Here is a 115,343-nt window from a genome sequence, read left to right on the forward strand (position 1 = left end):
AATGACAAGTTGAGTGTAAAACGCAAAGTTGTTATTCCGAAGTATTAAGGAATCACATGATCAAATTAACTCTTTATACGCTTTATGAGATTCCTCCTTTGTCGGAATGACAAGTTGTGTATCAAATCCAAAGCTGTCATTCCGAAGTATTGAGGAATCACAAAACCAAGCTAACGCTTTATGCTCTTTATGAGATTCCTCCTTTGTCGGAATGACAAGTTGAGTGTAAAACGCAAAGTTGTTATTCCGAAGTATTAAGGAATCACATGATCAAATTAACTCTTTATGCGCTTTATGAGATTCCTCCTTTGTCGGAATGACAAGTTGTGTGTAAAACCCAGATTTGTCATTGCGAATAAAGCTTTTTCAGCTTTATGTGGCAATCTCATATTCGATTAACAGATTGCTTCGTTTCTCTCAACAACGCTTATTGGTGGAAAAAGGATGCCGCTGCTATCCCTAATGTAAATCAGCCTTTAGATTTTTCTATAAGCTAATTTTATTTTTTAAAAGAAGTGTTTTTAAAAAGTATTAGAAAATAAAAATGACAATTTAGACAAACTCATTGTATCAACATAAATTCAAGAAATTTATATCAAAATGCTTTATAAAAAGAAAGCATTAAAAAGTATTATTAAGTATTTTTGCAAGGTATTATACAAACAATGATTAAAAAGCTTGTAAAAGATATTTCTTTTATTTTAATATTACTAAGTCATTTAGGTTTTTTAGCTGCAATTTTATATGAAAAGCAGCAAAATATTTATATTTCGGTATTTGTTATTTTGGTAATTGTCTTACTGATATTTAGGTATAAAAAAACATCACTAAAAGCCAAAAACCATGATTTAGAAAATGTATTAACGGTAGGTTTTGTGTTTTTTGGAGCTATTATTACCTATGTTTTAAGTGCTATCTTAGGTATAGGAAGTGTTTTATCTGCAAGTATAGTTGGTTTGGTAGCAAGTTTTGTTCCTGCTTTTTTTAAAAAGAATAACTTTATAAAAGGAATGCCAACGGCTGTTTATTGTGGTTCTTTTGTGGGGATGACAAATGTAAATATTGCGCCAGATTATATATTTATTGCCTTGGCAAGTGTAATAAGTGGGTTTTTATTAGTAGGTACAAAAGATACATTTCATGGTATTGGAGGCAAATTAGGAACCTTAGCTTTTGGCGGTGTTGCCTTGGCTTTTTTTATAACATTTTTACTTTCTAAATGGTTGTAGAATATTTCATACTAATTTTAATAGGAGGTGCTTCATCAATACTCACCTTTCTTTTACAAATAAAATTTAAGCAAGGTCCGGTAAGATCTTCTGCTTTGGTGGGTGTTTTAGCAGGTTTGTTTGTGGTGATATTTCCAAATTTATTATCTAATTATTTAACAGAAAATATACCACTAGTTTGTTTTGGTGCTTCCTTTATTGGCATGGTATCTTCTAAAGTAATGTCAGATTATTTATTAATTGGGTTTTCAGGTATTGTTTTTACTATTATTTATTTTAATACAAGTAGCTATTTTAATGGTTTTGGAGGAGGCTTAGGTTCTGCGGCCTGTATTGCATTGTTGGTTACATTAAGTATTCCTGTTTTAAGAAAAAAAAGAAGTGTAAGCAACGGATTTTTGTTGTTAAGAAGGCAAATGCGTTCTAGAATGAAAAAGAAAAATTACAAATAGAAAATAGGAATATACATGATAATTTAAGATTTTTTTTTAAACTATTGTCTATCAAATTATTGTAATTCCTCCTTGCAAAGTGTGCTAAATATTAATTATTTTTAGGTCTTCTATCTCTAAATGTTCCGGCAAAAAGCAAACCTCCAATAATACCCATAAGAATAAAAGCAACTTGTTCAAATAAATTTACAGAACCTGTAGTTGTAGCAGGGTTAAAAAAAGAATTGCTTAGGCCCATAAAAGATTTACTTCCAGGCACAAGCATAACAATTCCTTGAATTAAATAGACTGTTTTAGGAGTTTTGGAAATAATGCTAAATAAACTACTTATTCCTACTACCACTAAAGTTCCTATAAAAGTACTAACTAAAACACCATAACCAGACAATAAAACAGTCATAAAAAAAGCAATAACACCTGTAAGAACACCAAAAAGTATGTCTTTTTTTCGTACTTGAAATATAGGTAAAAGTGTTATGGATAATATAGGAATAGCAAAAAGAATGGTCCATTTTGGCAATTCAGATACATGATATGTTAAATCAATTTCTACAATAGAGGTCATTAATGCCAAACCGAGTAAAACACCAAAAAATTGTTTGAATAATAAAATAATAGAATCGAAAAGTTTTGCACCTCCAGAGACTAAACTTTTAGATGTTATTTCTTCTAAAGCCGTTGTAATTGCTAAACCAGGAATAAAAATAATAATGGAAGATAATATAGTTAAACCTAAATTTAAGTTGGGAAAAATTAAAGTTATTGAACAGCAAATAATGGTTACTATTAAAGCACTTAAAGATTCAAATACGTTTTCTAAATACTGAGATTTACTAGTTAAATAGACTAAAAAATAAACCAACGCACCTAATAAAAAAGAAACCAAAAAAGAAACCAAATTAGTACCTATTAAAACACTAAAAGAGCCCGCAGAAAAAGCATAGGCTAAAACCAATTTGAAATGATTTACAACTTTTGTTTTTGCATGTATATTTTTTAATTCTTCATGTATTTGACTATTACTTATCTTGGCATCAATCACCTTATTTGTTAATTCTGCAATTCTAGAATAAGCACCTAAATTTAAAGAACCAGGAGGCACACATTCAACATAATTATAAGAGTTTTCATCTTCATAAAAAACATAATTTATCCATGTTGGAGAATCCATAAAACTACCTGTGATACCTTGTAGTTCAGCAACTTCAGTTAAGTAAGTTTGAATTTTATACGAAGGAATTCCATAAACATGTAATGCTTTTCCTAATGCAACTATAAATTGATATTTTTCTGGTACTTTCATGATGCTTATTAAATAATTAATGCGACCTTTTTAATTTTGAAAGCAATAAAAAAGGCTCTTTTAGAAATACTTTTTTTGTAGAATTATTGGGTTGACCAATTTTTAGTATTTATAAATATTTATAAGGAATTAGCTTTTTATTTACTCTTTAATAATTCTAAACGATTCCTTTTCACCGTTTTTTGAAATAATTAAAATAAAAATTCCGTTGGGTAAATTAGAAATATCTATAGATTTATTAGTAGAAACTCCTTTTTTTAGGAGTTTTCCATCAAACTGAAATACAGAAAAATCGAAATTATCATAATTAAAATTGGCAATTTGTGTAATTCCTTTTGTAGGATTAGGATACAAAAATGGTTTGTCCTTTAATTTTGGTATTGCTAAGGTATTATCTTCAGTAACCAACACTGTTTTTTGGTCGGAATTATGATTACAAGCCAAATCTAAATAGGTTTCTAAATCACATTTACAATGCTTTTTTTCAAACCCTAATTCCTTCGCCTTATTTAAATATGTGCAAGCAAGTTCATATTCGTCTAAGTCATAATACACAACACCAAGATTTCTATGAGCATAAGAGTTGTTTTTATTTAGTTCAATTGCTTTTTCTAAATCTTTAATACCATTTTCGCTATCACCTAAATTATGTAAAATAAAACCTCTTAAGGTTCTAAGATCTCGTTCAATACTTCCGTAACCCAATCTTAATAAATTTTTTTCATACCTAAAAGCAATATCTATATGTTGTTTTGCTTTTTCATACTCTTCAAAATCTGAGTAATATGCAGCTAATACTCTATTGGCAAAATCATGATTTGGGTTCTTCTTTAAAACTTTATCTAAATATATTTTAGCAAGTTTATATGATTTTATACCATACAGATAAGCTCCTAGATTATAAACTAATCTATAATTTTCCGGATCAGCTTTAATTGCCTCATATTTATAATGAGAAGCGTGGTTTTTCATTTTAAAACCTGCATAAATTGATCCCATAATATCGTATATGCTACCGAGTTTTTTACCAGAGGGTTTTTCTTTTTTTCTTTCGGCTGTTTTAAGTGTAATTTTTCTTATCAATTTATAATCACTAAGCGCCAATATTCTGTTGCCTAAATGGTGTCTAATACGTGCACGGTGAAAATTATATTTAGTAAACCTAGGGTTCGCTTTTATCTTTTCATTAAGCTCCTTTAGTTTTACATGCATGTTTTTTATTTTTTCTTCATCCTTTTTATTGAACTCCATAATGTGGTCTGTGCGTTCAACTAACTTACCGTTATTAAAATTCCAAGTGGTTATTTTTTTTCCAAAAAAATTAAATTTTGTACAAATTCCGTGATACTTTCCATTAAGGTAATAAAATTGTTCATTTTTTTGACCTCCTTTGTGGTAGGTTTTAACACTATCTAATTTGTTGTCATTGCCATACCACTTTTCAAAAGATACAATACTGTCATTATAAAAATAGCGTTTTACTTTATTAGAGTTAGATGTTTGAGCATTAAAACTAAAAACAGAGGATAACAATAAAATGATGGTAGGTATAATTTTCATGAGTTAAATTTAAGAATTATCTAGCTTAAAACAGTCAAAAAATTAATACTATTAATTTAAAAATCTTAAAAATAGCACTTTACTTTTTTTTAAAATTATTATGGGCGTTCCCAAAGGTCGGGCTTTCACTACTCGCTTCACGCAAAAAAGCGTGAGAGCTCAAACAGACCGTTCTATCCCTAACGCAAACCCTAAAAGACAAAAAAATCCTGCAAGGTTTCCAAAACCTTGTAGGTATATTTCAATACTTCATCAAAGTAATTATAGTTATCATTACAAATCATGCTTTTTTGCGTGATGTGGCAATTTCATTTTTAAAAAAAAGTTTGCTTAATTCCTCATAATAACATTAATTAAAAAAGCTATTTTAACATTTTTGTAATCGTTGAACTGGTTAATTATGTAATTGTTTCCGCATAAAATTTATCACTATTTATGAGTCTGTTAAATAATATATTTTCCTGAAAATCTAAAAAAAATCCTGCAAGGTTTCCAAAACCTTGTAGGTATATTTCAATACTCCATCAAAGTAATTATAGTTATCATTACAAATCATGCTTTTTTGGGTGATGTGGCAATCTCATTATTAAAAAAAAGATTGTTTCGTTCCTCATAATAACATTAATTAAAAAAGCTATAAAAAGGATGCTGTTTTAAGAAATTGATTATTCAAATAATTTTATAATATGTTCTTTAGACAGTGATTTCACAAAACTTTCATCCGTTTGAATAATATCTGAAGAGAGTTTTTTCTTGGTAAGTTGGTGTTGTATAATTTTTTCTTCAATGGTGTTTTTACAAATCATTTTATAGGCAAAAACGTGTTTGTTTTGTCCTATTCTGTAACATCTGTCAATTGCTTGAGCTTCTACAGCAGGATTCCACCAAGGATCTACCAAATAGACATAATCTGCTTCTGTTAAATTTAAACCCGTACCACCAGCTTTTAAACTAATTAAAAATACCCTTACTGAAGTGTTGTTTTGAAAATTAGTCACTTTTTCTTGTCTATTTTTAGTTTTTCCATCTAAGTATTCGAAAGAAATACCAGATTGCTCTAACTCCTTTTTAATAAGATGTAGCATTTTTACAAACTGAGAAAAAATTAATATTTTATGTTTTCCAGTTTTTTGGTTAATATGTTTTAGTAATTCTTTTATTTTTATTGATTGCGAAGTGTAGGTTTCATCATCGTTTAATAATTGTGGGGAATCGCATATTTGTCTAAGTTTGGTCAATCCTTCTAAAACATACATTTTCGATTTACCTAAACCATCACTATCAATTTTTTTAAGTAAATAATCTCTATATTTATTTTTATAAGCATCATAGAGTTTTTGTTGTTCATTTTCCATAGAACAGTATAATATTTGTTCTGTTTTTGGTGGCAACTCTTTTGCTACTTGTTCTTTGGTACGTCTTAGTAAAAACGGATTGATCAATTTGCGAAGATCAACAGCAACATCGGTGTTTTTTTCTTTATCTATGGGCGTAGAAAATTCCTTTTTAAAGTGTGCCATAGAACCTAATAAACCAGGGTTTACAAAGGTCATTTGTGCATATAAATCAAATGTATTATTTTCTATTGGTGTACCTGTTAACACCAATTTATTTTCAGATTTTAACAATCTAACAGCTTTAAAACGTTGAGAATTTGGGTTTTTAATAGCTTGAGATTCATCTAAAACAATATAGTTAAAAGTGTATTCTTTTAAGTAATTAAGATCTCTTAAAATAGTACCATAAGTAGTTAAAACAATATCATTTTTTTCAAAATTATTGCTATTTTTTTCTCTGTCAATACCTGATAAAACTAGTACTTTTAATGTTTTACAAAATTTAATAATTTCTTCTTGCCAATTAAAAATGAGCGATGTTGGTACAATAACCAAATGTGGTACTTTACTTTTTTTAGTATCTTTTATGTATTTAAAAAAGCTAATTATTTGCAGCGTTTTACCAAGCCCCATATCATCTGCTAAACAACCACCAAAACCAAATTCATTTAAAAAGGCTAACCAATTTAATCCTTCTTTTTGATAATCTCTTAAAGTAGCTTTTATTCCTTTTGGTTGTGGTATTTTTTCAATGGTATTAAAAGTTTGTAATTTTTCTTTAAATAATTGATGTTGTTGTACTAAATTATTTTGGTCATCTAAATGTTCATACAAACTGTCTATTACAGAAATTTGGTATTTAGAAACTTCAATACTGTCTTTTTTTACGTCTCCGGACCTAAATAAATGCGTATATTTTTCTATCCATTTTTCTGGTAAAATACCAATGCTTCCATCACCTAATTGAACATAATTACTTTTGTTTAAGATTGATTTTTTAACATCTTTTAAGCTTACCATTGTTTTGCCAAAAGCAATATCTATATTCACATCAAACCAATCAATTCCAGAACTTACATTCATAGAAATGGTGGGTTTATGTGCGTTATATTTCATTTTGGTTAAAGCATCTAAACCAAAAATTTCAATATTTTCTTCTTTTAATTTTTCAAAAGTATTTAAAAACCACATATCTTTTATAAACTCATCATGGTTTAAAAAAAAGAAATCATTGTTTGGCTCTTCGTTAAAAGTTGGGTGTAAACCAGCAATTAAATCTATAAAAGCTTTATTTTTTTCCTCATTTTGTTGATAAGTATACACTGTATTGTCTTTTACTTCTTGAAAGTTGTGTGTACCTAATATATTAATAAACTGATTGTTGTATTCTAAAATAGGTTTTAATACAATATGATTGTCGGTTTCTGAAATATAAAGTTGTTTTTTTGCATCAGTATATTCAATAATTTCTTTTTTCTTTTTTAGATGTTGGTAATCTACTTTGTGTTTTTTTGATAAAGGGATTATAAATGTAGTATTATAAGTGTCAAAATCAGATTTAGGAATTCTAATTTCAGGATTTTGTTTAAAGAAAAGAAGCGTTTTAGAGTAATTGATAGATTTATTTAAATAATATGCATTTTTAACAATCGTAAATAAAAAATTATTGCCAATTTTTTTAATATTTAGTTGATTTGTTTTTCCGTTAACTGTAATATAGCTTTTAAGATTAAAAAAATGAAGTTCTTCTATCACTTTAAAAGATAGCATACTACTATTGGTGCTAAATATAATAGGGGTAAGAAAATTACGGCTAATTTTTCTTTCATTGTCATCATCTAAAAGTTTAAAGACGCGTTTGTTTTTAAGAAGTGGCAATAGTTTTTTTAAATGAATTAAACTATGTTTTTCTAAACTTAAAGATTCTTTTTTATTAAACTGAGCTAAACGGTTTTCAGAAAGCTGAAAAGCTAATTCTAAAAGAGTTTGTTCTTCTTTAATTAGAGAGGAATTTGTGTAAAAAACAGTTTCCGGAGTAATTTCTTCTATTTTTGAAAATAATGCTGTTTCATCTTTATTTAAATTTCCTGTAAGAGGAGTTGCAATTGTAGGTACATATTCATTAGAATTGTAAAATGAAAAGGAATAGGCGATACCTTGTTTTTGTTTTCTATTGCTTTTTTTAGGAAGTACAGGTAATTCATCTTCAAAAACTTTTAAATCTGAGAACAAATTTTCAGAAACAGTATTGATATTTGTATGCGCTGCAAATTTTAAGATTCCTTTTTCTTTAGGAATTGCAGTCAATTCATTATTAATAAATTCAAAAGAAAAATAGGTAGCATAATCATTATCTTTTATAGAAAATCCGTATTCTTTTAATAAATTATTTTTTAATCCATCCATTTCTTCATCTGAAAGAAAAGCATGTTTCATTTCTTCATTTATATGCCTTAAAATATGTACTTGATGCGAGCAGAGTGTTTTGTTAGTTGCTGTACAATTACATAAAAGAGAGAGTGTTTCCCCTTTTTTACGAAGTTGAATATCAAAAAAGTTATAATCTCTATATTGATTTAATCTAAAATGTAAATATTCTGGTTTTGAATCTATCAGGCTAACTGTATCATAATAATGTTTATATCTATCATAAGAGCGATTATTAGCATTTTTTTTTAAAAAGCTTTCCTTAATATCTTTTGTACCTTTAAAAGGAATTAAGATTGGTTCTACTTTAGAATATGTAATTTTTGGTTTGGTTTCTTTTTTGGGGCTAATAATTGGTGAAGTTTCTTGATAAGAATCTACAAAATTATCAATTTCAAACGCAACAGCAACTTCGTGTTTACAAACATTTCCCCAATCATAAGGGCAAGTACACGAACTAGAAATCATGCCGCTTTGTAAACCATAAAAGCGGATGTCGTATTTTTTGCCGTTTATTTTTGCTTGTACAGATTGGTAATCTTCCGAAAACTCTAAATCTTTTACTACTAAAGAATTTGATCTACCTCTTATTGTACTATCAGTATTGCTATAAATATAATTTTTAAGTCTGTCGTTTTTAATCTTCATTCTTAAAATAAGTATTAACTTTTGCTATCAATCCAATTTTTTGCATTCACAAAAGCTTCTAGCCAAGGTGTAACTTCATCTTTTCTATGTGTTGGGTAATTAGCCCAATTCCATTGAAAAGTAGAACGCTCAATATGAGGCATTGTTACTAAATGTCTTCCGGTTTTATCACATAGCATTGCTGTGTTAAAATCTGAACCATTTGGGTTGTTTGGATATCCTTCATAACCATATTTTGCTACAATATTATAGTTTTCTTCAACTTCTGGCAGGTTAAACTTTCCTTCTCCATGAGAAATCCAAACGCCTAATTCTGTTCCTGCTAAACTAGATAACATTACAGAATTATTTTCCTGAATTTTTACAGAAGTAAAAGAACTTTCGTGCTTCTGAGAATCATTATGCACTAATTTACCATGTACTTTATGATCTGGGTTTATTAGGTCTAATTCCATCCATAATTGCGCACCATTACAAATACCAACAGACAATGTATCTTCTCTTTTAAAGAAGTTTTTTAATGCGGTATTTGCTTTTTCGTTGTATTTAAATGCTCCTGCCCAACCTTTAGCAGAACCTAAAACATCAGAATTAGAAAAACCACCAACGGCTCCAATAAACTGAATGTCTTCTAAGGTTTCACGACCAGAAATTAAATCTGTCATGTGTACATCTTTTACATCAAAACCGGCTAAAAACATTGCATTTGCCATTTCGCGTTCAGAATTAGAACCTTTTTCACGAATAATTGCCGCTTTTGGTTTCTCTTTACCAATTACAGGTAATTTACCCGTAAAATTCTCTGGAAATTTATAGGTTAAAGGCTGATTTTTATAATTATCAAATCTGTCTTGCGCCAAGTTATTAGCGGTTTGTTTTTGATCTAATAAGAAAGAAGTTTTATACCAAACATCTCTCATTTCGGCAACATCAAAAGTGAAACTATCTTCGTAGTTTTTTATATTTACTGTTCCTGAATTATTAGTAGTACCAATAGTAAAGAATTCAATATTATTTTCTGATAAAACGGTTTCAACAGAAGCATCTGCTTGAAAAACAATTCCTGAATTTTCTGAGAATAATACTTTTATAGAATCTTCTTCATGTAAAGAAGAAATATCAAAATCTGCTCCTAAATTAACATCAGCAAAACACATTTCTAATAAGGTTGTAATCAATCCACCAGAAGCAACATCGTGTCCTGCAGTAATTTTATCACCTTTAATTAATTCTTGAATGGTATTAAACGTATTCTTTAAGAATGCAGAATTTTTAACATCCGGCGCTTCATTTCCAATGGTATTTAAAACTTGATGGAAAGAACTTCCTCCTAATTTAAAATCATCTTGAGAAATATTAATATAGTAAATGTTTCCTCCATCAACTTGTAAAAGAGGCTCTACAACTTTACCAATTGCATTACAGTTTCCTGCAGCAGAAATAATAACAGTTCCTGGAGCAATTACCTCTCCATCTGTATATTTTTGCTTCATTGATAAAGAATCTTTTCCTGTTGGCACATTGATTCCTAATTCGATAGAAAATTCAGAAACCGCTTTTACAGCTTTGTATAAACGAGCGTCTTCACCTTCATTTTTACAAGGCCACATCCAATTTGCAGAGAGCGACACGCTCTTTAAGTTTTCTTTTAAAGGCGCCCACATTAAATTAGTAAGAGATTCTGTAATTGCATTTCTACTTCCTGCTTCTGGATTAATTAAAGCAGAAATAGGCGAGTGGCCAATTGAAGTTGCAACTCCTTCTTTTCCTTTGTAATCTAAAGCCATTACACCAACGTTGTTTAACGGAATTTGTAACGGGCCAACACATTGTTGTTTGGCAACTTTACCACCCACACAACGGTCTACTTTATTTGTTAACCAATCTTTACAAGCTACAGCTTCTAATTGCAAAACTTGAGATAAGTAATTTTTAAAATTCTTAACTTTATATCTAGAGTTTTTATAATTTCTTACAATTGTGGTATCTGTTAAAACAGTTTTAGGAGAAGAACCAAACATGTCTTCTAGAGCTAAATCCATAGGTTTTTCTCCAGAGGTTTTAGATTCGAAAGTAAAACGATTATCTCCAGTAACTACACCAACATCATAAATAGGAGAACGTTCTCTATCTGCAATCTTGTGTAAAGTATCTAAATGTTTTTCAGCAATAACCAATCCCATTCTTTCTTGAGATTCGTTACCAATAATTTCTTTGGCAGATAAAGTTGGGTCTCCAACAGGTAAAGCATCTAATTCTATTTTACCACCAGTGTCTTCTACCAATTCTGATAAACAATTTAAATGTCCACCAGCGCCATGATCATGAATAGAAACAATAAAGTTTTCATCGCTTTCTACCATACCACGAACTGCATTTGCAGCACGTTTTTGCATTTCTGGATTAGAACGTTGCACGGCATTTAATTCAATTCCAGAAGCAAACTCACCGGTATCTGCAGAAGAAACTGCAGCGCCACCCATTCCAATTCGGTAGTTTTCACCACCCAAAATTACAATTTTATCACCTTCTTTTGGTGTGTCTTTTAGAGCTTGATCTGCTTTACCATAACCAATTCCACCGGCTTGCATAATTACTTTGTCAAAGCCTAATTTTCTAGGTTTAGCAGTACTAGAAGAAGAATTTTCTTCATGTTCAAAAGTTAAAACAGAACCTGTAATTAAAGGTTGTCCAAATTTGTTTCCAAAATCTGATGCCCCGTTTGATGCTTTTATTAAAATATCCATTGGTGTTTGATACAACCAATCTCTAGCTTCAAATTTATGTTCCCAATACCTCTGGTCTTTAGCGGAACTAGAATCGGCTTCTAAACGAGAATACGAAGTCATGTAAACTGCTGTTCCTGCTAATGGTAAAGAACCTTTTCCGCCAGCCAATCTATCTCTAATTTCTCCACCAGAACCTGTTGCAGCTCCGTTAAAAGGCTCAACAGTTGTTGGAAAATTGTGTGTTTCTGCTTTTAGTGATATTACAGATTCAAAATCTTTAGTTTGATAAAAATCTGGTTTGTCCGCCGTTTTAGGCGCAAATTGTTCCACTTTTGGTCCTTTTACAAAAGCCACATTATCTTTGTAGGCAGAAACAATATCATTCGGAAATTGTTTAGACGTTTCTTTGATCATATTGAAAAGGGAAGTAGGTTGTTCTTCACCATCAATAACAAATGTTCCTCCAAAAATTTTATGTCTACAGTGTTCTGAGTTTACTTGACTAAAACCAAATACTTCAGAATCTGTTAATTTTCTACCTATTTTGGTAGCAACACTTTCTAGATAGGTTACTTCTTCATCACTTAAAGACAATCCTTCTTGATTGTTATATGCGGCAATGTCTTCTATTTCTAAAATTGCTTCTGGTAGAATGTCTATGGTAAATGAATCTTGATGCAACCCTTTATATTTTTCAGAAATCATAGGATCAAAACCTGTGAAATCTTCTGAAACAGCTTTGAATTCTTCAATTCTAATAATATCTGAAATTCCCATATTCTGAGTAATTTCTACAGCATTTGTACTCCAAGGAGTAATCATTGCAGCTCTTGGTCCAACAAAAAAAGCATCTATTGCTGTTTCTTCTATTTTAGGTTGATTGGCAAATAACCAAGTCAATTTTGCAATAGTTTCTGTAGTTAATTTTTCTGTTGTTTGAACAGCGAATATTTTGCTGTCTATATTTCCAAAGAAATGAATCATTTTTATGTTTTATTTGGGTGTTGTTGTAAAAATGCAAATTTACTTTTTTTCAAATTAATACTAATGAATTAATTTGCTGAAATTTAAGAGTTATTCACGAGGTTATAAACCAAAAAAAAAGACTGCGAAAGCAGTCTTTTTTGAAAATAAGATTAAAAGAAATTAATTTTTAATTAATTTCTTAGAGGTTGTTGCATTCTTGATATTCATTTTAACAATATAAATACCTTTGGCTAAATTAGAAATATCTAAATTATTTTTAGTTTTTGTAATAGTTGCCGTTTTAACCACTTTACCTAATAAATTATAGATACTTACGTTTGTATTTTCTGAAGTACTTATATATAATGTATTTCCGGTTGTTGGGTTCGGGTATAGTTTAATGTTATTTAAAGCATTATCATGTACACTTGCTGTATTAGAATCGTAAACTCCAATTCCATCTACAGTGTCTTTATCTAAAACATCCCATTCGCTGGTTGTATATGTAGTATTTGGACTAGATACAGATAGTTTTCTTCTAAGAGTAACATCTTTTGCAAATTCTGTAGTTCCGTCTAAATCTCCAATGATATCAATTAAAACACCGTTTTTAAATAACCCAACTCTATCATCACCATTAAAAGTCATTGGAGTAACATTAGGGATGCCTAAATCACTTTCATCAATTAAGTGTTGATCGGTTGTAGAACTGTTAGTGATAACATAAACATCTCCATTTTCAATTGTACCACTCAAGTTTAATGCGGTTTCCCAAGCTCCTCTAGATTGTCTTTGCACAGAATACGTAGATAAATCTATAGAGTTATCTGTAAGATTCGCAATTTCAATGGCTTTATTGTAAGAGCTTCCTTCCACATATTCAGAGAAAAATAATTCAACAATATTGTTACTTCCATCTGTAGTGGTAGCGTTTACAGCCGTAGATTGTGAAGACATATTGTTTGCGCTATCTTTTGCTAAAACTGTAACACTATAGGTTGTAGAAGCGGATAAACTAGTAACTTGATAATTAGTTTCTGTTGTATTTCCGTTTAAGTTTCCATCAACATAAACATCATAACTAGCTACGCCTGTATCATCTGTTGAAGCTGTCCAATTCACTTTAAAACTTGTACCTGTTTCACTAGTAATAGTTATGTTCGTAGGTATTGATGGGGCAGTAGTGTCTGCTAAAGTGGTCGCGTTAGCTGCCGTAGATTGTGCAGATTTATTATTTGCAATATCTTTTGCTAAAACTGTAACTGCGTATGCTGTGTTAGAATTTAAACCAGTTAATGTGTATGTTGTAGTAGTGCTTTCTCCATGTAAAGTACCATTTGCATAAATTTCATATTTGGTAACTGCTTCATTGTCTATAGAAGCTGTCCAAGAAGCATCTATTGTAGCTGTTGTAATATTACTTAAAGCAAGATTTGTTGGCACCGTTGGTGCTTCTGTATCTGAAGAAGTATAAATTCCCCAAGAATCTACAGCAGGGTCTCCACCCCAAATTCTTGTTGCTAAATAAGCGTTGTCTATAAACGGATTTCTGTTACCTTGCGAGTAACTTTGACCAGAAGTATGGTAAGTATTTCTTTGTCTCTCAAAATCTGAAACAGGATCTTCTACATTCCATTCTAAAAATAAATCAATCATTTCATCAGGAGTAGAAGCAGTACTTCCAATACCTACATTTGAAGGTAAACATCTACTACCATATCTAATATACATGTACATCATCATTCTAGCAACATCTCCTTTCCATTCATCACCAGGATACCATCCACCAGAAACACTACCAGCATTACCAGAACCATCAGCAAACCTTAAACTACCTCTTTGGCTATTAAAACTAACATCTGAAGGGCGTAAATGATGTGCATCTGCCCCAGGACCTGAAGTACCAAGATTAGGCGTTCCTAAAGATTTAGCATACGTGTGTTCTCTATTCCAAGATCCATCAGGGCATGAAGAACTACAAATATTATTAACACCACTTGTTCTTGCTGTAGTACCAGAAGCAGAATAACCATAGATTAATAAAACTTCGGAACTGTTTTCTGGATTAACATCTGTAGCTTGTAAAGCATCCCAACCATAGGATAAAATGTTGGTATGCGCCGCTATTGTTTTTGTTGATAAATTATCTTTTAAGGCTACACCTTCAGCAGTTAAATCTACGTCACTATAATAAGGTTCTGCTTGAGCATTTATTAAAAATGACGAGAATAATGAAATAAAAAGTAATGTTTTTTTCATCTGTCTATAGTATATTAAGTTTAATAAATAGTGTGCTTATATCTTAGTTTTTTATTAATTTTTTAGTAATAAATTGCTTACCAGAATTAATTTTTATTAAATAAATTCCAGAAGTAAATTTAGCAATATTTACACTGTTTTTACTTTTTGTAACTTTTGATGATTGTACCAATTTACCTAAAACATTGTAAACATTAATTGTAGCCTCTTCTGTTACACTAAAAAAGACGCGATCTCCATTTGCAGGGTTTGGAAACATTTTAAAAGATTCAAAAGCAATGGTTTTTGTACTTAATGTAGAAGTATGACTACCAATACCATCAAAAGTGTTTGCCGGAAAAGAATCCCATTCTGAAGTTGTATAGGTTGTATTAGGTACAGAAATAGAACCTTTTCTTCTGTATGTTATGTTTTCTATGTGTTTAGATGTACTAGTGATATCGCCAATAACGTCTATTAAAACACCATTTTTAAATAAACCTACAGGGTCATCTCCGTTAAAATTTAAAGGAGAACCATATAAATAAGGAGCACTTGAATTGTTAGGTACTTCTAAATCTGCATTCGCTATTAAGTCTGCATCTGCTGCGCCAGCGTGAATAATAACAAAAACATCATTTGGTATAATACTAGTTACTGGCACTGCATGTGTTGAGAACTCAACCTTATCTAAGGGTAAATCATCTGTCCAAAACCAACCGCTTGAAGTAAATTTTTGTAGTGAATATCCTGCTAAATCTATAGTTGCACTAGATAAATTAACAATTTCAATGGCTTTGTTGTGTCCAGAACTAGGTTCTACATATTCAGAAATAAATAATTCTGTGACACCATTAGAACTCCCGTCTGTAGTTGAGGCGTTTACAGCTGCACTTTTTGCAGATTTATTACTATCAATATCTTTTGCTAAAACTTGAACACTATACGTTGTAGATGTATTTAAATCTATTACTGTATAGAATAGTTCTGTTGTAGACGTTGTTAAATTTCCATCTACAAAAACTTCATAACCAGCAACTGCATTGTTGTCTGTAGATGCAGACCAGCTTACTTTAAAAGAAGAATCTGAGGCATTGCTAATTACAATATTTGTAGGTACCGTTGGTGCTTGTGTGTCTTGTAATGTGCTTCCGTTTACAGCAGCACTAGGAGCAGAAAGATTGTTTATAATATCTCTTGCAACCACTGTAAAAGAATAGGTAGTGTTTGTGTTTAAACTAGAGATGGTTGCACTTGTAATTGCATTAGAAGTTTGTGCTGTTAAAACATTATCTACATATATATTATATCCAGAAACTTCAACGTTGTCTGTAGAAGCAGTCCAAGAAATATCTATTGATGTTAAACTAAAATTACTTAAAGTAACATTTGTTGGCGTAGTAGGAGCTTCTGTATCACTACTTGTATAAATTCCCCATCGATCTTCTGCAGAATTTCCTCCCCAAATTCTAGTTGCTAAATACGGGTTGTCTATAAAAGGATTTCTATTTCCTTGTGCCGCATAATTTGACGTGTTTTCATGATAATTATTTCTTGCAATTTCTATTTCAGAAACAGGATCTTCTGCATTCCAATTTAAAAATAAGTCTATCATATCATCTGGTGTAAACTCACCACTACCAACACCAACTGCAGAAGGTAAACAAACATCACCATAATGCAGGTACATATACATAATCATTCTTGCTGCATCACCTTTCCATTCATCACCAGGATACCAAGCAGCAGTATTCGGACCGCTTAAACCAGCAAATGTATCTGTAGAAAAATCAGATGTTCCAGAACCTCTTCCGTATTTTCTGTTATTTCTGGTAGAGTTACGCGTTCTATCAGCAGCTCTTAAATGATGCGAATCTGTAGCAGGACCAGCAACGTCTGTATTTAAAGGCGGGGTTGCTAAAGATTTAGGAAAAATATGTTCTCTATTCCAAACTTCTGTAGTTGCATTATTACCAGTATCTTGTAAGTTTTTATTTCTTGTTCTATCATTTGTAATATCATTATCAGAACCATCTTCCCAACCATAAAATAAAACAACTTCAGCAGTATTAGCAGAATTTTCATCTACTTCTTTACAAGCATCCCAAACATCTGGTCCACTACTTGTATATTCTAGTACATTTGTATGTGTTGCAATTATTTTTGTTGCTAGTTCATCTTTAAGTTGAAGTCCTGTTAATGTTAAATCAACATCGTTATAGTAAGGTTCTGCTTGAGAAAAAGTAAGGCTAACAACGCATAAAAGGGTGAAAAATGAAAGTAGTTTTTTTATCATAATTTTTATTTTAAAGTTATTTTTTACAAATAATAAATATAAGTAATTTATTTTCTTTCTAAAAGTGCCATATAAAAGCCATCGAAACCAGATATGTGAGCTAACACTTTTTTATCTGAGACAAAGGTAAAGTCTTTTCCGGCTTCAGATGTTAAGAAATTATTAACTTGATTTTGATTTTCTGAAGGTAAAACAGAACATGTAGCATACACCATTTTTCCTCCTGGTTTTACCATTTTGGAATAACTTTGTAATATTTCTTGTTGAATTTTTTTAATATTCTCTATAAATTCTGGTTGTAATTTCCATTTAGAATCTGGATTTCTGCGGAGAACACCTAAACCAGAACAAGGAGCATCAATTAAAACTCTATCTGCTTTTCCATATAATTTTTTTATGGGTTTTGTAGAGTCTATTACACGCATATCTATATTGTGTGCTTTATTTCTTTTGGCTCTAACTTTTAATTTACGAAGTTTACTTTCGTAAATGTCCATAGCAATTATTTGACCTTTATTTTCCATTAATGCAGATAAATGCAAGGTTTTTCCGCCAGCACCAGCACATGTGTCAACAACTTTCATTCCTGGCTTTACATCTAAATAAGCAGCAACAAGTTGCGATGATGCATCTTGAACTTCAAAAAAACCATTATGAAAGGCTTCTGTTTTAAACACATTTGCTCTTTCTGGTAAAACTAAAGCATCTGGATGATGAGGCACTATTTCTGTGATTACATTTTCTGCGTGTAATTTTTTTTGCAGAATTTCTCTACTAATATTTAGTGTATTAGTTCTTAAAATTACACTTGCTTGTTTGTTTAACGCTGCAATTTCTTTTGTCCAAAGTTCTTCACCTAATTCGGCAACACAAATTTCATCCATCCAATCTGGAATAGATTCTCTGTATTTTCTAGTTCTAGACAATTCATCAAAACGCCCCTTAATTTTTCTTTCAGGAACATCACCAATTTGATTCCAATCTGGTAGTTTAATACCTCTTAAAATACACCAAACAGAGAACAATCTCCAAATATTATCTCTGTCATAAGGTACTTTAACTTCTGCTATTTCTGCGTACAATCTGTTCCAACGTACAATATCGTAAATTGTTTCTGCAACAAATTTACGATCTCTTGCGCCCCAACGTTTGTCTCTTTTAAGAGCCTTTTCTACAGCTTTATCTGCATAAACACCTTCGTTAAAGATGTCTCTAATACTATCTATAACAGCAAAAGTTAAATTTCTATGTAATCTCATTTTTATATTTTAAAAGCCTACAAAGTTACAAATTAAGTACTGTAATTTAAGGCTTTAGGAATTTTGATTTATTAATATTATGTGCAATGGAGTAGGGCGATTAAAAACATAGATTTATCTAATTTAAAATAACACCAAACGTTTGCATACTTTACATCTTTTTGGAAATATTATACCGCAGTATAATAATCTTTTAATATGATAATATAAGAGTTGAAACAAGTTTAATATGGCAAAACTATTTTAAACGAACCATGTTTGTGGATGTAAAAAAGCTAAGCAATAAACCTTGTAAGATAGAGCTCTTAATAATTTATATAATCTACAATTTCTAATCCGTAACCAATAATACCAACTCTTTTGGTTTGTTGTGAATTTGATATTATTTTAAGTTTTCTGATGTTTAAATCGTGTAAAATTTGTGCACCAATACCAAAATCTCTAGAATCCATAATCATTTCAGGAGCTTTCAGTTCTCCCTTTTTTTGATTTTCCTTTAAAATAGACAATCTACTTAGTAAATTTTGAGATTGATTTTGTTGGTTGATAAATAAAATGGCTCCTTTACCTTCTTCATTGATCACTTGAAACATCTGGTCTAACTTTTTATCTGCATTATTTGTTAAAGTTCCTAAAATATCATTATTAACAAGTGTAGAGTTTACTCTTGTTAAAATTTCTTCGTCTTTAAGCCAAGTCCCTTTTGTTAGTGCAATATGTAATTGGTTGTTTGTGGTTTGTTGATATGCTCTTAATCTAAAATCGCCAAATCTTGTTTTGATATCAAAATCTTCCATTTTTTCAATTAATGAATCATGTTCCATTCTATAGGCAATTAAGTCTTCTATAGAAACAATTTTGATATCAAATTTTTTAGCAACATCTAATAATTGAGGCAAACGTGCCATGGTACCATCTTCATTCATGATTTCTACAATAACACCTGCTGGTTGTAAACCCGCTAATCTTGCAAAATCAATGGCTGCTTCTGTATGACCAGATCTACGTAAAACTCCACCTTTTTTAGCAATTAAAGGAAAAATATGTCCTGGTCTTGCAAAATCAAATGGTTTTGTGGTTTTGTCTACCAACGCTTTTACAGTTAAAGCTCTGTCTCCGGCAGAAATACCGGTGGTAACTCCTTTTCCACGTAAATCTACAGATACTGTAAAAGCCGTTTCCATAGGATCTGTGTTGTTGTTTACCATTACGTGTAAGTCTAATTCTTTACATCTAGATTCTGTTAATGGTGCACAAATTAAACCTCTACCATGGGTTGCCATGAAATTAATCATTTCTGGAGTTGCTTTTTCTGCAGCTGCTAAAAAATCTCCTTCATTCTCTCGGTTTTCATCATCTACTACAATGATTATTTTTCCGTTTTTAATGTCTTCTATAGCGTCTTCAATTGTATTTAATTGAGTGCTTTTTTTAGATGTAAGTGGGGTCATAATTTTGTTGATTTTTTAGGAATAATTTTCTTAAAAAAGTTTGTTATTGGTTGTATAAAGGCATCAATATTAAATATTCCTTTATCTCTGGTGGCTCTTCTTACTAGCAATATGTCTAAAGGAACCATTATAAAAACAGCTATCCATGAACCTAGAAATGAAGATATGGAGCTTTCTTCTGCCATGTTTTTACCAAAAGTATTACCAAAGAAATACAGTACATAAATAGCAATGGCAAGAATCATAGGCAAACCAAAACCACCTTTTCTTATAATTGAGCCTAAAGGTGCGCCTATAAAAAAGAGGATTAAGCAAGATAATGAAAATGCTATTCGGTTATAAAACTCGGTATCAAAAAGGTTTAGGAATTTACGTTTTATTTTTATTGAATCTATACTGTTTTTTAAAGAACTTAAACTTCTGTCTGTTTTTGTTGCCGCTGAATTTACAATAGAAATTTTTTCTTTTAATTCAAAATTGTCTAATATAATAGGTTTAATATTTTCTGTGATGATAGAATCTGGATATTTGTACAAATCATTGGCGTACATACTTGAATATATGTTTTTCGCTTTTAGGGCCAATACTTCGTCATAACTTGCTTTTAAATCAGGAATGGTATCTTTTAGCTGATTTAAACTAAGCATCATAAAACTTTTTTTGTATTTTTCCTTATCTAAATCATCGGTACCACTAACATCAGAAATATCAATATTAAATTCGTATTCATCAAAAGTAGCGTTAGATGCCGCCATTTTTTTTCGTTTTATAACCGAAGTAACACTTTTTACATGTTCTTCATAATAATACCCATTGTATAAAATAAAGGTCATATATCTACTTCCTTCTTCAGAAATAATTTTACCATGTTCTGCGGTAATTACTTTTTGATTTCCTTTATTACTGCTTAAATCATAAATTAAAACATTTTTTAATAGATTTTCTTCTTCGCCATACTTTTCATCAAATTTAATTTGATATCCTGGTATATCACTATTAAAACTTCCCGGAACCAATGCCATTGCTGGCTTTTTCTTTTTTATATTTAGGTATAAGTTTTTTTGTTTTAACATTGCATACGGATAAACATTGTTTAAAAACAAGAAGTTTATGGCGCTTAAAATAATGGTTAAAAAAACAAGTGGTTTCACCAAGCGTTGTAATGAAATTCCTGCAGATTTTGCTGCTGCAAACTCATAATTTTCACCTAAAGTACCTAAGGCCATTATAGAAGATAACAGTACGGCAATAGGTAATGCTTGTGGTGTAATAATAAGCGTTGTATAGTATAAGAATTTTAAAATAAAAGGTAAGCTAATACCTTTACCCGCAATATTCTCAAAAGTTTGCCAAAGTACTTGCATTACTAATACAAAAAGTACTATAAGAAAGGTAGCTATAAAAGGTCTTAAAAATGTTTTTAAGATGTATTTATCTAGAATTTTCATACTATAATATAGAAAAGAAAAACTCAAAAAATTACCTCTTTTTGAGTTTTACAAATGTAGTTTCTTAAAAGTAAAAATGCTATTAAATTTCTGTTAATTGAAAATAATTAGTCAATGGTATAATTTTGACTTAAATATTTTTTTCTGTTGAAACTGAAAAAACTAGCGGATAAATCTTGATTACTCTTGAATTCTGTAATTGTAAATATAGTTTTGGTGGCATTAGAACCTGTTTGAATTAATTTATAGATGTGCTTTGTTTTGGCATCTATACCTAATTCTACTTTAACAATATCAGATGAACTATCAATAGGGTTTAAGGTAATAAATTGAATTTTTCTCCCTTTTATATTTACCAATTTACCCATTTCAAAATTATAACCTTCTTTGTAAAATGTTAGTAATTTTGATGGATAAATAAAACCATCATCTCCGTCTAAATCTCCATCAGTAATAGAAATTTCTTTTTCATCAGTATTTACAACGTGTAATTTTTTACCGTCATATAAAAACTTGTTTCCTTGATAATTTAGGCTGTATTTTTCTCCTTGTAAATTAATGTCTCCTCTAATTGGTGGTTCATCAGTTTCTTTTATGCCTGCTTCTTCATTGCTAATAGTTTGGCTAAAACCTATATACATGTTTTTGTAAGCGCCCATTTTAGAAGAAACTTCATCTAATGTATTTTTTGCCTTTTCTGCGTCTTGAGAAAATGTTAGTGAAGTAATAATTAAACTTAAAAATAAAATTGTTATTTTTTTCATGTTACTATAATTGTGTAAACTTTTATTTGTTTAACTGTTAAAATATACTGTAAACTTATAAATTATTGTTTCTTTTCGTTTTCTAATAATTGTTCTAAAGCAATAAAATCTGGCACTAAAACTTGTCTCGCCTTACTGCCTTCAAAACCACCAACAATACCTGCAGCTTCTAATTGATCTATTAATCTACCTGCTCTATTGTAACCCAATTTTAGTTTTCTTTGTAATAAAGAAGCAGAACCTTGCTGTGCTGTTATAATAACTTCTGCCGCTTCTTTAAATAATTTATCTCTGTCTGCAATATCAACATCAATACTTGTGCCATTTTCATCATCTACATATTCTGGTAATAAGTGAGCTTCTGCATAAGCACGTTGAGAACCGATAAAATCGGTAATTTTTTCTACTTCTGGTGTGTCTACAAAAGCACATTGAATTCTATTTAAACTGTTGCCAGCAGTATATAATAAATCTCCACGTCCTATTAATTGATCTGCACCACCAGCATCTAAAATAGTTCTAGAGTCAATTTTTGATGTTACTCTAAAAGCAATTCTTGCAGGGAAATTGGCTTTTATAATTCCTGTAATTACATTTACAGAGGGTCTTTGAGTAGCTACAATTAAATGAATTCCAATTGCTCTTGCAAGTTGTGCTAAACGTGCAATTGGCGTTTCTACTTCTTTACCAGCGGTCATAATTAAATCGGCAAATTCATCAATAACCAGTACAATATAAGGTAAAAATTGATGACCATCATTCGGATTTAATTTGCGTTGTTTAAATTTAACATTGTATTCCTTAATATTACGAACCATTGCTGCCTTTAACAAATCATAACGATTGTCCATTTCTATACACAAAGAATTTAATGTGTGTACAACTTTAGTAGTATCTGTAATAATTGCTTCTTCTACATCTGGTAGTTTTGCTAAATAATGACGTTCAATTTTATTGAACAAGGTTAATTCTACTTTTTTAGGATCTACCAAAATAAACTTTACTTCAGCAGGGTGTTTTTTATATAAAAGTGATGTTAAAACGGCATTTAAACCAACAGATTTACCTTGCCCAGTTGCACCAGCCATTAAAAGGTGAGGCATTTTTGCTAAATCTACCACAAAAGTTTCATTAGAAATTGTTTTTCCTAATGCAATTGGTAATTCCATTTGAGACTCTTGAAATTTCTTTGAAGAAATAACAGAATGCATAGACACAATAGTAGATTTCTTATTAGGTACTTCAATACCAATAGTTCCTTTACCTGGAATTGGTGCAATAATTCTAATTCCTAAAGCAGATAAAGAAAGGGCAATATCATCTTCTAAATTTTTAATTTTAGAGATTCTTATTCCAGCTTCTGGTACAATTTCATACAATGTAATTGTTGGTCCTACGGTTGCTTTAATTTCTGCAATACCAATTTTATAATTTTTTAGTGTTTCTACAATTCTGTCTTTATTAGCTTCTAATTCTTCCGGATCTATAGAAATACTTTCGTTGTATTGTTTTAATAGGTTAAAGGTTGGGAATTTATAATTTGCCAATTCTAAAGTAGGGTCAAATTCGCCAAAATCTTTTACTAATTTGTCAGATAAATTTTCGGTAGAATGTTCTTCTTCTTCAACTTGTTTTATATTAATTGCAACCTCTTTTTCCTCTTGCTTTTCTTCTTCTTTTGCAATTTCAGTTTTTAAAGTAATTTCATTACTTTTATTTTTAACATCAGAATGTTTTGAGATGGTTGGTTGTAGGTTTTCTACAGAAAGTTCAAATTCAGACTTCTCGTTTTCTATTTTAACCTCTTTTTCTTTCTCTTTTTCTAGTTTTATAGATGAATCTATCTGTTTATTGTTTTCAATAATTTCTTCCTCATCAATAATTTTTTCTAATTCTCGTGCTTCTTTGGCGGCTCTTTTTTCTTTAATTTTTTCTAATAATTGATAAAAAGTAAGTTTGTAACGAAACACTAAATAAGTGATAAATAGGAAAGTTAACAATAAAACCAAACCTGTTGTACCTATAAAAGTTTGTAAATACTCATTAATTTCGAAACCTATAATTCCGGAATATAAAGCGTATTTAGCATGTAAAAAACCAAGGGTTACTGCTAACCATAACATGGCTAACAAGCTCCAATTCCATGAAATAATAATTTTAGCTATTTTTCCTTGTACCAGCCAGTAATACCCTGTTAAAAATAATTGATAAACCAGAATAAATGCCCCAATTCCGAAACCTTCATAAATAAAAAAGTTACTAATACTAGCACCTATTTTACCTAATAAATTTTTACTTCTTACTGTTTTATCTGCTAATTGGGCAAGCGTACTTTGGTCTTCTTGCCAATTGAAAAAAAATGAAATAAAAGCAAGGGCTAAAAAAAATGAAAAAAGCACTAAAAATACTCCAAAAATAGTATGTGCCTGTTTTGATTTAAAAAAAGCAAAAATTTCCGTTTTTTTATCCGAAGAAGTCGGTGTTTTTTTTATGATTTGTTTTTTTGCCATGTAACTTATTTGTTGCTAAAATTGAAGTAAGAGATCAGATTAATTATAATATTAAAAGTATTTTTGGTACATAAATAATACCTGCAATTATTAAAGATATTATTGCTGCAAAACTAGGCGAACCTGCTGCTATATCTTTAATAAAACCTATTTTTTTATGGTAATCTGAATGTACAAAATCTGAAATTTTTTCTACAGCAGTATTTAATGCTTCCGCAACTAAAACAAGACCAATTGATAAAAATTGAATCATCCACTCAGTAGATGAAATATGAAAACAGAAACCAAGAATAGTTGCAATAATTGCAAAAAATAATTGTGCTTTTATACTGTCTTCAGTAGTAATTAACAACCACATTCCTCTAAGAGCAAATTTTACGCTGCGTAGCCTTCCTCTTAAAAAACTATCATTGGGATTTTTCATTAAATTATTATTTTTTAAAATCAACAACCTTATTAGATAGATGATTTTTTTTATTTTCCCATGCTTCCTACAAATTTATAGGGATCATGGGAAATTTAAATATCAACAGAAACCTTATCTTTTATGGCTTATAAGGCATCTTCTAGATAGAATATTTTTGATTAAATAGCTTTTAAAGCGGCTTCATAATTTGGTTCATCTACAATTTCAGGAACCTGCTCTGTATAGGTTACTTGTCCGTTTTCATCAAGAATTACAATTGCTCTAGAATGTAAGTTTGCTAAAGGTCCGTTTGCAATTTCTAATTCATAATCTTTACCAAAACTTCCGTTTGCAAAATCTGATAACATTTCTACATTATCAATGCCTTCTGCACCACAAAAACGCTTTTGAGCAAATGGTAAATCTCTAGAAACACAAACAACAATTGTATTTTCTAAATTAGCTGCTTTTTTATTAAATTCTCTTACAGAGGTTGCGCATGTTCCAGTATCAATACTAGGAAAAATGTTTAAAATAACTTTTTTGCCGTTGTAATCTGATAAACTTTTTTGCCCTAAATCTATAGTAGTTAATGTAAAATTTGGAGCCTTTGTACCTGTTTTTGGTAAATTTCCTAACGTGTTAATCGCGTTTCCTTTTAATGTTATGTCTGCCATTTTAATATGTTTTTTTAAAACTTCAAAAGTAAGAATAAATAAATAATTTATAGAAATTTAATATGTTTTACTTCCGTTTTAAATTTATTTACAAGGATGATAAAAAATAAACAACCAAGTTGTTGCCTGTAATTAAAATATTATAAACAGTCTAAAATTGATTTAATAAGAAAAAATGATAGCCAAAATTAAATTTTTTTTTTGATTTATAAGTTATGCGGAAATAGCTGCTAATTTTATTTTTTGTTGATAAAAGAGTTTCAATAAAATTGTTTTTTACAAATAAAAATGATTTTAACGGAGTTGTGCATGTTGTTTCTATTATCAAAATAAATCTATTTAATTTATCTTTTTTTGAATTGAAAATTTAATCAATAAACGATAACTTATTTTGGTGTTTTTATTTTATATGATAGCTGTAAATTATTCTGTTTACAAGTTGTATTTTTGCAGTCCTTAAAAATATTAACTAATTGAACATTTCTCAATATACATCAGAGTTTAAATATAATTGGAAACTTGCTGCGCCGGTAATGTTAGGTATGTTGGGACATACTTTTGTAGGTTTTATAGACAATATTATGGTAGGTCAAATAGGAACTGCAGAATTGGCAGCGGTGTCTTTGGGCAATAGTTTTATGTTTATTGCCATGTCTATTGGTATAGGATTTTCTACTGCAATTACGCCTTTAATTGCAGAGGCAGATGCTTCTGATAATTTGCCACAGGCAAAATCTGTTTATAAAAACGGATTGTTTTTATGTACTTCTTTAGGTATTTTATTGTTTTTATTGGTTTTCTTTTCAAAACCATTAATGTATTTAATGAAACAACCTGCAGAAGTGGTTGCTTTGGCAATTCCGTATTTAGAATTGGTGGCTTTTTCTTTAATACCATTAATTATTTTTCAAGCAATAAAACAATTTAGCGATGGTATGTCTATGACAAAATACCCAATGTACGCTACGTTAATTGCTAATATTGTAAATGTAGTTTTAAACTATCTTTTAATTTTCGGAAAATTTGGTTTTCCAGAAATGGGTATTGTAGGTGCTGCCTACGGAACTTTAATTTCTCGAGTAATTATGGTAGTGTATTTATGGTTGTTATTACGCTATAAAAAGAGATCTGCACAAATTGTGAAAAATATAAAATTCTTTGTTTTAGATATTTTAATGATAAAAAGAATTGTGAATTTGGGTTCTTTAAGTGCCATGCAAATGTTTTTTGAAGTTGCTATTTTTACCGCGGCAATTTGGTTAAGTGGTTTGTTAGGTAAAAATCCACAAGCTGCAAATCAAATTGCATTAAATTTAAGTTCTATGACCTTTATGGTTGCCATGGGTTTAAGTGTTGCTTCTATGATAAGAGTAGGAAATCAAAAAGGGTTGCTTCAATTTAAAGAATTGCGCAGAATTGCTTTTTCTCTCTTTCTTTTAGGAACTTTATTTGCTGTATTCTTTGCATTTCTGTTTTTTCTTTTTCATAAAAGTTTACCAAATATCTATGTAGATTTATCAGATACAGAGAATTATGCAGACAATATGGAAGTTATTTCTATTGCTTCAAACTTATTATTAGCGGCTGCATTTTTTCAAATTTCAGACAGTATACAAGTGGTGGTTTTAGGAGCTTTACGTGGATTGCAAGATGTTAAAATTCCTACATTACTTACTTTTATTTCTTATTGGGTTGTTGGTTTTCCTGTTTCTTATTTTTTAGGAAGAGAAGAAATGTATGGTAGTTTTGGAATCTGGTTAGGGCTTTTAGCAGGATTAACAACCGCTTCTATTTTATTATTTATTCGATTTAATTCGCTAACTTTAAAATTGATAAAAGAGAAAGAATAAGTGTATTCCTCAAGCGCAGTCTAGAGGTAAAAAGATAAAATTTAAATACGTTCTTAACTGTGTTAGAACAGATATAATTAAAATAATAACAATGAATTTACCTAAGTTTTTACTAGCAGATAATAGTGGTTTTCCAGATGATATTTTTGTTTTACATACAGAATTTCCTCGTTTTATTATCAACTTAAAAGATGATGAAATAGAATGGTTTGAAGATTTAACAGGAGAAAATGAGGAAGATATTGCCACAGAATTGGCCGATTTAATGGACAAAGCTGGGTTGTTTTATGACGATGAAATGAAACAGTTTGAGTAAGTTTTTGCTCTGTTAATTATCACAAATTTTGATAATGTTTTTGTTGATAGAAGTCTTGTTTCTCGCGTAAATAAGTGTTTTTTCAAAATAAAAAAGTCTCTATGAAATTTAAAAAAGAATACGATTTAATCTGTGTTGGTGGTGGAATTATGAGTGCAACTTTAGCACTAATTACAAAATTACTAAAACCAGAAATGAATATTTTAATTTTAGAGAGTTTAAATAACGTTGCTCAAGAAAGTACTGCCGCTTGGAACAATGCAGGAACAGGTCATTCTGCGCTGTGTGAATTAAATTATTGTCCGGAAAATGAAGACGGAAAAGTTTCCATCAAAAAAGCTATTGATATTTGTACCCAATATGAAACTTCAAAACAATTTTGGTCTTTTCTAACCAATAAAGGTTTGTTAGAAAATCCTTCTGAATTTATTACTTCAGTAAAACATCATAGTTGGGTTTTGGGAGAAGAAAATGCAGCGTATTTAGAAGAACGTTTTAAAACGTTAAAAGAACATTTTATGTTCAATTCTATTGAGTTTACAAAAGAAATCAGCACAATGAAAGAATGGTTTCCTTTGATTGCAAAAAATAGATCAGTAGATGAAATAATGGCTGCTTCTAGAATAGATAGAGGTACAGAAATGAATTACGGAGTATTAACAGAAAAGTTGTTTTCTATTTTAAAAAACGAATTTAATACACCGGTTTACTGTAATATGGAAGTGTTGGATATAGATCCTGATACAGATTTAGATTGGACGGTAGAAGTAAAGAATTTAAAAACAAAAAAAGTACATCAATTAGAAGCCGAACATGTTTTTATAGGAGCAGGAGGTGGTAGTTTGTTGTTATTACAGAAAGTAGAAATAGACGAAAAAGAAGGTTACGGAGGTTTTCCTGTAAGTGGCGAATGGTTGGTTTGTAAAAACGAAGAAATTATAAAACAACACAATGCAAAAGTGTATAGTAAAGCAGGAATTGGAGATCCGCCAATGTCTACACCTCATTTAGATACGCGTTTTATTGATGGAAAACAACAGTTAATGTTTGGTCCGTTTGCAGGTTTTAGTCCTAAATTTTTAAAAGAAGGCTCTCGTTTAGATTTGTTTAAATCCATTCAGTTTGATAATATTCCGTCTATGTTTGGTGCTTTTTGGCACAATTTACCGCTTACCAAATACTTAATAGAACAAGTATTAATGAGTAAGGAAGATAGAATGGATTCTTTACGCAAGTTTGTAAAAGATGCCAAAGATGAAGATTGGGAAGTTGTAAAAGCCGGACAAAGAGTACAAATTATTAAAAAGGATGAATTTGAAGGAGGAAAACTACAATTTGGTACAGAAGTAATTTCTAGTAAAGACGGAAGTATTACCTGTTTGTTGGGCGCATCACCGGGAGCTTCTACAGCAACTTCTATTATGTTAGAAGTTATCGAAAAAGCGTTTCCAGAATTAGTGAATTCATCTGAAGGAAAAAAAATATTAAAACAAATAGTTCCTTTTTATAAAACTAAAGTTACCAAAGAGTTGTTTGAAAAGGAATTGGAAAAGAGTAAGATTTCTTTGGGGTTGTAATGTAATTCTCCTTTTTGAATAGAGAAAGAAATATTGTTTCGTAATTCGAATTCGTCAATAATTTAATATGTTTTTTATTCGTAGTTAACAAGGGGTTTAAAATTTCTTGTCACATCATAGTTTTTCATTATAATTTAGTAACTATTTCTCATTTACTACATTGATTTTAAGATAGTAATAATTAGCCCACTATTTAAAGAACTCTTAATAGCACCTTCATGAAACCTGTCGTTTCTAACAATTGCAGTTAGTAATTTGCATTTAGTTTCCAAATCAATAGAAGTATAATCAAAAGTTTTATTCCTTGTAATAACTCTTCCTTCGTCCCAATTTACCCAATCAAACATAATTTGCCACTTTTGTTGTCTGAATAAAAGCATAAAATCACGGTTAAGTTCTTCGCTTACTTTGTATATATTAGGAAAAGTACCATTTTTAATTTTAGTTTTTTCCACTAAATTTATAAAATCTATAATGTCAATTTTCATGTTTTTACAATAAAGATAAAACTAAAAACCAATCAATTAAAGCATCAACTTAAAATAAACTAATAACTTTTTTCCTTAAGGCAACCTTTTTTAAACTTTGGTAGTCTATATATTTGTAAGGCAGTAAAAAACCAATAAAGAGGCTTGAAAATTATTTCATTACATAGCAAACAAAAATCGCTTATTAAAAAAGCGGTAGACAATAACAGGGAAGCGCAACAAGAATTGTTTGAGCAGCATTCGCCTAAAATGTTGGGAGTTTGTAGGCAATATGTAAAAGATATGCACCATGCAGAAGACTTAATGTTGCAGGGGTTTTTAAAGGTTTTTACCAACTTACACAGCTTTAAACACGAAGGTAGTTTTGAAGGTTGGATTCGCAGAATTATGGTGAACACGTGCATCTCTTATTTGCGAAAAAAGAATGTAATTGATTTATCTGATGAAGAATATGTTTTTAACGATGCAGCTACAGAAAGTTTAGAAAACACCTCTGTAGAAGATATTCAAAAATTGATAGATAAATTACCAGACGGTTACAAAATGGTATTTAATTTATTTGCCATAGAAGGATTTAAACATTCAGAAATTGCTATAAAACTTGGTATTTCTGAAAGTACATCAAAATCGCAATTATTTAAAGCGCGTAAATTATTGCAAGAAAATTATTATAAAATGAATAAAACAATTCATGAAAACAAATAAATTAGATAATAACATAAAGGAAAAGTTTGCCAAAAGAACTTTTGAACCTTCTGCTTCTGCTTGGCAACGTTTGTCAGATAAGTTAGACGAACAACCGAAGCAAAAGAAAAAAGGCTGGTTTTTTTATATCGGAATTGCGGCAAGTGTTTTGGTAATAGTAGCCTTAGCAATTCAGTTTTTATCTTCTGATAATGAAAGTGTTCAATTAAATAAAATAATAGTAGATACTCCTGTTGATACCATTAATTTGGATAAAAAAATAGACAAATTCATCAATGAAAATAAAATTGAAAAAGCAGTTGTTAAAGTTGATGAAGTAGAGGAGAAGGCAGTAGTTAAAAAGAACGTGATTGCAAAACAAAAGGTAATTGCTGTGAGGCAGTCTGTTTTAAAGAACGAGAATTCTTCTTCAAAAATTGCAGAAAAGGAGCAGGTTTTAATTTCAAAAAATGAAGTGAAATCAAATCTAATTAAAGAAGAAATTCAGCCTGCTAAAAACGAAATAAAACCATTAAAAAGAGACTCAAATAGTAGCATTAAGATTGATAGTGAAGATTTGTTATACGCGGTAACTCATTCTTCACAAGAGGTAAAAAACTATTATGCGAAGTATAATATTACAAGAGAAGATGTTTTAAAAACGATTCAGAATCAGCTGATAGAATCTAATTTAAAAGTAAATCCGAATAGTATTTTAGCGGAAGTTGAGCGCACAATTATTGATGATGATTTTCAGAATAATTTTATGAAATCATTAAAACAAAAAGTAACAAATATTGCCACTGCAATTGCAAGTAGAAACAATTAGTATGTACAAAATACCGGTCTGGTGCAAAAGCGATGCAATATCAAAATTAAATAGACCTTAGTTTTCTAAGAACTTGGTTAAAAAAAAGAATTAAAATCACAATTTAAAATATTTATAATGAAAAGAATACTACTAATATTAGTGTTGTTATGTACAACTATGGCACAATCTCAAGAAAAAACATTTGAGAATGAAGTAAGAAAAATATCAAAAAGGATAGAAAATATTACCAAACAACAAAAAGATTCTTTGAAGCTAAAAGTATTGGCAATTGATGCACGGTTAGAGCAAGGCGAAATTTTAGAAACAAAAGCAGATTCCTTAAAAAAGAAAGTTGCTGTTTACCATGCCAGAAGAATAGAATTACTAGTGAGCCAACAAGAGCGTTTGTTGCAATTGTTGGTACAAGACAAAACCAATGGAAAAATTGCAAGTGCTCCGGAAGAAGAAATTAATAATGATGAGATAAATACTTTTTCAATAGGGAATAATACATTTAAGTTAACCCTAAATGGAACAGAAAATGATAAAAATAAGAACATTAGTGTTAGAAGAAATAGGAAAACTACCAGTCAGATTGTGTTTGCTATGGGAGTAAATAATGTTTTAAATGATCATGAGCTTAACTCTTTAAATAATTCTAACTATAAGTTTTGGCAATCTCATTTTTATGAATTGGGCTGGACATGGAAAACTAGATTGACTAAGCAACCGTCTCAAATCTATTTTAAATACGGAGTTTCTTTTCTGTGGAATAATTTACGCCTAAAAGAAAATAAATATCATGTAAAAAACGGAACACTTACAGAAATTAATACATTTCCAAATCCTTTGTCAGAAAGTAGGTTGCGCCATGTACAAATGAATTTTCCAATCCATTTAGAATGGGATTTTTCTAAAAATAAAACCTATAAAGATGGTACAAAAAGAGACCGAACCAATAAGTCTGTACGTTTAGGAATTGGTGGTTTTGTAGGATTTAAGCTTGGAACACGACAATATTTAGAATATAATGATGCAAACGATGTTAAAGTAGAAGAAGTGCAAAAAGACAATTTTAACATGAATACCTTTAATTATGGTTTAAGTACTTATATTGGATACAGATCTACCAGTTTTTATGTGAAATACGATTTAAATCCGTTGTTTAAAAATACAGAAACTAGAAATATTTCATTAGGAATAAGATTAGATTTAGATTAAATAAGTTGTCATGAGCTGCTCTAATTTAAGTAAGCTCATGACATTTTTTTTTGCTGATAGTTTCTTATGATTTTCTATTGTACCAAAGAACGGCATCAGAGAAAATACAATTACCACGAAGTGCAGTAAACGTAATAGTATCGTTTCTATTTACTAAAACATTTGAAGGAAAAATTTCTTGAATTGTTCTTTGAAAACTACCATCCGGAATGTTGTCTTTAAAAATTTCTTGACCATTAATAGCCACTGACAATCTTAAATTTACGGAATTTCTAATCACAAAAGATAAAATAGCTTTTAATCCTCCAATAGCATTTCCGCGCAATCTATACGCTATTATTTTGTCTTCATCAACGGTTCCGTCGGTTCCTATTCTAATTTGTCCGTCTGACAATACTGTAAAATCTGCTAAATGTCTTCCCATAATATTAAAGTTTGATATTGTTAATATGAATACAAATTTCAGTTTTTAATAGGAAGTATTACTAGGAAATAACTCCATTTAACTGGGGTTAAATCACTGTAATAAAGCAAGTTATAATATTGTCTGTATGATTTCTTAAATAAGGTGATGTTTGTTTCTGTAAATTAATGAAAAATTGTGAACTTTTATTTTCGTCTAGCATTTTCCCATTTTTTTCTTAAATCAGAAGATAAAACACTTGTTCCATCATGTTTCCATCCAGGCGGTTTTATGAGATAGTTAAATTTATTTTTGATGGATGTTTTTGATGTAAAAAAGTCTGTAAATAGGGTTAACCATTCTTTAAACGCAATTTTTACAGGGTTATAGGTCTCAATATTAGTAACCAAACCATAAATTGGTTTTTCTACTTCAGGTTCAAATGTTCGAAATATTTTATCCCAAATAATAAAAATCCCTGCGTAATTTCTATCTAAATATTGTGGATTTGTGGCATGATGCACTCTATGATGACTGGGTGTGTTAAAAATAGTTTCGAACCACACAGGCATTTTTTGTATCAATTCTGTATGAATCCAATATTGATATAACAAACTAATAGACATTTGGGTGAACACCATTATTGGATGAAAACCGATAAGTATTAAGGGAATCCAAAAGATAAATGTGTAAAAACTACCTGTCCAAGTTTGACGTAAAGCTGTACTTAAATTGTATTTTTTTGATGAATGATGCACTACATGACTTGCCCAAAAAAGCCGACTAACATGTCCAAATCTATGCGCCCAATAGTAGGAGACATCTTCGGCAAAAACTAATAAAACCCAGGCCCACCAAGAAAAAGGAATAGTAAAAAAGTGGTAAAAATGATAAATAGCATAGAATAAACTTAATACAATACCTTTGGTTAATAAATCAATAGCAACGTTTCCTAGGCCCATTAATATAGAGGTTCCTGCGTCTTTAAATTCATACTCTTTAAGTTTTACTTTTACAGTTAAAAATACTTCTAAAAGCACCGTAATTATAAAAAAAGGAATGGCATAATGTATTAGGTTTGGTATTTCGGGTATGTGCATATCAGTATTTTAACTTAAAAATATACTAATTTTATTAGAAAAAACCTGTCTCTATATGTAAAAAAGTATGTATATTTGCAGCCTTAAAAATAAACAATAAATAATTAATTTATGAATCATTACGAAACTGTTTTCATTATGAATCCCGTTTTATCTGATACTCAGATAAAGGAGACAGTACAAAAGTTCGAAGATTATTTAGTTTCAAAAGGAGCTGAAATGATCTCAAAAGAAGATTGGGGCTTAAAGAAATTAGCGTATCCAATTCAAAAAAAGAAAAGTGGTTTTTATCACTTATTAGAGTACAAATTAGCTGGTGAGGAAATTGCTGCGTTTGAACTAGAATTTAGAAGAGATGATAGCATTATGCGTTATCTTTCTGTAAGACTAGACAAACATGCTGCTGCTTGGGCTAAAATTAGAACTGAACGTGTTAAATCTACAAAAAAATAAGACATGGCATCAACAATAGAACAACAATCAAAAGGTGGTAAAACAGGAGACGTTAGATATTTAACGCCACTTGACATAGACACTAAAAAGGAAGCTAAGTACTGTAGATTTAAGAAAAAAGGAATTAAATACATCGATTATAAAGATGCAGATTTCTTAATGTATTTAGTAAATGAACAAGGTAAAATTTTACCAAGACGTTTAACAGGAACCTCATTAAAATATCAACGTAAAGTTGCGCAAGCAATTAAAAGGTCGCGTCATTTAGCGCTTATGCCATACGTTGGAGATTTGTTAAAATAATTAAAGAAGTAGAGAATTATGGAATTAATATTAAGACAAGACGTAGAAAATTTAGGATTTAAAGATGATGTTGTAGCTGTAAAAAACGGTTATGGTAGAAACTTTTTAATACCTACAGGACAAGCAGTTTTAGCTACTTCATCTGCAAAGAAAGTATTAGCAGAGAACCTAAAACAACGTGCTTATAAAGAAGCTAAATTAATTGAAGATGCTAATACACTAGCTGAAGCAATTAAAGGATATGAAATTAAGATTGCATCTAAAACTGGTTCAGGAGACAAATTATTTGGTTCTGTAAACAATATAGATTTAGCTGCAGCAATAGCAAAAGCAGGAACAGAAATTGACAAGAAATTTATAAAAGTTGTTGGTGGTTCTGTGAAAAGATTAGGTAAATATGACGCAACTGTTCGTTTACATAGATCAGTAGTTGCTGAGATTACTTTTGAAGTTGTTTCTGAATAGAAACTTTCTTTAAATAAATTACAAAAAAGCTCGTTAGAAATAACGAGCTTTTTTATTTTTGCGCCAAGGTTTGGCACAACAGAAACTTATATTTTTAAAACACACTTTTTTTTTAATTTATCAATGAAATATAGACAATTAACCAAAGAGCAATTTGAAAGTTTGCATGAAGAGTTTGCTCGTTTTTTAGCAAGTCAGCATATAGATGTAAACGAATGGAATCAATTGAAAAAAGAAAAACCTGCAGTTGCAGAAGATGAATTAAATGTTTTCTCTGATGTGGTTTGGGACGATGTTTTAACCAAAACAAATTATCTAGAGCATTTTTCAGAAAAAACAGTAAATTTATTTAAGTGTGAAGCAGATGAAATACATAGAATTGCCATTAAAGTAAATTGGGATATTAATCTTTTAGAGCAAGAAGGTTTTGAGTGGTTAATGAAAAACCCAATGGACAATTCTGTGGATATTTTTAAAGGAACCAAACCGTATGCTTCTGAAAGAAATGCAGAGTTGTTTGATTTAGTAGAAAAAGGAAGTGGCGTTTCTAAAGGAGAAATATTTGAGTATTTTAGTCAATTAATTGGGTAAATACTACATAGAAAATAGCCATAAATTTAAGAATTTATGGCTATTTTTTTTTAAAATAATCTCGGTTAATGTTCTACTTTAAAAAAGTATCAGAATTTTATTTTATTGGTTATTTCTTGTGCAAAGGACTGATTATTTTTACATCAGAAAAAGAAATTGCACCTCTAACTACACCATCTATTGTAGTTTTTAACGCTTCAATTAATTGCATTTTTAATTGCGATTTATGGTAAATTAAACTCACTTCTCTTGCTGGTGGCGGATTTGTAAATTCACGTAAATATGTTTTATCTTTTTCACTTAAATCTAAGGTATGTAAATACGGTAAAAGTGTCATTCCTAAACCTTCTTTAGAGAGTTTAATTAAGGTATCAAAACTTCCACTTTCTAATTGAAACCCTTTTTTGTTATCAATTTTATGTGTTCTACAAAGATTTATTACACTATCTTTAAAACAATGTCCGTCTTCTAATAATAAAATGTCATCCATTTCTAATTCGTTAGAAGTAATTAATTTATTGTTAAATAGTCTATGATTTTGCGGAACCAATCCTACAAAAGGTTCATAATACAATGGTTTTTCTTTGATAGCTTCATTTTCTAAAGGAGTTGCAGCAATAGCAGCATCTATATGGCCATCTGTTAATTTTCTTATTATGTCTTCCGTGGTTAATTCTTCGATTATTAATTTTACTTTTGGATGTTTTTTAGTAAAATTATTTAAAAACATAGGCAATAAAGTAGGCATAATAGTAGGTATAATTCCTAGTTTAAACTCGCCACCAATATATCCTTTTTGTTGATGAACAATGTCTATAATTCTATTACTTTCGTCTACAATAACTTTTGCTTGTTCTACTATTTTTTTTCCAATATCTGTTAGTTCTATGGGTTTTTTAGATCGATTAAATATTTTTATATCCAATTCATCCTCTAGTTTTTGAATTTGCATACTTAAGGTAGGTTGGGTTACAAAACTGTGCTCTGCCGCTACGGTAAAATTTTGATATTCAGCAACAGATAAAACATATTTTAATTGGGTAATTGTCATTGGTATAATAATTTTTGATAAAGATATTAAAACTATCAATAATAATTATAGTTTTAACTGCTTAATTTCAAATAAATTTGAAGTATCATAAAAAAGATAAAAAATGAACAAAACAATATTAGGATTAGACCAAACTGAGACAGAAAATTTAGTAGATAATTTAAATGGATTATTATCAAATTTTCAAATATATTATCAAAATTTACGCGGATTGCATTGGAATATCAAAGGTAAAAATTTCTTTGAATTACATGTAAAGTTTGAAGAGTTTTATACAGATTCTCAAGTTAAAATTGATGACATTGCAGAACGTATTTTAACCTTACAAGGCAAGCCATTACATACTTTTACCGATTATATAAGTAAAGCAACAGTTCCTGTTGGTAAAAACATTTCAAATGATGTAGAAGGTGTTCAATTAGTGGTTACTTCTTTGGCAGAATTATTAAAAATTGAAAGAGATATTTTAGAAATTTCTGATGCTGCAAATGATGAAGGAACCAACTCAATGATGAGTGATTTTATAGCAGAACAAGAAAAAACAATTTGGATGATGAATGCTTGGTTAGGATAGGGTTTATTTTAACTAAAAATAGTGTATAAAAAAGATAGAAAAAAGCTACATAGCGTTTTTTTCTATCTTTTTTTTTAGTTTTACATAAATTAGTTTTCATGAATAATACAATTGATATTTATAATAAAATTGAAGAATATAAAGATATTAAAGTTGAAAAGTTTGATGTAAATAAGCGTTATACCAAACCTCATAAGCATAATAAATATTTAGAAATTGTATACTTTATAAAAGGAAGTGGGTATCATCATGTAGATTTAAAGAGTTATAAAATAAAACCATCAACAGTTTTTGTAATTAAAAAAGATGAAGTGCATCATTGGGAAATTACTACCAAACCAAAAGGCTACGTAATTATTATAAAGGAAGATTTTTTAGAAAAAACCTTAGATAAATATTTAAATTATCAGTTGTTCAAATTACAACATACATCAAAAATAACGCTAACAAAAAAAGAGGTAACGCTAAAGGCGCTTTTTAAAGCTTTAACTTCGGAAAAAAAACAAAGTAACGTAAATAAAGAAGTTATAGAAGGTGGGTTAAAAGGGGTGTTCTCTAAATTATTAGAGGATGCTTCTGTAAAAAAAATAGAAAGTACAGATTTGGTAGTATTGTTTACGAATGTTTTGTCTCATACCTTAAAAAATAATGTAAACTTTTATGCAGAAAGTTTAAATACTACACCTCAAAATTTAAATGCCATTTGTAGAAAGGAGTACAATAAATCTGCTTCAGACATTATTGGAGATCATATTATTAAAGAAGTAAAAAGGCGTTTATTGTATACGAATGAGACAATTAGTGATGTTGCTTACGGTTTAGATTTTAAAGATGCATCGCATTTTACAAAATATTTTAAAGGCTATACAGGTGAAACTCCCAAGAACTTTAACCTACAAAATAAGCCTAGCTAGACTGTAAATTTTTCAAATAGACCATTTTAAAAGCACAAAACTTACATATTTTTGCGGTAAATTATTAAGGATGCTGTTTAGACGTTTTTTTTTAATGTCGATAAAAAAATTAAACCTTTTAAATTTATTTAGTCTAACCAGTTAATATAATAATTAACTAAATTTTAAACATAGTAAAACGTATTTCAATGAATTTTAAAAAATCATTATTTTTATTACTAACGCTTACTTTAAGTCAGTTAGCAGCAGCTCAAATTAGCGGAAAAGTTATTGAATCGGATGAAAATTATCCACTAGAATATGCAACAGTTGCTCTTTATCAATCAACAAATAAAGCACTAGTTGCTGGTGTTGTAACAAATTTAGATGGAGAGTTTTCTTTTAAAGATGTAAAGCCAGGTACTTATTATGTAGAAGCTTCTTTTATTGGGTATCAAATAAATACATCAAACGCAATTGTAATCAACAAAAAAGGAGAAAAGAAAGATTTAGGAGCTATAAAATTAGTGTTAGGTTCTGGTAACCAGTTAGATGAAGTTGTGGTTAAATCGGAAAGAAGTACCGTTTTACATAAAATTGATAGACAGGTTTTTGATACAAAAAAATACCAAAGTACAGTTGGTGGTAATGCAGTAGATGTTGTTAAAAATTTACCTTCTGTAACGGTAGATGGTCTAGGAGATATTAGTGTACGAGGTAGTAAAGGGTTTACGGTTTTAATAAACGGAAAACCAACACAAGGTGATGCTAGCGCTATTTTAGCACAATTACCTGCAAATGCATTAGAAAGTATAGAGTTAATAACTGCACCGTCTGCAAAGTATGATCCTGAAGGAAAAGGAGGAATCTTAAATATAATTACTAAAAAAGGTGCTATTAACGGAACCTTTGCGCAAGTAAATGTTCGTGGTGGTTTTCCGTCAATAGAAGAATATGATACAAAAGTAGCGGCCAAAAGATATGGAATTGATGCAACAGTAAATAAAAGAACAGACAATTGGAATATTTCTGTTGGTGCTAGTTATCAAAGAAATGATAAAACGGGTAGAAGAGAAGGAGATATGTTTATTGTAAATACTCCGGAAAATAAAACTACTTTTTTACCTTCTGATGGCGAGCGTAGTTTTGATGAAGTTACGTATAACGGTAGATTTACGGTAGATTATACTCCAAATAAGTCTGATGCTTTTTCATTAGGATTTTTTGCAGGAAAACGTACCAAAGAACGTTTAGCAGATATTGTGTATTTTGATAATCATGCTATTTCGCCAATTGGAGGTAATACTCGTGATTATACTTTTGCATATTACAATCACAATTTAAGAATTAGAAAAGGAGATTTTGCTTTAGGTAGTTTTGATTATTCTCATAAATTTGATAATGATTCTAAAATTTCTACTTCATTTTTATACGAATATACTTTTTTAGGAGGACCAACTGAAAATGATAATTTAGGACATCCTGATAATACTATTGTGTATCAAAAAGAATACAATACCAATGATAATCCTTTGCACGGAACACGTTTTAATTTAGATTATCAATGGAAACCTTTTTCTTTTGGTACTTTAGAAACTGGGTATCAATTTAGAGATTTAGACCATACAGGTAAGTTTGTATATGAAAGAGATGGCGTTCAAGTTCCTGAGTTTTCTAGTGATGTTAGCTTAAAAAGAGTTATTCATTCTGGTTATGCACAACTAACTGGGTCTAAAAGTAAATGGGATTATGCTGCGGGTGTTCGTTTAGAATCTATGGACAGAGAGTACAAAGAAGCTTTACAGAGCGAAACTACAGAAAATGTATATACATACGATTTTGTAAAGTTGTTTCCTTCTGCATCTTTACAATATAAGATTAATGATAAAACAAATATAAAAACGGCTTATAGTAAAAGAGTTGAAAGAACAACAACTTTTAAAATGAACAGTTTTGCAGAACGTGAGCATTCAGAAGTTTTTGAACAAGGAGACAATACCTTATTGCCAGAATTTATAGATTTGGTAGAATTAGGAATAACTAAAAAAGGTACAGGTGGAAATTCTGTATATGCAACAGCTTATTTTAGACATGTAGAGAACGTTATTAATCGTGTGAATACATTGGCTTATGAACAAAGTGGTGCAATCATAGATAGTGTAATTAATAGAGTATATTCTAATGTAGGTAAAAGTAATGCTATAGGTTTAGAAGTTGGTGCAACTATAAAACCTACTCATAATTGGACAAACTCAATAGGTGCTAATGTGTATAATTATGCAATAGATGGCGTTTTAAATTTTAAACATAGAGATGGTGTGGAAAGAAATTACAATATCGATTCTAAATCAACCATTTATTCTTTCAATGTAAATTCTACCTATAGTTTCTGGGAAAACGCATCGTTACAATTTACTTTTAATTATCTATCTGATAGAAATACAGCAATGGGTGAAGATTCTCGTTTTTATTCGCCAAACTTAACCTTTAGAAAAAAGTTTATGGATGATAAGTTAACAGCTACTTTGCAATGGCAAAATATGGATATGGGCTTGTTAAACACTAATGAACAACGTATAACAACCTCAGGAGCTAATTTTTATACTACCACAAACTACAGGTATGAAGTAGATATGGTTTCTTTAAATCTATCGTATACTTTTAATGCTGCTAAAAATAAATCGAAGTTTATTGATAGTGAATTTGGTAAGAAAGAGTTTTAAACAAAAAAAATCCTTTTCAAAAATGAAAAGGATTTTTTTTATCTTTTTATGGTGTTAAAAGTTTATGAATTTTATAACTCATAGATTCGTAAATGTCAGACCTATAACTCGATTTGAAATAAGATATTTTTCCATCTTTATCAATAATTATATTGGTAGGATAAGCTTTAATTTCAAATTCATCTGCTTCCCAAGATGCGTCTTCAACAATATCATAATTAAAAGGATTGCTCTTTAAAAATTCAGCAATTTTATATTCTTGATCTAAAGCAAAAGCGATGAACTCTACATCCTTATCTTTAAACTCGTCTTTTAATTTATTTAATTGGGGGATTTCTTTTTTACAAGGAGGACAACCTGTATACCAAAAATTAAGAACAATAATCTTATCTTTTAAATCTTTGCTTTTAAATTTTTTATTTTTGATGCTTCTCACATAAAAATTAGGAGCTTTTGTATCTATTTTTTCAGACTCTAATTGTTTTCTTTGCGCTTTTCTTTCATCGTACTCCTTTTTCTTTTCAGCATTATAGCGTTTTTGTTCTTCACTAGTTTTAATAACATAGGTATTTAAACTGAAAAGTTTTTTAGGTAATTTTAAAGATTCAATTCTTGTGGCTGTAACTGTGTAAGAACCTAAAGAGATATCTCTACCCATATATTTTAGTAATAATCCTTCACATTTATAATTTTTAGAGTATCTAATTCCGAATTTTTTAGTAGTTAATATTTTCTTAGTAGAAGTAGATTTCGTGTATACATCACAAGAAATGTCTAATAAATTTTCTTTTATACCGCTTTCTAGTTTCGTATCTTTATTTCCAGTTATAAGATCTTTTACTATTAAGTTTTTGTATGTTTTATAGGAATTTCCAGAATAATATACTCCTTTGTTGTAGTCAATTATAAGCATTTTTGTATAACCAGTTTTACCAGTAAACGTTTTTTCAACAAGCATATCATTATTAAAATAAACAATAATTCCTTTTTGAAATCTAATACTTTTCTTTTGTTCTTCAGTTAAAGGTTCATCATACTCAACTTTATAAGTTATTACAACATCTTCAACAATTTTATCAGCATTTGGGTATTTCCACTGAGAGTTAATAGGTGAGATAAAAAAACAGAAGGCAATTAAGGCAAAAAATTGTAGATATTTTTTTTTCATTTTCAATTATAATTTTTCATTAAATATAGTAAAAAAAAGATCTTTCAAATTAAAATATTTGAAAGGTCTTTTTTGTGATTTTTACTTGTATTAAAGTTTATTTATTATAAAACTCCATACTTTCAATAATCAATTCTTCAGAAACTTTACAGTCTAATTTATAATCTTCATAATCGTTTAAAAGTACAAAGTTTACTTGTCCGTTTACATTCTTTTTATCATGTTTTAGCAATTCCATAATTGCAGAAAAATCTTCCTTTAAAAGATTTGTTTTGTTGTAAATTGATAAAACAACATCTTTTACTTCGCTTACTTTTTCTGATGGAAAATCTAATAACTTAGCGGACATAAAACATTCACAAACCATTCCAATAGCAATCGCTTCACCATGGGTTAAGTTTTCTTTGTCTTCAGATTCTAGGTAAAAAGACTCAATTGCGTGTCCTAAAGTATGTCCGAAATTTAAAATTTTTCGTAAATTTTTTTCCTTTGGATCTTGTAAAACAACTTCGTTTTTTATTTCAACAGATCTAAATATTAAATCACTGATTTTAAGATTCTTATTGTCTTTTATCTCGTTAAATAGTTTAAGGTCATAAGTAATGCCATATTTAATGATTTCTGCGGTTCCAGATTTTATTTCTCTAGGTTCAACTGTTGTTAAATATTCATTATCTACAATAACCATTTGCGGATTTGCAAACAATCCAATTTGGTTTTTTAATACTCCTAAATCAACGCCCGTTTTTCCACCAACAGAAGCATCAACCATAGATAATAAAGTTGTTGGAATGTTTACAAAATCGATTCCACGTTTAAAACAAGAAGCAACAAAACCACCTAAATCTGTAATAACACCACCACCTAAAGTAATTAGTAAACTTTTTCTATCACCACCCAATTCTGTAATTGCATTCCAAACACCAATACAAGTTTCTATGTTTTTATTGATTTCACCAGATTCAATTTCAATAACCTCAATTTTTTTATCAGTAGATAAATTTGGAATAAATTTCGGATAACAATGTTCAAAAGTGTTTTCATCAACCAAAATAAAAATGGTTGAATAATTTTTTTCATCAATTAAATTAGAAAGTAATGCATAACTTTTTTCTTGAAAAAGTACAGGATAAGAAACTGCTTGAATGGTTTTCATTTTGTAATAATATTAAGAGTGCAAATTAAATAGAAATTATGCAATTATTACTATTCAAACGCTATATTTGTTAGGTTGAATACTCGCTTTTTTAAATAGCTATTGTTATTGTTATTAATTTTTGAATTAAAACAATACAAATAGTCATAATATTAAGTACTAAAATCTATTTTAAAGAGTTGTAGAAAACGACATTCCTTCTCTCAATAATTATACATTATTTTATTAATATTAACTTAAATTGCATGAAAAAAATCACATTATTAGTTATCATTTTAGCAAGCATAAATTCATTTGCTCAGAAAAAAGTAGGTTTAATTGTTCGTTCTGTGAATGAGTATAGGGATAGGGGTTCTAGTGTTTCTGGCAATTACATTAGAATTAACTGCTATATAGATGAAATGGAAATAAATGAAAACCAACCCGTTAAAATAGATGAGATTACATTTGCAGAAGATGATTTAGGTAGAAAACTAAATAAACCCGTAAGAATTAGTTATGCTAAAAAGTTTAGTAGTTATAATCTGTCTATTTATTTATCTGGAACCACTAGAGATGCAAAATCTATAAAAAAAATAAAAGGAAAATTTTTTCAAGTATCTTCTGGAGAAAAATCTACAATTAATTTGGAAAATTTTTTATCCAACAATAGTATAGGAAAAAATTTAGTAGCTAAAAAAACTAAAAATGCCCAAGTTATTCTACTTTCAAAAGAAATTCTAAAAAAGATTGAAGCTTTAGATCAAGAAACACTTGCTCCGTTTATAGATGCTAAAATAATTGCAGATGCAAGTAGTACAAGTGTCTCAAAATTTATAAAAAATCTAGCTTCTTCTAGCAATACTTTACAACAAACTTTAAACCTTTCTGGGTATGGTTTTTATATTAATGATCCTGATAAAGAAATTATCTCTATTCAAATGATGGATAATAATGGGGAAAAATCTGGCTATGCATACATGTCTTCTTCAAGGTATAAATTTAATTATATGAAAAAAAGTAAAGAAAGTTTCAATACTTCTACACTGGTCATCAAAATTGCAACAAAAGGGAATACAAAAAAATATAAATTCGAATTGGAAGATATTATTTTACCTTAATCCTCATCATTTTTTAGTTACCCAAAATTGTTATACTTATAGATTATGAAAAAAGTATTTATTTTTATTTTGATATGTTCCACTGCTTCTCTATGCTCTCAAGAAGTAGTAATTAACAAGATAAGAGAACAAAGGAATATTGATCCGTTTGGACAGATTGAATTAACGTTGAACGTCAAAAATGAAAGTGATGAGAATTTAAGTTTTAAAATTGATACTATTTTAATAGCCATTGATAACACTAAAAAGAACCTTTATAAGCCAATTAGTAAATACGATAAAAAATACAATACCAGTAATAAATTAAAGCTATTAACTTCTAGTATTAAAGCAACTCATATCAGTAAACTAAAAGGAATAGTAAGTATTAATAAACCTACTATTAAAAACGGTGGTATTATTAAGATAGATAAGTATGTGAATCATTTTAATAAAAATTTAATTCCGAATTCAAAAGCAAAATTAATTTTGATAGATGGCAGAAAGCTTGATTCCTTAAAAAAAGCAGATCCTGTTAATTTTAATAACAAAATCCAAAAAATTAAACAAGAAAATAGTCTTGATACTTTTGTTGGAGAAATATCGAATAGTTTCAAAAATCTGTTTTCTAATATTTTTAACAATTCTTCAACACTAAAAGATCCTAGATATTTAAATTTCTTTTTCTTTGATCCGAATAACGAAATAAGTAACATTATTATAAAAGACAATTCTGGTAAGAAAATAAGTGGTGGAAACATGTATAAAAACAAAAACATTATTAGTATTTATATTGGTAATAACTCGAAAGAAAACAATGGTTTAGAAATCATTTTAAGTAATCCTAATAATATTCAAAAACTGCCATTTTATTTTAACAATATTCTATTACCATAATTTATGAAAAAGTTATATTTATTTACGCTCTGTTTTTATACTTGTATTGGTTTTGCACAAAACAATAGCCGTTATTTTCTTGATGATGTACGAATACAAAGATCCTTTGACAATTTTGATGGATATGTAAAACTAACGTATAACTTATTTGATGTTCAACTGACAGAGAAAGATAAAATTGAAGTAGACACTATTTACGAAGCAGTAGATAACAAAGGGAAAAAGCTTACTCAAATTAAAACTTCTTATTTTAGTACAAATAAAAAATCATTTCTCATTCAATTAACGCAACCCTCTAGAGGAGCTACTTCCATTAAAACGGTGTCTGGAGGACTTAAATATTTTAGACCTACTGAAGAAAATGGAGCTATTATTACTTGTAAAAATTCTAGAAGCCAACTGAATAAAAATATTTTAAAAAATGCTTCCACTTCTGCTATTCTTAAATTGATTGATATTCAAAAGGTTGAAAAATTAAAAATAAAATCTAAAGAACATTTAGCATCTCACATTGATTCTTTGAAGAAAACGAACAAAATTACAGATGCAGAAATTAAAATGATTCAGAATATTTCAAGTTTTTTTTCTAATAAGTCTGGTGATACTCCTACAATTAATTTCTATAAGAATGACCCTAAAAAAGAAATCATAGAAATTAATATTTACGATGAAAAACACAGAAAGCAAAGTAATGGTTATTACGCTAGTAATTTTAATTATAATGTAACTCTAAAACAGGCACCTAAAGAAAATTGGACTATTGAAGTTATTTTAGAAAGCAAAAAAGCGATTACAATTATTCCTTTTGAATTTAAGAATGTGTTTTTACCTTAAACTAATTTCATTTTTATACAACTAGAAAAAAAACATTACGAAATCGAAATTCTACTTAAATTTTTATGCTCGTATGTTTGGAATATTATCATTCCAAGAAACTGAACTGATTTAAGAGATTTTATCTGCATTTTATGAAGTGTGCAAATTAAAAATAAATTATTCAATTATTACCATTCTATAGTTATATTTGTTTTTCCCAAATTAATGTTGAATGAAAATTTTTGATAACACAGAAATAGCTTTTGCTTTAAAAACAGATTCTCAATTAGAACGTGCATATTTTTTATTTAAAATGATTCAAAATGAACCAATGGTAAAAATTGGTTCTGCGGTAACAAATTTTGCTTTAAAAGTACATTTACCTGTTGAAGGGTTAATTAGATCTACCGTTTTTGATCATTTTTGTGGAGGCGTAACAGAAGAAGATTGTTTGCCTATTATAGACAATATGTACAACAATGGTAATGTACATAGTGTGCTAGATTATTCTGTAGAAGGGCAAGATAAAGAAGTGAGTTTTGATGGCGCTTTAGAAAAAATATTAAAAATTATTAATTTTTGTGAAGAAAAAAAATCCATTCCCTATGCTGTTTTTAAACCATCTGGTTTTGGACGATTTGAATTGTATCAAAAATTATCCGAAAGTAAAACGTTAACAACAGAAGAACAAGAAGAGTGGAATAGAGTAGTAGCTCGTTTTCATAAAGTGTGTAAAGTGGCCGTTAAAAAAGATGTTCCCTTATTAATAGATGCGGAAGAAAGCTGGATGCAGAAAGCTGCAGATGTCTTAATTGAAGAATTAATGGAAACCTATAACAAAGAAAAAGCCATTGTTTTTAACACACTTCAAATGTATAAGCATGACAGAATGGACTATCTGAAAGCATTGCATGAAAAAGCAAAAGACAAAGGTTTTTATATTGGGATGAAAGTTGTTAGAGGTGCTTATATGGAAAAAGAACGTGAAAGAGCCGAAGAAAAAGGATATCCATCTCCTATTTGTGAAGACAAACAAGCTACAGATATTAATTATGATACCGCAATTAAATACATGATGGAACATTCTAAAATGGCATTGTTTGCAGGTACACATAATGAAGATAGCTCTTATTTGTTAATGGATTTAGCAAAAAAACATGGAATTAAAGAAAATGACAATCGGCTTTGGTTTGGACAATTATTTGGTATGAGCGATCATATTAGTTACAATTTGGCAAACCAAGGTTATAATGTAGCAAAATACCTTCCTTTTGGCCCTGTAAGAGATGTAATGCCTTATTTAATAAGAAGAGCAGAAGAAAATACATCGGTTGCCGGACAAACAAGTAGAGAGTTAAATCTGTTAAAAACAGAACGTAAGAGAAGAAAATTATAATGACAAGTTTAGAAGAAATAAAATTATTAATTCATAGAAATAAACTTAGACTTGAGCAAGAATTAAGGCAAAGTAAAGAGGCTGTTTCTTTAATAAAGAAATCTACACATGCTAATTTGTCTGACGAGGAAAAAGAGAAAATTAAAATTCAATTGTTAGATATTTGTAAAGCAATACCCGCTTTGGCAGTGTTTTTACTTCCTGGTGGCGCATTATTATTACCGCTTTTAATCAAATTAATTCCAGATATTTTACCATCTGCTTTTCAAGACGATTTACCTAATGATAAAAAAAAGACATCTTAAAAGACTGATATTTAAGCTCTTATTTTAAGGTTGTAATTTTTCAAAAAAAAACCTGTCATTACAAAGAGGCACAACCAAGTAATCTGTTCATTTCTGTTCATTATAAAAAAGCAATTGCCTTTTTAAGATAAAACAAACCTACTTTGGTGTTGTTAAATTTAATAGGTAGTTGTTATTAATTAGTAGATAGTTAAAGTTTTTTAGATAGAATGAATTCTTTAAACTAAAAACACTACTTTTGCACGAAATTTAAGAATACATAAATGCAACCAATTAGAAATATCGCTATTATAGCCCATGTCGATCACGGAAAGACAACGTTAGTAGATAAAATTATAGATCAAGCTAAAATCTTAGACGATCGTAAAGAACGTACAGATTTATTGTTAGATAATAACGATTTAGAACGTGAAAGAGGAATTACAATTCTTTCTAAAAACGTTTCTGTGCACTATAAAGACACAAAAATTAACGTTATTGATACTCCTGGTCACGCCGATTTTGGTGGAGAAGTAGAGCGTGTATTAAAAATGGCTGATGGTGTTTTATTATTAGTGGATGCATTTGAAGGACCAATGCCACAAACTCGTTTTGTATTAGGGAAAGCCTTAGAATTAGGATTAACTCCTATTGTAGTTGTAAATAAAGTAGACAAAGAAAACTGTACTCCTGATATCGTTCATGAAAAAGTTTTTGATTTAATGTTCGCTTTAGAAGCTACAGAAGAGCAATTAGATTTTGCTACTATTTATGGTTCTGCAAAGAACAATTGGATGAGTACTGACTGGAGAAATGAAACGGATAATATTATTCCATTATTAGATGCCGTTTTAGAATCTATTCCTGCAACTAAATACAACGAAGGAACAGCACAAATGCAAATTACTTCTTTAGATTATTCTGCTTTTACAGGTAGAATTGCTATCGGACGTGTTTTTAGAGGTGATTTAGAAGTTGGTAAAGATTACATGTTATGTAAAGCAGATGGTTCTACTAAAAAAGTAAGAATTAAAGAATTACATGTGTTCGAAGGTATGGGTAAACTACAAGTAGAAAAAGTACCTTGTGGAGATATTTGTGCTATTACAGGTCTTGATGGATTTGAAATTGGTGATACAATTGCAGATTTAGAAAACCCAGAAGCATTACCAAGAACAGAAATTGATCAACCTACTATGAGTATGTTGTTTACAATTAACAACTCTCCTTTCTTTGGTAAAGAAGGTAAATTTGTAACATCTCGTCACTTAAGAGATCGTTTATTTAAAGAATTAGAAAAAAACCTTGCATTAAAAGTTGAAACTACGGATAGTGAAGATAAATTTAATGTTTTCGGACGTGGAGTTTTACACTTATCAGTATTGATTGAAACAATGCGTAGAGAAGGATATGAATTACAAGTGGGAAGACCACAAGTAATTATTAAAGAAATTGATGGTAAAAAACATGAGCCAATGGAAACATTGTCTATTGATGTACCAGAAGATATGGCTTCTAAAGCAATTAACTTAGTATCTCTTAGAAAAGGAGATATGTTAGTGATGGAACCAAAAGGAGATTTACAACATTTAGAATTTTCTATTCCTTCTAGAGGATTAATTGGTTTAAGAAATAAAATATTAACTGCAACTGGTGGTACAGCAATTATTAACCACAGATTTAGTGAATACGGTCCTTATAAAGGAGATTTTACGGAAGAAGTAAAAGGAGCAATTGTTTCTTCTGCTGCAGGTAAAGCAACAGCGTATGCATTAAACCGTTTACAAGATAGAGGAGTTTTCTTTATTGATATCAACCAAGAAATTTATATTGGACAGGTAATTGGAGAAAACAGTAAATCTGACGATATGGCTGTGAATTTAATTAAAGGTAAGCAATTAACAAACATGCGTAAATCTGGTACAGATGATGCTATGAAAATTGCTCCGAAAATTGATTTCTCTTTAGAAGAAAACATGGAATACATTAAAGGAGATGAGTATTTAGAAGTTACTCCACAAAGCTTACGTATGCGTAAAATTGTTTTTAAAGCATAACATTTTATCATATAATATTACTTAAAAGAGCTGCATTTTGTAGCTCTTTTTTTGTGCACTATTTTTAATGTAGAAAAATGTTTGTCGCTCATTTTTTGTTGATGAGCAGAAAATAATAACAATTGTGCTACTGCTACTTTAGGAGAAGTTTTATACTACAAAAACCGCACTTATATTGCTTTATGTGATTTTTTTTACTTCGGAAGAAAAGACGAAAAATATGTGTTTAATAAAATTGTGTATTGATAAAATATTGTTTTCACAAAACCAAACATTTCAGTAATCTTTCAACTATAAATCTCTAAAAAAACAATTTCAAAAGCACTATTCTATAATAGCAGCTCCAGAAACCTTGCTTTCCAAATTTTCAAAATCATATAAATTTTGATCCAATAGGTGAGAGGGAAAAACGTTTTGTAAGGCATTCATCATAATTGCATTTCTATTCGGGAATGCTATTTCCCAATCGGTAATCATTTGTTTTACTTTTTTCCGCTGTAAATTTTCTTGAGATCCACATAAATTACAAGGAATAATTGGGAAATTCATGTACTCTGAATACTCCTCAATATCACTTTCTTTACAAAAAGCCAATGGTCTTAACACAATAATGTCTCCTGCATCATTTTTAAATTTAGGAGGCATGGTTTCCATTTTTCCTGCAAAAAAGAAATTCAGAAAAAAGGTTTCTATAATATCATTTCTATGATGACCTAAAGCTAGTTTGTTACAGCCTAAATCTTTGGCAGCTTCATATAAAGTTCCTCTTCTCAATCTAGAACATAAACTACAGGTAGTTTTACCTTCGGGGGTTTTGTCCATCACAATTTTATAGGTATTTTTTTCTATAATTTTATAATTTACACCTAAATTATGTAAATAAGTTGGTAATACTTCTTCAGGAAAACCAGGTTGTTTTTGATCTAAATTCACCGCCACAATTTCAAAGGAAATAGGTGCAACTTTTTGAAAATATAGCAACATATTCAACATTGCATAACTATCTTTTCCTCCAGAAAGACAGACCATAATTTTATCACCTTCTGCAATCATGGTAAATTGCTGAATAGCTTCTGCTACAGAACGCTGTAATTTTTTTGTAACCTGTTTTATGTTTTCCATAGCTGCAAAAATAGGAGTTTGTTTGTGAAGTTTGAAATGTATTTATAAAAAATACAACAGGTGAAATTCAGTAGTTTTTAAACCTATTTCCTTGTGCTGTTTTATTTGGAAATCATTAGAATTTAACACGATACAATTTCTGGTAGTTTTATAAATTGGCCCTTACTTCATTAATTTCAAAATACAGTTTCAATAATAAAAAAGGAGCAATTACAATACCAGATACAATATTTGAATGTGTGTTTTCATACATGGTTTTAGGTAGAAATGCCCAAATACACATTCCTAATAGGATAGAAATATGAAGAATTATTACGCCTCTTGATAAAAATATGTTTCCATTAAATTTTAATAATTCATCTTTATAATACAATAATAGTTCTCTCACTAAAAAAATAGCAGATGTAAGATTGAACATGGTGTTTTTTAACATGAATACTTCTAAATTTATGAAAATTAAATCTGAGTTTTTCCAATCGAGCATTAGGCCAAAAAAGATGATGATAAAAACAAAGTAAATAAACAAAACAAACAATTTGCTTTTTAAAGTAGACCAATAAGCGCGTTGATGTGCTATTTTATCTTTTTTAAATACATAAAAAGCAACTTTTATGATAGTTCTTAAAAATTCATGAAACCAAAACAGGTAAATAATATAGAAAACGCTTATTTCATTATTCACAATAGACCACAAGGTAAAAACCGTCATAAAAAACAGCGAAATATAATCTACTTTAACTACTGATTGTAATTTCATTTAGTATCGTTTTATTTTAATCAATTTTTCATTCCAAAAATCTTCCTTTATGCGCACATAATCTATAAGGAATATGACGTATTTTTATGTTTCTATGATGATTCACATCATCCTTAGATTTTTGTTTCGTTGAATCAAAAATACAGTTTTGTACCGGTATATATTAATTTGGTAGTTTTATGAATTTAGACTCTCCATTTTGTTTGTTTGGTAACTTCTGAATTTATTTTTAAACTTATTTGATAGAAATCTTATAGTTAAGAGTTTTTTTAAGGTAGCTAAAAAACAAAAAATAGGGAAACAGTATTTCAATAGTAAATAAAATCTAATAAAAAAGAAATTAACAATATGTTATTTATATTTTTGCATTATGAGTGAATTTAAAGAGTTTTTTGAAGCTTTACAGCAAAGTGTTGTAAATGATGAATTTGTGAAGCTAACATTAAGCAAACCCATTAGAAAGAGTGAGGGATTGTTAAATGTCTATGTGCGCTTATTTGTGATTGATGGTAAAGATACTTTCGAATTAAAATACCGTTATGATACAGAAAATACCTTTAAAAATTTATCATTAAATGAATTGATGGTGTGCTTAGAAAAATTACTCTTGGAAACTTTTAGAACAGGGACTTTATTTACCTTGAGTTATGATTTACTTGTCATGGTTTCTAAAAAGAAACAGGTTTCTTGCAGAGATACTGCGCCAAGTTTTAAAAATAAATTACCAGAGATTTCCCAAAAATCATAAGTTTTTATACTTTTTTGTAGATCTTCAAAAAATCTTAATGTGCTAACTTTTTTAAAGTTTAAAAAGCGCTTTTTCTACCGCATGAAAACCTAAACTGATTACAACAGCTTCAATTTCTTTTATAGGTACTAATTTTGAAGTGTGTACAGTAAATTCTTTTGGAAATTCCTTAGGATTAATAAGTACGTCTTTTATACCGTCTACAAGTAGTAGCTTGTTTTTTATTCTTTGTAAATCGTAACTTTCAATTACATTTGTTTCAAATACTTTTCCGTGATTTCCAGGAATCACATTGTCTGATAGAAGGCTCATATCTAGTGATTTTAGTTTGTAATTTCTTGTGCAGTTTTGGTATTGTAGCCAATTTTAAATTGCTTAACTAAGGTACCATTTTTATCTTAAAAAGCAAAGAGAATACGTTTATATTTTGCTTTAAATATTAAGAGTTTTACAATGAAATAATATGGTGTTTCAATAATAAAAAATATAAATTTTAAACAAATTTTATTATTTTGAAAAATATTTGATTTTAACCATTTTTTTAGTGATTTTATTTATGTAATTAAAAATAAAATTTTAATATTTGCACAGAAATAAACAAGACATGACTTTTATTCAAATTCATCATCATCATTTTTACAATTGCAATCAAGCGATTTAAGAATGTATTGAATAAAATCAAGATATTTATAAACCCGTTTGAGCAAATCAAGCGGGTTTTTTTAATTTAAAAAAAGACTTTTTAAGATTCAGTCTTAAAAAACCCGTTAAAATTGTCATTCCTACGAAGGTAGGAATCTAAACCGTATTTGCTCAGGCATCAAAAAAAACTAAAAATGAGTAACTTAAGAATTGCAGTACAAAAATCAGGAAGATTAAATGAAGATTCAATGAGAATCTTAAAAGACATTGGTATTTCTATTGATAATGGAAAAGATCAATTAAAAGCATCCGCAAGAAATTTTCCTGTAGAAGTTTTTTATCTTAGAAACGGAGATATTCCTCAATATTTAAGAGATGGCGTAGTAGATGCTGCTATTATTGGCGAAAATGTTCTCATAGAAAAAGGAAACGATTTAGAATTTGTAGAACGTTTAGGGTTTTCTAAATGTAAAGTTTCTATAGCAGTACCAAAAGAATCTGAAGCTAATTCTTTAAAAGATTTAGACGGAAAAAGAATTGCTACTTCGTATCCAGAAACTGTAAAAAAATACTTAAAAGAGTATAATATAGATGCACAGTTGCACATTATTAACGGTTCTGTAGAAATTGCGCCAAATATTGGTTTAGCAGACGGAATTTGTGATATTGTTTCTAGCGGAAGCACATTGTTTAAAAATGGATTAAAAGAAATTGAAGTTCTTTTAAAATCAGAAGCTGTTTTAGCTGTTTCTCCATTAATTTCAGAAGAGAGAAAAGCTATTTTAGAAAAAATTCAATTTAGAATTCAATCTGTATTAAAAGGACAAGATTCTAAATATGTATTGTTAAATGCGCCTAATGATAAATTAGAAAACATTCTAAAATTGTTGCCAGGTATGAGAAGTCCTACTGTTTTGCCATTGGCAGAAAAAGGCTGGAGTTCTGTACACACTGTAATCAGTAAAAATGAATTTTGGGAAATTATAGACGAGTTAAAAGCCAACGGAGCAGAAGGAATTTTAGTGTGCCCAATTGAAAAAATGGTACTTTAATATTTTTATTTGGGCGTTTTAACGGGCTTTTCGCACTCGCTTTTTTTCTGAAAAAGAAAAAAGAGCTCAAACAAATGCTACAATCCCTAACGCAAAAGCAGTTTTATAAGAGAAATTAAAATCATGAATACAATTATAAATCCATTAAAAAAAGATTGGCAAAAAATATTAGAAAGACCAACAAAAACAGTTGATGATATTGAAAGTATTGTAAACGAGGTATTTTCTGATATCAAAGAAAATGGAGACGTTGCAGTACAAAAATACACCGCTAAGTTTGATGGAGTTTCTTTAGAAAATAATATTGTTTCTAAAGAGGAAATAAACGAAGCATTGGCATTAGTTTCTGAGGATTTAAAAGCCGCAATTTTACTGGCAAAAGAAAATATTACCAAGTTTCACAAAGCACAAAAAACAGAAAAAGTGTATGTAGAAACAGCTAACGGAGTAGCATGTTGGCAAGAAAAAAGACCAATTCAAAAAGTTGGTTTGTATATTCCAGGAGGCACAGCACCGTTGTTTTCAACAGTGTTAATGTTGGCCATTCCTGCTCAAATTGCAGGTTGTAAAGAAATAGTATTGTGTTCGCCACCAAACAAAGAAGGAAAAATACACCCAGCAATTTTGTTTGCCTCAAATTTATGTGGCGTAACAAAAATTATAAAAGTTGGCGGTATTCAAGCTATTGCGGGGTATACATTTGGTACAGAAACCATTCCGCAAGTTTATAAAATATTTGGTCCAGGAAATCAGTTTGTAACGGTTGCAAAACAACTATCAACCAAACACGGTGTTGCCATAGATATGCCAGCTGGCCCAAGTGAACTATTGGTAGTTGCAGACGATTCTGCAAATGCAAGTTATGTAGCTTCAGATTTATTAAGTCAGGCAGAACATGGTGCAGATAGTCAAGTAATTTTGGTATCAACCTCTAAAACATTAATTGATAAGGTTTCTAGTGAAATTGAAAAACAATTGTTAGATTTATCTAGAGTAGATATTGCACAAAAAGCAATTAATAATTCGAAATCTATTTTGGTAGAAAATGACGCAATTGCACTAGAATTAATTAATGAATATGGACCAGAACATTTTATTATCTGTACAAATAATAACGATTTTTATGTAGATAACATTGAAAATGCAGGTTCTGTTTTTATTGGAAATTATACGCCAGAAAGCGCAGGAGATTATGCGTCAGGAACAAACCATACATTACCAACAAACGGATTTTCAAAATCATATTCTGGGGTAAATTTAGATAGTTTTACAAAAAGTATTACTTTTCAAAAAATAACAAAAGAGGGCATACAAACCATAGGGAAGTCTATTGAAATAATGGCTGCTGCAGAAGGATTGGATGCGCATAAAAATGCAGTAACCATTCGTTTAAAAGATTTAAAATAACACACTAAATGTCTCCTCGAGCGCAGTCGAGAGGTTTTATTATGAAAACTAAATTCAATTTAAATAATTTAATTAGAGAAAATATTAAATCTCTAAAGCCGTATTCTTCTGCAAGAGATGAGTATAAAGACGCCAATACAACAGAAATGATTTTCTTAGATGCTAATGAAAATCCTTTTGAAAATGGTGTAAATCGCTATCCAGATCCGCAACAGAATAATGTAAAAGATTTGTTGTCTAAAATTAAAGGAATTCCCAAAAAAAACATCTTATTAGGAAACGGAAGTGATGAAGTTTTAGACTTAATTTTTAGAGTGTTTTGTGAACCAAAACAAGACAATATTATCACCTTGCCACCAACGTACGGAATGTACGCTGTTTTGGCAAATATAAATGATGTAGAAAACAGAACAGTATTATTAAATGAAAGTTTTGAACCCAATGTAAAACAGATTTTAGAAACTGCAGATGCACATAGTAAACTGTTGTTTTTATGTTCACCAAATAACCCTACAGGAAATAGTTTTTCTGTAGAAGCGGTAGAAGAATTACTAACAAAATTTAATGGTTTGGTGGTTTTAGACGAGGCTTATATCGATTTTTCTGAACAAAAAAGTTGGTTAACAAGAATAGAGGAATTCCCAAATTTAATTATTATCCAAACCTTATCAAAAGCTTATGGTTTGGCAGGAGTTCGGTTAGGAATTTGTTATGCATCCACAGAAATTATTAAAGTTTTAAATAACATTAAACCACCTTATAATGTTAACGAATTAACGCAACAAAGAGCCATTGTTAGATTGCAAAAATTAGATGAAGTTAACAATGAAATTGGGCAATTAATTAGCGAGAGAAAACGACTTAAAAAAGAGTTGGAAGGCTGTGATAGTTATATTGAAAGAGTATATCCTTCAGATGGTAATTTTTTATTATTAAAAGTAGATGACGCTAATAAACGTTACCAACAATTAATTGATTATGGCGTGGTAATTAGAAATAGAACAAACCAGCCTTTATGTAAAAATTGTTTGCGAATAAGTGTTGGTATTTGTGAAGAAAATCAAAGATTATTAAGAGCTTTAAAAGCCATTAAAGATCTATAAGAATACGTCTACAAGGTTTTTATTCCTTGTAGGTATATTTGACAATTAATAAAACAAACCTACAAGGTTTTTGAAACCTTGCAGGAAAACAAGAGAAGATGAGTAAAAAAGTATTATTTATAGACAGAGACGGAACTTTAGTATTAGAACCACCTGTAGATTATCAATTAGATAGTTTAGAAAAGTTAGAGTTTTATCCGAAGGTTTTTCGATACATGGCAAGAATTGCCGAAGAATTAGAATATGAATTGGTGATGGTTACCAATCAAGATGGATTGGGAACAGCTTCTTTTCCGGAAGATACTTTTTGGCCAGCACAAAATAAAGTAATATCGGCATTTGAAAAAGAAGGTGTTGTTTTTTCTGAAGTTTGTATCGATAAAACATTTCCGCATGAAAATGCAGAAACTCGCAAACCAAGAACGGGTTTGTTAACCAAGTATTTTTCTGAAGATTATGATTTGGCAAATTCTTTTGTTTTAGGTGATAGAATTACCGACATGGAGTTGGCTAAGAATTTAGGAGCTAAAGGAATCTTTTTATCAGAAGACCCAGAATTAGGCGCAGACGAAATTGAAACTTCTAAACAAGAAATTTTAGATTGTATTGCTTTAACTTCTACAGATTGGAAAGCTATTTATGAGTTTTTAAAATTAGAAGATAGAGTTTCTGAAATTACAAGAAATACCAATGAAACTAAGATTTACATCAAACTAAATTTAGACGGTTCTGGTAAGAATGATATTGCTACCGGAGTTAAGTTTTTTGACCACATGTTAGATCAAATTGGTCGTCATGGAGCAATGGATTTAACGGTAAAAGTAGATGGAGATTTAGAGGTTGATGAGCATCACACCATAGAAGATACCATGATAGCTTTAGGAGAGTTATTCCACAAAGCATTAGGAAATAAATTGGGTATAGAACGTTACGGTTTCTGTTTGCCAATGGACGATTGTTTGGCACAAGCAGCAGTTGATTTTGGCGGAAGACCTTGGTTGGTTTGGGATGCTGATTTTAAAAGAGAAATGATTGGAGACATGCCAACAGAAATGTTTTTACATTTATTTAAATCGTTTACAGATGGCGCAAAATGTAATTTAAACATTAAGGCAGAAGGAGATAACGAGCATCATAAGATTGAAGGAATTTTTAAAGCATTTGCAAAAGCGATGAAAATGGCGGTTAAAAGAGATGCAAACAAGATGTTTTTACCATCTACAAAAGGAGTTTTATAAAAAGCCCATCTTTATCTTCCCGAAGGGAAGAAACACTCTTGCGAAAGTTGGTTGTTAAAAAGTATAAAGAATAATATGAGTTTAGATAAAGAGATTTTAAAACAAAACAGTGAGAGTTCTTCCCCTTCGGGGAAGTTAGAAGGGGCTTCAGTTGTCATTATAGATTACGGAGCAGGAAACATAAAAAGTATTCAGTTTGCGTTTAAAAGATTAGGAATTGATGCTGTTTTATCAAATAATATTGACGAAATAAAAGCGGCGGATAAAGTCATTTTTCCTGGAGTTGGAGAAGCAAGTTCTGCCATGAAAATGTTGCAAGAAAGCGGATTAGACAAAGTAATTCCTACTTTAAAACAACCCGTTTTAGGCATTTGTTTAGGAATGCAATTAATGTGTAATTCATCTGAAGAAGGAAACACAAAAGGCTTGGGTATTTTTAATACAACTGTTAAAAAGTTTTCTAAGGAATTGAAAGTTCCACAAATGGGTTGGAATGTAATTAAAGATTTAAAATCGAGTCTGTTTTCAGGAATAAAAGAAAATGAATTTATGTATTTAATTCATAGTTTTTATGCAGAACATTGTGAAGAAACAATTGCAGCTACAGATTATGGGTTAAATTATGCTTCTGCTTTAAAACATCTTAACTTTTACGGAGTTCAATTTCATCCAGAGAAAAGCGGTGTTAAAGGTGAAATAATATTGAAAAATTTTTTAGCATTATAGGGTATTCTTAAAAACAAAAAAATCAATCATATCTATTCATGAAAGCATTAAATATAATTAAATACATTTTTACTATTGTTGGAGTAGGAATGCTTGTTGGTGCTTCTTTTTTGTATAAAAATACTAGTGAGTTTCTCAAGAATTCTATTGAAACAGAAGGTGAGGTTATAGAAATGATTCGATCTAGAAGTTCATCAAATGAGTCATTAATGTATAAACCGCTAGTTCAATTTTATGATGTAAATGGAAATGTAATAGAGTTTGCGTCTTCGGTAAGTAGTAGTTCTCCTAGTTATGGTATTGGTGAAAAAGTGGCGGTATTGTATACTGCTGAATCTCCAAATAAAGCTAAAATCAAAGGCTTTTTTACAATTTGGGGTGGTATTTTGATTTTAGGGATTATGGGTGCAGTTTTTTCTGCAGTCGGTTTAAGTTTTTTCATTTATAGAAAAAGGAAAGAGAACAGATTAAAGCATTTAAAACAAAATGGAAAAAGAATAGAAGCCGATTTTAAAAATGTAATTCTAAATAGATCTTTGACTGTTAACGGAAGAAATCCTTATCAGGTTATTGCACAATGGCAAAACCCAGCAACATCAAAGTTGTATGTTTTTAGTAGTGAGAACATTTGGTTTGACCCAACAGAATTTGTGAATACAGATAAAATAAAAGTGTTAATTGATAAAAAAAATCCTAAGATTTATCAAGTAGATATTTCATTTTTACCAGAATTAGCATAAATAAAAATATAAAATAGAACCTAAAATAATTTTAGGGTAATTAATAAAATAAAATGGCAAGAAAATTAATAAGTTCAGGTTCTTCATTTGAAAAAGAAATGGGATATTCAAGAGCTGTTGTACAAGGTGATTGGGTGTTTGTTTCAGGAACTACAGGGTTCAATTATGAAGATATGACAATTGCTTTTGATGTTGTAAATCAGACAGAGCAATGTTTAAAAAATATAGAAGGAGTTTTAGAACAAGCAGGTTCTAGTATGAGTAAAATTGTACGTATCACTTATATTTTACCTGATGCTTCAGAATTTGAACAGTGTTGGCCAGTTTTAAAAAAATATTTAGGAGAAGTGAGACCGGCAGCTACCATGTTTGCAGCAGGATTGTCTGACCCAAGAATGAAAATTGAAATTCAAGTTACTGCGTTAAATTAGTAGTTAGTTGATAGTTATTGGTTTATGGTTGTTAGTAGAAAAATATAAATATCTACCAACCAAAAACTAAAAACCCAAAACCAAATAAAACAATGAGAATAATACCAGCCATAGATATTATAGACGGAAAATGTGTGCGTTTAACAAAAGGCGATTACACTACCAAGAAAATTTATAATGAAAATCCGTTAGAGGTTGCCAAAGAGTTTGAAGCTGCAGGAATTGAATATTTACATGTGGTAGATTTAGATGGCGCAAAAGCGAGTCAGATTATCAATTATAAAGTATTAGAGCAAATTGCTTCTAAAACCAATTTAAAGATTGATTTTGGAGGTGGATTAAAGGCTGATAAAGATTTGGAAATTGCGTTTAATTCTGGTGCAAATCAAATTACCGGAGGAAGTATTGCTGTTAAGAATAGTGAAATTTTTGAAAGTTGGATTGAGAAATATGGTGCAGAAAAAATTATTTTAGGTGCCGATTTTTATCCTGATGCAACAGGAGGAAAAATTGCAACCAATGGTTGGCAAGAAGAAAGTAGTTTAGAGTTGATTCCTTTTATTTCAGATTATCAGCAAAAAGGAATTCAGTATGTAATTTGTACAGATATTTCTAAAGACGGCATGTTACAAGGACCAAGTTTTGATATATATCAACAGATATTATCCGAAGTGAAAAATGTAAAACTCATTGCTTCTGGAGGAATTTCTGCTTTTGATGAATTGCCTAAATTGGCGGAAAATGGTTGTGAAGGTGTCATTATTGGAAAAGCGATTTATGAGAATAAAATTAGCTTAAAACAATTAGAACAATTTATATTAAACAAATAGCCTTTAGCTATTAGCAGTTAGCAATTTGCTAAAAGCTAAAAAGCGAAAAGCGAAAAGCTATAAAGAATGTTAACAAAAAGAATAATACCTTGTTTAGATATTAAAAACGGAAGAACTGTAAAAGGTGTTAATTTCGTAAATTTAATTGATGCAGGAGATCCTGTAGTTTTAGCAAAACAATATGCAGATTTAGGTGCAGACGAATTGGTTTTTTTAGATATTTCTGCAACGTTAGAGGGTAGAAAAACCATGATAGAAATGGTGCATCAAGTGGCAGAACAGGTAAATATTCCGTTTACCGTTGGTGGAGGAATTTCTTCTGTAGAAAATGTAAATGAATTGCTAAAATGGGGCGCAGATAAAGTTTCTATCAATTCATCTGCAGTAAAAAGACCCGATTTGGTAAACGAATTGGCAGAGAAATTTGGTAGTCAATGTGTTGTGGTTGCAATTGATGCAAAACAAATAGACGGAGAATGGTTTGTGCATTTGGCTGGAGGAACCATACCAACAGATATTAAATTATTTGAGTGGGCAAAAGAGGTTGAAGAACGTGGAGCAGGAGAAATTTTGTTTACTTCTATGAATCATGATGGTACAAAAGCTGGTTTTGCAAACGAAGCATTGGCACATTTATCAGCATTGTTAAATATACCTATTATTGCTTCTGGTGGCGCAGGAACAATTCAGCATTTTGCAGATACGTTTACAAAAGGAAAAGCAGATGCTGCTTTGGCCGCAAGTGTTTTTCACTTTGGAGAAATTCCTATATTAGAATTAAAACAAGCTTTAAAAGAGCAAAATATACCTGTAAGAATATAAAAATTGTTGTTAGTTTTTAGTTGATGGTTTTTAGTACCAACAATCAATAACCAACAACCAACAACCACAATTATGAATATAGATTTTAATAAAAACAACGACGGATTAGTACCCGCAATCATTCAAGATGCAATCACAAAAAATGTGTTGATGTTGGGATATATGAATGAAGAGGCATTTGCTAAAACTCAAGAAACAAAATTAGTTACTTTTTTTTCTAGAACTAAAAATAGACTTTGGACCAAAGGAGAAGAAAGCGGAAATGTATTGAATTTAGTAGATATAAAACTAGATTGCGATAATGATACGCTGTTAGTTTTTGTTAATCCAAATGGGCCAACCTGCCATAAAGGAACAGATACTTGTTGGGGAGAAGAAAATAAATCAAACTATGGTTTCTTTTCTACTCTAGAAGATGTAATTACAGAAAGGGTGGCTAATAAAGACACTAAAAAATCTTATGTAGCAAGTTTATTTGCCAAAGGAATTAACAAAGTTGCTCAGAAAGTAGGAGAAGAAGCGGTAGAAACTGTTATTGAAGCAATGGATTCTAATGATGAATTATTCTTGTATGAATCTGCAGATTTAATGTTTCATTATTTAATGTTATTACAGGCAAAAGGCTTTACATTAAAAGATATTGAAGCAGAATTAAAAGGAAGACATAAATAATTTTAACGATTTATCAAATCTAAAGTGACCAAATAGACATCTGTTTTGGTCATTTTTGCTTTTAACCAAGCAAAGAAACTCATCATAAAAATATCTTCTTTTTCTCTATCAATCCAATGAAAAGAATTTTCTACTTTCTCATTAAATGTTGTTGAAGTTACTACTTCTGGGGTTTTGTAATAAGTTTCAACTAACTTTAAATAAGTAATTACTTTTTCTTGATTGATGTTCTTTAAATGGTTAAAATAATTTCTTTTAAAACTATTTAATCTTGAATCTACCAAATCTATATTTCCTAAATCGATTTGTAAAAGAATCTCTATTAAACTCTTTTTAATCGTAAAAATAATTCCTGCTTTATCAATATACCATTTGTCTGTATGGTAAAACTTAGAGATACTGTTTTTAGCTTTTTCTAAAGAATTGTTATGAAAATAAAATACTGTTAAAGCCAAATAAATATCTAGTTGAGAGATAATATTAATATTTCTTTTCTCGATATAAGTCTCCAAAATTTTAATTCCTTCATCTTGCTTATTGGTGTAATTATAATTTAAAGCGAGTAATAAATGATATTTTACGCTATAATTATTATAATATTTTTGCTTGTTTTCATTCATATAAAAAAACATAAGTTGTAAATATTCTTGAGATTGCTTAAACTTTTTACTTCTAAACAATGCATTTGCAGTAATATAGAGCACTTCAATATGATAATAGCTTTGTTTTTCTTTTGATTTATGATTTTTGATGAGTTGATAGGTTTCAATTATAAATTGTTCAATATTCCAATAATCGAAGTTTTGAGCAGAAGAAATATTAGTAATTTGTATAATTTGATACAAAGACTTAAAGGAAAAAGAATCAGAAATTACTATATTTTGCTCTTTTAATATGTTTTCTATCAATAATTTAATATTAATAGTTGATTTTTTATGTTGAAATTCTACAAGTGATTTCTTAATTCTTGCATACACAATGTTTAGATTGTCTTCTAATAGTAGCTGTTGCTGATTCTCGTTAAAATCAAAAATTATTTTATCAAAACTTATATGTTGGTTGGAATGTGAATATTGAATTTTGGTATGATAAATTTCATTTAAAATAGAAAATAATTGATGTTGATTTGCAATAACTTCTGCTTTATATAAAATTTGATAACCAATTTTTATGTGTCCTTTTTGTAGAAAATTTCTTGCGGAAAGTAAGTATTTTATCAATTTTACATCAATAGAATTTTCTTCTTTCATGCTAATATTAGCAGTAAAATTTATTAAAGATTGAAACAAACGCTTTCTTAAAGCGTGCAAAGCAACTTTATTTTGAATGCCATATAGTTTTTCTGATACTTCTTTGGAAGATAAATTATCTGAAAGTAGCAAACTTACTAATTGACTGTCTTTAGAATCTTTTCGTTTATTTTTTTTGTTCAAATAAATAATAAAATCTTGCTGTTTTTCATCAGAAAAGCTATGTAATACTTCTTTTAAATTTATCATTAAGTCGTCAGTAATATTGTTGTAAATATAGTTATTTATACAATAATTACTATTTTTTAGAATTTAAGTCGTCAGTAATAGTTAAAATTAATAAATTGAAAGTTTCTTTTCAATTGTAATTTTGTGGTTTAATTATTAAACTAAATATTATGAATTATCAAACATCTGTTTCATCAAAAGAAGAAACTAAAAAACAGACAAAAAGAAATAAATCTTTAAAAGAAGTAAATGAAAAACCTACAACAGCTTACATTGGAGCAACCTGGGGAGTTGTTATTATTGGTTTACTATCTTATTGCATTGGTTTGTGGAATGCAACGATGCAATTAAATGAAAAAGGCTATTATTTTGCTATACTTTTAATGGGGGTTTATGCAGTAATTTCTCTTCAAAAAGTGGTAAGAGACAAAGCAGAAAATATTAAAGTAAGTGAAATGTATTATGGAATTAGTTGGGTTATTGTAATTGCGTCCTTGTTATTATTAATTATAGGTTTACGAAATGCCGATTTAGAATTAAGTGAAAAAGGATTCTACGCAATTTCCTATTTATTAAGTTTATTTGGTGCAATTACCGTTCAGAAAAACACCAGAGATATAGATTTTATCAACACTAAAACGGAAGAAGAAAATAGTTAGTTTGATAATGGTTTTAATACCAAAACCTCATGAGTTAAATGCTTGTGAGGTTTAAAAAAAATAAATAAAACTATGAAAAAAAATAAATAAAACGATGGTTTTTAATAATTCATTATTTAATGTTATTGCAGTCAAAAGGCTTTACAATAAAAGATTTTGAAGCAGAATTGATGACAAGGAAAAAATCACTCTAAAAGCGTTTAATAAGGTTTAACCTTACTATTGATATGGGTTTGTTTGTTGTTTTACCTTTTATTATCAGTATAAATACGTATGTTTTTTGTTTTCTATGGTAATTTTTTTTTATATTTGAGTAAACCAAAATAAAAATAACCTATGAAAACCACAAACTTACTTTATGTATTTTTAATTAGTACCATTCTTTTAAGCTGTAGTAGTAGCAATGATGATTCTGAACAAGGCGCAAGTGATGTTCCATCCGTTACTTTTGATGTTGATGAGGTTATAGCTTTAACCGCAGGTACAGACATTTCTAATTTGGTAAGCTTTAATGGAGAGCCGGCAGCAACGTATACTACTGAATTAAATGTAAATAGTACTTTAACAGTTGGCAGACCAGATGGTTTATTAGCAACTGATGAATTAGAATATTATGATGTTGTTGTAAAAAATAGTAGTGGTGATATTGTAGATTTTGATGAGGTTACCAATATCAGTAATGATGGTTTTCTTAAATTAGTAATTCCAGATGGCAAGCCTTCAGATTATTACAATGGTAATGAGCCTGTTGATATTTTTGAAATTCAAGCAATAAACGCTGATGAACAAAGTGATATTGAGTACAAATACGATTTAGAAATCTATATTATTAGAAATAATGTTATCTATGGTCCTTATATAATAGATCCTAAAATTAGAATTAGAGCTAGAAGATAGTTTTTATATCGAAAGTATTAAATTTTAAGAACTGCATTTATGTGGTTCTTTTTTTTTGATGCTATTTTATTTTTTCACCTAAATTCACTCCAAATTGAGTGGCTTTCTTTTAAATTTTAATCAAAATGAATACAATTAAATAAACAACAAAAAATTTTCATCAAGGTTGTTTTTGAACACAAATTATATAGGTTTAAAGTTTAAATTTATTTTTTAAGAGAAACTTTACTATTTATTAATAGTACTTTCGTAACTAAAATTGATTACATGTTTTTAAGAAACTCAAAAGTACTTATAGTAATAGCTTTCTTAGCTATTTATTTTATTTGGGGTTCTACCTATTTGTTTAATAAAATAGCAGTTACAGAACTTGCTCCCTTTTATTTAGCAAGTATTCGTTTTTCCGTTGCAGGACTTTTAATCTTAATAATTGCGAAACTTTTTAAATTTAGTTTGGCAATTACAAAACAACAGTTCTTAAATTTATTAATTGCTGGCTTTTTGTTTTTAGTATATGGAAACGGCGTTTTTGTTTGGGCTTTAAAATATGTAGATAGCGGTTTTGCAGCACTTTTAGCATCTACACAACCTTTATTTGTGCTTTTTTTAATGCGCCTAATAGATAGAAAACCAATGCAAAAAAAATCTATTATTGGAGTTTTATTGGGGCTTTTTGGCATGTATTTGTTAGTAAGTCAACAAGGTGTAACAACCTCTGAAGACAGTCTTTTAGGTGTTTTTATGATTTTTACCTGTGTTTTAAGTTGGAGTTATGGTAGCGTATTTGTTTCTAAAGCAGAATTGCCAAAAAACTTTTTTGTAAGTACAGGATATCAAATGGTAATTGCAGGTTTTTTCTTATTTCTTGCAAGTTTAAGTTTTAACGAAACATTGATTTTACCAAGTAACTGGAGTTTTAAAGTACAGGTATCCATGTTATTTTTAATCATATTTGGTGGTATTGTAACATTTACAGCTTTTAATTACTTGTTAAAAGTAGTTTCTACAGAAAAAGTGGCAACTTCAGCATTTGTAAATCCTGTAGTAGCTATGTTTTTAGGTTGGTTTGTTTTAGATGAAAAAATAACGACACAATCAATAGTTGCTTCTGCAATTTTATTAACAGGTGTATATTTTATTACATCAAGAAAAAGAACATAAGAGAATTTAAAACTTGATAGTTTAAAATTACTTTTATTTCGTAATTTTTGCGCTTATTTAATAAGATTGAAATATTTTTTTTGAATTAATTTTTCATTGTTTCTATTACAATTTATTAGAGTATTTTGGTTTTTTTTAAAGGAATAAGTTTTGTATTCCATCAAGAAATGATTTACCTTTGAAAATAACCAAAATGATTATTATGAAAGCCTTCAAAATATTTTTAGTCTTTTTAATGGTATCATTTTCTATTTGGGCCTGTTCTTCAAATGACATAGATGACTTGGTTGCTGCCATAAAACAAGAAATAGGTATTTCTTTAAATTTAGATGATTTGGCAAATCTTACAGGCACAGACGCAACCAATATAGTAACTTTTTCGAGTGGAGTGCCAGCAGCAAATCATATAACCTATGCTTTAATTGGAGATGAAATTTCTTTTGATATTCAAACCATTTCTGCAAATTCTATGATTAGAATTTCTGATTTTAGTTTGGCATCCGGAGATGAAGATTTATGGCAAAATGGGTTAGAAAAAGTAATAGATACAGGGTATGCAAATCCAAAAGCATATTTTAAAGTTTTAGAAGCCGCAAAAGAAGGGCAAGAAGTGAAATTTGATATTACCTTTTTTGTAACAACAAATGGTATTATAGATCAAACATTGTATACAATAGATCCTAAAATTAGAATTAGAGCAAGAAGATAAATGGCAATTAATTTTTGAAAATAAAACCAAACATACTCAAATTTGAATTTAAAAAGGCTTATTTACTGATAGGCTTTTTTTGTTGTTTTTTTATAAAAACTTTTTCTCAAGATCAAAAATACAGCGATAGCCTAAAAATTGTTCTAAAGGAAAATACATACGAAAGACATAAAAAATTAAAAATCTTAGAAGATATTGCATCCTATGAAACAGATACAAACGAAATAATACTTTACAGTAAAGAACTAATTGAGTCTGCTAAAGAAATGGACTCTTTGCATTATCTTTATTCTGGATATTTACAAATTGGAAATGCCTATCGTTTAAATGGCGATTTAACTACCGCTTTAGAAAATTATTTTACGGCTTCTAAAGCAGCTATAGATCAAAATTTAATATCAGAACAAGGAAGTATTAAAATAGCCATTGGCGATGCATATTCTATTATGGAAGATAGTAAAAATGCAGTGCGGTACTATCGTAAAAGTATCAGCTTACTTAAAGAAAGAGTATCTTCAATAGAAGTAAAATATTTAGATTCACTCAATTTAGCATCGGCACAATTAAACTTGGGAGATGAGTATTTTAATCAACAAAAATTAGACTCTGCTTTGTATTTTTTTGGTGAATCTGGTTTGCTTTTTAAAGCTGTAAAGTCTGAAATAGGAGAAGCTTATAATTTAGGAAATGTTGGTTTGGTGTATGCTCAGAAAGGAGAAAACTTAAAAGCAGAAGAAAACTTAAATAAAGCCATTGTTGTGCTAACAGAAATAGAAGATTTTTATCCTATTTGTGTTTATTTAAACGCCATGTCTGATATCTATTACGATAAAAAACAAACACAAAAAGCCTTATTACACGCCAAAAGAAGTCTTGAGTTGGCAGCAAAATATGGATTAAAAGAACAGATAAGCGATGGGTATTTAAAACTCTCTAGTATTTATGAACGAAGAGGACAGTATAAAAATTCTTTTGAGCTTTATAAGAATCACATTAAATATAGAGATAGTGTAAATAATATAAACGCCGTACAAGATATGGCAGATCAAGATTCTAAGTATAAAATTAGCTTGGCAAATGAAAAAGCAAAATTTGAAGTAGAAAAAAAACAAGGTGAAGTAGATTTATTAAATCAACAGAAAAAAACACAAAAAATAATTGTTATTGCAATAACCATAGCACTTATTTTAATTGGGGTTTTTGCTTTTTCTTTGTTTAAAACCAATAAAATTATTGATAAAGAGAAAAAACGTTCCGATAATTTGTTGCAAAACATTTTACCAGAAGAAACAGCATTAGAATTAAAAGAAAAGGGTAGTGTAGAAGCCAAAAAATTTGAATCAGTTTCTGTGTTATTTACAGATTTTAAAGGGTTTACAGCTTCCTCAGAAAAGTTAAGTCCGGAAGAATTGGTAAAAAGTATCGATTTTTATTTTTCTAAGTTTGATAGTATTATGGAAAAATATCAAATAGAAAAAATTAAAACCATAGGAGATGCCTATATGTGTGTAGCAGGTTTGCCTTTTCCTTCTAAAAACCATGCGTATAAAGTGTGCTTAGCGGCTTTAGAAATTGTAGAATTTGTGCAACAGACCATGAATAATGATAATCATGCGTTGGCAAAGTTTCATATTCGTGTTGGCATACATTCTGGCCCAGTGGTTTCTGGTGTAGTTGGTACTAAAAAGTTTGCTTATGATGTTTGGGGAGATACCGTAAACTTAGCAAGTAGAATGGAGAGTTCTAGTGAAATTGGCTGTGTAAATATCAGTGAAAAAACATATAACTTGCTTAAAAATTATACAGAGTTTTCATTTGAATCTAGAGGTGAAATTGAGGCCAAAGGTAAAGGAAAAGTAAAAATGTATTTTGTAAGTAAATAATAATGGGAATACTAGCTATAATAGTTTATGGATTAATGGCTCTAATTAAAAACGAAAATTTAAAATTAACGTATAATGTAATAATTTCTTAAAAACATAAGAATAATGTAATAATTTTATTAAATAAAATACAATATTATAAAAATTATTTATTACGAATAATTTATTGTTAATTTGAATAATGTAATATATTTTTACTAAAAATTAAAAATTTGAAAACAACAACTAATCTACCTTTATTTACATCTTACGAATTTGATTCTAGGTTTTATGATGAACTTTTTGATAAGAATAAAGATGTAAGAGAAATTTATAAAAAGCTATTTGAAATATTTGGTTCTTATTCTGTAACGGAATTTAACCGTTTAAATAAGCAAGCAAAAGATTCTTTTTTTAACCTTGGTATCACATTTCAGGTTTATGGAGATAATGAGGTGAAAGAAAAAATATTTCCTTTTGATTTATTTCCAAGAATTATCAATAATAAGGAATGGACAACATTAGAAAAAGGTGTTTTGCAAAGAAGTAAAGCATTAAATCTTTTTTTATGGGATCTGTATCATGATCAGAAAATTATTAAACAAGGTATTGTACCAGAAGATTTAATTAAATCTTCTGTAAACTTTTTACCTCAAATGATTGGTTTAGATCCTCCTGGAGGTATTTATAATCATATTTCTGGTACAGATTTAATAAAGCATACAGATGGTAAATATTATGTTTTAGAAGATAATATAAGATGCCCTTCTGGTGTAAGTTATGTTGTTGGTAATAGAAATGCGGTAAAGCATGCATTGTTTGGTGTTTTTAACCAATACAACACCCAAACGGTTGTAGATTATGGCGCTAGATTATTAGAAACTATGGAGACTGTAAAACCACAAGGGGTAGATGTGCCTGTATGTGTAATTATTACTCCTGGTGTTTATAATTCTGCTTATTATGAACATTCATTTCTTGCAAAACAAATGGGAGTTGTTTTAGTAGAAGGACGAGATTTGTTTGTAGAAAACGAATTTGTATATATGAGAACCATTTATGGGCCAGAAAAAATAGATGTTATTTATAGAAGAATTGATGATTTATTTATAGATCCTTTGGTCTTTAAAAAAGATTCTATGTTGGGGGTTCCTGGTTTATTTTCTGTATATCTAAAAGGAAATGTTGCTTTGGTGAATGCTCCTGGTACCGGTGTAGCAGATGATAAAGCTGTCTATACTTATATGCCACAAATTATAAAGTATTATTTAGATGAAGAACCAATATTAAGCAATGTTCATACCTACCACTGTAGTAGAGAGGATGAAAGGAAATACGTGTTAGAAAATATAGATAAGTTAGTAATAAAACCTGTAGATGAATCTGGTGGTTATGGTATTTCTATTGGAAATAGATTAACAAAAGAAGAAATTGAAAAGGTTAAAGAAACAATAAAAGCTGAACCTAGAAAATACATAGCACAACCCATAATGTCTTTATCTACTCATCCAACATTTATAGATGAGAATGAATCTTTTGATTCTAGACATGTAGATTTAAGAACTTTTACTTTATTAGGAAAAGACACGGATTTTGTGTTAAAAGGAGGTTTGACCAGAGTAGCACTTAAAAAAGGAAATTTAGTAGTAAATTCTTCACAAGGTGGAGGCTCAAAAGACACTTGGGTTTTAAAAAAATAAAATATATATGTTAGCAAGAGTAGCCAATAACCTTTTTTGGATGGGAAGATATATTGAACGTTCAGAACACCTAGCTAGGTTTTTAAACGTCAATTACTTTTCTTCTTTAGACGCACCAGACGAATTATCACAATCAAGACAATTTGTTTTAAGATCTGTAATGTACATGTCTGCAAATGAAATTATTGATGCCGATATTACCTTACAAGAAGAAGGCGTTTTATTTAATGTTGGTTTAAATTTAGACCAACCTTATTCAATTATAAACACCTTTATAAATGCACACGATAATGCAAGAAGTTCTAGAGATTTAATTTCTACAGAATTATTTGAATGCATTAATAGAATTAATCATAACATAAAAGCATATCCTATTGATAAATATGTGAAAAGTGGTTTGTATGATTTTACTACAATAGTTACACAATCTTCTTCAGAGATTAGAAGTAAAATTAAAAGTACGCTTTTACATGATGAAGTATATGCCATTATTATGTTAGGTGTTTATATAGAAAGAGCCATACAAGTAACCCGTGTTATTAATTCTAAATTAAGTGATGTTTCTGCGGCAAAAGTAATATATGGTAATGAGAGTGAAGCAAGTTATCATTGGTCTACACTTTTAAAATGTGTATCTACTTATGATATGATGCGTCGTTTTTATAAAAAAACACCTTCTAGAAAAACAACCTTAGAGTTTATTATTTTAAATAAAGATTGCCCAAGATCAATTAAGAATTGTTTGTCTCAAATATACAAATACATCTGTATTATTTCTAAAAATAAACAAATCACAACATCTTCTGCAGCCTTTCTAATTGGTAAAATGAAAGCTGAATTTGAGTATAAATTAATTGAAGATATCGATGATAATCTAGAAGAATTTATATCAGATTTAATAGAAAAACTAGGTTTAATTGCTGAAAAATTAGAAGATAATTATTTTAAGATAACAGACCCTGTTTTTGTTAAAGAACAAGTGCAAAAACAAGAAAGTATATAAATAATTTATTTACAGTGCATTTTAAATTCATTTTTAAAATGCACTTTTTTTTTAAGACTGAGACTGAAATTGACCCAAAGGATTATTAAATTTAGCAGGTCTTAAATCTACAGAAATATCCATTGTATTTTTACCTGTACTATAAATGACTCCTTTTAATGGAGGTACATCATAATAATCTCTACCATGAGCAACCACAATATGTTGGTTTTTTGGAATTTGATTATTTGTTGGATCAAAATCTACCCAACCAAAAGTTGGTATAAATACAGAGAACCATGCGTGAGAAGCATCTGTTCCAATCAATTTTTCCTTTCCTTCTGGTGGCAATGTTTCTATATAACCACTAACATATCTTGCAGGTAAGCCCATAGAACGTACACATGCAATGGCAATTTGCGCAAAATCTTGACAAACTCCTTTTTTCTCTTTCATTACCTCTTTTAAAGGTGTTGCAATGTTGGTAAAACCAGCTACAAAATCAAAATCTGTAAAAATACGCTGCATTAATTCATAAGCAGCATCATATAAAGAGCGTTCTGGCTTAAAAGAAACCAATGCGTATTCTTTAATTTCTGAACTCATATCAAAAATTAATGGAGAAGTTAATACAAATTGTCTTGCATCAATTATTTCTGGCTCAATCCCTTTTAATAACTTTAAAGCTTCTTCAATCGTAATTTTTTTTCCTTCAATTAAATTATCATCTTCTATTTGTAGACTAAAGTCTCTAGCAACTTTACTTCGTGCTATGACAATTAATTCTTCATGATTTTGTTGAATAAAAAAACGCGTAACAGTATTTCCAAAAAAATCTATTCTTTCTGAAATATCTGTGGGTTCTGGAGTAATTTCTAAAGTGTATTCTAAAACAGTTTGTCCTTTAAAACTCTTCGGTTTTAAAGTAGTTATATTATGACAAAACGAAGCTCCGTTTTCATAACTATATTTTGTTTTATGCCAAAGATCAAATATCATATTAATTAGAAATTTTTCTATCTACCAACTGTTTTTGTTGCTTAGAATGGTTAAAGTAAGTATCTGAAATAGATAATGAAGTTGTATGCAGTAAATCACTTAAATCAGACAATAAATTATCTAAATTTTTACGCATATTAGAGGTTGAATCTATTTCTAAAATTTCTTCAAGAGATAAACTTTGAATCTTATAAATTACTGAATTAATATTTTTTTGACAATTGGTAATTTCCAGAGTTGTATCTGCTTTAGGCAATCTATCTATATCTTTCTTTATTCTCTTTAATTGATACATTAAAGATCTAGAATACTCTTCGTCTAAAAGTAAAAGTTTTAATACGTTTTCTACGCTTAAATAAGACTTGTAACTGTATCTATAAATATTTAAACTTTCATGACTGTTTAAAAGTGATTCTAAAATTTCGTATTCTAAGTCTTCCTTATAATTTACAATAATTAAAGATCTAAACTTTTCTATAGTCATAGATGCCTGTTCTATTTGTAAACCCATAAAGTAGAGTAGTAGACCTTGCCTTACTAAAATACTTTCTTCTGATAAAGCCATAAAAGCAATTAATCTTGTTATAATTTTATCAAAGAATTTTGATAGTGTAGTAACAGAATAATTATCTTCTTCTTTTAGTTTTATTAATTGTTTTTGAATTCCATCAAAAACACGCCACATATCTTTAGACCACAGATTTCTTAATGAATAATAAGAGTTGTTAAAACTTTGCATGGATTGAGCAAAGCTGCCAATTCTTTGATTATCTATGGTAAGAGATTTTATTTCTTTTATTGGGTTTTTTAGAGCCTCTTCTTCATTTTCTCCGGTAAAACCAGGAAAAGTAGACGTTATATTGGTAATTGATTGAAATAGTATTTTTAAACTTTCTGACTGAGATTTTCTTTCATCATTATACTGTACATGCGTTAATTGGTTTAAAACCATGCGTAAATATCTTGCAGTAAATAAAGTTCTTCCTAAATATCTACCAGACCAGTATAAGTTTTCTGCAGTATCACTTGGTACATCGTTTATGCTTTCTATTTGGTTAGAAATACTTTTATTCCAAGAATAGTTTTGTAAGTAATTTTGTTTTTCATCACTTACAATCCAAAAATCTTTACTTGTTCCGCCACGCTGATTAGATACAAAAAGTTGCTCTCGCTCTGTAGCAACTCTAACCAAACCACCTGGCATTACACTATAATTGTCTTGTTTTGCTACAGAAAACGTTCTGCATACAATTTTACGTGGTTCTAATTTGTTCTCTACAAAATTAGGAGCCGTTGAAAATGAAATTTTTTCTTGGGCAACAAATCTATTCGGATTTTTTAATATATCTTCTTTTAGTTTTTTAAGTTTTTCTTCGCTTAAAAATTCACAGAAATAGATATGTTCTCTATGAGATCTGTCTATTCTTTTTACAACATAAGAAGGTAAATCTTCTAACACATGTTTTCTTTCTTTTTCTTGGCCGCACCACCAAGAAGCAATTTGAGGTAAAATCAACTTTTCTTTCAAGAAAAATTTACAAATATTTTCCATAAATGGGATAAGTGCAGGGTTTTCTAAAACACCACTTCCAATAGGGTTTACAATGGCAACATTTTGCAAACGAACCACTTGTAATAAACCTGCAACACCTAAATAAGAATCTTCACGCAACTCTAAAGGATCCATAAACGTGTCATCTACTCGTCTTAAGATTACATCAACCTGTTTTAATCCTTTTAAAGATTTTAACCAAACCTTGCCATCTCTTACCACTAAATCATTTCCTTTTACCAAAGGATGACCTAAAAATGAAGATAAAAATGAATGTTCAAAATAGGTTTCATTATGTGGTCCAGGTGTTAAGATAACCACCATTGGGTTTTCTTTATTAGTGGGAGCAACATTCAATAATAATTTATTAAAATCATTAAAGAATGTAGAAGGTTGTTTTACATTGATGTTGTTATAAATTTCTGGAATTATTTTAGTAGAACAAAATCTATTTTCTAAAGCATAACCCATACCAGAAGGTGCTTGTGTTCTGTCATTAACAACCCACATGCGTCCATCCGGACCTCTAGCCATATCTACAGCATGTACATGCAATCGGTTAGCCGTTTTATATTCAATTTGATCACAAGAACGTAAAAAACCACGATGCGCAAAAATTACTTCTGGCGGTATAATTCCGTTTTTAAGCAAAGTACGTTCTCCGTATAAATCTTTAAGAACAAGGTTTAATACTTTTGATCTTTGTTGAATCCCTTTTTCTATTTCACTCCATTCATTTTGATGAATAAGAAAAGGAACTACATTTAAATTCCAAGGTCTATTTAATCCTTTCGGATCATTATATACATTGTAGGTAACACCATTTTCTGCCAATAGCCAACCTATATCAGCTTGTTTAGAAGCTAAATTAGCCGGGCCAATTTTCTGCAAATTTTCTAATAAAACTTTCCAATCTGATTTATCTTCCATTTTAGAGATTAATAATTCATCATATTTACTTTTATTTAAAAAATAATCGTGTAAAATTGTTTTTTCAATTTGGTTTTCTTCTATCGTCATAATTCATGCTACCTAAAAAATATCCTTATTTTTTTCTTAAATCAAGGGTATAAGGGAATTCAAAATTAACAGGAAGTTCTTTAAACTTAAATCGTTTAGAACTTTTGTTTTCTTTTACACTTCTTGTGGTGATTTCTGTATTTGGATTAATACTTTCAATAGGGTCAATTTCACCTTGTGTATGTCCAAATTCCCAGAAACGATTAATTCTTCTAGATTCTGCTTCGTAACTATTTACAGGATATTCATCATAAGATCTTCCTCCTGGATGTGCAACAAAATACGTACAACCTCCAATAGAACGTTTATTCCAAGTATCTACAATATCAAAAACAAGCGGTGTATCTACAGGAATTGTTGGGTGTAAAGCAGAAAACGGATCCCAAGCTTTATAACGAACACCAGCTACAAATTCACCATGAACACCAGTACTTGATAATTGTACTTTAACGCCATTACAACTTAATACAAAACGGTCTTCGTTAAAATGAGAAACTTTAACTTGTAATCTTTCTAATGAAGAATCTACATATCTTGCCGTTCCTCCACCAGTCATTTCTTCACCTAAAACATTCCAAGGTTCTATACCAGCTCTTAATTCTAAATGAATATTATTAATATCTACCATTCCATGAAGTGGAAATCTGAATTCAAAAAACGGATCGAACCAATCTTCTTGAAATTCGTATCCTGCTTTATTTAATTGCGCTACAATATCTTTAATATCTTCTCTTACGTAATGTTCTATTAAAAACTTATCATGTAATTCTGTTCCCCAACGTACTAAGTTGTGTTCGTAAGGTTTTTTCCAGAACCAAGCTACTAAAGTTCTAACTAATAACATTTGTACCAAACTCATTTTTGGGTGAGGAGGCATGTCAAAACCACGTAGTTCTAAAATACCTAATCTTCCGCTAGAAGAATCTGGTGAATACAATTTATCAATACAAAATTCTGCTCTGTGCGTATTTCCTGTTAAATCTGTTAATAAATGTCTGAACAATCTATCTGTTAACCAGTAAGGAACTTCGCCATTTTTAGGAATTTGACTAAATGCAATTTCTAATTCATATAAGTTATCTAAACGCGCTTCATCTACTCTAGGAGCTTGACTTGTTGGGCCAACAAAAGAACCTGAGAATAAATATGTTAATCCAGGATGATGTTGCCAAAAAGTTAATAAACTACGTAATAAACTTGGTTTTCTTAATAAAGGACTGTCTTTAGGGCTTGTACCTCCTAAAGTAACGTGGTTACCTCCACCAGTACCAGTATGTTTACCATCTAACATAAATTTTTCTGTTCCTAATCTTGCCTTTTTAGCTTCATTATAGAACGTAAACGTATTTTTACATAAGTCTTCCCAATTGGTAACCGGATGCACATTTACTTCAATAACTGCAGGATCTGGAGTAATTTTTAGAGACTCTAATCTGTTATCTTTTGGTGGTTCATAACCTTCCATAATAACAGGAATTTCTAATTCTTTTGCCGTCATTTCTATGGCTGCAATTAAATCTAAAAACATTTCGGCAGTTTCTAAAGGAGGTAAAAATAAATATAATTTTCCTTCTCTAATTTCTGCACAAATTGCAGTACGAACAAAATAATTAGGTTGGTTTATTTCTAAACCATAGTTTAAAAATTCTTGATGTCTTTTTTTAACTATATTTTTAAAACTTGGTAAACGTTTCTTTTTAGAAAATAAATCTGGTTCATGAATAGGAAAAATTTCATGTTCTGGTTTAGACATTAAAGAGTTTAACGGTAATCTTAATCCCATAGGAGAATTTCCTGGAGTTAAAAAGATGTGTTGTCTTCTAAATGTCCATGCACTGGTAAACCATTTATCTTCTGTTTTATTTAAAGGAAGCAAATAACCTATTGGTGTTGAAGCTCCTTTTTCAAAAATTTCTTGTAATTTTTTACGAGCAAGAGAACTATCTTTATCCTTTGATGGATCTATATCAATTGGTAAATTTCCTTGTTCCCATAGGTGATAAAAAGGATCTTCATAACCAGGTAAAATATGTTCTGTAGAAACACGTAAATATTTTGTAAGTGTTTCTAAAAATAATTTATCTGAATTTTCTGGTACAATAGGATTTTCGGCGTAGCTAGATAAATAATTTTTATTGTACCAAATAGGTCGTCCATCTTTTCTCCAGCAAATTTCTATTTGCCATCTTGGTAAAGGTTCTCCAGGATACCATTTTCCTTGGGCATGATGTAAAACAGCGCCATTACCAAATTTGTCATACAATCCTTTGGTTAATTCACCAGCTAATTTTCTTTTATTTGGACCATCTGCGGTAGTATTCCACTCCGGAGATTCTAAATCATCAATAGAAATAAAGGTAGGTTCGCCACCCATTGTTAACCGAACATCTCCTTTTTCTAATTGTTTTTCAACCTTGTTACCAAGTTTGTAAACTGCGTCCCATTGATCTTCTGTATACGGTTTTGTAACTCTTGGAGATTCTAGAATTCTAGTTACTTTGTTTTCAAAAAAGAATTCAGTTTCACATTTATCTGTCATTCCAGAAACCGGAGCTGCACTTTCAAAAGAAGGTGTACATGCTAACGGAATATGACCTTCACTTGCTAAAAGACCAGAAGTGGCATCAAAACCAATCCAACCTGCACCTGGCAAATATACTTCTGCCCATGCGTGTAAATCTGTAAAGTCTTCTTCAGGACCAGAAGGACCGTCTAAAGATTTTTCATCAGATTTTAATTGTACTAAATAACCAGAAACAAAACGTGCTCCAAATCCTAAATGACGCAACGTTTGCACAAACAACCAGGCATAATCTCTACATGATCCATTTTTTTGATCAAGTGTTTGTTCACAGGATTGAACACCCGGATCCATTCTAATATTATAATTTAAAAACTCATAAATTTTCTGATTGATATCAATTAAAAAATAAATAGTTTTTCTAGGAGTATAATCTAATGTTTTTATAAACTCTTCTAATAACTTTCCCTTATCTGTGATTTCTAAATAAGGTTGTAATTCTTTTTTTATGGTGTCTGTATATTTAAAAGGATATTCTTCTGCATATTCTTCAATAAAAAAATCAAAAGGATTAATTGTTTTTAAATCCGCAATAATTTCTACATCAATAGACAACTCATCAGTTTTTTCAGGAAAAACTAATCTAGCTACATAATTACCAAAAGGGTCTTGTTGCCAATTAAAAAATTGTTCTTCTGGAGTAATTTTAATAGAATAAGATTCTATTGGAGTTCTTGAATGTGGTGCAGGTCTTAGTCTAAAAATATGTGGAGACAATGATACTTTACGATCATATTTATACGTTGTCTTGTGTGAAATTACAATTTTTAATGCCATGTGTTTTTTGTTGGTTTCTTTTTATGTTTTTTGATAAAATTAGTTGAATAGTATCATAAAAACTAAAATTTAGTTGAACAATTAGGTTTCGCAAAATTAATTAATTATTATTTTAATTCCTTATAAAAATCAATTAAGATGCCTTTTTAATTTGTTAATTTAGTGTGTTATTTTAATTTTTCAATTTAGTGATAAATCAGTAGATATCTTATGTATATAATACTATAATTGCGGTTTCTTTTGCATTATAGATAATAATTTGAAATAAAATTATTAAAATGATATTTTTTATGGTTTACATTAAAACTTTGTTGTAAAAAAAAGATAAATAGCGCTGTACAATAAATAAGAATAAAGGTATAGAAACCATAAAAAGACAATATGTTTTTTAACCTTATTTGGGCTAATTTTTTTTAAAAAATTATATAAAATTATTTACATCCATACTCTTCATAAGACTTCGTCTAAATTTAACTATAAAATCATCCTTATTTAAGTAACACACATCATAAAAGGATAAAAATTTTTTTTCACAATTATCTAAAATTTTTGTAAGAATACTAAAATATATGAACTGTTTTAAAGCTTTTGAAACTAAAGGAGTAACTAATAAGACAAAATAAGTAATTATTTAATAAAAATGAAAACCAGCTACAAGGTTTTAATAACTAATAACATGATAACTATCATATTATAAAATATTGATGAGTTCTAAATTTGGGGTAAATTTAAACATTGAAGTTATGAATATTTCACACATAGAGCATTTAGGTATTGCTGTTGATAATTTAGAAGAATCAATAAAATACTATGAAGAAGTCTTAGGATTAAAGTGTTATTCAATAGAAGAGGTTGTCGATCAGAAAGTGAAGACAGCCTTTTTTTTGGTTGGTACAACAAAAATTGAATTGCTAGAAAGTACTTCTCCAGACGGACCAATAGGTAAGTTTATAGAAAAAAAAGGACAAGGTATACATCATATAGCTTTTGCTGTACCTAATGCTACAGAAGCATTAAAAACAGCTGAAGAACGCGGTGTAAGACTTGTAGACAAAGTTTCTAGAAAAGGAGCAGAGGGATTAAATATTGGTTTCTTGCATCCGAAATCTACTTTAGGAGTGCTTACAGAACTTTGTTCTAAAGAATAATTGAAAAGTAAAATACATATATAAAAATGGCAAATCAAGATAAAATTAATGAGCTTATTCAAAAAAGAGCTGAGGCAAAAATGGGAGGTGGAGAAAAACGCATCGACTCACAACATGCCAAAGGTAAATTAACAGCGCGTGAACGTATAGATATTCTTTTAGATGATGATAGTTTTGAAGAGTTTGATATGTTTGTTACCCACAGAACAAAATCTTTTGGATTGGATAAACAAATTTATCTTTCTGATGGTGTAGTTACGGGTCACGGTACAATTGACGGAAGAATCGTTTATGTGTTTGCACAAGATTTTACCGTATTTGGAGGTTCATTATCAGAAACCTATGCTTTAAAAATTTGTAAAGTAATGGATATGGCAATGAAAATTGGTGTACCAGTAATTGGTTTAAATGATTCAGGAGGAGCAAGGATACAAGAAGGTGTTAGATCTTTGGCAGGATATGCAGAAATTTTTCAAAGAAATATTATGGCTTCTGGGGTAATTCCGCAGATTTCTTCAATTTTAGGACCTTGTGCTGGTGGTGCGGTTTATTCGCCTGCATTAACAGATTTTACTATTATGACAGATAAAACAAGTTATATGTTTGTTACTGGTCCAAAAGTAGTAAAAACAGTAACAGGAGAAGTAGTATCAGCAGAACAATTAGGTGGCGCAAACATTCACTCTACTAGATCTGGTGTTTCTCACTTTTTAGCAGAAAATGATGAAGAAAATTTATTATTAGTTCGTAAATTATTAAGCTATTTACCTTCAAATAATTTAGAAGAAGCACCAATACTTGTATGTAATGATCCTATAGATAGATTAGAGGATGCTTTAAATGAAATCATACCAGAAAATCCAAATCAACCTTATGATATTGTAGATGTTATTTCAATAATTGCAGACAACGGAGAGTTTACAGAAGTTCATAGAAATTATGCACGTAATATTTGTGTAGGTTTTGCAAGATTTAATGGTCACCCTGTTGGTATTGTAGCCAATCAACCAAAATATTATGCTGGTGTTTTAGATATTGATGCTTCAAGAAAAGCAGCGCGTTTTGTTCGTTTTTGTGATGCATTTAATATTCCTATTGTAACCCTTGTGGATGTACCTGGTTTCTTACCTGGTACCGGACAAGAATATGGCGGAATTATTTTACATGGAGCTAAATTGTTATTTGCTTATGGAGAAGCAACTGTGCCTAAAGTAACTATTACTTTACGTAAATCTTATGGAGGTGCGCATGATGTAATGAGTTGTAAACAATTACGAGGTGATGTAAATTATGCATGGCCAACTGCAGAAATTGCTGTAATGGGCGCTAAAGGTGCTGTGGAAGTTTTAGAAGGATCTAATATTAGAAAAATAGAAGATGCCGATGAAAAACAAGAATACATACAGAAAAAAGAGAATGAATACACAGCTAAGTTTGCAAATCCATATATGGCAGCAAAATACGGATTTATAGATGATGTAATAGAGCCAAGAAACACTCGTTTCAGAATTATTAGAGCTTTAGAATTACTTCAAAATAAAAAAGATGTAAATCCACCAAAAAAACACTCAAATATTCCATTATAATGACATACTTACTATTAAATACAGACACTTTAAGTGAAGGTTACGTTATCTTATTTACCGGATTGTTTATCGTTTTTAGCGCATTAGTAACATTAGCCCTAGTTTTTAATTATGGGTTGCCTGTAATGCTTTATGTGTATAAAATTATTACCAAAGGAAAGGATAAAAAAGTGAGTGAAATTAAAGTAAACAGAGACAATAATTTCACTGGAGAAATTTCTGCGGTTATTGGAGCCGCGGTGCACATGTATACAAGTGAACAGCATGATCATGAAAGCGCAATTTTAACAATTAAACAGGTTAAAAAAACATATTCACCATGGAGTTCTAAAATTTACGGAATTCAAAATAGATTATAACAAATGAAAAGCTATAAATTTAAAGTCAACGAAAACGGTTATACCGTGAATATAAAATCACATGAAGACAATATTATTAACTTAGAGGTTAATGGTACTTTATATGAAGTAAAAATGCAACAGGAGATTAAAAAAACAAAAACTCCTACCTTGGTTCGTGCAGCATCAAAACAGCCTGCTGCACCTTTACAAGTAAATCCAAAATCTGCAAAAACAAGAATTGTAGCACCCATTCCTGGAGTAGTATTAGCTATTGATGTAAAAGTTGGTGATACACTTAAAATAGGAGATAGAATGCTTGTTTTAGAGGCAATGAAAATGGAAAACAGTATTGTTTGTGAAAAAGCAGGTACCATTACAGCTATTAAAATTACTGTGGGGCAACAAGTCTTGCACGACGAATTAATGATAGAACTAGAATAAAACACGAAACATGAAAAAATTAATTTTAATATTTTGTGTTTTATCATTATTGATCTTTATTAGACCAGTATTAGGATTTAACACAAATTCAAACTCAGCCACCTTAGAAGGTACCTCTGTTACCACAACTCAAATTGATAAAGCACCACAACATGAGGGCGTTTTTGAAGGAGCTTTTAGAGGTATAAAAAAGTTTTATGGTTACACTGGTTTTGCAAATGCAACATCAGGAAATATAATAATGATTATTATCGGAATTATTTTTATCTATTTAGGTATTAAATTTGATTACGAGCCTTTATTACTAATACCAATTGGTACAGGGGTAATTATAGGGAATATTCCTTTTATAGCCGGAAATCAAACGGGTATTTATGAAACAGGATCTGTACTAAACTATCTATATTTTGGAGTGGTAAAAGGTATTTATCCGCCATTAATATTCCTAGGAATTGGTGCAATGACAGATTTCTCATCTTTAATTGCAAATCCAAAATTAATGTTGTTGGGTGCTGCAGCTCAAATAGGTGTTTTTGCAACTTTTATGGGCGCTATATTTTTAGGTTTTAACCTTCCAGAAGCAGGTGCAATTGGTATTATTGGTGGTGCAGATGGGCCAACTGCTATTTTCCTATCATCTAAATTAGCAAACGGAGTTAATATTCTTGCAGATGGTACCACAGTAAAAAACCTTATTGGTCCTATTGCAATTGCGGCATATTCTTATATGGCTTTGGTTCCGGTAATTCAACCTCCTTTAATGAGAATGTTAATTTCTAAAGAGGATAGAAAAATTAAAATGAAACCACCAAGAGCTGTTACTCAAAAGGAAAAAATGATTTTTCCTGTGGTTGCTTTAATTTTAACAACTTTTATTTCTCCAAGTGCATTGCCTTTATTAGGAATGTTATTTTTTGGAAACTTACTAAAAGAATCTGGAAGAACAGAGAGATTAGCAGATACTGCAAGAACTAAATTAATAGATATTGTAACCATCTTATTAGGAGTTACAGTTGGGGCTTCAACACAAGCAGATATTTTTATTACCAAAGATTCTTTATTAATCTTTGGTTTAGGAGCAATATCTTTTGTGATAGCAACTTGTGGAGGTTTATTATTTGCTAAATTTATGAATAGATTCTTAAAAGGAGATAACAAAATAAATCCACTTATTGGTGCGGCAGGAGTTTCGGCTGTTCCAGATAGTGCTCGTGTTGTACATACCGAAGGTTTAAAGTCTGATCCAAGTAACTATTTATTAATGCACGCTATGGCGCCAAATGTTGCGGGTGTTATAGGTTCTGCAATTGCTGCAGGTATTATTTTAAGTTTCTTGGGATAAATGATAATTAGAAGTTCATTTAATTAGAAATGGACAAACAACAATTTTAAATTTTTTATAAAATGAAAATACCAAATATAATGACAGCAAGTGAAGCTGTTAAGCTAATCAAATCTAACGATAGAGTTTTAATACAAGGAGGTTCTGCAACACCACAGGCATTAATAAAAGCAATGGTTAGTCGTGGCCCAGAATTAAGTAATGTTGAAATTGTACATTTACATACCGAAGGAGAATGCGGTTATATAAACCCCGATTTAAGAGAAAGTTTTCATACAAAAGCATTTTTTATTGGTGCTAATGTTAGAAAAATGGTTGGTAATACTGTTGATTATATTCCTGTTTTTTTAAGTGATATCCCTAGTTTATTCCGTGAAGGATATATGGATTTAGATGTTGTTTTAGTAAACGTTTCTCCACCAGATAAACATGGATTTTGTTCATTAGGTGTTTCCGTAGATATTGTAATTGCAGGTATTGAAAAAGGAAAAACGGTTATAGCACAAATTAACCCAAGAATGCCTCGTACATTTGGAGACGCTTTAGTACATTTAAATAAATTTAGTGCGTGTGTTTTAGTTGAGGAAGAAATTCATGAAATGAAATTTGTTGCACCTTCATTAGAAGAACAAGCCATTGGTAAAAATATTGCTGGTATTATTGAAGATGGAGCGACACTTCAAATGGGAATTGGAGGTATTCCAAATGCCGTTTTAACATTTTTACACAATCATAAAAATTTAGGTGTACATACTGAAATGTTTTCTGAAGGGATTGTAGATTTAGTAGAAAAAGGCATTGTAAATGGTTCTAAGAAAAAAGTAAATCCTTATAAAATTATTTCAGGATTTGCGATGGGAACTCGTCGTTTATATGATTTTATGGATGATAATCCAGAAATTGAAATGAATGATATTGCTTATGTTAATGATACCGCTGTAATTCGACAAAACCCGAAAGTAACAGCCATTAACTCAGCTATTGAAATAGACTTTACAGGTCAGGTTTGTGCCGATTCTATTGGAACAAGAATGTTCTCTGGTGTTGGTGGTCAAATGGATTTTATGCGTGGAGCAGCCTTGTCAAAAGGAGGAAAGCCAATTATTGCCATTACTTCAACAACTTTAAAAGGTGTTTCAAAAATTGTTCCTGCATTAAAAGCGGGAGCAGGTGTTGTAACTACAAGAGCTCATGCAAGATATGTTGCAACAGAATATGGTATTGCTGAATTGTTTGGAAAAAGTTTAAAAGAACGTGCACAATCATTAAGAGATATTGCACATCCAGACAGCAGAGAAGAATTAGATAAAGCTATTTTCGAAAGATTTGGAAGTAGTTTAATGATTAAATAATTTCAATAATATTAATTATTATGGACAATAAAAATAAACAACTCTTTTCTGAATTCCCTTCGGTTTCTACCGAGCAGTGGATGGAAAGAGTGACGGCAGATTTAAAAGGGGCTGATTTTGACAGAAAACTAGTATGGAAAAATCTTACTGGTATCAATTTTCAACCTTGCTATACTATTGAAAATTCAATAACACAGCTAAAAAATACAGGAGAAAACTCACAGTCTTTAGTAAACTATAGAAGTATAGCAGCTTGTTGTGGAAAATCTGGAAATGAATTAGCTTTAAAAGCAATTGAAGAAGGTATCAATGGTATTATTTTTGAAATGATAACAACTGTACCTGTAGAAGAGCTTTTAATTGGAATAGATTTAAATGAAATTACAGTTTCGTTTAAACTATTTAACAACGTTATTCCTTTTACAAAAGATTTAGTTGCTTTTGCAAAAGGTAAAAACTTAAAAGGGTATATTGATACAAACCTAATTTCTGGCTATGTAACAACGGGTACTTTTAATGAAAGTCTTGTTGATGTAACTGCAGAATTGGTGAAGTTAACAACAGCTTTTCCAAACTTTAAAGCAATCACTATTTCTGGAACGGAATATTTAAATTCTGGTGCAAATCAAGTTCAGGAAATAGCGTATACTTTAAGTTCTTTGGTTTTTTTAACTGAAAAACTATCAGAAAAAGGGATTCCTGTTCAAGATATTTTCAACAATTTAAATTTCAATTTAGCTATTGGTTTAGAGTATTTTGTAGAGATTGGTAAATTTAGAGCATTCAATAATTTATTAACGGAAGTTGCAGCTAAATATCAGCTTGCAGATTTTTCGAATACAATTACTGCAAAAACATCTATATGGAGCAAATCAATTACAGATGCAGAAACTAATTTGTTGCGTTGTACAACAGAAGCAATGGCGGCAATTTTAGGTAATGCAGATGGACTTTTAATTGATGCTTACGATAAAGAATTTAAAAGCCCCTCTGATTTTTCAAGTAGAATAGCAGGTAATATTGCCACTATTTTAAGAGAAGAATCTTACTTTGGTAAAGTTTCAAATCCTGTAGATGGTTCATATTATATAGAAGAAGTAAGTTCTAAAATAGCAGAAAAAGCATTAGCGTTATTTAAAGCTATTGAGGCTGATGGTGGTTTCTATACTAATTTTGAAAACGAAACAATTCAACAACAAATTGCTGAAATTCGTCTTCAAAAATTAAAATTAATTAGTCAGCGTAGAACTCCATTGGTAGGTGTTAACAAATATCCTAACTTAATGGAAACTGTGGATGTAAATCTTCTTTCTAAAGAAATTACGGATAATTCTAAAGTATTAACTCCAAGAAGAGCTTCTTTAGAAATTGAAGCCATGCGCAGGGTTACAGAAGAATTGGTGGCAAGCACCAATGTGCGACCAATTGTACAATTAGCAAGTTACGGAAATTTAACAATGCGAAAAGCGAGAGCTGCTTTTGCCTATGATTTTATTGGTGTTAGTGGTTTTGATGTACATCAAGAAGAAAGTTTTGCAAATGCAGAAGTTGCCGCTAAAGAAAGTGCAAAATCAGATTCAAACGTGGTTATTATTTGTAGTTCAGATCAAGATTATGATGAAACAGCTATTGACTTTATAAAAATATTTAGAGCTATAAATACTGATAAAGTCTTGTTATTAGCAGGTGCACCTAAAAATATGGACGAGTTAACAAACGCTGGTTTAGACGGTGTAGTTAATATGAAAACAGATGTTCTTGTCGCACTTGCTAGTATTCAGAAAAAAGTTCAAAAAACCTTAAAATCTTTAGAAGTATGAGACCAGATTTTTCAGATATAAAAATAAATTCAGCTGTAAAAGAAACAGCTGCAACTTCAGAGAATCAAGATATTTGGAATACTCCTGAAGGAATACCAGTGAAAAAACAATTTAAAAAAGAAGACATTTCCGAAGCAGAACATTTAGGATTTGCTGCAGGTGTACCTCCTTTTTTAAGAGGACCTTATAGCGCCATGTATGCAATGCGTCCTTGGACCATTCGTCAATATGCAGGGTTTTCTACAGCAGAAGAATCCAATGCTTTTTACAGAAGAAATTTAGCAGCAGGTCAAAAAGGACTTTCGGTTGCTTTTGATTTGGCTACACACCGTGGTTACGATTCTGATCATCCACGTGTAACGGGAGATGTTGGTAAAGCAGGTGTTGCCATAGATTCTATTTTAGATATGGAAATTTTGTTCGATCAAATTCCGTTAGATAAAATGTCGGTTTCTATGACTATGAATGGTGCTGTTTTGCCAATTATGGCTTTTTATATTGCAGCTGCAAAAAAGCAGGGTGTTTCTTTAGACAAACTTTCTGGAACCATTCAGAATGATATTTTAAAAGAGTTTATGGTACGTAATACCTACATTTATCCACCGTTACCTTCTATGAAAATTATTGGGGATATTTTTGATTATACTTCCAAGAATATGCCTAAGTTTAATTCTATTTCTATCTCTGGTTATCACATGCAAGAAGCGGGTGCAACGGCAGATATTGAATTGGCGTATACTTTAGCTGATGGAATGGAATACATTAGAACCGGATTAAAATCTGGTTTAAAAATTGATGAATTTGCGCCTCGTTTATCATTCTTCTGGGCGGTAGGAATGAATCACTTTATGGAAATTGCAAAAATGCGTGCTGCACGTATGTTGTGGGCAAAAATCATTAAGTCTTTCAATCCAACAAATCCAAAATCGATGGCATTGCGTACACATAGTCAAACATCTGGATGGAGTTTAAGTGAGCAAGATCCTTTTAATAACGTGGCTCGTACTTGCGTAGAAGCAATGGCGGCAACGCTAGGCGGAACACAATCTTTACACACCAATGCATTGGATGAAGCCATTGCTTTACCAACCGATTTCTCTGCAAGAATAGCGCGTAATACCCAGATTTTTATTCAAGATGAAACTCAGATGACTAAATCTGTAGATCCTTGGGCTGGTTCTTATTATGTTGAATATTTAACTCAAGAAATTGCTAAAAAAGCTTGGACTTTAATTGAAGAGGTTGAAGAACTTGGAGGAATGGCAAAAGCTATTGAAACAGGTGTTCCTAAATTACGTATTGAAGAAGCTTCGGCTCGTAAACAAGCGCGTTTAGATTCCGGTCAAGATATTTTAGTTGGTGTTAATAAATTTAAAACAACTGAAAAATCGAATATTGAAATTTTAGAAGTTGATAATACGGTGGTTAGAGATTCTCAAATTGCCCGTTTAAATAAAATGAAAGCGGAACGTAATTCAGAATTAGTTGCTGCCAACTTAAAAGCATTGGAAAACTGTGCTGGTGGCGGAAAAGGTAATTTATTAGAATTGGCTGTTGAAGCTGCTGAAAATTTTGCTACATTGGGTGAAATATCAGATGCTTTAGAAGTTCATTTTGGAAGACATAAAGCGGATACTAAATTAATAAGTGGTGTGTACGGAAAAGAAGTAAATAACGACAATACTTTTGCAAAAGCGCAAAAACTAACTGATAGATTTGCAGAAATTGAAGGTCGTAGACCAAGAGTAATGATTGCAAAAATGGGTCAAGATGGGCATGATAGAGGGGCAAAAGTAGTGGCTTCTAGTTTTGCAGATTTAGGTTTTGATGTAGATATGGGATCTTTATTCCAAACTCCAGAAGAAGTTGCAAAACAAGCTATTGAAAACGATGTTCATTTTGTTGGTGCATCTAGTTTAGCAGCTGGTCATAAAACTTTAATTCCTCAATTAATTGGCGAATTAGAAAAATTGGGAAGACCAGATATCATGGTTTTTGCCGGTGGTGTAATTCCTGCACAAGATTATGATTATTTATTAGAAAGAAAAGTAGCAGCCATTTTTGGTCCTGGTACTGTAATTTCTGAATCTGCAATTACAATTATGGAAAAATATTTAGAGCAAGAATAAGTTTTAGATTAATTTTATAAAAAGCCTGAACATTCATTTGTTTGGGCTTTTTTTGTTCAACCACTTTTACTCAAACTAGTTAAAGGAATCTGTAAAAATATGCAAGAAATAAAAAAGGAAAATGTATAAATTTTCCCGCTGATTTCAATGATGACCGCAGAAAAAATATAACTATATCTTTTTAACTGTTCAGTTAAAAAAAACTACGAATATCTGCGTTATCTGTGGGAAATAAAAAGCAATAATACTATGGATTATTATTAGATAAAAATATGTGGAAGTTTATACACTTTTTCAGAATACGCAAAAACCTTAAAAAATTGTCACATCGAATGCAATGAGATGTCCCATATCAAGGAGAACCCAATACTGTGTAACTTTATGTGATTTCTCCTATTGTCGAAAAGGCAAAACTGTGTGTGAAAACCATAAATGTAATACAAACTATTTAAAAAAAAATAGAATAGTTTCTCCGCATTTTACAAACGTCCGCAGAAAAGTAATTGATCACTACGGTTTCCAAACTGTTTTAGCGGTAGCACAGTTGGTATTGCTCACTAGAATTTTTATAGTAAGTGCAAAATAATATCATTTTAAATCTACATGAATTATGAACTCTTTTTAAAAGAGTTTTTAAATTTCTCTATAATTTGTTGTGCTGCTTTTACAGGAGAAATTTTAGCAGTAACAATCTCTTTTTCTAATGTAGAAAGTTCACTTTTAATGTTTTTAGATCCGTAAAAAAGATGTTTCAATTCCTCATTAATATTGTTGTACATCCATTTTATTTGTTGATGATTTCTGTTTTTTAGAAAATATCCATTTTCATCTACCAACTTTTTAAAATTTAAAACTTCCGTCCATACATTGTCTATACCAATTCCTTTTATCGCGGAAGCGGTACTAACCACAGGACTCCAACCAGAATCAGCTAAAGGAAAAATATGTAAAGCATTTTGGTATTGACGTTTGGCCATTTTACTCATGGTAATATTATCTCCATCTGCTTTATTGATGACTACCATATCTGCCATTTCCATAATTCCTTTTTTAATTCCTTGCAATTCATCACCAGCACCTGCAAGCATTAAAAGCAAAAAGAAATCGGTCATGCCGTGTACAGCAGTTTCAGACTGACCAACACCAACGGTTTCAATTAAAATAATATCGTAACCAGCGGCTTCACAAAGCAACATGGTTTCGCCAGTTTTGTTAGAAACGCCGCCTAAAGTATCGCCAGAGGCGGAAGGTCTAATGTATGCTTCTTCTAAATTAGCTAACTCTTCCATTCTTGTTTTATCACCCAAAATACTACCACGAGAACGTTGGCTACTTGGGTCTATTGATAAAATAGCAACTTTATGACCTAGTTTTACCAAATGCAATCCAAAGACTTCAATAAAAGTACTTTTACCAACACCCGGAACTCCCGTAATACCAATACGAATGGATTTACCCGAATTTGGTAATATTTCTTGAACTATTTCTTTAGCCAAATGTTTATCGCTTTCTAAATTACTCTCAATAATAGTAATTGCCCTAGAAAGAATTACTCTGTCACCTTTTAAAACGCCATCTATATAATCTTGTGCAGGTAATCTTTTTTTTGGCTTGTAGTTTTTCATTTTAGAGAGTAAAAGCTAGGGTTATTGTATAATTTTTGTGTCTAACAAAGATACTAATAATGAAAAAAAACACCACGAATTAAAGGGTGTTTTTACAGGATATTCTGTTTAAAATAAAGACGAATTATATTCTAATTATTTAAATAGTTATTGCTTGTATAGAAAATATATTTAGCGTTTTATAAGATCTAATTTTTTACTTTAATTGCTTTCAATTTAATTATTCCTAAAAAGTCTAAAAGCTTTATTATTAAATAGGTGATGTCTATTTCATGCCATTTTACACCAAAGTTTGCACTGCTTGCATGTTTATGATGATTGTTATGATAGCCTTCGCCCATCATTAAAAAATCGAAATGAAAAAGATTCTTACTAGTGTTTTTCATTTTAAAATTTACATACCCATAAATATGTCCAAACCAGTTGATGATTACTCCATGAATTGGCGCCATTAAAAAAGCGATTGGTAGTAACAACCATTGCCACCAAGCCGTTACAAAAAAGACAAAGAATAAAATGTAAAAAGCAATCCAAAGCAAACGAGAAAAACGAGAACCAGCAAAGGAGTCAAAAGATTTCCATTGTGGTACATTTTTGGTAAAACGTTCATCAATTGCAATGCGTTGCTCATTTATATCTTGATAAATATTTTTTGTTTTCCACATCATTGCAAACATATTTGCATCGTAAGAAGGAGAGTGTGGGTCTTTTTCTGTATCTGTATACGCATGATGCATTCTGTGCATAATTCCGTAGCCGTAAGCACTTAAATAACTAGATCCTTGAAAAAACCACGTTAAAATAAAAGTGATTTTTTCCATGGTTTTAGACATGGTAAATACTTGATGTGCTGCATATCGATGTAAAAAGAAAGATTGAAAAAACAAACCTCCATACCAAAGTACTATAATAAAAATAACTACTGCCATACTTATATTTTTTACAAAGATAGTTAGCTGTTTTAAGGGAAACAATGAACCTAAATCAATAAAAAAATGAAATAAAATCTTTTATTTTTGTTTCCGCCGTGGCGGGAAATGTTTTACAAAAAAAATAGTAGGAAGTTTTTTAAACGATGCGTTTTCTAATTCTACTTAAAGCTTGTGCAGTTACGCCAATGTACGAACTAATATATTTTAATGGAATTTCTTTTAAAACCTCTGGTCGTTCTTTAAATAATTTAAGGTAGCGTTCTTCTGCAGTAAGGTTTAGTAAGTTTTGTTCTCTACTAGATTTTATTAAAAACAAACGTTCTGCAGTTAATCTACCAATTAAATTACCAATTTGGGTGGTTCTATAAATTTCTTGTAAATCTGTATAAGAAATGCTTAAAATAGTTGTTTCTGTAAGTGCTTGTAGTTCGTAAGCAGAAGGTTTTCTGGTTAAAAAAGAATCGTATGCACTTATAAATTGGTCTTTAAAGCTAAAACCAAAGGTGATTTCTTTTTCCGGATTTTCTTTAGGAATATACAAACGCACCACGCCAGATTCTATAAAAGAAATATGATTTTCTATTTCATTTAGTTTTAAGAAAATAGCTTTTTTTTTAATTATGCGAGGCTGCAATTTAGACGTAAAAAAATCCCAATCTTTATCAGATATGGAAGCTATTTGTTCTAGGTATGCTTTTATTTGTTTCAAAAGATTTTCCTATTATTTTAAAGTACAAAGATACAGATTCAAGAAAGCTATTTTACCATTATTTGTGATATAATCCTGACGATATTCTTAAAAAAACATTTTAAATTCATGAACCATTATTTCTTTAATAAACTAGAACCTTATTGCTACCTTTGCAAAAAATATATTTAATGTCAAAAACCTTTTCATCTTTAGGAATTCATAAAGAATTAGAAGCACGTTTAGCAAAATTAGAAATTACCGTTCCTACCGCAGTTCAAGAAAAAACCATTCCTTTTATCCTACATAAAAAGAAAGATATGGTGGTTTTGGCAAAAACAGGGACAGGAAAAACAGCTGCTTTCGGGTTGCCTTTATTACAAAAAATTAAAGCTGATGAAACTCACATACAAGTTTTAATTTTAGCACCTACAAGAGAATTAGGACACCAAATTTATGACAATTTAGTTTCTTTTTCTCCTGAGGAACAAATAGAAAAGATTGTTTCTATTTGTGGAGGAATCCCAATAAAACCACAGATTGAAGCCATTAAAAAGCATCCAAATATTGTGGTGGCTACACCAGGTCGTTTGGTAGATTTAATGAAACGAGAAGCTATTGATATTACTAAAATAAACTATTTTGTTTTAGATGAAGCTGATGAAATGGTGAGTGCTTTAAAGGAAGAAGTTGATGCGATTATAAAAGAAATTCCGAATGTGAGAAGAACCTTGTTGTTTACAGCAACGATGCCTGGAACCATCAAGCAATTGATACAAAACTATATGTCTAAACATGTAGAACATATAGAAACAGATATGGATTCTGTTGGGCATAAAGGGATTGATCATCAATATGTAGTAGTAGAACCGATAGAAAAACTAAATGTTTTAATGCATTTTTTATCGACAAAAGAAGGAGAACGCGGAATTATTTTCTGTAAAACAAAAGCAGCCGTTAATAAATTGGCTAAAAATTTAGCCATTAATAAATTCTCTTCTGGCGCTTTGCATGGTAGTTTATCCCAAGGAATTCGTGACCGAGTAATGGGACAATTTAGAGAAGGTAATATCGATATTTTAGTAGCAACAGATTTGGCAGCTAGAGGTATTGATGTGAAAGAAATTTCTTATGTAGTAAATTATCATTTACCAGATAGATATGATACGTATGTTCATAGAAGCGGACGAACAGCTAGGGCAGGAGCAACGGGACTTTCTTTAAGTGTAATACAACCAGAAGAAGTAGAAGAAATACCTGAATTTGAAGAAGATTTAGGATTGGTTTTTACTGAATATAAAAAAGCAGATGCACAAAGTATTGAAGATAATAATACCATTTTGTGGGCCAAAAAAGTATTTAAAACAAAACCAAATCGTGCAATTTCAGAAGATTTAAAAGGGGAGATAAAAACCATTTTTCATCATTTAACAAAAGAAGAGTTGGTAGATAAAGTTATCGCAAATTATTTAGCTCAAACAGCTAGTGCAAAAACTAAATCAGTAGTAATTAAAAAGAAGAAAAAGAAATAACGATGGCAAATATTATAAAAACTCAAGAAGATATATTAGCAAAATTGCAGATTGTAGCGTTAAATCAGATGCAAAAAGAAGCAATTGCTACAATTCATAAAAATGATAATGTCATATTACTTTCGCCAACAGGAACAGGAAAAACCTTGGCTTTTTCTTTGCCATTATTAGAATTTTTAGATCCGAGCTTAGAAGAAGTTCAAGCTTTAATTTTAGTACCTTCAAGAGAATTGGCAATTCAAATAGAACAAGTAATTCGTTCTATGGGTTCTGGTTTTAAAGTAAATGCCGTCTATGGAGGTAGACCAATGTCTAAGGATAAGATAGAATTAAAGCATATTCCAGCAATTTTAATAGGAACACCTGGTAGAATTTCAGATCATTTTGCAAATGAACGTTTTTCTAAAGACCATATTAAAACCTTAATTTTAGATGAATTTGATAAGTCTTTAGAGGTAGGTTTTGAGTATGAAATGCGTAATATTATAAATCAATTATCTGCTTTAAATAAGCGTATATTAACGTCTGCAACACAAGGAGTTGAGATTCCTGATTTTGTAGGTTTAAATAAGCCAAATACGGTTAATTATTTAAAAGCAACAACTTCTAAATTACAAATAAAAACAGTAGTTTCTCCAGCAAAAAATAAATTAAATACCTTATTACATTTGTTAAATTATTTAGGAAATAAACAAGGAATTGTTTTTTGTAATTTAAAAGATTCTATCAATAATGTAAGTTCATTTTTAGAAAGTAAGAACATTAAACACGGTTGTTTTAGTGGTGGAATGGAACAAAAAGACAGAGAACGTTCTTTAATTAAATTTAGAAACGGGACCAATCAATTATTAATAGCTACAGATTTAGCAGCTAGAGGTATTGATGTGCCAGAAATGAGTTTTATAATTCATTATGAATTACCACAAGCCGTAGAAGAATTTACACATAGAAACGGTCGTACGGCAAGAGTTTCTGCGGAAGGAACTGCGTTTGTTTTAAAATGGAAAGACGAACGTTTACCAGATTTTATTAAAAATGCTGATGTTCAAGATATTTCTAAGCAAGCAGAAAGAAAGCCTGTTTTTTGGGAAACTTTATTTATATCAGGAGGTAGAAAAGATAAAATTTCTAAAGGAGATATAGCTGGTTTGTTTATAAAACAAGGAAAATTAAGCAAAGAACAATTGGGTGCAATAGAGTTGAAACAAGATTGTGCTTTTGTGGCTGTTCCATCAACCTTAACAGCAACATTGATAGAGAAATTAAACAATTCTCGTTTAAAAAAGAAAAAAGTAAGGATTGTAGTTATTTAAAAAATAACTATCTATCTTTTTTAAGTTTATCAATAAAATATCTGGTTATTGGTGAAAAAGTGCTTAAATCGGCATTTAAATGCGCAAATTATAATTCAATTATTATAATTTATGTATAGATTTTAATTAGTTTTTACCAATAATAAAAACAGAATCGTTTATTTTTTTTATTCATCAATTATTGCCTTGCATTTTATGTTAATCATAAAAATTAAACATTCATTATTTTTTGTTTAAGGAGCCATTAAATCAATGTAAATTTATGGCCATAAACTTTAAAATTGAAAAAATGAAAATTGGAGTTCCTAAAGAAATCAAAAACAATGAGAATAGAGTAGGTATGACACCTGCTGGTGTATTTGAATTAACAAAAAGAAATCATACTGTTTATGTGCAAGCTACTGCAGGAGAAGGAAGTGGTTTTTTTGATGCCGATTACCAAGAAGTAGGTGCAACAATTTTAGAAACGATAGCTGAGGTTTATGCAGCTAGTGAACTTATTGTAAAGGTAAAAGAACCTATAGAAGAAGAATATAAATTAATTACACCAAATCAAGTTGTTTTTACCTATTTTCATTTTGCTTCTAGTGAGCCTTTAACAAAAGCAATGATTGAGAGTAAATCTGTTTGTATTGCTTATGAAACCGTAGAAGACAAAGACGGAACTTTGCCTTTATTAACACCAATGTCTGAAGTTGCAGGAAGAATGGCAATTCAGCAAGGAGCAAAATATTTAGAAAAACCAATTAAGGGTAGAGGAATTCTTCTTGGTGGTGTTCCTGGAGTTGCGCCTGGTAAAGTTTTAATTTTAGGTGCTGGAGTTGTAGGTGTTCAAGCTGCAAAAATGGCTGCTGGTTTGGGCGCTCATGTTACCATAATGGATGTAAACATGAAGCAATTACGATATGTAAATGACGTGTTGCCAAATCATGTTGTTACTGAATTTTCTAACGAATATAGTATTAGAAAACATATTAAAACTCACGATTTAATTATTGGAGGTGTTTTGTTAAAAGGGGCAAAAGCACCTAAATTAATCACTAGAGATATGTTAAAAGAAATGAGACCAGGAACAGTTGTTGTTGATGTTGCCGTAGATCAAGGTGGATGTTTTGAAACAACAAAAGCTACTACACATGAAAGTCCTACCTATATTATTGATGATATTGTTCATTATTGTGTGGCAAATATGCCAGGCGCAGTACCTTACACTTCTACAATGGCTTTAACAAATGTTACCTTACCTTATGTAATAAAATTAGCAGATTTAGGCTGGGAAAAAGCATGTGACAGAGATGAAACTCTTGAAAAAGGCTTGAATATTGTAAATGGAAAAATTGTCTATAAAGAAATAAGCGAAGCTTTTAATTTAGAATCCTTTCAAGTTTAGTGGTATTTTAGAATAACATATTTTTATAAACAAACAAAGCCTCGCAATTTTGCGAGGCTTTGTTTGTGAGCATAAATTTACGTATTATTTTTTTTCAGTAGGAATAACAATTCCTAATTTTTTGATAACCAACTCTGTAATATCAAATTTCTCATCAATATAAGCAAACTGATTTCCTGTGATGGTTAATATTTGTGTATAGTTATTAGATTCTGATACTTCTTTAATAACATCACTTAATTTTTTATACAACGGGCGCATTAATTCATCTTGTTTTAGTTGCATTAATTGATTACCATTTTGTTGGTATTTTTTAATGTCCGCTTCCATTTCAGAAAGTTCTTTAATTCTACCTTTTTTAGCCAAATCTCCTAAGGTTTTTTCTTCTTTTTTATAAACTTCTACTTCTTCTTGAAATTTTTTAATTTTTAGAGTAAAGGATGAATCTAATTTTGCTCCGTAATTTTCTGATCTTTTTAGAACAATTTTAGCTTCTGGCATTATAGAAATAATATAATCGCTGTCTATTGTACCCACTTTTGTTTGTGCAAATGTTATTGTACTTAATAATGCAATACCAATAAATATAATTTTTGATTTCATGTTTTTGTTTTAGTGCGACAAAGATATAAAAGAGAGTGATTTAGGCAAATAAGTGGATTAAAAAAAAAGTTAAAGTTTATAAACTTATCTTTCATTGTTTTGCACTATTGTTTCAATAGTTTTTATAATTTCATTCACATTCGTTTTGTAATCAAACCATGTTATTGTTTCATCTTTTCTAAACCAAGTTCCTTGTCTTTTTGCAAATCGTCTTGTATTTTTTTTAATTTCAGAAATAGCAAATTCTTTGGTGAATTCTCCTTCAAAATAAGAAAATAATTCTCTATAACCCACAGTTTTTAAAGCGTTTAGTTCTTTATGTTGATGTAACTTTTTAGCTTCTTCTAACAAACCGTTTTCCATCATAATATTTACACGTTCATTTATTCTGTTGTAAATAATTTCTCTATCTGCGGTTAAACCAATTTTTATGGAGGTAAAATTACGTGGTTTTTTGGGTTTATTTTTAAAAGTTGAATAGGGCGTTCCGCTTCCAATACAGATTTCTAAAGCTCTAATTACTCTATGCGGATTATCAATAGCTATGGTGTTAAAGGTTTCTAAATCTAATTCTTTTAATTGATTTTGAAGAGATTCTATGCCTTCTACTTTAAGTTGGTTTGTTAGGTTTGTTCTAATTTTTTCATCCACTTGTGGAAAATAGTCTAAGCCTTTTAATACAGCATCTACATACAAACCGCTTCCGCCAACCATTATTTGAATGGGGTTTTCTTGAAACAAGTTGTCTAGTTTTTTTAGTGTATCTCTTTCAAAATCACCCACATTATAGTCATCAAAAATACTTCTATTTTGTATAAAATGATGTTTTGCAGCAGCTAATTCATCTTCATCTGGCACGGCTGTACCAATGGTCATTTCTTTGTAGAACTGACGAGAATCGCAGGAAATAATAGCTGTTTTAAAATGGTTTGCCAATGCAATACTTAAAGCAGTTTTACCTATTGCTGTTGGTCCAACAATGGTAATTAGGTAATTGTTATTCTTCATTAAATTAGTTTAAAGTATTGCCACAATTGTAGCAAAAAATGGCACCTTTTTTATGATTATCTTTTAAACACGTAGGGCAAGCTTGCGTATTGGTGTCTACTTCTTTTATAGTTTTTGTCATTTCTGAGCTAACAATTCCTGTAGGAATTGCAATAATGGCATAACCTAAAATCATAATAAGACTTGCTATTAATTGGCCCAATGGTGTATGAGGGGCAATGTCTCCATAACCCACTGTTGTCATTGTTACAATGGCCCAATAAACACTTACAGGAATATTTGTAAATCCATTTTCTTCACCTTCAATCATATACATAACAGTACCCAAAATAATGCAAACGATAATCACAAAAAATAGAAAAACAGCTATTTTTGCTCTACTAGACCTTAAAGCTAATAATAATCTATCAGAAGCACCAATATATCTTGCCAGTTTTAAAATTCTAAAAACTCTTAGTAAACGCAAAGCTCTTAATGCTGCCAAATGATGAGAACCAATAAAAATAAGAGATAGATATTTTGGCAAAGTAGAAAGTAAATCTATGATACCATAAAAGCTAAAAATATATTTATAGGGTTTATGAATAGAAATAATTCTTAAAATATATTCAATTGAAAAAAGTATGGTGATTATCCATTCAGAAATGTTTAAAAATTGATGGTATTTATCATCAAAACTTACAATGCTTTCTAACATTACCAAAAGAATACTAGCCAAAATAGCAACTAACAGAATAACATCAAATAATTTGCCTTCTCTAGTATCTGCTTCATAAATAATTTCATGAAGCCTATGTTTCCAGGTCGATTTTTTTTCAGTATTACTCAAAATGGGTGTTTTTTGCTATACAATAGTACAAATATTTACTGAGTATTAATTTTTTTTATGTTGTTTTTCTCTTTGTTTATAAGGGTTTTGATAAAAATAATAAATAAATTTTACTTTTTTAAAAACCGTAACAATCTTTTTCTCGTAAATATAAGTGAGAATCAATTAAATATTAACTAAAAACTCACACAATGAAAAAAAGTAAAATTTTATTAGGAACCATTTTTGTAGCGATTATAGGTTTTATGGCAATTGCAGCAGATCATATAGATGCTCCTGCAACAAAAGGTACAACAGCAGATGTTACCGATTTCTATGCTTTTCAAGCAGAAGATACAAACAATTTAGTATTTGTAGCTAATGTACAAGGATTATTAAGTCCTACAGCAACAGCTACTGCAAGTTTTGATGGCAATGTTATGATAGAGTTTAACATAGATACCGACAATGACAATTTTGAAAATTTAGTAATCCAGGCAATTCCTAAAAATGGTAAAATGCATTTTTTTGGTCCTTATGAACCAGCTACAACAGGATTAAATAGTACTGTATTTGAAGGCGCAACAAAATCTGAAGTTGCAATTACAGCCTATGGCACAGAAGCAGTTATTGCAACCAATGAAGGAATGAAATTTTTTGCAGGACCAAGAGATGATCCTTTCTTTATGGATTTTGCGCAATATGGTGCAATATTAGCAGGAAATGCATCTGGTTTTAATAATCCGGGTTCAGACACGTTTGCAGGTTCAAATGTACTTTCTATTGTAGTTGAAGTGCCAAAATCTATGATTGGTGGCTCTGGTACAATTAATACTTGGGTAGAAGCAAAAAGAAAACAATAATTACTATCAACTAAAATAATATATCATGAAATTAAATAAAATAATATACGCAACTCTTATAGTTTTTACATCGTTCGCTTTTACAAGTTGTAGTGATGATGACACTTCAACAAACATTGTAATAGAAAAAGAATTTTCGGGCACGTATGCACAACAAGATCAAATGGGAAGACCAGCAGTAAATACTGTATTTGTTTCTGCCGCTAGTAAAGATGCATTTAATGTTTCAACTCCTTCTCAACAAGGCGCAATGTTTCAGGCAATGTTTCAAGCAAATTTAGAAGGTTTAAGTCCGGCTTATGGCAATCCTGGTGATAAAAATGCATTAGGATTAGATGCTGCAACTTTTACAGGTTTATTAGCTACAGATGTTTTAAATGTTTCATTAGATGGCACCACAACCTTTTATGACGGTACCAACGTTTTAACAGGAAGAGCTTTGTCTGATGATGTAATTACAGTAGAATTACTATTAATTTTTGGAGGAGAAGATTTTACTGAAAACTCAAATTTATCAGATGATCATGTAGATTCAAATGACAAAGCATTTTTAACATCATTTCCATATTTGGCCTCTCCATGGTAGAGTGCCGTTAAAACTGGTCTGTATTTTAGGGGGATACAGCCAGTTTTTTTTTAACTAACTAAAAAATATACATCATGAAATATATCCAACTATTTTTATTGTTTGTAACTTTTTCAATGGCAACAAGTTGCAACACTAAATCAAATAAAAACATTACCAATACTAAAGATTACAATTCATTTTTAACTGTTGATGAAAATATGGCTTTAAAAACAGCCACAGAAGAATATAATTTTTGGAGTAAGAAATTAACCAATACTCCAAATCAATATCCTTACAATGCAAAATTAGCTTCTGCAAATGCATCAATCTTTAAAATTACAGGGAATATTGATGAATTAAAAAAAGCAGAACAAAACCTAATAATTACCAATCAAAAAACAAATTATAACAATGCTGCTTATTTAAGAGCTTTGGCAAGAAATTATATTTCTCAACACCGTTTTAAAGAAGCATTAAGTTTGCTAAAAAAAGCAGAGAAAAATGGGCAAGGATTAACGCAAACACATTTAATGTTGGTAGATGTCTATTTAGAATTAGGACACTTAGACCAAGTAACGGCTTATTTATCTAAAGTTAAAAATTTTAAAGATTTCAATTATTTAATAAGACTTTCTAAATACAACGATCATATTGGTGATTTAGACAAGGCAATTACATATTTAGAAGCTTCTTTAAAAATTGCAACTGCTTCTAATAATACGTATTTAATGCAATGGAATTATACAAATTTAGCAGATTATTATGGTCATGCAGGTAACATAAAAGATTCTTATAATGCTTATTTAAAAGCATTAGAATTAGATAAAAATAACAGCTATGCAAAAAAAGGAATTGCTTGGATTGTGTATTCTTATGAAAGAAATCCTACAGAAGCAATGCGTATTTTAGAAACAATTACGCAAGAAAATACATCGCCAGATTATCATTTACTTCAAGCCGAAATTGCAGATTACATGGGGAAAATTGTAGAAAAAGAAAATTATATTAATAAATATTTATCAAAAGTGGATGATAAAAAATATGGCGTAATGTATCATAAATACAATGTTTTATTATTTGCTGATGATGATTCAAAAAAACAAAAAGCATTAGAAATTGCACAACAAGAAGTTTCTGAAAGACCCACAGCACAATCTTATGACTTATTGGCTTGGTCTTTATTTAAAAACGGACAAAAAGAAAAGGCATTAGAAGTAGCAAAAAAGTATGTAATAAACAAAACTTTTGAGCCAGAAGCACTGCTTCATACGGCACAAATATTAAAGGCGAATGGTAAATTTAAAGAAGCAAATATGCTGAAAAAAGAATTACTAACTGCTGTATATGAATTAGGACCTTTAACTGAAAAAATGATAATAAATATTTAAATTCGCCAAAAAAATAATAAAATGAAAGTACAATTACTACTATTTTTTGTGATTACACTAAGTATACAAACTTTTGGCCAACAAATAAAAGGACGTGTGTTTAATGAATTTAATGAGCCTTTAGAGAATGTTTATGTAATAAATACCAATAATAATGTACACACGCATACTGATGAAAACGGAAATTTTGCACTAGAAAAAGTAGCTATAAATCATCGTATTCAACTTAGTATTTTGGGATATGCAAAGAAAGAATTCATACTACAGGAGCAAAACATAAAAAATGGAATTACAATAGTTTTGGAAACTAAAATATTTCAGTTAGAAGAATTGGTTTTACGCCAAGAAATAAATGCCATGCAAACTATTTCTAAGGTAGATTTAAAAGTAAATCCTGTAAACAACTCTCAAGAAATACTAAGAAAAGTACCTGGTTTATTTATTGGGCAACACGCTGGAGGCGGAAAAGCAGAACAGATTTTTTTACGTGGTTTTGATATTGATCATGGAACAGATATTGCATTATCTGTAGACGGAATGCCAATAAATATGGTTTCTCACGCACACGGTCAAGGTTATAGTGATTTGCATTTTGTGATTCCAGAAACCATTCAAAAAATAGATTTTGGCAAAGGTCCTTATAATGCCAATCAGGGTGATTTTAATACCGCTGGTTATGTAGATTTTTCAACAAAAACAGCCATTCATAAGAACACAATATCTGTAGGTTTTGGAGATTTTAATTCTATGAGAACTTTAGGAATGTTTAATTTATTAGAAAATAAAAAGAATGAAAATGCATACGTTGCTTTAGAATATATTGCAACCGATGGTGCTTTTGAATCTCCACAAAATTTTAATCGATTAAATATTTTTGGAAAGTATAGCACATTTTTAAACGGGAAAGAAAGAGTAACTTTTACTGCTTCTCATTTTACAAGTAGTTGGGATGCTTCTGGGCAAATTCCAGAAAGAGAAGTAAAAAATGGAAATATTACTCGTTTTGGTACTATTGATGATACCGAAGGCGGATTTACTTCTAGAACCAATTTAAATGTACAATTAAACAAAACATTAGCCAATGAATCACTTTTAAAAACAAATGTTTTTTACTCAAAGTATAATTTTGAGTTGTATTCTAATTTTACTTTCTTTTTAGATGATGCTGTAAACGGAGATCAAATAAAACAATTTGAAAATAGAGATGTTTTTGGAATGAATGCTAAAATTATCAACCAAAAAAAATACGGTAATATTGAGGCAAAATTTACAAAAGGAGTAGGTTTACGATATGATTTAATTAATGATAATGAATTATCGCACACAAAAAATAGGAGTGAGGTTCTAAATAGTATTCAGTTAGGAAATGTAAAACAAACAAATATGTATGCTTTTTTTAATTCTGAATTTGAAATAGGAAAATTTAAAATAGCACCCGCTTTAAGAGTAGATTATTTTAAATTTTTATACAACGATGCTTTAAACACAACCTATGAAACCTTAACAAAAACAAAGGCAATTGTAAATCCTAAATTAAATTTTTTATATAGTCAAAATGATAATTTACAATGGTTTTTAAAATCGGGAATTGGGTTTCACTCTAATGACACAAGAGTTGTTTTACAACAAAATGCTGATAAAGTTTTGCCAAGAGCTTATGGAGTAGATTTTGGAAATATTTGGAAACCATTTCCCAATTTAGTTCTGAACACAGCTGCTTGGTATTTATTATCTGAAGAAGAATTTGTATATGTTGGTGATGCTGGTATTGTAGAACCTTCTGGTAAATCTGAACGATTTGGTCTAGATGTAGGAATAAGATATCAATTTACAGATTGGTTGTATTTAGATACAGATGCAACCTTAACAAAGGCTAGAAGTTTAGAAAATGTATCTGGAGAAGATTACATTCCGTTAGCACCAAAATTTACATTGGCAGGAGGTTTATCATTTAATAATTTAGGAAATTTTTCTGGAGGAATTCGCTATCGTTTTATTGATGACAGACCCGCAAATGAAGACAATTCTATAATTGCAGATGGTTATTTTGTAAGTGATTTTAATATCAACTATAAAATGAAAGACATTACTTTTGGAATTGCAGTAGAAAATATTTTTGATGTAGCTTGGAATGAAACTCAGTTTGCCACAGAATCTAGATTACAAAATGAAGTGAATGCTGTAGAAGAAATTCATTTTACACCCGGAACACCTTTTTTTGCCAAAGCAACCATAAGTTATAATTTTTAAAATATGTCAAAAAAAAGATAAGAATTAGTTTGGTTAATTTTAGTTGGAAGAAAGTGCCTTTTGCAATAGTGCAGAGGGCATTTTTTATGTGTATAAAAATTCAAATAAAAACAACTTAAAGATAAAGATACATCTCAGAAATAATTGTTTTTTCTCCATTATTAAGAACAACATCTACCTTATTGGCATTTGGTATTGGCAATCCATCTATTATTTTTTTCTCATTAATATACAAATCAAATTTATGCTCATTAAAATTTCGTAAAGGAATTAAAGTGTTGCTAGAGAATACAATAGCGCTTTTATTATTTAAAATACGACGCTCAGTTTTGTGAAATTGAATATTAGAATTGGTTTTTATATAAATTTCAGAAAGATCTAAAGTCTGTTCACTAATTAGGTAATATTGCCATTGTATTAATCTTGCTTCCAAAGAAATTTTATAATTAACAGGAGAATTATCTTCAAAATATTTTAAAAAATCTTTAAAATGTATGGTCAATTCACCAAAGTTATTGAAGTCAGATTGTGCTATATGCCTAGCTTGTAATGCATTATTATTAGCGGATGTTGTATAGGTTAACATGCCTATATTCTCTATTGGAAAATCAGCTGTATAGGTAGGAAAAAAAGAATCTGAGGTTGTAAGATTAAATTCAAAGGATTTTACTTCTGTTGTAGTTGCAATATACGTTAACAAAGCTTCTAAAGTTTCTGTAGTATTAGAATACAAGTTAAATCCTGTTGGGGTTTTTTGTATGACAAAACCAAATTTAATAAAAATATTCTGCGTTATTTTATTCGGAATAAATTGCACAGGAATTGCTTCGTTATTATAAAAATAGGAATGAGAAATTTGAACAGAAAAGACAAATTTGTACGTATTTAAAGTCATAAAATTTTACGAATTAAGTGAATGTAAAAATATGAAGTTAAAGTACAATAAATTTTTTTATAAATAGCTAAGAATCAACAGCTCCTAAGGTATATAATTGCTCTAAAGTAGGAGATTCACTTCCACCTGCGGGTTCTAAAGTTATACCAAATGCTTCTGATTGATTGGCATTGTCAATAGTAAAAATTTTGTTGGTATCTGCTGTAAAGGTGTCTATGGTTCCTAAACTTGTTGGTGTTAACGGATTAAGTTTTAAAGACCAAACTTGATATACTTTTCCTTTAGGAGGGTCTGGTAAACCTTTGGCATCTAGATAAATACTGTTGGTTTTTTTATCCCAATAAACTTTTGCATAAGAATTTGGAGAAACTTTTTGTCCTGTCAAAGGCACAGAAATAATATCTTTATCTCTAAAAATGGTTATTAATTTTTCTGCATCTGCCAAGCTGTTAGAAGCCTTATCAATTTGTTCTTCTAATTGTTTTTTATCTGTAGCAATCTGTTCTTTTAATTTATTGTTTTGTACAACAGACCAAATTAACATACTACCAATAACCAATGAAGCTGCCCAACCAGCATATTGCAACCAGTTATTTTTTTGAGTGGAAATAGAAATTACTTTTGTTTCATCAACTTTTAGCTGATTTTTTATCTCAGAAAAAGAGTATTCACTATCTTTTTTAGCGGCAGCCGTAAGTTTTACAATTGCCTTTTCAATGGATTTTACTTCAGTTAACAACACAGGATATTCTTGAATTTTAGCATAGATTTCCTCATTTTCTTTTTCAGAAAGCGAGCCTGCAACGTACAGTTCTAAAATTCCGGATGCTATGTATTCTTTTATATCCATTTATTAAACTCCTAGCATAGTACGTAATTCGCCTATACAATTTCTATTTCTTGTTTTTATAGTACCAATTGGCATTTCTAATTCTTCTGATGCTTCCTTTTGCGTAAACCCTTTAAAATATAATAACTCAATTACTGCTTTACATTTGTCTCCTAATTTGGTTACAAATTCTTTTAAACCAATAGTTTCTGTAGCAGTTTCTAAAGAATCATTACTCTCTATTATATCTACGAAAAAATCGGCATTAAGGTTTTGCTTAGACTGTTTAAATTTTTTAGACCGTGTATAATCAATAGCTGCATTTCTTGCTATATTTAAAATCCACGTAAAAAACCTACCTTTTTTAGCAGAGTAGGTTTCAGATTTATTCCAAGCTTTTATAAATACATCTTGGGTAATTTCTTGAGCAACTTCATCATTTTTTACAATAGTATTTACAACGCCAGAAATACTATTACAATACATATTGTATAGTTTTTCATACGCTTGAACGTTTTTCTGTTGAAATTGTAAAATTAAGAGCTCTTGATCCATATATTGAAAGCTAAAATAATAATTATAAATTAGAATAAAGGATTTAATTTCTTTTATAAAAAATTGTATCCTAAAACAATAGAAAAAGAACTGTATTTAGTTTCCCAATAAGAATAGCCTAGTGTTATATCTCTACCTGTATTATATCTTGCTTCAATAGTGTATTTGTTATCGTAATTATAACCAAAACCAATTTGAGTACTTGGGCCTGATTTTATTTCTAAATCTCCAATATTTTTAAAATCAATTTTAGAATTCATTGTAAAATCTATAACATAGGCGCCACTTATAAATAGTTTAGAGTTGTCATTTAAAAACATATAATGTTTAACACCAAAAGGTAATTCTATTGAGTTATAATCAATTTCTCCAGATTGAGAACCTTTAATATCTCCGCTATAAGTTTGATAGGTTGGTTCTATAAATAAAGACCATTTGTTTTTATTAAATGAAAAAATATATTCTGCTTCAATGCCAGCTCTAATATTTATTCCGCTACTTTCTATATTAGTATAACCATAAGTAATATTTGATGGTTTTATTATAGTGTTTCCTATTCCTAATTTAAAATTCAAATTAAATTTATTTATATTGTTTAATTTTGTGTAATCTTTAGTTAGACTATTATTACAATTATTATATGTTATAAAATATTTAACTAGACTGTTTTTTTTATAAAGTACATTTTTATAATCTACTTTATCACATAAAACATCTATTCTTAATTGTGTTAAGTAATTTTTATTTTTGGCTAGATAATTATTTGAGTTTAAATATTCTTTATATTCTAATTGTTTAATTGTAGTGTTTTCTTTTTTATAAAAGTATTTGGCTAGATTTCCTTCTTGCAAACCATATAAGTTGGCTTTTCCTTCTACCAAAACTTTTAGGAATAAGGTTTCTATAACAAAATCATACATTCTTGTATTACTCAATTGATTTACGTTTGTTACAGACTTATCTATATTCACTTTAAATCTTACATATTTACTAATTTCATGTACACCAAACTCTTTAGTATTTTTTAAATTTCCTTCAATTTCATGTGAATTATTATTTATTTTATACGTGAAGTTTGTAGGATTGTGAAGCCAATCTTCATTTTTTATTAGGCATTCTATTTTTTCATCATTGTTATTAATGATATATCCTTTTTCAAATTTAATTTGCGCAATTGACTTTAGACCTATAAAAAATAGGATAGTCATAGTAATTCTTAATTTCATATTTTTTTTTAATGTAAAAGGTTTTTTAAAGCAATAAAAAAACCTCCACAAAAATACTAATAACAGAATTGAATTTATTACTTAAATACCACAATTTTAGATATTGATAAACAATTATATTGTTCTATTAAATAGGGTTAATTTTACATCATTTTTTTAAAACTAAAAACTCTAAATACAAAATGTATTTAGAGTTAAAATAAAAAATTAGGTTAGAGAACTTATTGTTTTTTTATGAAAATAAAATCACCACCTTCATCACCAGTTCTATTAATAGGTGCATATTGTGGTTTGTTTTCTCCGGAAGTATTGTTAATTACCGGGTCTTCTATCATATTAAATAATTTACCAGCAGAAAGATATGGATCTGTATTTTGAGTAAGTCTCTTTAATAAGTATTTCATAAATACACTTTTATTAGGTACTGTTGTAAGTGTACCACTTGTAATTGCTCTTCTGCTTGGTAAAGAATATTTAGTTTTAACGGCATCAGAAGCTTTGCTGTAAGATCTGTTTGTAGATAAAATACTACCACTAAAACAAGCATCAGCAATTAATAATGTGTGTTTAGAGTTGATAGATTTTATATAAGAAACAATACTGGTATTTAAAATTACATTTCCTTCAAACTCCATTTGTGCATCTGCAGGCATCCAATATCCTTTTTCGCTTGTTTGATCATAATTTCCATGACCAGCGTAGAAAATAACTACATTGTCATTTTTACCAACTTTATTTTTTAGCTGAAAAAACTCCCTTATAATCTGGTTTTCAGTGGGGTTTTTAAGCACTTTTACGTTTTCTCTAGAAAAACTATATTTACTCGTTAAAAGGTCTGCAAGTGCTTGTGCATCTTTTGTGGGCTCTCCTTTTAAATCTACTATGTTTTTATCATTATAGGTGCTAACCCCAATAATAAGTGCATAATATTTTCCAAATCCAATGTCTATTACTTCTTCTTTATCTGTATTATTGGTAATAATTTCTGGAGAATTACGTTTTATGGTAAATGATTTTGTTGAAGATGCTTGCTTTAAATCTGTAGCCTTCACAATTAAATCGTTTTTACCATATTTTAAAGGTACTTGAGCTGTAAAAGTTCCATCTTCTTTTACATTTGCCTCTATGCCATTTATGGTAATTTCATAGATTCCATCTGAATCTGTGGCTTTTCCTCGTACAAATATTCTTTTAGTTTTAACAATTTTAAATCCTCTTTTTTCGTCTACATTAGGTTCTGTAATAGCCACAATTGGTGGATTATTAAAACTTGATGTTTGGTATTTTATATTTAAATAATCTACAGCAATTTTTTTATCATAATACAATGTATACCCAAATTTATCACCAAAAAATGGCTCAAATGCGGTTTCATTTACATATTGATTGTTGATGTAAAAACGAAGTAAGTTTCCAGATTTTACTATTTTTATGATGTTAATTCCGTTTTTTCCTGTTTTTATAGCTGTTGATTCTGTAAAAGGGATAATTTTAGTATACTTATTTTCTACAAATTTTCGATATAAATAACTACTTCCAGAGATTAAAAATGAATATTCATTTGCAGAATTTTTTCTACCAAATGTAATACCATACAAGCCACTTATAGAATTTTTAACTTCACTAATACTTGTTTCTATTATAAAATCTTTACTAGTATTAATAGCTACATTTCTGCTAATAAAGATGCCTCCTTTTTTCTTTCTTTCTATAATTAATTTTCCGCCATTTAAAGCCACAGAATAATCATCTGAATTTTCTGTTTGCCAACCGTTATTGTTGGTAGAAAAACTATCGTAAAGGGGCAGAGAAAGTGTTTTATTAGTTACAACAGTTTTTTTATTGTTTTGTATAGAACTATTAATTTTTAAATAATCTACGGCAATTTCTTGTTCATAATAAATTCCATACCCAATTTCGTTACCAAATAGAGGTTCAAAATCAATTTTAGTAACATATTTATTATTGATATAAAACTTATAATAGTTATCTTCTTTCTGAATTTTTAAGGTATTTGCTCCACCAATTCCTTGATTTATAATATCAGTTTTTGTCCATTTTAAAATAGTTTCTATTTTATTATTTACAATCCTATTTACTTTATAAAATCCGGTGGATGTAATTAAAAAGTTAAAATAATTATCGCCTTTTTTTCCCCATAAAATTCCATATGGAGAATTTGTGTCTCCAGAAATTTTAAATAATTTAGTTTCTAATTCAAAGTCTTTAGAACTGTCAAAATATTTATTAATATGTGTTAAATACCCTTTTTCTTTTCTCTTATGATTTAAATAATATTTACCATTGGCAAGTCTAAATTTTCTGTTTTCATCTTCGGCTTCAGACCATTCTTCAGAAGAATTACCATTAAAATCTTCATTTAAAATCACTAAATTGTTATTGTTAAAATTGGTAGAAGAAACATTTTTAACTTTTAAATAATCTATCGCAATCTTTTGATTTTTATAGATGGCAACGCCTATTTTTTTACCAATATAATCTTTGTGTGTCATGCTATACACATAAGACCCATTAATATAGAAGGTGATATAATTTCCTTTTCTAGAAATTTTAAGCGTGTTTATACCATAATTTCCTGTTTTAATTTTGTCGGACTTTGTCCAAGCTTTTGAAGTTGTGTACTTTTTATTTTTATTTTCTGCAACTCTAAAATAACCATTAGAAGAATAGCCAAATTCTCTATAATTATCGGAATCCTTAAAATCATAATAAAAACTAATTCCTGAGTTTTCTACTCCAGAAATTTTCTGGATTGAAGTTTCAATTTCAAAATCTTTAGAAGTATCTAAATTAAAATCTGATGATGTAACTCTCCAAGAATCTTTTGTTCTTTTATGTTCAAAATAGTATTTACCACCATAAACACTTAAAACTCTATTTTCATTTGAGCCAACGGGCCAATTACCATTGTTATTGTCAAAGTTTTCTTGAAAAACATAATTACTGTTTTGGCTACTAATAGAGTAGCTAATTAAAAACGTAAGAAATAATATTTTTCTAAGGATATTCATAATATTTTTATTGATGATTTACTTCTATAAAAATAGGCACAACTTTAGAAGCATTGGTTTTAGATGAAGCATTAAATGAAATTTTGTCTTTACTAAATGAGATATCAGAACCTTTAAATATTTTATCTGATAAAGCTTTTTTTACATTTGATACAAAATCTCCAGAACTGCCGCTAACTTTAGTAACAAGATCATTAATATTTAATTTTTCTTTACTGTATAAAACACACAAAATGTCTCTACCAGGATTGTTATCAAATTCTATAAAATAATCTTCATTTGGCAAAGCAATTTCACTATTAGAATAATTAAAAAAATCGCTATAATTATTAAACGGATATAATTTATTGACAGATTTATCTGAAGAACCATAACCAATTAAATAGACATAACCACGTTGTTTACTTTTTATATAGATTCTAAATTGTGTGCCAGAAGTATAAGATTTTGTAACTTTATAAGTAGTTTTTGTTGCTTTTACAATGTTAAAATTTCTTGTTGCTCCATCAGCTAAACTAATTGGCATCACAGTATTATCACTAAGTTTTAAGTTTAATTCTCCTCCTAATTTATTGTAAACAAAAGGAATTGTAATGTCTTCTTTATCCTCTTTATCCTCTTTATCCTTTTTGTCTTCTTTGTCATTGTCGTTTCTGTCATCAACTAAAACATAAGCCGTTTTTATATAGTTTTCAAAGTCTGTATATTTTATCCAGAAGAAACCTTTGTTACCCCAAGTGCTTCCCCAAGAATTCATAATTTCAAAAGCGCCACCGGCTTTATTATCATCATAACCTACCACAACCATTGCGTGCCCATGTGTACCTCCGTTAGGTATCCATACTTTATCAGCATCCATTTTTAGTGAATTATATTTGAATAATCCTATAACTACAGGGTTTTTATTGGCAATTGCTTTTTTTACTTTACTGGCCAAATTAACAGGGAAATTCCATTTAGCCAATCTTTCATAAGTTAAAATTTTATGATTTTTTGCTTTGCTAATAACATAGCTAGAAGGTGTTTTTAAACATGTTGTGTAGTCGTAAGCAAAATCTATTAATTTTGCAGAACCATTGTTCATTACTTTCATTGCATTTTCTATGTATGCACCCTGACATTGATTATTTACTTTAATTTGATTGTAAACAAAGGATGGAGAAAATGTGTTTTGATTGATTTTTGAAGTATTATATTTCCAATTTTTGGTAATTGCATTTGCAATAGTTCTTGCACCGTATGCACTTGCCCAACCAACACAAGAACCTTGTGAACCTTGGTTTCCTGGAGTTGGAGCATAGGCTTTTAAACTAAAGGATGTTGGTAATTTTGTAAAACTTCTTGTTACTAAAGGCACAGATTGTGGCACGCCTTCATAAAGTGCTTCGTCGAATAATAAACCTGTACCAAATTGCTCTTCATTTTCATCTTGAGAAAATAATAAGGTGGGTAAAAGGATACAAAAAATAAGTAGAAATAATTTTTTCATTTTCGAGTATTTAAGGTAATTATGTAACAAATTTGCGTATAAATATAATAAAAAAAAATACGCCAAATGACGTATTTTAGGTTTTCAGCGTAAAATTGGTTATAATTTTACATTTTTTTTTCGATAGTTATATAAGAATTTTCCGAAAGTATTATTTGTTTATAAAATTCTTTTAATGCAAAATATTCATCGGCAGAAAAAATACTTTTATACAAGTTTAATCGAACAAATACAATAAGTCTATTCTCTTTCTTTACTATTTTAAAGATGAATGATCCTGATTTATTTGGTAAAGAAATTGCCAAGTCTTTTGGAATTTGAGTAAAAGAATAATTTTCTGGAATTACTAGGTTTAAAGAGTATTTTGTATTGGTTAAAAAACCAAAATCTACTGGATAATTTCTTTCCTTAAGTTTAAAAGGATTTTCTTCTAATCGGTCAATAAAAATGGGGCGTATTTTAATCTTATTTTCTAATTGTTCACCCGCTGTTATTTTAATAGTAAAGGTTTCTTTTAAATGAGAATTTAAGTTTTCTAAAGAAGAGTTTTTATAATCTTCTACTTCAATACTCGAATATTTATTTTCAAACTCTTCTAAGTAATTTTCTTCTGTGGTAATTGCTAATTTTTCTCTTTGTTCAGATGCAAAATAACCATGTTTTGTAAGTACTAAATTACCTGTAAAATCTCCGTTTTCTTGTAAAGTCATTCTGGCAACTGTGTTTTTTGATGTTGCTACGCTAGGAGTAAGCTTTTCCCAATAACCGTCATTGTTAAAATCGATAACCCTTGCTTCTCCATTTAAAGTTCTTGTAGGTAATTGTCCGAAAGGTAAAAATTTATCTGTAGCATCTAAAAAGTAAGGTTTTCCATCAATTATTGTTTTGATAATTACATAATTAAAATCAAAAATTATGGGATACAATTTTGTTGGAATTCCATTATTTCTGGTTGATAAAACAACTAAGTTTGCCGGAATTTCTGCTGCTTTTAAACTATTATATAATGATAAATTAATTTCACCAACATCGCCAGATTTGTCATCAAAAGCATTTTTTACTTTTGCATCTTCACTAGTCCAATAATTTTCATTCCAAGTATAATGATTCTGAACAAAGCTAAATACTTTTTTTGCCTTTTCTAAGGTGTTTTCTGTGCTAAGAATAGAATCTGGTAACTTGTTTTTAAAGTAGTTTTTTTTACTTGTTTGGTGATTAAAAAAATAGTTTTTAATACTTTTATCTGCTTTGTCCCATGTGGTGGCAACATTTTTAACAACACCTCTAAAACTAGTATAAGATTTTAGGTCAAAAGAAAGTCTCATTAAGTAGTTTTTCTTACTTAACATATAATCTTCTTCTTTAAAAGCGGGTACATCATTCATTCCGTAAGAATAAATTGCACAAGCACCAACCCCAATTAGAGGAATATCTACACATTTTTTATTAATTGAAACTTCATCCTTATCTAAATTTACAATGCCAATTGTTCTTATATTGTATTTATAATTGCCTAAAATGGCTGCGTCAAAATCACTTTTAATTTTTGGAATATCTGATTGAAAATACCAATCATTTATAGTTAAATAAGGAGAGATAATACTGTAGGAATATTCAATAACACTGCCTTCTTTTATATTGGGTAATGTGTATTTTTTGGATTTATAATTTTTATTTTCTTGTGTGGTAAAAATATCTTTATCTAATAAAACATCTCTTTTTATGGTACCTATTTCCGATAGGTTATACGTAATTGCTTTTAAGTTTTTAAGCTTTTTTTCTTTAAATAAATGAATGGCAACATCTGCCAAGTTAAAAGCTGACTTGTCTAAAATTTTTATTCTGTAATAATAATCTGTTCTGATTTTAAAATCATTTGTAGGATCTATATAAAGATTTGCATGTTCATACAAAACAACCGCTGTTGCAGTAGAATCTCTATGGTAAACAGTCATTTTTAATTCGTCTAAAGTGGTTTGACCCATTTTGGAAGATCTTTCTAATTGACAAAAAACAATATTGGAAGCGAGTAGGACTAATAAGGTAATTTTTTTCATTTACAATCTAATGATTTTTTGAACTTTATAATTGTTCAAATATCTTTTTATAATAGTTTTTGCAGCTTGTTTATTCTTTATTGGAGTTAACACCTTTTTAAGAATATCTAATCTGTTTTCTTGATAATTTAAATTTGTATATCCATAACCAAAAACCTCACTATCTTCTATTAAAATAATGGCGTTTTCTTCTACTTCTCGACCTTTGTCAATAATTAAAAAATTATCATTATTAAAATCTAGAATTGTAGGTTTTTCTTTTTTTCTAAAGTTGAATTTTGGAGATAAAGCTTCTATTTCTATGGCATATTTTAAACGTGTAAAAAGTTCGTTTCCAGAAACATCAAAAGAAATGGTAGATGATTTGTCTTGAATTTTAACCGCTCTTTTTGTTACTTTTAAGAAAAGTCTATTTATTTCTGCTTTTATATTTTTTCCTTTGCCCAAATAAATTACTTTACCATCAGAATCATGGATGTAATACAATCCTTGAATGGCAGGTATTTCATCTATTAAACTTCTTAATTTTTGTTTTTGACGTCTTCTGTCAAAATATTTTATAGAATTTTGAAAAATTTCTTTGTTGACGTCTTTTTCTAATAATAATTTAAATAATTGTACCGTTGCTAAGGCGTCTCCAGATGCTCTATGTCTATCCGTCATAGGAATTCCTAAAGATTTTATCAATTTTCCTAAACTATAAGAAGGTTGGTCTAAAATTAATTTCTGACTTAATTCTACTGTGCAGAGTGTATTTCTGTTAAAATCATAACCCAATCTATCAAATTCTGTGCTTAAAATTCTATAATCAAAAGCAGTATTATGAGCCACCAAAATACAATCGGAAGTAATTTCTATTATCCGTTTGGCAATTTCATAGAATTTTGGTGCATTTTTAAGCATTTTGTTATTAATGCCTGTAAGTCTTACAACAAATTCTTGAATTGGTTTTTCTGGATTTACCAAGCTAATAAACTGGTCTATGGTATCGTGACCGTCAAATTTATAGATGGCAATTTCTGTAATGCCTTCTTCGTTAAATTTTCCTCCGGTAGTTTCTATATCTAAAATTGCGTACAAATTCTTTTTCTTTAATGCGAAATTTAAGGATTATAATTTCTTTGACCAAATATAGCACTTCCAACTCTAACCATTGTACTTCCGTTGTTAATTGCTAAAAGAAAATCTCCACTCATTCCCATAGATAAAGTTTTAAATTGGCAATTGGTAGTAATCGCTTTTAATTTTTGTTGATTAAAGAAGCTCTTTAATGATAAAAACTCTTCTTTTAATTGTTGTTGATTGTCTGTAAATGTTGCCATGCCCATACAACCAACAATTTGTATGTTTTCTAAAGTTGCTAATTCTTCTGATACTAAAATGGCTTCAATTTCATCAAAAGACAAGCCA

General features: G+C 29.6%; 95 protein-coding genes (1 of these 95 running past the window's edge). 54 read left to right on the forward strand and 41 right to left on the reverse strand.

Annotated features, from left to right (window positions below):
* Positions 1–665: 665 nt before the first annotated feature.
* Positions 666–1,229, forward strand: a complete 564-nt coding sequence (locus tag ACSHW5_RS01210) for a hypothetical protein (RefSeq protein ID WP_435674275.1) — start codon at positions 666–668, stop codon at positions 1,227–1,229.
* Complete coding sequence (locus tag ACSHW5_RS01215) at positions 1,220–1,681, forward strand: hypothetical protein (RefSeq protein ID WP_435674276.1); 462 nt, start codon at positions 1,220–1,222, stop codon at positions 1,679–1,681. Before ACSHW5_RS01210 ends, ACSHW5_RS01215 begins: the two co-directional genes overlap by 10 nt.
* 91 nt (positions 1,682–1,772) lie before the next feature.
* Here ACSHW5_RS01215 and ACSHW5_RS01220 read toward each other — a convergent pair whose 3' ends face one another.
* The 13 genes from ACSHW5_RS01220 to tpx all read right to left on the reverse strand — a co-directional run bounded on the left by ACSHW5_RS01220 (position 1,773) and on the right by tpx (position 25,700).
* The gene (locus ACSHW5_RS01220; RefSeq protein ID WP_435674277.1) at positions 1,773–2,984 is read right to left on the reverse strand and encodes a threonine/serine ThrE exporter family protein; all 1,212 of its coding nucleotides are present in this window, start codon (positions 2,982–2,984) and stop codon (positions 1,773–1,775) included.
* A 141-nt stretch (positions 2,985–3,125) separates the two neighbouring features.
* On the reverse strand, positions 3,126–4,544 hold the full coding sequence (locus tag ACSHW5_RS01225) for a T9SS type A sorting domain-containing protein (protein WP_435674278.1): 1,419 nt from the start codon (positions 4,542–4,544) through the stop codon (positions 3,126–3,128).
* Between the two features lie 665 nt (positions 4,545–5,209).
* Positions 5,210–8,956 (reverse strand): SNF2-related protein, encoded by a 3,747-nt coding sequence (locus ACSHW5_RS01230; RefSeq protein WP_435674279.1) that lies wholly within the window; start codon positions 8,954–8,956, stop codon positions 5,210–5,212.
* Positions 8,957–8,970: 14 nt separating this feature from the next.
* Positions 8,971–12,669, reverse strand: a complete 3,699-nt coding sequence (gene purL, locus ACSHW5_RS01235) for a phosphoribosylformylglycinamidine synthase (RefSeq protein WP_435674280.1) — start codon at positions 12,667–12,669, stop codon at positions 8,971–8,973.
* A gap of 162 nt (positions 12,670–12,831) precedes the next feature.
* On the reverse strand, positions 12,832–14,910 hold the full coding sequence (locus ACSHW5_RS01240; protein WP_435674281.1) for an endonuclease: 2,079 nt from the start codon (positions 14,908–14,910) through the stop codon (positions 12,832–12,834).
* Between the two features lie 43 nt (positions 14,911–14,953).
* Positions 14,954–17,185: an endonuclease gene (locus ACSHW5_RS01245; protein WP_435674282.1), complete on the reverse strand. Its 2,232-nt coding sequence runs from the start codon at positions 17,183–17,185 to the stop codon at positions 14,954–14,956.
* Positions 17,186–17,232: 47 nt separating this feature from the next.
* Positions 17,233–18,444, reverse strand: coding sequence for an RsmB/NOP family class I SAM-dependent RNA methyltransferase (locus tag ACSHW5_RS01250; protein ID WP_435674283.1), 1,212 nt, complete (start codon positions 18,442–18,444; stop codon positions 17,233–17,235).
* A gap of 305 nt (positions 18,445–18,749) precedes the next feature.
* Positions 18,750–19,895, reverse strand: a complete 1,146-nt coding sequence (gene ribB / locus ACSHW5_RS01255; protein WP_435674284.1) for a 3,4-dihydroxy-2-butanone-4-phosphate synthase — start codon at positions 19,893–19,895, stop codon at positions 18,750–18,752.
* Positions 19,892–21,343, reverse strand: a complete 1,452-nt coding sequence (locus ACSHW5_RS01260; protein ID WP_435674285.1) for an LptF/LptG family permease — start codon at positions 21,341–21,343, stop codon at positions 19,892–19,894. The genes ribB and ACSHW5_RS01260 overlap by 4 nt, the downstream gene beginning before the upstream one ends.
* Positions 21,344–21,450: 107 nt before the next feature.
* The gene (locus ACSHW5_RS01265) at positions 21,451–22,107 is read right to left on the reverse strand and encodes a LolA family protein (protein ID WP_435674286.1); all 657 of its coding nucleotides are present in this window, start codon (positions 22,105–22,107) and stop codon (positions 21,451–21,453) included.
* Between the two features lie 62 nt (positions 22,108–22,169).
* On the reverse strand, positions 22,170–24,617 hold the full coding sequence (locus tag ACSHW5_RS01270) for a DNA translocase FtsK (protein WP_435674287.1): 2,448 nt from the start codon (positions 24,615–24,617) through the stop codon (positions 22,170–22,172).
* 43 nt (positions 24,618–24,660) lie between these two features.
* Positions 24,661–25,041, reverse strand: coding sequence for a diacylglycerol kinase family protein (locus ACSHW5_RS01275; protein WP_435674288.1), 381 nt, complete (start codon positions 25,039–25,041; stop codon positions 24,661–24,663).
* Positions 25,042–25,202: 161 nt separating this feature from the next.
* The gene (gene tpx, locus ACSHW5_RS01280; protein WP_435674289.1) at positions 25,203–25,700 is read right to left on the reverse strand and encodes a thiol peroxidase; all 498 of its coding nucleotides are present in this window, start codon (positions 25,698–25,700) and stop codon (positions 25,203–25,205) included.
* Positions 25,701–26,173: 473 nt separating this feature from the next.
* On the opposite strand from tpx, the gene ACSHW5_RS01285 reads away from it, so the two are divergent.
* From ACSHW5_RS01285 to mqo, 3 genes are all read left to right on the forward strand, one after another.
* A complete protein-coding gene (locus ACSHW5_RS01285) occupies positions 26,174–27,550 on the forward strand; it encodes an MATE family efflux transporter (protein ID WP_435674290.1) in 1,377 nt (458 codons plus the stop codon).
* A gap of 91 nt (positions 27,551–27,641) precedes the next feature.
* Positions 27,642–27,866, forward strand: a complete 225-nt coding sequence (locus ACSHW5_RS01290) for a hypothetical protein (protein WP_435674291.1) — start codon at positions 27,642–27,644, stop codon at positions 27,864–27,866.
* Between the two features lie 101 nt (positions 27,867–27,967).
* Positions 27,968–29,443 (forward strand): malate dehydrogenase (quinone), encoded by a 1,476-nt coding sequence (gene mqo, locus ACSHW5_RS01295; RefSeq protein WP_435674292.1) that lies wholly within the window; start codon positions 27,968–27,970, stop codon positions 29,441–29,443.
* A gap of 155 nt (positions 29,444–29,598) precedes the next feature.
* Here mqo and ACSHW5_RS01300 read toward each other — a convergent pair whose 3' ends face one another.
* Complete coding sequence (locus ACSHW5_RS01300) at positions 29,599–29,931, reverse strand: DUF6508 domain-containing protein (RefSeq protein WP_435674293.1); 333 nt, start codon at positions 29,929–29,931, stop codon at positions 29,599–29,601.
* A gap of 144 nt (positions 29,932–30,075) precedes the next feature.
* Here ACSHW5_RS01300 and ACSHW5_RS01305 point away from each other — a divergent pair, with 144 nt between their 5' ends.
* From ACSHW5_RS01305 to ACSHW5_RS01315, 3 genes are all read left to right on the forward strand, one after another.
* Positions 30,076–30,636 carry an RNA polymerase sigma factor gene (locus ACSHW5_RS01305; protein ID WP_435674294.1) on the forward strand — a complete coding sequence of 187 codons (561 nt, stop codon included), beginning with the start codon at positions 30,076–30,078 and terminating at the stop codon, positions 30,634–30,636.
* Positions 30,623–31,444 carry a hypothetical protein gene (locus ACSHW5_RS01310; protein WP_435674295.1) on the forward strand — a complete coding sequence of 274 codons (822 nt, stop codon included), beginning with the start codon at positions 30,623–30,625 and terminating at the stop codon, positions 31,442–31,444. Before ACSHW5_RS01305 ends, ACSHW5_RS01310 begins: the two co-directional genes overlap by 14 nt.
* 117 nt (positions 31,445–31,561) lie before the next feature.
* Positions 31,562–32,647 carry a hypothetical protein gene (locus ACSHW5_RS01315; RefSeq protein ID WP_435674296.1) on the forward strand — a complete coding sequence of 362 codons (1,086 nt, stop codon included), beginning with the start codon at positions 31,562–31,564 and terminating at the stop codon, positions 32,645–32,647.
* Between the two features lie 64 nt (positions 32,648–32,711).
* Here ACSHW5_RS01315 and ACSHW5_RS01320 read toward each other — a convergent pair whose 3' ends face one another.
* Both ACSHW5_RS01320 and ACSHW5_RS01325 read right to left on the reverse strand, forming a co-directional pair.
* Positions 32,712–33,071 (reverse strand): hypothetical protein, encoded by a 360-nt coding sequence (locus ACSHW5_RS01320; protein ID WP_435674297.1) that lies wholly within the window; start codon positions 33,069–33,071, stop codon positions 32,712–32,714.
* Between the two features lie 185 nt (positions 33,072–33,256).
* Positions 33,257–34,150, reverse strand: a complete 894-nt coding sequence (locus tag ACSHW5_RS01325; protein ID WP_435674298.1) for a sterol desaturase family protein — start codon at positions 34,148–34,150, stop codon at positions 33,257–33,259.
* A gap of 111 nt (positions 34,151–34,261) precedes the next feature.
* Here ACSHW5_RS01325 and rpsF point away from each other — a divergent pair, with 111 nt between their 5' ends.
* The 4 genes from rpsF to ACSHW5_RS01345 all read left to right on the forward strand — a co-directional run bounded on the left by rpsF (position 34,262) and on the right by ACSHW5_RS01345 (position 35,962).
* Entirely contained in the window at positions 34,262–34,603 is a 342-nt protein-coding gene (gene rpsF, locus ACSHW5_RS01330) for a 30S ribosomal protein S6 (RefSeq protein WP_435674299.1), read from the forward strand.
* Positions 34,604–34,606: 3 nt separating this feature from the next.
* Entirely contained in the window at positions 34,607–34,906 is a 300-nt protein-coding gene (gene rpsR, locus ACSHW5_RS01335) for a 30S ribosomal protein S18 (RefSeq protein ID WP_435674300.1), read from the forward strand.
* A gap of 18 nt (positions 34,907–34,924) precedes the next feature.
* Positions 34,925–35,371: a 50S ribosomal protein L9 gene (gene rplI / locus ACSHW5_RS01340; RefSeq protein WP_435674301.1), complete on the forward strand. Its 447-nt coding sequence runs from the start codon at positions 34,925–34,927 to the stop codon at positions 35,369–35,371.
* 123 nt (positions 35,372–35,494) lie between these two features.
* The gene (locus ACSHW5_RS01345; protein WP_435674302.1) at positions 35,495–35,962 is read left to right on the forward strand and encodes a DUF6495 family protein; all 468 of its coding nucleotides are present in this window, start codon (positions 35,495–35,497) and stop codon (positions 35,960–35,962) included.
* A 109-nt stretch (positions 35,963–36,071) separates the two neighbouring features.
* Here the strand turns inward: ACSHW5_RS01345 and ACSHW5_RS01350 are convergent, their stop codons facing one another.
* Positions 36,072–37,013, reverse strand: coding sequence for a LysR substrate-binding domain-containing protein (locus tag ACSHW5_RS01350; RefSeq protein ID WP_435674303.1), 942 nt, complete (start codon positions 37,011–37,013; stop codon positions 36,072–36,074).
* Positions 37,014–37,116: 103 nt separating this feature from the next.
* Here ACSHW5_RS01350 and ACSHW5_RS01355 point away from each other — a divergent pair, with 103 nt between their 5' ends.
* The 3 genes from ACSHW5_RS01355 (at position 37,117) to ACSHW5_RS01365 (ending at position 41,203) form a co-directional block, all read left to right on the forward strand.
* Complete coding sequence (locus ACSHW5_RS01355) at positions 37,117–37,587, forward strand: Dps family protein (RefSeq protein WP_435674304.1); 471 nt, start codon at positions 37,117–37,119, stop codon at positions 37,585–37,587.
* Positions 37,588–37,685: 98 nt separating this feature from the next.
* Positions 37,686–38,501, forward strand: coding sequence for a helix-turn-helix domain-containing protein (locus ACSHW5_RS01360; RefSeq protein ID WP_435674305.1), 816 nt, complete (start codon positions 37,686–37,688; stop codon positions 38,499–38,501).
* Positions 38,502–38,689: 188 nt separating this feature from the next.
* Positions 38,690–41,203: an outer membrane beta-barrel protein gene (locus tag ACSHW5_RS01365; protein ID WP_435674306.1), complete on the forward strand. Its 2,514-nt coding sequence runs from the start codon at positions 38,690–38,692 to the stop codon at positions 41,201–41,203.
* 46 nt (positions 41,204–41,249) lie between these two features.
* On the opposite strand, the gene ACSHW5_RS01370 is transcribed toward ACSHW5_RS01365, so the two are convergent.
* Together ACSHW5_RS01370 and aroB are read right to left on the reverse strand one after the other, a co-directional pair.
* On the reverse strand, positions 41,250–42,371 hold the full coding sequence (locus ACSHW5_RS01370) for a peroxiredoxin family protein (RefSeq protein ID WP_435674307.1): 1,122 nt from the start codon (positions 42,369–42,371) through the stop codon (positions 41,250–41,252).
* A gap of 97 nt (positions 42,372–42,468) precedes the next feature.
* A complete protein-coding gene (gene aroB / locus ACSHW5_RS01375) occupies positions 42,469–43,527 on the reverse strand; it encodes a 3-dehydroquinate synthase (protein ID WP_435674308.1) in 1,059 nt (352 codons plus the stop codon).
* A 245-nt stretch (positions 43,528–43,772) separates the two neighbouring features.
* On the opposite strand from aroB, the gene ACSHW5_RS01380 reads away from it, so the two are divergent.
* From ACSHW5_RS01380 to typA, 6 genes are all read left to right on the forward strand, one after another.
* A complete protein-coding gene (locus tag ACSHW5_RS01380) occupies positions 43,773–44,627 on the forward strand; it encodes a hypothetical protein (protein WP_435674309.1) in 855 nt (284 codons plus the stop codon).
* Positions 44,628–44,672: 45 nt separating this feature from the next.
* Positions 44,673–45,503, forward strand: a complete 831-nt coding sequence (locus ACSHW5_RS01385) for a hypothetical protein (protein WP_435674310.1) — start codon at positions 44,673–44,675, stop codon at positions 45,501–45,503.
* 3 nt (positions 45,504–45,506) lie between these two features.
* A complete protein-coding gene (locus tag ACSHW5_RS01390) occupies positions 45,507–46,337 on the forward strand; it encodes a hypothetical protein (protein WP_435674311.1) in 831 nt (276 codons plus the stop codon).
* Between the two features lie 214 nt (positions 46,338–46,551).
* Complete coding sequence (locus ACSHW5_RS01395) at positions 46,552–47,715, forward strand: proline dehydrogenase family protein (protein ID WP_435674312.1); 1,164 nt, start codon at positions 46,552–46,554, stop codon at positions 47,713–47,715.
* Complete coding sequence (locus ACSHW5_RS01400; protein WP_435674313.1) at positions 47,715–48,020, forward strand: LETM1 domain-containing protein; 306 nt, start codon at positions 47,715–47,717, stop codon at positions 48,018–48,020. Before ACSHW5_RS01395 ends, ACSHW5_RS01400 begins: the two co-directional genes overlap by 1 nt.
* Before the next feature lie 263 nt (positions 48,021–48,283).
* Positions 48,284–50,056 carry a translational GTPase TypA gene (typA, locus tag ACSHW5_RS01405; protein ID WP_435674314.1) on the forward strand — a complete coding sequence of 591 codons (1,773 nt, stop codon included), beginning with the start codon at positions 48,284–48,286 and terminating at the stop codon, positions 50,054–50,056.
* A gap of 324 nt (positions 50,057–50,380) precedes the next feature.
* On the opposite strand, the gene ttcA is transcribed toward typA, so the two are convergent.
* The gene (gene ttcA / locus ACSHW5_RS01410; RefSeq protein ID WP_435674315.1) at positions 50,381–51,178 is read right to left on the reverse strand and encodes a tRNA 2-thiocytidine(32) synthetase TtcA; all 798 of its coding nucleotides are present in this window, start codon (positions 51,176–51,178) and stop codon (positions 50,381–50,383) included.
* A gap of 148 nt (positions 51,179–51,326) precedes the next feature.
* Positions 51,327–51,935, reverse strand: a complete 609-nt coding sequence (locus ACSHW5_RS01415) for a hypothetical protein (RefSeq protein ID WP_435674316.1) — start codon at positions 51,933–51,935, stop codon at positions 51,327–51,329.
* Positions 51,936–52,305: 370 nt separating this feature from the next.
* Here ACSHW5_RS01415 and ACSHW5_RS01420 point away from each other — a divergent pair, with 370 nt between their 5' ends.
* Entirely contained in the window at positions 52,306–52,683 is a 378-nt protein-coding gene (locus ACSHW5_RS01420; RefSeq protein ID WP_435674317.1) for a hypothetical protein, read from the forward strand.
* 51 nt (positions 52,684–52,734) lie between these two features.
* Here ACSHW5_RS01420 and ACSHW5_RS01425 read toward each other — a convergent pair whose 3' ends face one another.
* A complete protein-coding gene (locus tag ACSHW5_RS01425; protein ID WP_435674318.1) occupies positions 52,735–52,995 on the reverse strand; it encodes a heavy-metal-associated domain-containing protein in 261 nt (86 codons plus the stop codon).
* Positions 52,996–53,519: 524 nt separating this feature from the next.
* On the opposite strand from ACSHW5_RS01425, the gene hisG reads away from it, so the two are divergent.
* The 10 genes from hisG to hisIE all read left to right on the forward strand — a co-directional run bounded on the left by hisG (position 53,520) and on the right by hisIE (position 62,346).
* Complete coding sequence (gene hisG, locus ACSHW5_RS01430) at positions 53,520–54,377, forward strand: ATP phosphoribosyltransferase (protein WP_435674319.1); 858 nt, start codon at positions 53,520–53,522, stop codon at positions 54,375–54,377.
* Positions 54,378–54,500: 123 nt separating this feature from the next.
* Positions 54,501–55,784, forward strand: coding sequence for a histidinol dehydrogenase (gene hisD, locus ACSHW5_RS01435; protein ID WP_435674320.1), 1,284 nt, complete (start codon positions 54,501–54,503; stop codon positions 55,782–55,784).
* A 41-nt stretch (positions 55,785–55,825) separates the two neighbouring features.
* Complete coding sequence (gene hisC, locus ACSHW5_RS01440; RefSeq protein ID WP_435674321.1) at positions 55,826–56,887, forward strand: histidinol-phosphate transaminase; 1,062 nt, start codon at positions 55,826–55,828, stop codon at positions 56,885–56,887.
* A 98-nt stretch (positions 56,888–56,985) separates the two neighbouring features.
* Positions 56,986–58,125, forward strand: coding sequence for a bifunctional histidinol-phosphatase/imidazoleglycerol-phosphate dehydratase HisB (gene hisB / locus ACSHW5_RS01445; RefSeq protein ID WP_435674322.1), 1,140 nt, complete (start codon positions 56,986–56,988; stop codon positions 58,123–58,125).
* A gap of 75 nt (positions 58,126–58,200) precedes the next feature.
* Complete coding sequence (hisH, locus tag ACSHW5_RS01450) at positions 58,201–58,851, forward strand: imidazole glycerol phosphate synthase subunit HisH (RefSeq protein WP_435674323.1); 651 nt, start codon at positions 58,201–58,203, stop codon at positions 58,849–58,851.
* Between the two features lie 38 nt (positions 58,852–58,889).
* Positions 58,890–59,591 (forward strand): DUF3592 domain-containing protein, encoded by a 702-nt coding sequence (locus tag ACSHW5_RS01455; protein WP_435674324.1) that lies wholly within the window; start codon positions 58,890–58,892, stop codon positions 59,589–59,591.
* A gap of 53 nt (positions 59,592–59,644) precedes the next feature.
* Positions 59,645–60,022: a RidA family protein gene (locus tag ACSHW5_RS01460; RefSeq protein ID WP_435674325.1), complete on the forward strand. Its 378-nt coding sequence runs from the start codon at positions 59,645–59,647 to the stop codon at positions 60,020–60,022.
* Between the two features lie 92 nt (positions 60,023–60,114).
* On the forward strand, positions 60,115–60,852 hold the full coding sequence (gene hisA / locus ACSHW5_RS01465) for a 1-(5-phosphoribosyl)-5-[(5-phosphoribosylamino)methylideneamino]imidazole-4-carboxamide isomerase (protein WP_435674326.1): 738 nt from the start codon (positions 60,115–60,117) through the stop codon (positions 60,850–60,852).
* A gap of 66 nt (positions 60,853–60,918) precedes the next feature.
* Complete coding sequence (gene hisF / locus ACSHW5_RS01470; RefSeq protein ID WP_435674327.1) at positions 60,919–61,674, forward strand: imidazole glycerol phosphate synthase subunit HisF; 756 nt, start codon at positions 60,919–60,921, stop codon at positions 61,672–61,674.
* 72 nt (positions 61,675–61,746) lie between these two features.
* On the forward strand, positions 61,747–62,346 hold the full coding sequence (gene hisIE / locus ACSHW5_RS01475; protein WP_435674328.1) for a bifunctional phosphoribosyl-AMP cyclohydrolase/phosphoribosyl-ATP diphosphatase HisIE: 600 nt from the start codon (positions 61,747–61,749) through the stop codon (positions 62,344–62,346).
* Positions 62,347–62,348: 2 nt separating this feature from the next.
* Here hisIE and ACSHW5_RS01480 read toward each other — a convergent pair whose 3' ends face one another.
* Positions 62,349–63,845 carry a hypothetical protein gene (locus ACSHW5_RS01480; RefSeq protein ID WP_435674329.1) on the reverse strand — a complete coding sequence of 499 codons (1,497 nt, stop codon included), beginning with the start codon at positions 63,843–63,845 and terminating at the stop codon, positions 62,349–62,351.
* A gap of 149 nt (positions 63,846–63,994) precedes the next feature.
* Between ACSHW5_RS01480 and yiaA the strand changes: the two genes are divergently transcribed.
* From yiaA to ACSHW5_RS01515, 7 genes are all read left to right on the forward strand, one after another.
* Positions 63,995–64,483, forward strand: a complete 489-nt coding sequence (gene yiaA / locus ACSHW5_RS01485) for an inner membrane protein YiaA (protein WP_435674330.1) — start codon at positions 63,995–63,997, stop codon at positions 64,481–64,483.
* A 336-nt stretch (positions 64,484–64,819) separates the two neighbouring features.
* A complete protein-coding gene (locus ACSHW5_RS01490) occupies positions 64,820–65,380 on the forward strand; it encodes a hypothetical protein (RefSeq protein WP_435674331.1) in 561 nt (186 codons plus the stop codon).
* A gap of 267 nt (positions 65,381–65,647) precedes the next feature.
* Positions 65,648–66,541, forward strand: coding sequence for an EamA family transporter (locus ACSHW5_RS01495; RefSeq protein ID WP_435674332.1), 894 nt, complete (start codon positions 65,648–65,650; stop codon positions 66,539–66,541).
* Between the two features lie 202 nt (positions 66,542–66,743).
* The gene (locus ACSHW5_RS01500) at positions 66,744–67,250 is read left to right on the forward strand and encodes a hypothetical protein (protein ID WP_435674333.1); all 507 of its coding nucleotides are present in this window, start codon (positions 66,744–66,746) and stop codon (positions 67,248–67,250) included.
* A 14-nt stretch (positions 67,251–67,264) separates the two neighbouring features.
* Positions 67,265–69,133: an adenylate/guanylate cyclase domain-containing protein gene (locus ACSHW5_RS01505; protein WP_435674334.1), complete on the forward strand. Its 1,869-nt coding sequence runs from the start codon at positions 67,265–67,267 to the stop codon at positions 69,131–69,133.
* A gap of 212 nt (positions 69,134–69,345) precedes the next feature.
* Positions 69,346–70,812 (forward strand): circularly permuted type 2 ATP-grasp protein, encoded by a 1,467-nt coding sequence (locus tag ACSHW5_RS01510; protein ID WP_435674335.1) that lies wholly within the window; start codon positions 69,346–69,348, stop codon positions 70,810–70,812.
* Between the two features lie 7 nt (positions 70,813–70,819).
* Positions 70,820–71,815: an alpha-E domain-containing protein gene (locus ACSHW5_RS01515; protein ID WP_435674336.1), complete on the forward strand. Its 996-nt coding sequence runs from the start codon at positions 70,820–70,822 to the stop codon at positions 71,813–71,815.
* A gap of 51 nt (positions 71,816–71,866) precedes the next feature.
* Here ACSHW5_RS01515 and ACSHW5_RS01520 read toward each other — a convergent pair whose 3' ends face one another.
* The 3 genes from ACSHW5_RS01520 to ACSHW5_RS01530 are packed head-to-tail and all read right to left on the reverse strand — an operon-like array spanning position 71,867 to position 78,723.
* The gene (locus ACSHW5_RS01520; protein WP_435674337.1) at positions 71,867–72,793 is read right to left on the reverse strand and encodes a transglutaminase family protein; all 927 of its coding nucleotides are present in this window, start codon (positions 72,791–72,793) and stop codon (positions 71,867–71,869) included.
* 1 nt (position 72,794) lies between these two features.
* Entirely contained in the window at positions 72,795–75,365 is a 2,571-nt protein-coding gene (locus tag ACSHW5_RS01525) for a circularly permuted type 2 ATP-grasp protein (protein WP_435674338.1), read from the reverse strand.
* A gap of 25 nt (positions 75,366–75,390) precedes the next feature.
* On the reverse strand, positions 75,391–78,723 hold the full coding sequence (locus ACSHW5_RS01530) for a DUF2126 domain-containing protein (RefSeq protein WP_435674339.1): 3,333 nt from the start codon (positions 78,721–78,723) through the stop codon (positions 75,391–75,393).
* 743 nt (positions 78,724–79,466) lie between these two features.
* Here ACSHW5_RS01530 and mce point away from each other — a divergent pair.
* From mce to scpA, 8 genes are all read left to right on the forward strand, one after another.
* Positions 79,467–79,871 (forward strand): methylmalonyl-CoA epimerase, encoded by a 405-nt coding sequence (gene mce, locus ACSHW5_RS01535; RefSeq protein WP_435674340.1) that lies wholly within the window; start codon positions 79,467–79,469, stop codon positions 79,869–79,871.
* Positions 79,872–79,897: 26 nt separating this feature from the next.
* Positions 79,898–81,457: an acyl-CoA carboxylase subunit beta gene (locus tag ACSHW5_RS01540; RefSeq protein WP_435674341.1), complete on the forward strand. Its 1,560-nt coding sequence runs from the start codon at positions 79,898–79,900 to the stop codon at positions 81,455–81,457.
* Positions 81,457–81,816: an OadG family protein gene (locus tag ACSHW5_RS01545; protein WP_435674342.1), complete on the forward strand. Its 360-nt coding sequence runs from the start codon at positions 81,457–81,459 to the stop codon at positions 81,814–81,816. Before ACSHW5_RS01540 ends, ACSHW5_RS01545 begins: the two co-directional genes overlap by 1 nt.
* A gap of 3 nt (positions 81,817–81,819) precedes the next feature.
* Complete coding sequence (locus tag ACSHW5_RS01550; protein WP_435674343.1) at positions 81,820–82,239, forward strand: biotin/lipoyl-containing protein; 420 nt, start codon at positions 81,820–81,822, stop codon at positions 82,237–82,239.
* 10 nt (positions 82,240–82,249) lie between these two features.
* Complete coding sequence (locus ACSHW5_RS01555) at positions 82,250–83,581, forward strand: sodium ion-translocating decarboxylase subunit beta (RefSeq protein ID WP_435674344.1); 1,332 nt, start codon at positions 82,250–82,252, stop codon at positions 83,579–83,581.
* Between the two features lie 62 nt (positions 83,582–83,643).
* Positions 83,644–84,933 carry an acetyl-CoA hydrolase/transferase family protein gene (locus ACSHW5_RS01560; protein ID WP_435674345.1) on the forward strand — a complete coding sequence of 430 codons (1,290 nt, stop codon included), beginning with the start codon at positions 83,644–83,646 and terminating at the stop codon, positions 84,931–84,933.
* 20 nt (positions 84,934–84,953) lie between these two features.
* Complete coding sequence (locus ACSHW5_RS01565; protein ID WP_435674346.1) at positions 84,954–86,753, forward strand: methylmalonyl-CoA mutase family protein; 1,800 nt, start codon at positions 84,954–84,956, stop codon at positions 86,751–86,753.
* Positions 86,750–88,882, forward strand: coding sequence for a methylmalonyl-CoA mutase (gene scpA, locus ACSHW5_RS01570; RefSeq protein ID WP_435674347.1), 2,133 nt, complete (start codon positions 86,750–86,752; stop codon positions 88,880–88,882). Before ACSHW5_RS01565 ends, scpA begins: the two co-directional genes overlap by 4 nt.
* 608 nt (positions 88,883–89,490) lie before the next feature.
* On the opposite strand, the gene meaB is transcribed toward scpA, so the two are convergent.
* From meaB to ACSHW5_RS01585, 3 genes are all read right to left on the reverse strand, one after another.
* The gene (gene meaB / locus ACSHW5_RS01575; RefSeq protein WP_435674348.1) at positions 89,491–90,507 is read right to left on the reverse strand and encodes a methylmalonyl Co-A mutase-associated GTPase MeaB; all 1,017 of its coding nucleotides are present in this window, start codon (positions 90,505–90,507) and stop codon (positions 89,491–89,493) included.
* Between the two features lie 188 nt (positions 90,508–90,695).
* On the reverse strand, positions 90,696–91,436 hold the full coding sequence (locus ACSHW5_RS01580) for an acyl-CoA desaturase (protein WP_435674349.1): 741 nt from the start codon (positions 91,434–91,436) through the stop codon (positions 90,696–90,698).
* A gap of 139 nt (positions 91,437–91,575) precedes the next feature.
* On the reverse strand, positions 91,576–92,148 hold the full coding sequence (locus tag ACSHW5_RS01585; protein ID WP_435674350.1) for a Crp/Fnr family transcriptional regulator: 573 nt from the start codon (positions 92,146–92,148) through the stop codon (positions 91,576–91,578).
* Between the two features lie 170 nt (positions 92,149–92,318).
* Here ACSHW5_RS01585 and ACSHW5_RS01590 point away from each other — a divergent pair, with 170 nt between their 5' ends.
* The 3 genes from ACSHW5_RS01590 to ald all read left to right on the forward strand — a co-directional run bounded on the left by ACSHW5_RS01590 (position 92,319) and on the right by ald (position 96,362).
* Complete coding sequence (locus ACSHW5_RS01590) at positions 92,319–93,659, forward strand: DEAD/DEAH box helicase (RefSeq protein WP_435674351.1); 1,341 nt, start codon at positions 92,319–92,321, stop codon at positions 93,657–93,659.
* A gap of 2 nt (positions 93,660–93,661) precedes the next feature.
* A complete protein-coding gene (locus tag ACSHW5_RS01595; RefSeq protein ID WP_435674352.1) occupies positions 93,662–94,972 on the forward strand; it encodes a DEAD/DEAH box helicase in 1,311 nt (436 codons plus the stop codon).
* A 289-nt stretch (positions 94,973–95,261) separates the two neighbouring features.
* A complete protein-coding gene (gene ald, locus ACSHW5_RS01600; protein WP_435674353.1) occupies positions 95,262–96,362 on the forward strand; it encodes an alanine dehydrogenase in 1,101 nt (366 codons plus the stop codon).
* Positions 96,363–96,446: 84 nt separating this feature from the next.
* On the opposite strand, the gene ACSHW5_RS01605 is transcribed toward ald, so the two are convergent.
* From ACSHW5_RS01605 to ACSHW5_RS01615, 3 genes are all read right to left on the reverse strand, one after another.
* A complete protein-coding gene (locus tag ACSHW5_RS01605) occupies positions 96,447–96,965 on the reverse strand; it encodes an OmpH family outer membrane protein (protein WP_435674354.1) in 519 nt (172 codons plus the stop codon).
* Between the two features lie 84 nt (positions 96,966–97,049).
* Entirely contained in the window at positions 97,050–97,973 is a 924-nt protein-coding gene (gene miaA, locus ACSHW5_RS01610) for a tRNA (adenosine(37)-N6)-dimethylallyltransferase MiaA (protein ID WP_435674355.1), read from the reverse strand.
* 4 nt (positions 97,974–97,977) lie between these two features.
* Entirely contained in the window at positions 97,978–98,802 is an 825-nt protein-coding gene (locus ACSHW5_RS01615) for an ion transporter (protein WP_435674356.1), read from the reverse strand.
* 191 nt (positions 98,803–98,993) lie between these two features.
* On the opposite strand from ACSHW5_RS01615, the gene ACSHW5_RS01620 reads away from it, so the two are divergent.
* The 4 genes from ACSHW5_RS01620 to ACSHW5_RS01635 all read left to right on the forward strand — a co-directional run bounded on the left by ACSHW5_RS01620 (position 98,994) and on the right by ACSHW5_RS01635 (position 103,850).
* Positions 98,994–99,644, forward strand: a complete 651-nt coding sequence (locus ACSHW5_RS01620; RefSeq protein WP_435674357.1) for a DUF4331 family protein — start codon at positions 98,994–98,996, stop codon at positions 99,642–99,644.
* Between the two features lie 25 nt (positions 99,645–99,669).
* On the forward strand, positions 99,670–100,230 hold the full coding sequence (locus ACSHW5_RS01625) for a DUF4331 family protein (RefSeq protein ID WP_435674358.1): 561 nt from the start codon (positions 99,670–99,672) through the stop codon (positions 100,228–100,230).
* 74 nt (positions 100,231–100,304) lie between these two features.
* Positions 100,305–101,600, forward strand: coding sequence for a tetratricopeptide repeat protein (locus ACSHW5_RS01630; RefSeq protein WP_435674359.1), 1,296 nt, complete (start codon positions 100,305–100,307; stop codon positions 101,598–101,600).
* 21 nt (positions 101,601–101,621) lie between these two features.
* Positions 101,622–103,850: a TonB-dependent receptor plug domain-containing protein gene (locus ACSHW5_RS01635; RefSeq protein ID WP_435674360.1), complete on the forward strand. Its 2,229-nt coding sequence runs from the start codon at positions 101,622–101,624 to the stop codon at positions 103,848–103,850.
* A 115-nt stretch (positions 103,851–103,965) separates the two neighbouring features.
* Here ACSHW5_RS01635 and ACSHW5_RS01640 read toward each other — a convergent pair whose 3' ends face one another.
* The 9 genes from ACSHW5_RS01640 to ACSHW5_RS01680 all read right to left on the reverse strand — a co-directional run.
* On the reverse strand, positions 103,966–104,745 hold the full coding sequence (locus ACSHW5_RS01640; protein ID WP_435674361.1) for a hypothetical protein: 780 nt from the start codon (positions 104,743–104,745) through the stop codon (positions 103,966–103,968).
* A 67-nt stretch (positions 104,746–104,812) separates the two neighbouring features.
* Positions 104,813–105,595 (reverse strand): anti-sigma factor, encoded by a 783-nt coding sequence (locus ACSHW5_RS01645; protein ID WP_435674362.1) that lies wholly within the window; start codon positions 105,593–105,595, stop codon positions 104,813–104,815.
* A 3-nt stretch (positions 105,596–105,598) separates the two neighbouring features.
* Positions 105,599–106,129: an RNA polymerase sigma factor gene (locus ACSHW5_RS01650; RefSeq protein WP_435674363.1), complete on the reverse strand. Its 531-nt coding sequence runs from the start codon at positions 106,127–106,129 to the stop codon at positions 105,599–105,601.
* Between the two features lie 53 nt (positions 106,130–106,182).
* Positions 106,183–107,355 carry a tRNA modification GTPase gene (locus ACSHW5_RS01655; RefSeq protein ID WP_435674364.1) on the reverse strand — a complete coding sequence of 391 codons (1,173 nt, stop codon included), beginning with the start codon at positions 107,353–107,355 and terminating at the stop codon, positions 106,183–106,185.
* Between the two features lie 221 nt (positions 107,356–107,576).
* On the reverse strand, positions 107,577–110,387 hold the full coding sequence (locus ACSHW5_RS01660) for a hypothetical protein (RefSeq protein ID WP_435674365.1): 2,811 nt from the start codon (positions 110,385–110,387) through the stop codon (positions 107,577–107,579).
* 7 nt (positions 110,388–110,394) lie between these two features.
* Positions 110,395–111,876, reverse strand: coding sequence for a C1 family peptidase (locus tag ACSHW5_RS01665; protein ID WP_435674366.1), 1,482 nt, complete (start codon positions 111,874–111,876; stop codon positions 110,395–110,397).
* Between the two features lie 107 nt (positions 111,877–111,983).
* Positions 111,984–113,933 carry a hypothetical protein gene (locus ACSHW5_RS01670; RefSeq protein WP_435674367.1) on the reverse strand — a complete coding sequence of 650 codons (1,950 nt, stop codon included), beginning with the start codon at positions 113,931–113,933 and terminating at the stop codon, positions 111,984–111,986.
* Complete coding sequence (locus tag ACSHW5_RS01675; protein WP_435674368.1) at positions 113,934–115,013, reverse strand: exonuclease domain-containing protein; 1,080 nt, start codon at positions 115,011–115,013, stop codon at positions 113,934–113,936.
* Positions 115,014–115,036: 23 nt separating this feature from the next.
* Positions 115,037–115,343 carry the final stretch of a YggS family pyridoxal phosphate-dependent enzyme gene (locus ACSHW5_RS01680; RefSeq protein ID WP_435674369.1) on the reverse strand. 365 nt of this gene lie beyond the right edge of the window, so the window shows 307 of its 672 coding nt (coding positions 366–672); its start codon lies off the right edge, out of view; its stop codon occupies positions 115,037–115,039.

Origin of the sequence: Polaribacter sp. (assembly GCF_051251875.1) — a bacterium.
GTDB lineage: Bacteria > Bacteroidota > Bacteroidia > Flavobacteriales > Flavobacteriaceae > Polaribacter.

Bases quoted from the DNA above. Each gene is read 5' to 3' on its own strand.
- rpsR (WP_435674300.1), top strand. From the start codon at position 34,607: ATGGCATCAACAATAGAACAACAATCAAAAGGTGGTAAAACAGGAGAC.
- ACSHW5_RS01565 (WP_435674346.1), top strand. From the start codon at position 84,954: ATGGACAATAAAAATAAACAACTCTTTTCTGAATTCCCTTCGGTTTCT.
- ACSHW5_RS01215 (WP_435674276.1), top strand. From the start codon at position 1,220: ATGGTTGTAGAATATTTCATACTAATTTTAATAGGAGGTGCTTCATCA.
- ACSHW5_RS01660 (WP_435674365.1), bottom strand. From the start codon at position 110,387: ATGAATATCCTTAGAAAAATATTATTTCTTACGTTTTTAATTAGCTAC.
- ACSHW5_RS01390 (WP_435674311.1), top strand. From the start codon at position 45,507: ATGAAAAAGTTATATTTATTTACGCTCTGTTTTTATACTTGTATTGGT.
- ACSHW5_RS01560 (WP_435674345.1), top strand. From the start codon at position 83,644: ATGAAAATACCAAATATAATGACAGCAAGTGAAGCTGTTAAGCTAATC.
- ACSHW5_RS01530 (WP_435674339.1), bottom strand. From the start codon at position 78,723: ATGGCATTAAAAATTGTAATTTCACACAAGACAACGTATAAATATGAT.
- ACSHW5_RS01590 (WP_435674351.1), top strand. From the start codon at position 92,319: ATGTCAAAAACCTTTTCATCTTTAGGAATTCATAAAGAATTAGAAGCA.
- mce (WP_435674340.1), top strand. From the start codon at position 79,467: ATGAATATTTCACACATAGAGCATTTAGGTATTGCTGTTGATAATTTA.
- ACSHW5_RS01270 (WP_435674287.1), bottom strand. From the start codon at position 24,617: ATGGCAAAAAAACAAATCATAAAAAAAACACCGACTTCTTCGGATAAA.
- ACSHW5_RS01655 (WP_435674364.1), bottom strand. From the start codon at position 107,355: ATGAAATTAAGAATTACTATGACTATCCTATTTTTTATAGGTCTAAAG.
- tpx (WP_435674289.1), bottom strand. From the start codon at position 25,700: ATGGCAGACATAACATTAAAAGGAAACGCGATTAACACGTTAGGAAAT.
- ribB (WP_435674284.1), bottom strand. From the start codon at position 19,895: ATGACCCCACTTACATCTAAAAAAAGCACTCAATTAAATACAATTGAA.
- ACSHW5_RS01595 (WP_435674352.1), top strand. From the start codon at position 93,662: ATGGCAAATATTATAAAAACTCAAGAAGATATATTAGCAAAATTGCAG.
- ACSHW5_RS01635 (WP_435674360.1), top strand. From the start codon at position 101,622: ATGAAAGTACAATTACTACTATTTTTTGTGATTACACTAAGTATACAA.
- ACSHW5_RS01290 (WP_435674291.1), top strand. From the start codon at position 27,642: ATGAATTTACCTAAGTTTTTACTAGCAGATAATAGTGGTTTTCCAGAT.
- ACSHW5_RS01640 (WP_435674361.1), bottom strand. From the start codon at position 104,745: ATGACTTTAAATACGTACAAATTTGTCTTTTCTGTTCAAATTTCTCAT.
- ACSHW5_RS01460 (WP_435674325.1), top strand. From the start codon at position 59,645: ATGGCAAGAAAATTAATAAGTTCAGGTTCTTCATTTGAAAAAGAAATG.
- ACSHW5_RS01650 (WP_435674363.1), bottom strand. From the start codon at position 106,129: ATGGATCAAGAGCTCTTAATTTTACAATTTCAACAGAAAAACGTTCAA.
- ACSHW5_RS01515 (WP_435674336.1), top strand. From the start codon at position 70,820: ATGTTAGCAAGAGTAGCCAATAACCTTTTTTGGATGGGAAGATATATT.
- hisA (WP_435674326.1), top strand. From the start codon at position 60,115: ATGAGAATAATACCAGCCATAGATATTATAGACGGAAAATGTGTGCGT.
- hisF (WP_435674327.1), top strand. From the start codon at position 60,919: ATGTTAACAAAAAGAATAATACCTTGTTTAGATATTAAAAACGGAAGA.
- ACSHW5_RS01415 (WP_435674316.1), bottom strand. From the start codon at position 51,935: ATGAAATTACAATCAGTAGTTAAAGTAGATTATATTTCGCTGTTTTTT.
- ACSHW5_RS01385 (WP_435674310.1), top strand. From the start codon at position 44,673: ATGAAAAAAGTATTTATTTTTATTTTGATATGTTCCACTGCTTCTCTA.
- ACSHW5_RS01645 (WP_435674362.1), bottom strand. From the start codon at position 105,595: ATGGATATAAAAGAATACATAGCATCCGGAATTTTAGAACTGTACGTT.
- ACSHW5_RS01520 (WP_435674337.1), bottom strand. From the start codon at position 72,793: ATGATATTTGATCTTTGGCATAAAACAAAATATAGTTATGAAAACGGA.
- ACSHW5_RS01325 (WP_435674298.1), bottom strand. From the start codon at position 34,150: ATGCACATACCCGAAATACCAAACCTAATACATTATGCCATTCCTTTT.
- ACSHW5_RS01425 (WP_435674318.1), bottom strand. From the start codon at position 52,995: ATGAGCCTTCTATCAGACAATGTGATTCCTGGAAATCACGGAAAAGTA.
- ACSHW5_RS01665 (WP_435674366.1), bottom strand. From the start codon at position 111,876: ATGAAAAAATTATTTCTACTTATTTTTTGTATCCTTTTACCCACCTTA.
- typA (WP_435674314.1), top strand. From the start codon at position 48,284: ATGCAACCAATTAGAAATATCGCTATTATAGCCCATGTCGATCACGGA.
- ACSHW5_RS01540 (WP_435674341.1), top strand. From the start codon at position 79,898: ATGGCAAATCAAGATAAAATTAATGAGCTTATTCAAAAAAGAGCTGAG.
- ACSHW5_RS01605 (WP_435674354.1), bottom strand. From the start codon at position 96,965: ATGAAATCAAAAATTATATTTATTGGTATTGCATTATTAAGTACAATA.
- ACSHW5_RS01300 (WP_435674293.1), bottom strand. From the start codon at position 29,931: ATGAAAATTGACATTATAGATTTTATAAATTTAGTGGAAAAAACTAAA.
- ACSHW5_RS01365 (WP_435674306.1), top strand. From the start codon at position 38,690: ATGAATTTTAAAAAATCATTATTTTTATTACTAACGCTTACTTTAAGT.
- ACSHW5_RS01620 (WP_435674357.1), top strand. From the start codon at position 98,994: ATGAAAAAAAGTAAAATTTTATTAGGAACCATTTTTGTAGCGATTATA.
- ACSHW5_RS01495 (WP_435674332.1), top strand. From the start codon at position 65,648: ATGTTTTTAAGAAACTCAAAAGTACTTATAGTAATAGCTTTCTTAGCT.
- ACSHW5_RS01545 (WP_435674342.1), top strand. From the start codon at position 81,457: ATGACATACTTACTATTAAATACAGACACTTTAAGTGAAGGTTACGTT.
- ACSHW5_RS01580 (WP_435674349.1), bottom strand. From the start codon at position 91,436: ATGGCAGTAGTTATTTTTATTATAGTACTTTGGTATGGAGGTTTGTTT.
- yiaA (WP_435674330.1), top strand. From the start codon at position 63,995: ATGAATTATCAAACATCTGTTTCATCAAAAGAAGAAACTAAAAAACAG.
- rplI (WP_435674301.1), top strand. From the start codon at position 34,925: ATGGAATTAATATTAAGACAAGACGTAGAAAATTTAGGATTTAAAGAT.
- meaB (WP_435674348.1), bottom strand. From the start codon at position 90,507: ATGAAAAACTACAAGCCAAAAAAAAGATTACCTGCACAAGATTATATA.
- ACSHW5_RS01275 (WP_435674288.1), bottom strand. From the start codon at position 25,041: ATGAAAAATCCCAATGATAGTTTTTTAAGAGGAAGGCTACGCAGCGTA.
- ACSHW5_RS01240 (WP_435674281.1), bottom strand. From the start codon at position 14,910: ATGAAAAAAACATTACTTTTTATTTCATTATTCTCGTCATTTTTAATA.
- hisC (WP_435674321.1), top strand. From the start codon at position 55,826: ATGAAAACTAAATTCAATTTAAATAATTTAATTAGAGAAAATATTAAA.
- ald (WP_435674353.1), top strand. From the start codon at position 95,262: ATGAAAATTGGAGTTCCTAAAGAAATCAAAAACAATGAGAATAGAGTA.
- rpsF (WP_435674299.1), top strand. From the start codon at position 34,262: ATGAATCATTACGAAACTGTTTTCATTATGAATCCCGTTTTATCTGAT.
- ACSHW5_RS01420 (WP_435674317.1), top strand. From the start codon at position 52,306: ATGAGTGAATTTAAAGAGTTTTTTGAAGCTTTACAGCAAAGTGTTGTA.
- ACSHW5_RS01670 (WP_435674367.1), bottom strand. From the start codon at position 113,933: ATGAAAAAAATTACCTTATTAGTCCTACTCGCTTCCAATATTGTTTTT.
- hisG (WP_435674319.1), top strand. From the start codon at position 53,520: ATGAGTAACTTAAGAATTGCAGTACAAAAATCAGGAAGATTAAATGAA.
- mqo (WP_435674292.1), top strand. From the start codon at position 27,968: ATGAAATTTAAAAAAGAATACGATTTAATCTGTGTTGGTGGTGGAATT.
- ACSHW5_RS01360 (WP_435674305.1), top strand. From the start codon at position 37,686: ATGAATAATACAATTGATATTTATAATAAAATTGAAGAATATAAAGAT.
- ACSHW5_RS01400 (WP_435674313.1), top strand. From the start codon at position 47,715: ATGACAAGTTTAGAAGAAATAAAATTATTAATTCATAGAAATAAACTT.
- ACSHW5_RS01550 (WP_435674343.1), top strand. From the start codon at position 81,820: ATGAAAAGCTATAAATTTAAAGTCAACGAAAACGGTTATACCGTGAAT.
- ACSHW5_RS01490 (WP_435674331.1), top strand. From the start codon at position 64,820: ATGAAAACCACAAACTTACTTTATGTATTTTTAATTAGTACCATTCTT.
- ACSHW5_RS01320 (WP_435674297.1), bottom strand. From the start codon at position 33,071: ATGGGAAGACATTTAGCAGATTTTACAGTATTGTCAGACGGACAAATT.
- hisIE (WP_435674328.1), top strand. From the start codon at position 61,747: ATGAATATAGATTTTAATAAAAACAACGACGGATTAGTACCCGCAATC.
- hisD (WP_435674320.1), top strand. From the start codon at position 54,501: ATGAATACAATTATAAATCCATTAAAAAAAGATTGGCAAAAAATATTA.
- ACSHW5_RS01555 (WP_435674344.1), top strand. From the start codon at position 82,250: ATGAAAAAATTAATTTTAATATTTTGTGTTTTATCATTATTGATCTTT.
- ACSHW5_RS01380 (WP_435674309.1), top strand. From the start codon at position 43,773: ATGAAAAAAATCACATTATTAGTTATCATTTTAGCAAGCATAAATTCA.
- ACSHW5_RS01245 (WP_435674282.1), bottom strand. From the start codon at position 17,185: ATGATAAAAAAACTACTTTCATTTTTCACCCTTTTATGCGTTGTTAGC.
- ACSHW5_RS01500 (WP_435674333.1), top strand. From the start codon at position 66,744: ATGAAAGCCTTCAAAATATTTTTAGTCTTTTTAATGGTATCATTTTCT.
- ACSHW5_RS01225 (WP_435674278.1), bottom strand. From the start codon at position 4,544: ATGAAAATTATACCTACCATCATTTTATTGTTATCCTCTGTTTTTAGT.
- ACSHW5_RS01480 (WP_435674329.1), bottom strand. From the start codon at position 63,845: ATGATAAATTTAAAAGAAGTATTACATAGCTTTTCTGATGAAAAACAG.
- scpA (WP_435674347.1), top strand. From the start codon at position 86,750: ATGAGACCAGATTTTTCAGATATAAAAATAAATTCAGCTGTAAAAGAA.
- ACSHW5_RS01525 (WP_435674338.1), bottom strand. From the start codon at position 75,365: ATGACGATAGAAGAAAACCAAATTGAAAAAACAATTTTACACGATTAT.
- ACSHW5_RS01350 (WP_435674303.1), bottom strand. From the start codon at position 37,013: ATGACAATTACCCAATTAAAATATGTTTTATCTGTTGCTGAATATCAA.
- hisH (WP_435674323.1), top strand. From the start codon at position 58,201: ATGAGTTTAGATAAAGAGATTTTAAAACAAAACAGTGAGAGTTCTTCC.
- ACSHW5_RS01310 (WP_435674295.1), top strand. From the start codon at position 30,623: ATGAAAACAAATAAATTAGATAATAACATAAAGGAAAAGTTTGCCAAA.
- ACSHW5_RS01220 (WP_435674277.1), bottom strand. From the start codon at position 2,984: ATGAAAGTACCAGAAAAATATCAATTTATAGTTGCATTAGGAAAAGCA.
- ACSHW5_RS01230 (WP_435674279.1), bottom strand. From the start codon at position 8,956: ATGAAGATTAAAAACGACAGACTTAAAAATTATATTTATAGCAATACT.
- ACSHW5_RS01250 (WP_435674283.1), bottom strand. From the start codon at position 18,444: ATGAGATTACATAGAAATTTAACTTTTGCTGTTATAGATAGTATTAGA.
- ACSHW5_RS01455 (WP_435674324.1), top strand. From the start codon at position 58,890: ATGAAAGCATTAAATATAATTAAATACATTTTTACTATTGTTGGAGTA.
- ACSHW5_RS01345 (WP_435674302.1), top strand. From the start codon at position 35,495: ATGAAATATAGACAATTAACCAAAGAGCAATTTGAAAGTTTGCATGAA.
- purL (WP_435674280.1), bottom strand. From the start codon at position 12,669: ATGATTCATTTCTTTGGAAATATAGACAGCAAAATATTCGCTGTTCAA.
- ACSHW5_RS01370 (WP_435674307.1), bottom strand. From the start codon at position 42,371: ATGAAAAAAAAATATCTACAATTTTTTGCCTTAATTGCCTTCTGTTTT.
- ACSHW5_RS01315 (WP_435674296.1), top strand. From the start codon at position 31,562: ATGAAAAGAATACTACTAATATTAGTGTTGTTATGTACAACTATGGCA.
- hisB (WP_435674322.1), top strand. From the start codon at position 56,986: ATGAGTAAAAAAGTATTATTTATAGACAGAGACGGAACTTTAGTATTA.
- miaA (WP_435674355.1), bottom strand. From the start codon at position 97,973: ATGAAGAATAACAATTACCTAATTACCATTGTTGGACCAACAGCAATA.
- ACSHW5_RS01630 (WP_435674359.1), top strand. From the start codon at position 100,305: ATGAAATATATCCAACTATTTTTATTGTTTGTAACTTTTTCAATGGCA.
- ACSHW5_RS01210 (WP_435674275.1), top strand. From the start codon at position 666: ATGATTAAAAAGCTTGTAAAAGATATTTCTTTTATTTTAATATTACTA.
- aroB (WP_435674308.1), bottom strand. From the start codon at position 43,527: ATGAAAACCATTCAAGCAGTTTCTTATCCTGTACTTTTTCAAGAAAAA.
- ACSHW5_RS01265 (WP_435674286.1), bottom strand. From the start codon at position 22,107: ATGAAAAAAATAACAATTTTATTTTTAAGTTTAATTATTACTTCACTA.
- ACSHW5_RS01625 (WP_435674358.1), top strand. From the start codon at position 99,670: ATGAAATTAAATAAAATAATATACGCAACTCTTATAGTTTTTACATCG.
- ACSHW5_RS01260 (WP_435674285.1), bottom strand. From the start codon at position 21,343: ATGAAAATTCTAGATAAATACATCTTAAAAACATTTTTAAGACCTTTT.
- ACSHW5_RS01355 (WP_435674304.1), top strand. From the start codon at position 37,117: ATGAACAAAACAATATTAGGATTAGACCAAACTGAGACAGAAAATTTA.
- ttcA (WP_435674315.1), bottom strand. From the start codon at position 51,178: ATGGAAAACATAAAACAGGTTACAAAAAAATTACAGCGTTCTGTAGCA.
- ACSHW5_RS01395 (WP_435674312.1), top strand. From the start codon at position 46,552: ATGAAAATTTTTGATAACACAGAAATAGCTTTTGCTTTAAAAACAGAT.